The organism is Streptomyces sp. ST2-7A, from assembly GCF_021390475.1.
Classification (GTDB): domain Bacteria; phylum Actinomycetota; class Actinomycetes; order Streptomycetales; family Streptomycetaceae; genus Streptomyces.
Genome location: NZ_JAJUWS010000007.1, coordinates 57,672 through 171,391, shown reverse-complemented (window position 1 = coordinate 171,391; position 113,720 = coordinate 57,672). Strand labels below are relative to the sequence as shown.

General features: G+C 72.9%; 102 protein-coding genes, 1 pseudogene, 3 CRISPR repeat arrays and 1 riboswitch (2 of these 107 cut by a window edge). Of the genes and pseudogenes, 45 read left to right on the top strand and 58 right to left on the bottom strand.

Translation table 11 applies throughout. The features are described 5' to 3' along the window. From LZF96_RS06835 to LZF96_RS06785, 12 genes are all read right to left on the bottom strand, one after another. A protein-coding gene (locus LZF96_RS06835) for a YcaO-like family protein (RefSeq protein WP_308294159.1) crosses the window boundary here: on the bottom strand, positions 1 to 928 show its 5' portion. It extends 539 nt beyond the left edge of the window; the window shows 928 of its 1,467 coding nt (coding positions 1–928); it begins with the start codon at positions 926 to 928; its stop codon lies off the left edge, out of view. Positions 929 to 1,027: 99 nt separating this feature from the next. Next, positions 1,028 to 1,153 (bottom strand): hypothetical protein, encoded by a 126-nt coding sequence (locus tag LZF96_RS26445; protein ID WP_267133101.1) that lies wholly within the window; start codon positions 1,151 to 1,153, stop codon positions 1,028 to 1,030. Between the two features lie 224 nt (positions 1,154 to 1,377). Further along, positions 1,378 to 2,067: a (2Fe-2S)-binding protein gene (locus LZF96_RS06830; RefSeq protein WP_233867062.1), complete on the bottom strand. Its 690-nt coding sequence runs from the start codon at positions 2,065 to 2,067 to the stop codon at positions 1,378 to 1,380. A 493-nt stretch (positions 2,068 to 2,560) separates the two neighbouring features. Then, positions 2,561 to 3,385 (bottom strand): ABC transporter ATP-binding protein, encoded by an 825-nt coding sequence (locus LZF96_RS06825; protein WP_233867134.1) that lies wholly within the window; start codon positions 3,383 to 3,385, stop codon positions 2,561 to 2,563. Between the two features lie 92 nt (positions 3,386 to 3,477). Then, positions 3,478 to 4,581, bottom strand: coding sequence for a FecCD family ABC transporter permease (locus LZF96_RS06820; RefSeq protein WP_374203131.1), 1,104 nt, complete (start codon positions 4,579 to 4,581; stop codon positions 3,478 to 3,480). Next, positions 4,578 to 5,591 (bottom strand): ABC transporter substrate-binding protein, encoded by a 1,014-nt coding sequence (locus LZF96_RS06815; RefSeq protein WP_233867060.1) that lies wholly within the window; start codon positions 5,589 to 5,591, stop codon positions 4,578 to 4,580. Before LZF96_RS06815 ends, LZF96_RS06820 begins: the two co-directional genes overlap by 4 nt. A 560-nt stretch (positions 5,592 to 6,151) precedes the next feature. Beyond that, positions 6,152 to 6,279, bottom strand: a riboswitch (cobalamin riboswitch). Positions 6,280 to 6,549: 270 nt separating this feature from the next. Next, on the bottom strand, positions 6,550 to 6,756 hold the full coding sequence (locus LZF96_RS06810; RefSeq protein ID WP_233867048.1) for a DUF6126 family protein: 207 nt from the start codon (positions 6,754 to 6,756) through the stop codon (positions 6,550 to 6,552). After that, on the bottom strand, positions 6,753 to 7,418 hold the full coding sequence (locus LZF96_RS06805; RefSeq protein WP_233867045.1) for a helix-turn-helix domain-containing protein: 666 nt from the start codon (positions 7,416 to 7,418) through the stop codon (positions 6,753 to 6,755). Before LZF96_RS06805 ends, LZF96_RS06810 begins: the two co-directional genes overlap by 4 nt. 95 nt (positions 7,419 to 7,513) lie before the next feature. Further along, the gene (locus tag LZF96_RS06800; protein WP_233867042.1) at positions 7,514 to 8,752 is read right to left on the bottom strand and encodes an FAD-dependent oxidoreductase; all 1,239 of its coding nucleotides are present in this window, start codon (positions 8,750 to 8,752) and stop codon (positions 7,514 to 7,516) included. Next, entirely contained in the window at positions 8,749 to 8,946 is a 198-nt protein-coding gene (locus tag LZF96_RS06795) for a ferredoxin (protein ID WP_233867127.1), read from the bottom strand. The genes LZF96_RS06800 and LZF96_RS06795 overlap by 4 nt, the downstream gene beginning before the upstream one ends. 130 nt (positions 8,947 to 9,076) lie before the next feature. After that, positions 9,077 to 9,997, bottom strand: a complete 921-nt coding sequence (locus tag LZF96_RS06790) for a pyridoxamine 5'-phosphate oxidase family protein (protein ID WP_233867039.1) — start codon at positions 9,995 to 9,997, stop codon at positions 9,077 to 9,079. 31 nt (positions 9,998 to 10,028) lie between these two features. Then, complete coding sequence (locus LZF96_RS06785) at positions 10,029 to 10,484, bottom strand: VOC family protein (RefSeq protein ID WP_233867124.1); 456 nt, start codon at positions 10,482 to 10,484, stop codon at positions 10,029 to 10,031. A gap of 150 nt (positions 10,485 to 10,634) precedes the next feature. Between LZF96_RS06785 and LZF96_RS06780 the strand changes: the two genes are divergently transcribed. Next, positions 10,635 to 11,216, top strand: coding sequence for a CGNR zinc finger domain-containing protein (locus tag LZF96_RS06780; protein ID WP_233867036.1), 582 nt, complete (start codon positions 10,635 to 10,637; stop codon positions 11,214 to 11,216). A 495-nt stretch (positions 11,217 to 11,711) separates the two neighbouring features. Here the strand turns inward: LZF96_RS06780 and LZF96_RS06775 are convergent, their stop codons facing one another. Together LZF96_RS06775 and LZF96_RS06770 are read right to left on the bottom strand one after the other, a co-directional pair. Next, positions 11,712 to 12,551, bottom strand: a complete 840-nt coding sequence (locus LZF96_RS06775; RefSeq protein WP_233867033.1) for a MerR family transcriptional regulator — start codon at positions 12,549 to 12,551, stop codon at positions 11,712 to 11,714. 93 nt (positions 12,552 to 12,644) lie between these two features. Further along, positions 12,645 to 13,160 (bottom strand): lamin tail domain-containing protein, encoded by a 516-nt coding sequence (locus LZF96_RS06770; RefSeq protein ID WP_233867030.1) that lies wholly within the window; start codon positions 13,158 to 13,160, stop codon positions 12,645 to 12,647. Positions 13,161 to 13,385: 225 nt separating this feature from the next. Here LZF96_RS06770 and LZF96_RS06765 point away from each other — a divergent pair, with 225 nt between their 5' ends. The 6 genes from LZF96_RS06765 to LZF96_RS06740 all read left to right on the top strand — a co-directional run bounded on the left by LZF96_RS06765 (position 13,386) and on the right by LZF96_RS06740 (position 19,503). Continuing rightward, on the top strand, positions 13,386 to 14,102 hold the full coding sequence (locus LZF96_RS06765; protein ID WP_233867027.1) for an ATP-binding cassette domain-containing protein: 717 nt from the start codon (positions 13,386 to 13,388) through the stop codon (positions 14,100 to 14,102). Positions 14,103 to 14,570: 468 nt separating this feature from the next. Further along, positions 14,571 to 15,854 (top strand): hypothetical protein, encoded by a 1,284-nt coding sequence (locus LZF96_RS06760; protein ID WP_233867022.1) that lies wholly within the window; start codon positions 14,571 to 14,573, stop codon positions 15,852 to 15,854. 110 nt (positions 15,855 to 15,964) lie between these two features. Then, positions 15,965 to 16,330: a PH domain-containing protein gene (locus LZF96_RS06755; protein WP_233867020.1), complete on the top strand. Its 366-nt coding sequence runs from the start codon at positions 15,965 to 15,967 to the stop codon at positions 16,328 to 16,330. Between the two features lie 260 nt (positions 16,331 to 16,590). Continuing rightward, positions 16,591 to 16,836 (top strand): hypothetical protein, encoded by a 246-nt coding sequence (locus LZF96_RS06750; protein ID WP_233867018.1) that lies wholly within the window; start codon positions 16,591 to 16,593, stop codon positions 16,834 to 16,836. Positions 16,837 to 16,846: 10 nt separating this feature from the next. Beyond that, positions 16,847 to 17,704, top strand: coding sequence for an alpha/beta hydrolase (locus tag LZF96_RS06745; RefSeq protein ID WP_233867016.1), 858 nt, complete (start codon positions 16,847 to 16,849; stop codon positions 17,702 to 17,704). Positions 17,705 to 17,766: 62 nt separating this feature from the next. Continuing rightward, a complete protein-coding gene (locus tag LZF96_RS06740; protein WP_233867014.1) occupies positions 17,767 to 19,503 on the top strand; it encodes a VWA domain-containing protein in 1,737 nt (578 codons plus the stop codon). A 212-nt stretch (positions 19,504 to 19,715) separates the two neighbouring features. Here LZF96_RS06740 and LZF96_RS06735 read toward each other — a convergent pair whose 3' ends face one another. The 3 genes from LZF96_RS06735 to LZF96_RS06725 form a co-directional block, all read right to left on the bottom strand. Continuing rightward, positions 19,716 to 20,867 carry a hypothetical protein gene (locus tag LZF96_RS06735; protein ID WP_233867011.1) on the bottom strand — a complete coding sequence of 384 codons (1,152 nt, stop codon included), beginning with the start codon at positions 20,865 to 20,867 and terminating at the stop codon, positions 19,716 to 19,718. 309 nt (positions 20,868 to 21,176) lie between these two features. Then, a complete protein-coding gene (locus LZF96_RS06730) occupies positions 21,177 to 21,887 on the bottom strand; it encodes an SDR family oxidoreductase (RefSeq protein WP_233867008.1) in 711 nt (236 codons plus the stop codon). 177 nt (positions 21,888 to 22,064) lie between these two features. After that, positions 22,065 to 22,604, bottom strand: coding sequence for an NUDIX hydrolase (locus LZF96_RS06725; RefSeq protein WP_233867005.1), 540 nt, complete (start codon positions 22,602 to 22,604; stop codon positions 22,065 to 22,067). Positions 22,605 to 22,756: 152 nt separating this feature from the next. Here LZF96_RS06725 and LZF96_RS06720 point away from each other — a divergent pair, with 152 nt between their 5' ends. Continuing rightward, positions 22,757 to 24,154 (top strand): GTP-binding protein, encoded by a 1,398-nt coding sequence (locus LZF96_RS06720; RefSeq protein ID WP_233867002.1) that lies wholly within the window; start codon positions 22,757 to 22,759, stop codon positions 24,152 to 24,154. A 739-nt stretch (positions 24,155 to 24,893) separates the two neighbouring features. After that, positions 24,894 to 25,370, top strand: coding sequence for a hypothetical protein (locus LZF96_RS06715; protein WP_233866999.1), 477 nt, complete (start codon positions 24,894 to 24,896; stop codon positions 25,368 to 25,370). Positions 25,371 to 25,460: 90 nt separating this feature from the next. Here LZF96_RS06715 and LZF96_RS06710 read toward each other — a convergent pair whose 3' ends face one another. After that, positions 25,461 to 26,129 carry a lytic polysaccharide monooxygenase gene (locus LZF96_RS06710; RefSeq protein WP_233866996.1) on the bottom strand — a complete coding sequence of 223 codons (669 nt, stop codon included), beginning with the start codon at positions 26,127 to 26,129 and terminating at the stop codon, positions 25,461 to 25,463. Between the two features lie 693 nt (positions 26,130 to 26,822). Here LZF96_RS06710 and LZF96_RS06705 point away from each other — a divergent pair. Continuing rightward, positions 26,823 to 28,370: a DUF4041 domain-containing protein gene (locus LZF96_RS06705; RefSeq protein ID WP_233866993.1), complete on the top strand. Its 1,548-nt coding sequence runs from the start codon at positions 26,823 to 26,825 to the stop codon at positions 28,368 to 28,370. Positions 28,371 to 28,419: 49 nt separating this feature from the next. Here the strand turns inward: LZF96_RS06705 and LZF96_RS26915 are convergent, their stop codons facing one another. From LZF96_RS26915 to LZF96_RS06690, 3 genes are all read right to left on the bottom strand, one after another. Beyond that, on the bottom strand, positions 28,420 to 29,127 hold the full coding sequence (locus tag LZF96_RS26915) for a restriction endonuclease (protein ID WP_233866990.1): 708 nt from the start codon (positions 29,125 to 29,127) through the stop codon (positions 28,420 to 28,422). 170 nt (positions 29,128 to 29,297) lie between these two features. Then, positions 29,298 to 30,863: an LCP family protein gene (locus LZF96_RS06695; protein WP_308294158.1), complete on the bottom strand. Its 1,566-nt coding sequence runs from the start codon at positions 30,861 to 30,863 to the stop codon at positions 29,298 to 29,300. 638 nt (positions 30,864 to 31,501) lie between these two features. Next, positions 31,502 to 31,927 carry an arsenate reductase ArsC gene (locus tag LZF96_RS06690; protein ID WP_233866987.1) on the bottom strand — a complete coding sequence of 142 codons (426 nt, stop codon included), beginning with the start codon at positions 31,925 to 31,927 and terminating at the stop codon, positions 31,502 to 31,504. Positions 31,928 to 32,123: 196 nt separating this feature from the next. Between LZF96_RS06690 and LZF96_RS06685 the strand changes: the two genes are divergently transcribed. The 5 genes from LZF96_RS06685 (at position 32,124) to LZF96_RS06665 (ending at position 37,804) form a co-directional block, all read left to right on the top strand. Beyond that, positions 32,124 to 32,438 (top strand): helix-turn-helix transcriptional regulator, encoded by a 315-nt coding sequence (locus LZF96_RS06685; RefSeq protein ID WP_233866985.1) that lies wholly within the window; start codon positions 32,124 to 32,126, stop codon positions 32,436 to 32,438. A 68-nt stretch (positions 32,439 to 32,506) separates the two neighbouring features. Further along, positions 32,507 to 33,667: an ACR3 family arsenite efflux transporter gene (arsB, locus tag LZF96_RS06680; RefSeq protein ID WP_233867117.1), complete on the top strand. Its 1,161-nt coding sequence runs from the start codon at positions 32,507 to 32,509 to the stop codon at positions 33,665 to 33,667. A gap of 455 nt (positions 33,668 to 34,122) precedes the next feature. Next, entirely contained in the window at positions 34,123 to 35,403 is a 1,281-nt protein-coding gene (locus tag LZF96_RS06675; protein ID WP_233866973.1) for an extracellular solute-binding protein, read from the top strand. A gap of 560 nt (positions 35,404 to 35,963) precedes the next feature. Then, on the top strand, positions 35,964 to 36,971 hold the full coding sequence (locus tag LZF96_RS06670) for a carbohydrate ABC transporter permease (RefSeq protein WP_374203128.1): 1,008 nt from the start codon (positions 35,964 to 35,966) through the stop codon (positions 36,969 to 36,971). A gap of 44 nt (positions 36,972 to 37,015) precedes the next feature. After that, the gene (locus tag LZF96_RS06665; RefSeq protein ID WP_267940567.1) at positions 37,016 to 37,804 is read left to right on the top strand and encodes a carbohydrate ABC transporter permease; all 789 of its coding nucleotides are present in this window, start codon (positions 37,016 to 37,018) and stop codon (positions 37,802 to 37,804) included. 382 nt (positions 37,805 to 38,186) lie between these two features. Here the strand turns inward: LZF96_RS06665 and LZF96_RS06660 are convergent, their stop codons facing one another. The 3 genes from LZF96_RS06660 to LZF96_RS27305 form a co-directional block, all read right to left on the bottom strand. Continuing rightward, positions 38,187 to 38,735, bottom strand: a complete 549-nt coding sequence (locus LZF96_RS06660) for a class IV adenylate cyclase (RefSeq protein ID WP_233866969.1) — start codon at positions 38,733 to 38,735, stop codon at positions 38,187 to 38,189. A 3-nt stretch (positions 38,736 to 38,738) separates the two neighbouring features. Beyond that, positions 38,739 to 39,836 carry a radical SAM protein gene (locus tag LZF96_RS06655; RefSeq protein ID WP_233866967.1) on the bottom strand — a complete coding sequence of 366 codons (1,098 nt, stop codon included), beginning with the start codon at positions 39,834 to 39,836 and terminating at the stop codon, positions 38,739 to 38,741. Between the two features lie 212 nt (positions 39,837 to 40,048). Then, positions 40,049 to 40,519 carry an ATP-binding protein gene (locus LZF96_RS27305; protein WP_374203127.1) on the bottom strand — a complete coding sequence of 157 codons (471 nt, stop codon included), beginning with the start codon at positions 40,517 to 40,519 and terminating at the stop codon, positions 40,049 to 40,051. 146 nt (positions 40,520 to 40,665) lie between these two features. Between LZF96_RS27305 and LZF96_RS06650 the strand changes: the two genes are divergently transcribed. Further along, complete coding sequence (locus LZF96_RS06650) at positions 40,666 to 41,994, top strand: hypothetical protein (protein ID WP_374203126.1); 1,329 nt, start codon at positions 40,666 to 40,668, stop codon at positions 41,992 to 41,994. Here LZF96_RS06650 and LZF96_RS06645 read toward each other — a convergent pair. The 3 genes from LZF96_RS06645 to LZF96_RS06635 form a co-directional block, all read right to left on the bottom strand. Then, complete coding sequence (locus LZF96_RS06645) at positions 41,991 to 42,533, bottom strand: NUDIX hydrolase (protein WP_233866951.1); 543 nt, start codon at positions 42,531 to 42,533, stop codon at positions 41,991 to 41,993. The two genes, LZF96_RS06650 and LZF96_RS06645, sit on opposite strands and share 4 nt — an antisense overlap. Before the next feature lie 321 nt (positions 42,534 to 42,854). Beyond that, positions 42,855 to 43,247 (bottom strand): helix-turn-helix transcriptional regulator, encoded by a 393-nt coding sequence (locus LZF96_RS06640; protein ID WP_233866949.1) that lies wholly within the window; start codon positions 43,245 to 43,247, stop codon positions 42,855 to 42,857. Positions 43,248 to 43,319: 72 nt separating this feature from the next. Next, entirely contained in the window at positions 43,320 to 43,778 is a 459-nt protein-coding gene (locus LZF96_RS06635; RefSeq protein ID WP_233866947.1) for a hypothetical protein, read from the bottom strand. Positions 43,779 to 44,110: 332 nt separating this feature from the next. Here LZF96_RS06635 and LZF96_RS06630 point away from each other — a divergent pair. Beyond that, positions 44,111 to 45,550, top strand: a pseudogene (locus LZF96_RS06630) (FAD-dependent oxidoreductase); the annotation flags it as partial. Between the two features lie 30 nt (positions 45,551 to 45,580). On the opposite strand, the gene LZF96_RS27300 reads toward LZF96_RS06630, so the two are convergent. The 3 genes from LZF96_RS27300 to LZF96_RS06620 all read right to left on the bottom strand — a co-directional run bounded on the left by LZF96_RS27300 (position 45,581) and on the right by LZF96_RS06620 (position 49,301). After that, a complete protein-coding gene (locus LZF96_RS27300; protein ID WP_374203134.1) occupies positions 45,581 to 46,729 on the bottom strand; it encodes a type III polyketide synthase in 1,149 nt (382 codons plus the stop codon). After that, on the bottom strand, positions 46,723 to 48,117 hold the full coding sequence (locus tag LZF96_RS06625; protein ID WP_233866945.1) for an acyl-CoA dehydrogenase family protein: 1,395 nt from the start codon (positions 48,115 to 48,117) through the stop codon (positions 46,723 to 46,725). Before LZF96_RS06625 ends, LZF96_RS27300 begins: the two co-directional genes overlap by 7 nt. 269 nt (positions 48,118 to 48,386) lie before the next feature. Then, positions 48,387 to 49,301, bottom strand: a complete 915-nt coding sequence (locus LZF96_RS06620; RefSeq protein ID WP_233866943.1) for a methyltransferase domain-containing protein — start codon at positions 49,299 to 49,301, stop codon at positions 48,387 to 48,389. 27 nt (positions 49,302 to 49,328) lie between these two features. On the opposite strand from LZF96_RS06620, the gene LZF96_RS06615 reads away from it, so the two are divergent. The 4 genes from LZF96_RS06615 (at position 49,329) to LZF96_RS06600 (ending at position 52,261) form a co-directional block, all read left to right on the top strand. Beyond that, positions 49,329 to 50,183, top strand: a complete 855-nt coding sequence (locus LZF96_RS06615) for a UbiA family prenyltransferase (protein WP_233866941.1) — start codon at positions 49,329 to 49,331, stop codon at positions 50,181 to 50,183. A 111-nt stretch (positions 50,184 to 50,294) separates the two neighbouring features. Beyond that, complete coding sequence (locus LZF96_RS06610; protein ID WP_308294157.1) at positions 50,295 to 51,281, top strand: ABC transporter ATP-binding protein; 987 nt, start codon at positions 50,295 to 50,297, stop codon at positions 51,279 to 51,281. Beyond that, on the top strand, positions 51,223 to 51,609 hold the full coding sequence (locus LZF96_RS06605) for a sensor histidine kinase (protein WP_374203133.1): 387 nt from the start codon (positions 51,223 to 51,225) through the stop codon (positions 51,607 to 51,609). The genes LZF96_RS06610 and LZF96_RS06605 overlap by 59 nt, the downstream gene beginning before the upstream one ends. After that, positions 51,602 to 52,261: a response regulator transcription factor gene (locus LZF96_RS06600; RefSeq protein WP_233866939.1), complete on the top strand. Its 660-nt coding sequence runs from the start codon at positions 51,602 to 51,604 to the stop codon at positions 52,259 to 52,261. The genes LZF96_RS06605 and LZF96_RS06600 overlap by 8 nt, the downstream gene beginning before the upstream one ends. Positions 52,262 to 52,484: 223 nt before the next feature. On the opposite strand, the gene crcB is transcribed toward LZF96_RS06600, so the two are convergent. The 3 genes from crcB to LZF96_RS06585 all read right to left on the bottom strand — a co-directional run bounded on the left by crcB (position 52,485) and on the right by LZF96_RS06585 (position 56,274). Beyond that, entirely contained in the window at positions 52,485 to 52,856 is a 372-nt protein-coding gene (gene crcB, locus LZF96_RS06595; RefSeq protein ID WP_267940565.1) for a fluoride efflux transporter CrcB, read from the bottom strand. Next, complete coding sequence (locus tag LZF96_RS06590) at positions 52,856 to 53,266, bottom strand: CrcB family protein (RefSeq protein ID WP_233866932.1); 411 nt, start codon at positions 53,264 to 53,266, stop codon at positions 52,856 to 52,858. The genes crcB and LZF96_RS06590 overlap by 1 nt, the downstream gene beginning before the upstream one ends. A gap of 551 nt (positions 53,267 to 53,817) precedes the next feature. Next, positions 53,818 to 56,274, bottom strand: coding sequence for a germacradienol/geosmin synthase (locus LZF96_RS06585; protein WP_374203132.1), 2,457 nt, complete (start codon positions 56,272 to 56,274; stop codon positions 53,818 to 53,820). Positions 56,275 to 56,957: 683 nt separating this feature from the next. Between LZF96_RS06585 and LZF96_RS06580 the strand changes: the two genes are divergently transcribed. The 6 genes from LZF96_RS06580 (at position 56,958) to LZF96_RS06555 (ending at position 60,964) form a co-directional block, all read left to right on the top strand. Next, entirely contained in the window at positions 56,958 to 57,260 is a 303-nt protein-coding gene (locus LZF96_RS06580) for a hypothetical protein (RefSeq protein WP_233866929.1), read from the top strand. Between the two features lie 135 nt (positions 57,261 to 57,395). Next, positions 57,396 to 57,551 (top strand): hypothetical protein, encoded by a 156-nt coding sequence (locus LZF96_RS06575; protein ID WP_233866926.1) that lies wholly within the window; start codon positions 57,396 to 57,398, stop codon positions 57,549 to 57,551. 69 nt (positions 57,552 to 57,620) lie between these two features. Next, positions 57,621 to 58,034, top strand: coding sequence for a tetratricopeptide repeat protein (locus tag LZF96_RS06570; RefSeq protein WP_308294156.1), 414 nt, complete (start codon positions 57,621 to 57,623; stop codon positions 58,032 to 58,034). Positions 58,035 to 58,319: 285 nt separating this feature from the next. After that, positions 58,320 to 58,679: an SH3 domain-containing protein gene (locus tag LZF96_RS06565; RefSeq protein ID WP_233866923.1), complete on the top strand. Its 360-nt coding sequence runs from the start codon at positions 58,320 to 58,322 to the stop codon at positions 58,677 to 58,679. Between the two features lie 191 nt (positions 58,680 to 58,870). Further along, positions 58,871 to 60,418 carry an ATP-dependent DNA ligase gene (locus LZF96_RS06560; RefSeq protein WP_233866920.1) on the top strand — a complete coding sequence of 516 codons (1,548 nt, stop codon included), beginning with the start codon at positions 58,871 to 58,873 and terminating at the stop codon, positions 60,416 to 60,418. 309 nt (positions 60,419 to 60,727) lie between these two features. After that, positions 60,728 to 60,964, top strand: coding sequence for a DUF2277 domain-containing protein (locus LZF96_RS06555; protein WP_233866916.1), 237 nt, complete (start codon positions 60,728 to 60,730; stop codon positions 60,962 to 60,964). Between the two features lie 204 nt (positions 60,965 to 61,168). On the opposite strand, the gene LZF96_RS06550 is transcribed toward LZF96_RS06555, so the two are convergent. Both LZF96_RS06550 and LZF96_RS06545 read right to left on the bottom strand, forming a co-directional pair. Further along, positions 61,169 to 61,651 carry a hypothetical protein gene (locus tag LZF96_RS06550; protein ID WP_233866913.1) on the bottom strand — a complete coding sequence of 161 codons (483 nt, stop codon included), beginning with the start codon at positions 61,649 to 61,651 and terminating at the stop codon, positions 61,169 to 61,171. Between the two features lie 144 nt (positions 61,652 to 61,795). After that, positions 61,796 to 62,203 (bottom strand): RidA family protein, encoded by a 408-nt coding sequence (locus LZF96_RS06545; protein WP_233866910.1) that lies wholly within the window; start codon positions 62,201 to 62,203, stop codon positions 61,796 to 61,798. A 138-nt stretch (positions 62,204 to 62,341) separates the two neighbouring features. On the opposite strand from LZF96_RS06545, the gene LZF96_RS06540 reads away from it, so the two are divergent. After that, complete coding sequence (locus LZF96_RS06540) at positions 62,342 to 62,725, top strand: helix-turn-helix domain-containing protein (protein WP_233866906.1); 384 nt, start codon at positions 62,342 to 62,344, stop codon at positions 62,723 to 62,725. 30 nt (positions 62,726 to 62,755) lie between these two features. On the opposite strand, the gene LZF96_RS06535 is transcribed toward LZF96_RS06540, so the two are convergent. From LZF96_RS06535 to LZF96_RS06525, 3 genes are all read right to left on the bottom strand, one after another. Continuing rightward, entirely contained in the window at positions 62,756 to 63,412 is a 657-nt protein-coding gene (locus LZF96_RS06535) for an RloB family protein (RefSeq protein WP_233866903.1), read from the bottom strand. Then, on the bottom strand, positions 63,409 to 64,704 hold the full coding sequence (locus LZF96_RS06530; protein WP_233866900.1) for an ATP/GTP-binding protein: 1,296 nt from the start codon (positions 64,702 to 64,704) through the stop codon (positions 63,409 to 63,411). Before LZF96_RS06530 ends, LZF96_RS06535 begins: the two co-directional genes overlap by 4 nt. 424 nt (positions 64,705 to 65,128) lie before the next feature. Then, positions 65,129 to 65,638, bottom strand: a complete 510-nt coding sequence (locus LZF96_RS06525) for a DUF5709 domain-containing protein (protein WP_233866897.1) — start codon at positions 65,636 to 65,638, stop codon at positions 65,129 to 65,131. 350 nt (positions 65,639 to 65,988) lie between these two features. Between LZF96_RS06525 and LZF96_RS06520 the strand changes: the two genes are divergently transcribed. Next, a complete protein-coding gene (locus tag LZF96_RS06520) occupies positions 65,989 to 67,221 on the top strand; it encodes a trans-acting enoyl reductase family protein (protein WP_233866894.1) in 1,233 nt (410 codons plus the stop codon). A gap of 68 nt (positions 67,222 to 67,289) precedes the next feature. Here LZF96_RS06520 and LZF96_RS06515 read toward each other — a convergent pair whose 3' ends face one another. Continuing rightward, a complete protein-coding gene (locus tag LZF96_RS06515; RefSeq protein ID WP_233866891.1) occupies positions 67,290 to 67,454 on the bottom strand; it encodes a hypothetical protein in 165 nt (54 codons plus the stop codon). A gap of 280 nt (positions 67,455 to 67,734) precedes the next feature. Next, the gene (locus LZF96_RS06510) at positions 67,735 to 68,472 is read right to left on the bottom strand and encodes a TetR/AcrR family transcriptional regulator (RefSeq protein WP_233866888.1); all 738 of its coding nucleotides are present in this window, start codon (positions 68,470 to 68,472) and stop codon (positions 67,735 to 67,737) included. Positions 68,473 to 68,647: 175 nt separating this feature from the next. Between LZF96_RS06510 and LZF96_RS06505 the strand changes: the two genes are divergently transcribed. Next, positions 68,648 to 69,784 (top strand): NADH:flavin oxidoreductase, encoded by a 1,137-nt coding sequence (locus LZF96_RS06505; RefSeq protein ID WP_233866886.1) that lies wholly within the window; start codon positions 68,648 to 68,650, stop codon positions 69,782 to 69,784. A 220-nt stretch (positions 69,785 to 70,004) separates the two neighbouring features. On the opposite strand, the gene LZF96_RS06500 is transcribed toward LZF96_RS06505, so the two are convergent. Further along, the gene (locus LZF96_RS06500; protein WP_233866884.1) at positions 70,005 to 71,288 is read right to left on the bottom strand and encodes an acyl-CoA dehydrogenase family protein; all 1,284 of its coding nucleotides are present in this window, start codon (positions 71,286 to 71,288) and stop codon (positions 70,005 to 70,007) included. A 186-nt stretch (positions 71,289 to 71,474) separates the two neighbouring features. Between LZF96_RS06500 and LZF96_RS27295 the strand changes: the two genes are divergently transcribed. Further along, positions 71,475 to 71,708, top strand: a complete 234-nt coding sequence (locus LZF96_RS27295) for a helix-turn-helix domain-containing protein (protein ID WP_374203124.1) — start codon at positions 71,475 to 71,477, stop codon at positions 71,706 to 71,708. Next, complete coding sequence (locus LZF96_RS06495) at positions 71,653 to 72,045, top strand: hypothetical protein (protein ID WP_233866882.1); 393 nt, start codon at positions 71,653 to 71,655, stop codon at positions 72,043 to 72,045. Before LZF96_RS27295 ends, LZF96_RS06495 begins: the two co-directional genes overlap by 56 nt. A gap of 555 nt (positions 72,046 to 72,600) precedes the next feature. Here the strand turns inward: LZF96_RS06495 and LZF96_RS06490 are convergent. The 4 genes from LZF96_RS06490 to LZF96_RS27290 form a co-directional block, all read right to left on the bottom strand. Further along, positions 72,601 to 73,584, bottom strand: coding sequence for an aminotransferase class IV (locus LZF96_RS06490; RefSeq protein WP_233866880.1), 984 nt, complete (start codon positions 73,582 to 73,584; stop codon positions 72,601 to 72,603). A 4-nt stretch (positions 73,585 to 73,588) separates the two neighbouring features. Then, positions 73,589 to 74,116, bottom strand: coding sequence for a hypothetical protein (locus LZF96_RS06485; protein WP_233866878.1), 528 nt, complete (start codon positions 74,114 to 74,116; stop codon positions 73,589 to 73,591). Positions 74,117 to 74,433: 317 nt separating this feature from the next. Continuing rightward, positions 74,434 to 76,242 (bottom strand): DUF885 domain-containing protein, encoded by a 1,809-nt coding sequence (locus LZF96_RS06480; RefSeq protein WP_233866876.1) that lies wholly within the window; start codon positions 76,240 to 76,242, stop codon positions 74,434 to 74,436. Positions 76,243 to 76,300: 58 nt separating this feature from the next. After that, positions 76,301 to 77,176, bottom strand: a complete 876-nt coding sequence (locus tag LZF96_RS27290; protein ID WP_374203123.1) for a winged helix-turn-helix transcriptional regulator — start codon at positions 77,174 to 77,176, stop codon at positions 76,301 to 76,303. A gap of 292 nt (positions 77,177 to 77,468) precedes the next feature. Between LZF96_RS27290 and LZF96_RS06470 the strand changes: the two genes are divergently transcribed. Together LZF96_RS06470 and LZF96_RS06465 are read left to right on the top strand one after the other, a co-directional pair. Further along, positions 77,469 to 77,915, top strand: coding sequence for a VOC family protein (locus LZF96_RS06470; RefSeq protein WP_233866872.1), 447 nt, complete (start codon positions 77,469 to 77,471; stop codon positions 77,913 to 77,915). A gap of 274 nt (positions 77,916 to 78,189) precedes the next feature. Next, positions 78,190 to 81,888: an AAA family ATPase gene (locus tag LZF96_RS06465; RefSeq protein WP_233866868.1), complete on the top strand. Its 3,699-nt coding sequence runs from the start codon at positions 78,190 to 78,192 to the stop codon at positions 81,886 to 81,888. 179 nt (positions 81,889 to 82,067) lie between these two features. Here LZF96_RS06465 and LZF96_RS06460 read toward each other — a convergent pair whose 3' ends face one another. The 3 genes from LZF96_RS06460 to LZF96_RS06450 form a co-directional block, all read right to left on the bottom strand. Next, a complete protein-coding gene (locus LZF96_RS06460) occupies positions 82,068 to 82,973 on the bottom strand; it encodes an ABC transporter permease (RefSeq protein ID WP_233866865.1) in 906 nt (301 codons plus the stop codon). Next, the gene (locus LZF96_RS06455; RefSeq protein WP_233866855.1) at positions 82,970 to 84,046 is read right to left on the bottom strand and encodes an ATP-binding cassette domain-containing protein; all 1,077 of its coding nucleotides are present in this window, start codon (positions 84,044 to 84,046) and stop codon (positions 82,970 to 82,972) included. The genes LZF96_RS06460 and LZF96_RS06455 overlap by 4 nt, the downstream gene beginning before the upstream one ends. A 245-nt stretch (positions 84,047 to 84,291) precedes the next feature. Beyond that, positions 84,292 to 85,092, bottom strand: a complete 801-nt coding sequence (locus LZF96_RS06450) for a VOC family protein (RefSeq protein ID WP_233866852.1) — start codon at positions 85,090 to 85,092, stop codon at positions 84,292 to 84,294. 459 nt (positions 85,093 to 85,551) lie between these two features. Between LZF96_RS06450 and LZF96_RS06445 the strand changes: the two genes are divergently transcribed. Continuing rightward, the gene (locus tag LZF96_RS06445; RefSeq protein ID WP_374203121.1) at positions 85,552 to 87,897 is read left to right on the top strand and encodes a heavy metal translocating P-type ATPase; all 2,346 of its coding nucleotides are present in this window, start codon (positions 85,552 to 85,554) and stop codon (positions 87,895 to 87,897) included. A 48-nt stretch (positions 87,898 to 87,945) separates the two neighbouring features. Here LZF96_RS06445 and LZF96_RS06440 read toward each other — a convergent pair whose 3' ends face one another. The 5 genes from LZF96_RS06440 to aspS all read right to left on the bottom strand — a co-directional run bounded on the left by LZF96_RS06440 (position 87,946) and on the right by aspS (position 96,802). Further along, positions 87,946 to 88,947 (bottom strand): hypothetical protein, encoded by a 1,002-nt coding sequence (locus tag LZF96_RS06440; RefSeq protein ID WP_233866849.1) that lies wholly within the window; start codon positions 88,945 to 88,947, stop codon positions 87,946 to 87,948. A 317-nt stretch (positions 88,948 to 89,264) separates the two neighbouring features. Then, positions 89,265 to 90,923 carry a catalase gene (locus tag LZF96_RS06435; RefSeq protein WP_233866845.1) on the bottom strand — a complete coding sequence of 553 codons (1,659 nt, stop codon included), beginning with the start codon at positions 90,921 to 90,923 and terminating at the stop codon, positions 89,265 to 89,267. Between the two features lie 219 nt (positions 90,924 to 91,142). Then, positions 91,143 to 93,437: a hypothetical protein gene (locus tag LZF96_RS06430; protein ID WP_233866842.1), complete on the bottom strand. Its 2,295-nt coding sequence runs from the start codon at positions 93,435 to 93,437 to the stop codon at positions 91,143 to 91,145. After that, on the bottom strand, positions 93,434 to 94,510 hold the full coding sequence (locus LZF96_RS06425; protein WP_233866839.1) for a hypothetical protein: 1,077 nt from the start codon (positions 94,508 to 94,510) through the stop codon (positions 93,434 to 93,436). Before LZF96_RS06425 ends, LZF96_RS06430 begins: the two co-directional genes overlap by 4 nt. Before the next feature lie 498 nt (positions 94,511 to 95,008). Further along, the gene (gene aspS, locus LZF96_RS06420) at positions 95,009 to 96,802 is read right to left on the bottom strand and encodes an aspartate--tRNA ligase (protein ID WP_233866835.1); all 1,794 of its coding nucleotides are present in this window, start codon (positions 96,800 to 96,802) and stop codon (positions 95,009 to 95,011) included. Positions 96,803 to 97,319: 517 nt separating this feature from the next. Between aspS and LZF96_RS06415 the strand changes: the two genes are divergently transcribed. The 10 genes from LZF96_RS06415 to LZF96_RS06370 all read left to right on the top strand — a co-directional run bounded on the left by LZF96_RS06415 (position 97,320) and on the right by LZF96_RS06370 (position 108,195). Further along, on the top strand, positions 97,320 to 99,548 hold the full coding sequence (locus tag LZF96_RS06415; RefSeq protein WP_233866832.1) for a SpoIIE family protein phosphatase: 2,229 nt from the start codon (positions 97,320 to 97,322) through the stop codon (positions 99,546 to 99,548). 37 nt (positions 99,549 to 99,585) lie between these two features. Continuing rightward, a CRISPR array of direct repeats spans positions 99,586 to 99,817; the repeat unit is 22 nt; unit sequence GTTGGTACCCCTCATAGGGGTG. Positions 99,818 to 100,173: 356 nt separating this feature from the next. Continuing rightward, positions 100,174 to 101,343, top strand: a complete 1,170-nt coding sequence (locus tag LZF96_RS06410; protein ID WP_233866828.1) for a helix-turn-helix transcriptional regulator — start codon at positions 100,174 to 100,176, stop codon at positions 101,341 to 101,343. Between the two features lie 120 nt (positions 101,344 to 101,463). Beyond that, the gene (locus LZF96_RS06405; protein ID WP_233866825.1) at positions 101,464 to 101,712 is read left to right on the top strand and encodes a hypothetical protein; all 249 of its coding nucleotides are present in this window, start codon (positions 101,464 to 101,466) and stop codon (positions 101,710 to 101,712) included. Continuing rightward, complete coding sequence (locus tag LZF96_RS06400) at positions 101,709 to 101,987, top strand: hypothetical protein (protein ID WP_233866822.1); 279 nt, start codon at positions 101,709 to 101,711, stop codon at positions 101,985 to 101,987. Before LZF96_RS06405 ends, LZF96_RS06400 begins: the two co-directional genes overlap by 4 nt. Continuing rightward, the gene (locus tag LZF96_RS06395; RefSeq protein ID WP_233866819.1) at positions 101,984 to 102,235 is read left to right on the top strand and encodes a hypothetical protein; all 252 of its coding nucleotides are present in this window, start codon (positions 101,984 to 101,986) and stop codon (positions 102,233 to 102,235) included. Before LZF96_RS06400 ends, LZF96_RS06395 begins: the two co-directional genes overlap by 4 nt. Continuing rightward, complete coding sequence (locus LZF96_RS06390; RefSeq protein WP_233866816.1) at positions 102,232 to 102,468, top strand: hypothetical protein; 237 nt, start codon at positions 102,232 to 102,234, stop codon at positions 102,466 to 102,468. The genes LZF96_RS06395 and LZF96_RS06390 overlap by 4 nt, the downstream gene beginning before the upstream one ends. Positions 102,469 to 102,512: 44 nt before the next feature. Beyond that, positions 102,513 to 103,538: a CRISPR direct-repeat array (repeat unit 30 nt; unit sequence GTTGGTACCCCTCACAGGGGTGATGAGGAC). Between the two features lie 323 nt (positions 103,539 to 103,861). Next, positions 103,862 to 105,052, top strand: coding sequence for a helix-turn-helix domain-containing protein (locus LZF96_RS06385; RefSeq protein WP_233866814.1), 1,191 nt, complete (start codon positions 103,862 to 103,864; stop codon positions 105,050 to 105,052). A gap of 428 nt (positions 105,053 to 105,480) precedes the next feature. Next, positions 105,481 to 106,698 (top strand): helix-turn-helix domain-containing protein, encoded by a 1,218-nt coding sequence (locus tag LZF96_RS06380; RefSeq protein WP_233867106.1) that lies wholly within the window; start codon positions 105,481 to 105,483, stop codon positions 106,696 to 106,698. Between the two features lie 99 nt (positions 106,699 to 106,797). Next, complete coding sequence (locus LZF96_RS06375) at positions 106,798 to 107,220, top strand: hypothetical protein (RefSeq protein ID WP_233866811.1); 423 nt, start codon at positions 106,798 to 106,800, stop codon at positions 107,218 to 107,220. A 180-nt stretch (positions 107,221 to 107,400) separates the two neighbouring features. Continuing rightward, complete coding sequence (locus tag LZF96_RS06370) at positions 107,401 to 108,195, top strand: phosphotransferase family protein (protein ID WP_233866809.1); 795 nt, start codon at positions 107,401 to 107,403, stop codon at positions 108,193 to 108,195. A 28-nt stretch (positions 108,196 to 108,223) separates the two neighbouring features. Then, positions 108,224 to 109,052: direct repeats of the CRISPR family, unit length 30 nt; unit sequence GTTGTTACCCCTCGTAGGGGTGATGAGGAC. A 112-nt stretch (positions 109,053 to 109,164) separates the two neighbouring features. On the opposite strand, the gene cas2 is transcribed toward LZF96_RS06370, so the two are convergent. The 5 genes in view from cas2 to cas5 are tightly spaced (at most 6 nt apart) and all read right to left on the bottom strand, a layout consistent with a single transcriptional unit that may run on beyond the window. After that, positions 109,165 to 109,428: a CRISPR-associated endonuclease Cas2 gene (gene cas2, locus LZF96_RS06365; protein WP_233866807.1), complete on the bottom strand. Its 264-nt coding sequence runs from the start codon at positions 109,426 to 109,428 to the stop codon at positions 109,165 to 109,167. 6 nt (positions 109,429 to 109,434) lie between these two features. Beyond that, the gene (gene cas1, locus LZF96_RS06360) at positions 109,435 to 110,415 is read right to left on the bottom strand and encodes a CRISPR-associated endonuclease Cas1 (RefSeq protein WP_233866805.1); all 981 of its coding nucleotides are present in this window, start codon (positions 110,413 to 110,415) and stop codon (positions 109,435 to 109,437) included. A 1-nt stretch (position 110,416) separates the two neighbouring features. Then, complete coding sequence (locus tag LZF96_RS06355) at positions 110,417 to 110,914, bottom strand: CRISPR-associated protein Cas4 (protein ID WP_233866788.1); 498 nt, start codon at positions 110,912 to 110,914, stop codon at positions 110,417 to 110,419. Then, complete coding sequence (cas3, locus tag LZF96_RS06350; RefSeq protein WP_233866786.1) at positions 110,911 to 113,349, bottom strand: CRISPR-associated helicase Cas3'; 2,439 nt, start codon at positions 113,347 to 113,349, stop codon at positions 110,911 to 110,913. The genes LZF96_RS06355 and cas3 overlap by 4 nt, the downstream gene beginning before the upstream one ends. After that, a protein-coding gene (cas5, locus tag LZF96_RS06345) for a CRISPR-associated protein Cas5 (RefSeq protein ID WP_233866768.1) crosses the window boundary here: on the bottom strand, positions 113,346 to 113,720 show its final stretch. Its footprint extends 375 nt past the window's final position; the window shows 375 of its 750 coding nt (coding positions 376–750); its start codon lies beyond the right edge, outside the window; its stop codon occupies positions 113,346 to 113,348. The genes cas3 and cas5 overlap by 4 nt, the downstream gene beginning before the upstream one ends.

The window sequence follows — 113,720 nt, the reverse complement described above, 5'->3', positions numbered from 1 at the left end:
CCGCCTCCACGCCGGTGGGCCGGCAGGCACTGCCGAAGGCCACGAGTCGGCGGGCGGGGTCCTCGATGAAGGCGGCGGCCACCACGACGCCCACCCGGCAGGGCACGCGCAGCAACCCGACCCGCAGTCCGGCGTCGGCGGCCTGTTCCAGGGCGAGGCGCAGGGCGACGGCTTCCGGATCGTCACCGGGCGGGGTGGCGTCGAAGAGCCGGTGGGCGGGGGCGCCGCCGATCCACCAGCGGGTGACGGCGTCGCGTTCCAGCACCTCGCGCAGGGCCGCGGCCCGGGCCCGGTCGGGGTCCGGGTCGGCGGCGGTGCCGGCGAGTGGCGGGTGGTGGACGGGGGGCTCGGGCCGGGTCGGGTTCCGGGGGCGGTTGACCCACACCAGGGAGGCCGGGACCAGGAGTTCGGCGTCCCGGCTCAGGTCGTGGCCGGTCGTCCAGGCGACGGGCAGGTCCCGACCGAAGGGCACGAACGGGAAGCCCCGGGCGGCGTACTGCTCCGGCGCGTACAGGGCCAGGTCGGCGGGGTCCAGGGCGGGGCGGCCGGCGCGGGTCAGGTGGTCATGGGAGCGGAGCGACTCGTCGGCACCGGTGCCGGCCCGGTCGGGGGTGGCGTTGCCGCACAGGCGCTCCACGGCCTCGCCGACGGCCGCGCGGCGGGAACGGTCCGGGTCCCCGAGGGCGGCGCCGCTCGTGGCGGGGTCCACGACGCCGGGACCGGGGACGAGGTGGGCGGTGTGCGAGACGCACAGCGGCACGGTCACCACCCGGGGGCGGTCGCGCACCACGCTCGTCACCACCCCGTCGGGGCCGATCACGGCCTCCACGGGATCGGGGGTCGGTGCGGGGTGAGGGGCCGGGTCGGGGGTGGTGGCGGTGGTTCGCCGTTCGGTCGTCGATCCCGCCGGTCCGGGGGTCGGGGGCACGGGCTCCACTCTCCTGATCGGGGGACGGGCCCGGGCGGGACGGCCGGGGCGACGGGGACGTGGAACGGCGGGGGCGGCCGGGCCGCCCCCGCCGGGTGATCAGCTCTCGTCCGTGGACTCGTCCTCGACGTCCGCGCGCCACTCGAACGGCGCGTCCACCGCGGGGGTGTGGGACTTGAGCCCGGCCTGCTGCTCCTCGGGCTCCTCGAAACCGTGGTGCGCCATGGGATTCCTCCTTCGATCGGCACCGGTCGCGAACGACGCGGAGGCTCCGGATACCTCGCACTGTCGCGAACCGGATGTACCTGCGAGTGAGTTGCGATGACGAACCTAGTGAGACCCCGGCGCGATTTCCACCCCTCCCGACGCGCATTCCGAAAAGCGGCCGGAATTCACCCACGGCGTGCCCCATCGCGTTCTCCCGAAGCACCCGTTGACGACGGGCGGCATCACCGGTCCAATGAGCAGTCGCCGCATTTGTCGCCCGGTGGAACGCGGTAGAAAAGACAGCAACTGCGCCGGCGGAAGGCCAGGTCCGGATCGGTGATCTCCCCGGTGCCCACCAGGGCCCCGGTGGCCAGGAGGCGGGTGACGAGGTCGGTGGCCGGTTCCCGCAGTTCCGGCCGGGCGGCCGTCAGCGCGCGCCCCGCCTCGACCAGGGCCGAGGCGGCGTTGCCGATCAGCAGCCGGGGCGCGACGCGCACCCGCAGCCCCGCCGCCATGGCCGCCAGGCGCTCCTCGACCACCAGGCGGTACAGCAGTTCGGCGGTCCCCGCCGGTTCCCTCGCCCACCATCCGGCCGGGGTCGGGAACCGCAGCGCCGGCCCGTCGTCGGCGCGCTGGAGGCGGGTCGGATCCGGCACCACACCGTGTGCGACGGCGCAGGCCAGCAGTGGTGACCACAGGCGGGCGGCGTGGCCGAGCTGGACCACCGAGGCGGCTACCCGGGGCTCGGTCGTGCCGTAGCGGCGGGCGCTGTCGGCGATCAGGTCGGTCGAGCCGGCGGCGTAGCTCTCCGCCACCGGGTGCCAGCCCTCGTCGGGACCGGCCAGGACGGGGGCGAAGAAGCCGCCGAGGGTCGCCGTGTCCGCCAGGGCGGCGGCGACCGTCGCGGGTGGGGCCTGCGCCGGGGAGGTCATGTCGGCGCTCTCCTTTCCGATCCGGCCGGTGGGGTCGTTTCCGGCCGTGTGGATGGTGTGGGGGCGGGTGGACACATCGGGGGCCGCGCGAGGGGCGGGGGAACCGGGAGGTCCGGGACGGGCGAACGGGACGGGAGCGGGCACCGGGATACGGGAACCACGCACGCCGAATTCCCGTGCCCGGAGCATCGGGGATGGCACCCCGCCACACCGGCAGGGAATTCCCCATGGGGTCACGGAAAAGCCGGCGGGAATTCCGGGCAGCCGGAATCACCCCTCCGCGCTTTCCACTCCGGCCCACTCGAATTCCCGATCGGGACCCCGGTGGGCCGATATTCGACACCCGGCGTTCGAGCCGCGCACGGGTCGGTCCGGTCGGGGGCCCGATGCCCGGCACCCGCCTCACCGGCCGACCGGCACGGGACCGGCACGGGACCGGCACGGGACCGGCACGGGACCGGCACGGTGTCGTCGCGCCCCGGAGGGCGCCCGGTCAGGGGGCTCTCGGTTCCACGGCGGCGTCCCACCCCCTCCCGGGTGCGGTGGGCAGCACCGTCACCTGCGGCACCCCGGTGCGCGGGTGCTCGGCGACCTCCGCCTCGACTCCGTAGACCCCGGCCAGCATCTCCGGGGTCAGCACCCGCGCCGGGGGGCCCTCGGCGACCGCCCGGCCGGCGTGCAGGACACAGATCCGGTCGCAGAAGGCGGCGGCGAGGTTGAGGTCGTGCAGCGCCACCACCGCCGTGACGCCGATCCGGCGCACCAGTCGCAGGGTGTCCAACTGGTGCCGCAGATCGAGGTGGTTGGTCGGCTCGTCGAGGATCATGGTGCCCGCCCGCTGGGCGAGCGCCCGGGCGATCAGCACCCGCTGCTTCTCGCCCCCCGACAGCCGGGAGAAGGGGGCCCGGGCCAGGTGCTCGACGCCCAGTTCCCGCAGCGAGGAGAGGATGATGTCGCGGTCCCGCGCGTCGTCCCCGGCGAAGGCCCGCTTGTGCGGGCTGCGGCCCATCGCCGCGACGTCGTGGACGGTCAACTCGAAGTCGCCGGCGGTCTCCTGGAGCACCGTGGCCAGCCGGCGGGCCAGCGCCTTCCCCGGCGTCGCCCACACGTCCGCGCCGTCCAGCAGCACCCGCCCGGAGGTGGGCCGCAGCGCCCGATACAGGGTTCTCAACAGGGTTGATTTTCCCGCTCCGTTGGGCCCGACCAGGCCCACCACCTCGCCCGGCGCCACGGCCAGCGAGACGCCGTCCACCAGATTCCGGCCGCGCACGGTCACCGTCACCTTCTCGATGTCCAGCGCGGCGGGCGCGTCGTCGATGTCACCGGCCGGACCGCCGGGGCCGCCGGGGCCCTCCGGAGGCTCGGCCGCCGGGTCCGTCCACCAGGGGGCGAGTCCGCCGAACCGCCCCCTCACCGCGCCGCCCTCCGCCGCATCAGCCACAGGAAGAACGGCCCGCCCACCAGCGCGGTGAGGATGCCCACCGGGATCTCCTCGGGGCTCATGATCGTGCGCGCCGCCAGGTCGGCGGCGAGCAGGAACGTGGCGCCCAGCAGCACCACCGCCGGCAACGCCCGACGGTGGTCGGCGCCCACCAGCAGCCGCACCACGTGCGGCATGATCAACCCGACGAACCCGATCTGTCCGCTGACCGCCACCATCGCCCCCACCATCAGTGCCACCAGGACGAACATCACGCTGCGGAACCGGTGGACGTCCAATCCGAGCGCCGCGGCGGCCTCCTCCCCGGCCAGCAGCAGGTTCAGCGGGCGGGAGGAGCCCAACAGCACCAGCGTCCCCGCCAGCACCACCACCGAGGGGATCCACACCATCGTCCAAGTGGTGCCGGCCAGGCCGCCGAGCATCCAGCGCAGCGCCGACTGGGTGCGCTGCGGGTCGTTGGCCGTGATGATCAGCAGACTCGCCACCGCCGACAGCACCTCGGCCGTCGCCACGCCCGCCAGCACCAGTCGCAGCGTGGTCATCCGACCGCCGGAGCGGGCCAGGAAGTACACCGCGAACAGCGCGCCCAGGGCCCCGCAGAACGCGGCCACCGGCAGCGAGAACATCCCGAACAACGTCACGTTCAGCACGAGCACCAGCACCGCGCCGACGCTCGCGCCCGAGGAGATGCCCAGCAGCATCGGGTCGGCCAGCGGGTTGCGCACCAGGGCCTGGAGCGCCATGCCCGCCACCGACAGCCCCGCCCCGACCACCGCGCACAGCAGCACCCGGGGCAGCCGCACGTCCAGCACGATCGTCTCGTGCACCGGCGACCAGGTCGGCTCCACCGCGCCGGGAACGACCTGGTGCAGCAGGATCCGCCACACGTCCCCCGGCGGCACGGAGACCGACCCCACGCCGACCGCGGCGGTGGCCGTGACCAGCAGCAGCGCCACCATGAGCGGGATCACCACCGCGTAGGGCACCCGGCGCCGCCCGACGGCGGCGGGTAGCGCGCCCGGGGCGGGGGAACCGGGCGCGGCGCGCTCGGGCGTCGGGGCGGGAGCGGTCACCGGAAGCGGTCCGGGTGCAGCTGTCGCGCCAGCGATTCCACGCCGTCGGGCACCCGCACGCCGAGCACGGTCGAGGACAACGGCAGCACCGCGAAGCGCTCCTCGCGGATGGCCGGGACATCCTTCAGGGCCGGGTTGTCCAGCAGGAAGTTCTTCTTGTCCTCCACCGGCTGGTCACCGTAGTCGTAGATCACGATGACCTCGGGCGCCCGCTCGGCGACCTGTTCGAAGGAGACGTCGCCGAATGCCTTGTCGAGGTCGGCGAAGAGGTTCGCGCCACCGGCGCGGTTGATCATCTCGTTGCCTATCCCCCCGCCCCCGGCGGTGAAGGCGGTGGTCTCACCGCTGTCGTAGACGAAGATGTCGACCGGCTCCACGCCCTCGAGGCGCTCGGCCACCTCGTCCAGCGTCCCGTGCAGCCGCTCCAACTCCTCGTCCGCCCGCTCGGGAACGCCGAAGATCCGCGCGATGTCCCGCACCTCGCGGTCCATCAGGTCGATGTCCAGGGGCGGGTCTGAGCACTCCTCGACGTTCAGGTGGGTGGCGATGCTATGGGAGGCGAAGGTCTCCCGGGAGCGACCCTCCTGCGCGTCGAAGGTGCTGGAGAAGCCGCCGTAGACGAAGTCGGGTTCGAGTTCGAGCAGCGCCTCGTAGGAGGGGTACCGCTCGGAGACGACGGGAACGGCGTCGTAGGCGTCCCGGTACTCCGGCAGGATCTCGTCGTCGAGGTAGCCGGTGCCGACCATGGAGTCCTCCAGGCCCAGGGCGAGCATCACCTCGGTGGCGTGTTGGTTCAACGCCACGGCCCGCTCCGGGGGTTGTTCGTGGGTGACCTCCGTGCCGCAGTTCTCGACGGTGAGCGGGAAGCCGTCCGGGGCCTCGCCGGCGGGCGCGCCGGCACCGCCGGTGCCGGAGTCGGTGGGGGAGTCGCCGCCGCAGCCGGTGGCGAACAGCAGCGCACCGGTCAACAGTGCGGCCGGGAGTCGTCGGAAGGTCGGGGAACCCGTCATGGGGCGGTGTCCTCCACGGGGATGGGGGGTGGATGTCGGAAGGGGCGGGAAAACCGCCCCGACCCGGCGCGCGACGGCCCCGGGCGGGGCGACGACGAAGGGTCGTTCGGGGGAGTCCCGGCCTCGGCGAGGCGGTGGATGAGGCGGGGAGGAACCGGGGCACGTCCGGGCACGGGGCATCCGGGCCGGGCCGGGACCGGCGTACCCGGTGCCCGGTGGAACGGGTCAGCGGGAGGCGACGGTCACGGGGACGCGGGGACCGCGCGCGGGACGGCCCGACGGTTCGACCGGCCGGGGACACCGGGCCTTGGAAGGGCCGGGTGGGAAGGACGCTTCGGAGCGGCGGGCGCGATCACGGAGGTGCCGCGGCCCGGCGGGAGCGTCATCGGGACGCCGCACGGCGCGACGCGGCGTGCTTCCCGGCGGGGGAACGCGCCGGGTGGGGGAATCGGCGGTCACCGCGACACGGCGCGGCACGGCATCGGCGGCCCGGACGGGCATGGCGGACGCACCCTCCTCCGGGGAAATCCGCCCCGGCGTCGTCGAGGAGGCGACCGCGTGAGTCTCCTGGCTCCCGGGTCGACGCTCACCCCGGCCTTCCCATCCGTCGCCGGATGGTGGCCCGTGCGGGGTTCGCTCGCCGGTCACAGTGGCGGGACCGCGCCGGATTCACACCGACTTCCTCGTTCCGCCGTCGCCTTGTCGCCGACATCATGGCACCCCGGGCCCCCGGAGCGCCATGGGGCCCCGGGGGCCCGGGAACGCTCGGTGGCGGATCCGGTCGGGGTATCCGGGCCACTCGCCGCCCGGGGGCGTCGCGTGGCCCGGGCGGTGGTGTGTTCGGCCCCGGGCCCGGGCCGGGGCCGGGGCCGGGGGCGTCGGGGCCGGATCATCGGCACGGGGCACCGGAACTCCGGGCGGCGGCCCCGGTGCGGGGCCCGGGGCGGCGGGGCCCGGGTCACTGCCGGGCGGCGACCTCGAAGAGGAGGAAGAGGAAGGCCGCGAAGGCGTGGACGAGGACCACGTAGACCAGCAGCCGGAACCACAGCCCCCGGGGCGTCTTCTCCTCCACCCGTGCCCGGGGCGCGGGGGCGGGTGGCACGGTGGGGTCGGCGGGCCCGGACGGCTCCTGTGGGGCGGGTGTCGGTCGCGTTTCCGGTGTCATGACACGGGTCTCCCCGGGGGTCGGTGCCGCGCGGGGCCGTCGCCGAGACACAACCCGGCGTCGGCGCTCTGCAGCAGGGTGTGAACGAACAACAGTTCGACCCCCTCGCGGTCGGCGGCGCCGAGGCGGTGCGGGGTGAGCGAGTCGAAGTGGGCGCCGTCGCCGGGCCCCACCAGGTGCTCGGTGCCGGCGAGCACCAGGCGCAGCCGGCCGGTGAGGACGTGCAGCCACTCCTCGCCGGGATGCACCCGGGCCGGTTCCTCCCGGGGTTCGCCGTACGGCACCCGCACCCGCAACGCCTGCATCCCGCGACCCGGGGCACCGGCCCGGCGGTAGGTCCAGCCGTCCACCTCGCGCGGTACGGCGTCCGTGCCCCGGATCACCGGCCGGTCCGCGCCGGCGGTCTCGCCGAGCAGATCGGATACCGTCGTGGAGTGGGCCCGGGCGAGGGCGAGCAGCACCGGCAGCGAGGGACGACGGTGCCCGGTCTCCAGGCGGGAGAGGTGCGCCGGGGAGAGGCCCGCCCGGCCGGCGGCGGTCTCCAGGGTCAGCCCGGAACGGCGGCGCAGCTCGCGCAGCCGGGGCGCGACGGCGGACAGCCGCTCGTCCGCCTCCGTGTCGACCTCCGGGCCGGCGCGGCCCGCCGGAACCTCCTCGTGCATGGTTCCGATTGAGCCGGCATTTTTCCCCGCGGGCAAAACTTTTGCCTCCGGGGCAATAATCCGGCGGCCCCGACGCCTCCGCCCGCCCCTTCCGGTCACCCCCGCCCGACCACCGCCGGCACGGGGGCGCTCCGGCGGTGTTCCAATTCCCGACGGTGGGCGGCGAGGCGGGCGGCACGTCCCGCGGTGAGGGCCCCGACCAGGCGCCCCGCCCGATGGTGGGTGACCTCCAGGTGGCGGGCGACGGGGTCGTTCTCCACCAAGCGGATCGTCTCCGCCCCGGCGGGCAGGCCCACCGATCGCAGCCGCACCCCGTACAGGTCGGCCCAGAACGAGGGGACCGCGTCGTACGGACGCGGTTCCCCGGGGTGGAGAAGGTTGTGGGCGGCCACGGCGGCCTGTTCGATCGCGTTGGTCCAATGGCCGATCAGGACGGGGGCGCCGTCGGCGAGGGGATGCGGGACCCGGGCCACGTCACCGGCGGCGGTGACTCCCGACACGACGGTGCCGTCGGGCCGCAGGGCCCGGAGGAAGGGGTCGCAGCGCACGCCCCCGCCGGGCCCGGTGACATCGAGGCCGGAGTCGGTGAGCCACTCGTCGGCGGGTACCGCCCCCAGGGCGGCGACCACGGTGTCGGCCACCGAGGTGGTGCCGTCGGAGAGCGTGATGCGGAACCCCTCACCGGCCCCGGGTCCGGCGCGCAGCTCGGTGACGGTGGTCCCGGTCCTCAGGTCGACGCCCGCCTCGCGGTGCAACCCGGCGACGAAGGCCCCCGCCACGGCGCCCACGGCACGGGCCAACGGCTGCTCGGCGGCCTCCACGAGGGTGACCCGGCAACCCCGGGCCCGGGCCGCGGCGGCGATCTCCCCGCCGAGGAACCCAGCGCCGATCACCAGGACGTGACGCCCCGGCAGGAGGGAGGCCCCCAGGGCCCTCGCGTCGTCCCGCCCCCGCAGGGTGCACACGGGCCGGGGGAAAGTGCGGGTGGCGGGGAAGGGGCGGGCACGGGCACCGGTGGCGATCACCAGGCCGTCCCAGGGCAGTTCCCAGCCGTCGGCGAGCGTCACGGTGCGGGCGACGGGGTCGAGGCGGACGGCCGGGGCGCCGAAGCGGTGCACCACGTCGGGGACATCGGTGAACGGGAGGGTGGTGTCCGGGGCCTCCCCTCCACCGAGCAGAACCCGCTTGGACAGCGGGGGGCGGTCGTAGGGCGGGTACGGTTCGTCGCCCACCAGGGTGAGTTTCCCGTCGAAGCCCTCGTCGCGCAGCGTCCGCGCGGCGTGCAGGCCGGCGAGGGACGCCCCGACGATCACGATCCGCCGGGACGCTCTCACGGCGCGTCCGGGGTGATGGTGATGGCGCGGACCGGGCAGACGGTGGCGGCCCTCGCGACCGTCTCGCGCGCGGCGTCATCCGGGTTCGCTTCGTACACCAGGGTGTCCTCGTCGTCGAACGAGAAGACGCCGGGCGCCGCGAAGACGCACTGGCCGTGGCTCTCGCAGAGGTTCATGTCCACGACGATCTTCATGAAGGGCTCCGTGATCATGGGTGCGGGGGCCCGGGGCCGTGGCGGGAGGCGCGGCCCGGGGCGGGAGGGTGGATTGCGGAAGTGGGTCGATGGGGGGTGACGGGATCGGTGGTCGGCCCGGGACCGCGGGTCAGGGCACGGGAGGGTTGAAGCGGGAGAAGGCGGGTTCGCTCCAACGCAGGGGGGTGGCGCGGACGATCTCCCGGACGGCCGCGACGGTGAACTCGACGACGCGCTGCGCACCGGGCGGGAAGGGCTCCTCCCCGGGGGCCGGGGACCACACGGTCCGGGCCGTGCCGGTCAGGTGGAGGGCGGTCCCGGTGTCCCAGCCGGGGAAGAGCAGGCCCGCGGCGGGATTGAGTTCGAGGTTGCCCAGGGTCAGGAACATGGCGTTCCCGACGTAGTCCGGCCAGCGCAGCACGGTGGGCGAGAGCACCCGGACGAAGCCCGGGTTGCCCCCGCGGTGGGAGGCGTCGGCGTCACCCCGGTCGGAGGCGGTGGCGACGAAGAAGGTGTCCGCCCGCCGGATGATGTCCTGTTGCGCCGGGGTGAGGGTGGTGCCGTCGGTGACCGGTCCCGGCCCCACCGACCTCCCGTCGCCGGGATCGAGGAAGCGGTGCCGCCGTTTCTGGAGATACTTGGGGCAGTTCGCGATGACCTGGTCGAGGTCGACGCGGAGCCCTCTCCCGGTCGGGACGGCCCGACCGTTGATCCGCATCCGGCGGCGGGTCGCGGGCTCGATGGCGATCATGCCCACCGGGGAAGGGCTTTCGTGGAGCCCGCCGAGGGGGGCGGTGGGGTCGGGGAGGGCGTCGACGGTGAGGGTGCGCGGATCGGGGACCTTCAGGAAGCCCGGCTCACCGGTGAGCTGGATGACCCAGATCCGGTTCGCGTCGTCCGCACCGCCGAGAATGATCATCGGTTGTTCGGCGAGGAACGCCGCGGCGACCTCCGGGACGGTCTCCCCGATGCCGCCGAGGGAGAATCGCGCCTGCTCCGCCAGCCGGGCGCGACGCTGCGCGGCGACTTCCCCGCTGTGGTAGCCGGCCACGGGGCTCCTTTCCCTGTCGGAACCGGTTCGATCAGAAGAAACCGCAGGTGGGGGCACCCGGGGTCGGAGCCGCGGACGGATCGGCGCCGGTGGGGGCGTAGATCTCCAGGCGGGTGCCGTCGGGGTCGGTGAAGAAGATGCCGCCCGACTCGGCGCCCTCGCCGTGCGGAACCACCCCGTCGTGGGCGAACTCCGTGCCCAGGCTCCGCAGCACCTCGGCGGTGGCGTCGACCTCGCCCATGGTCCCCACCTGGAAGGAGAGGTGGTGGAGGCCGGGGGCGTCGGGCCGGAAGGTGCCCTCGCTCTGCTGCCAGAGGGTGATCATCAGGCGGTCCTCGCGTCCGAGGAACGCCCAGCGACGCCCCTCGTCCTTGCCCTCCGCCATGACCTCGAAGTCGAAAACCTCACGGTAGAAAGCGAGCGAGCGCTCCATGTCGGTGACGTTCAGACCCACATGGCCGGTCCGGAGCGTCTGCGCCTTGCTCATGGTCATCACATGCCTTCGGTCGGGGTCGCACTGCCGTCGCAACCACTGAAAATGACTTTAAGGGTTAGATGGCGAGCCGGTCAACCAGTGACCTCCCTTTGACCGGTTAGGATGGGGTGAGGAGTCACCCGTGCTGGAAGGATCGGTCCGATGACGCCCTCCCCCGAGCCCGACGATCCCCGCCCCCTCACCGGTGAACCGTTGGCGATCGACCTCCTCAACACCCGGTGGATCGACGCGACCGGCCCCCACGACCTGCTGGAATCCACCGCCGGACTGGCCGTGTGGCTGAAGGGCCGGCCCCCACGGCGCCTCCCCGACGACCCTCCGGTGGTCGCCGACGCGGAAACCCTGGAACACCTGCTGCGAACCCGCGACGCGCTGTCCGCGTTGGCCGGAACCCCCCTCTCACCCACGCCCGGGGCGATCGCGGAACTCAATGCCGTCCTGGCCCGGGGCCGGGTGCGCCGCCTCCTCACCCCCGAGGGGCCGGAGGACGTCATCGAGGTGGACTCCCCCTCCTGGCTACCGGCGTGGACGGCGGCGAACGACTGGCTCCGACTGCTCGTCGACCGCCCCGAACGCGTCCGCCCCTGCGCCAACCCCGACTGCGTGCTGCACTTCCACGACACCTCGAAGAACGGCACCCGCCGCTGGTGTTCCATGGCCGGGTGCGGCAACCGGGCCAAGGCGCGGCGTCATCACGCCCGCCGACGCCCCGCGAACGAATGACCCGCTCCGGGGCGCCCCGGAGAACCCGGAGAAGTTCTCCGGGGCGCCCCGAACCGGGAACACCGACACCCCGTGGGCCGTGGGCCGCTCGTTCCGGATGTTTCCGTCACCGCGCAGGAGGAGGCGAACGGCCCCGATGCCCCGGTGTCCCCTTCCGGTGGGAGAACCGCGTCGCCCGGGAGGCCGGCGCCGGGGGCCGGGGCGCGGACGAGGAGTTGGCGAACCTCCCCGACCGAGCTCCCGGCCCCCGGGACCGGCACCGTCGGAGGCCGTCGCCCGGAGTCGGCCGTGTGGAATCACCCGTGGCACGCCGCTCAACGCCCCACACCCGGAGGACCCACCCGCTGCGGAACGCGGAACGGGTACTCCGCGAGGCGTTCGCCACCCACCGGGCGGAGTGCAAGGACCGGCTCCGGGCGGGCGGTGGGTGGTGGTGTCCGGGGCGCCTCGGCTCGACGTCCCGGCTCTCGGCGTCCCGGCTCGGCGGGGCCCGACTCAGCGGGCCTCGGCCACCGGCACCTGGAGTTCCGTCACCCATGCCTCCCGGTCGGGCGGGCACTCGAGGTTGATCTCCCGGGGATAGTCGACCGCCCGCAGACCGTTGTGGTCGAGCCACCGGGTCAACGCCTGCTCGGTGGGGGCCATGGCGTCCATCGGGCCCCGGTGGACGATCGTGGCGGCCCGCTCGATGGCCGGCAGGTCGAGTACCCGCAGGTCACCGGTCTCCCCGTCACCGCCCGGCAGGGACGCCGAGACCCGCACACCGGCGTGGACGCGAACGGCTCCGCCACCCCCCGGCACGTCCTCGTAACGGGCCACACCGGGTCCGGCCGGGGAAATGCCCGCCGCCTCCATGCGACGGAACAGTTCCTCGTAGAGGGGGCCGATGACCGGGCCGATGTCACCGGGGTCGAAGCCGGGCGCGATGGCGGTCAACTCCGCCACCCGGATGGGGGGAAGGGAGGTGAGGACGACGTCGTCGGTGGGCATGTGCCCCTCGCTCTCGATCGATCGGAGTCTCGCCTCGACCCGGACCAGGCGTGCCGTCGTCGCGGCCACCTCGGTCTCCAACTCGGCCCGCCGCAGTCGCAACATGCCGCGCAACTCCTCGGTGGCGAGCCCTCCGTCGACGATCTCCCGCACCTGCTGGAGGGTGAAACCGAGTTCCTTGAGCGCGATGACCCGGTTCAACCGGGCGAGTTGCGCGGCCGTGTAGTGGCGCCGACCCGTCACGGGATCGACACGGGCCGGGCGCAGCAGTCCGATCGCGTCGTAGTGACGCAGCATCCGGACCGACACCCGGCCGTGCCTGGCGAAATCTCCGATGGTGAACATGGTGTCCCCGACTCCACCACCTACCACCGTGTGAGGGGCAAGCCCGGTCCGTCGACGTCTCCCACGGGCCGGCCGAACCCGGAGCGGGCCGGCTCAGCAGGTGTAGGTCTTCCCGTCGGCGGCGACGTTCCAGTTGCAGGCGCTGATGGTGCCGGCGGCGGCGTTGTTGTCCGCGCTGCCGGGCTTCTTCAGCCGCAGGTTGGGGTTCTTGGCCTTGCCGTCGTTGGGCAGGACGTGCCGGGCGTAGCCGCGGTGGATGTGGTGGTTGCCGTTGGCGTCCTTGCGGTTGGTGCCACTGCCGGTGTGCACGTACGCCTTGGCTCCGGCGGGCAGGTTGTAGGAGGGCAGGGCCCGGCCGTAGGTGTTGGTGGTGATGTCGGGGATCCACCCGCCGACGTTGACGGTCTTCTTCGAGACGTTCTTGATGACGAAGTACTCACCGTTGAGATTGATCTGCTTGCCGTCCTTGACGTCCGCTCCGGCGGCGTTGGGACGCACGTGGGTGATCATGAGGTCGCCGGTGGTGGACGCCGCGTGGGCCGGGGTGAGGGGCGCGAGGAACGCGAGGGTCACCGCCGCGAACAGGACGGTTCGGATCGTACGACGCACAGGGCCGCTCTTTTCCGTGCAGGACGAAGGACCCCGACGGCCCCCCATCCGGTGAATGTCGCGCCCAGTGTGCACCCAACCGGGGGACGCGCGATGGTTTTTCCGGATAATGGGTCCGACGACGGACTTCGCCCCCACACCCCCAGTCCCGCGGGACCGTCCCCGCGGGGCCGGACGCCCCGTACCGGCCGGATCCCCCCGGACCGACCCCGTTACGGTCGAGGTGTGCGCCCCTTCGAGGAGTCCTCACCGCCGCCCCCGGCCCGGTCGGCGCCCGTGGTTCTGCGGATGACCGACGTCCACCACGGCTACGGGGACCGCACCGTCCTGGCCGGAGCCTCCATGACCCTGCGGGCGGGCACCTGCCTCGTCATCCGGGGCGACAACGGCTCGGGGAAATCCACCCTGCTCCGCCTGGCCGCCGGCCGGGAAAGGCCCCGCGCCGGTGCCGTCACCCTCGACGGCCGTCCCGCCGACGAGGACGACCCGCGTCAACGCGCCGCGGTGGCCGCCGTGTTGGAGGACGACGCGCACCACCCCGACCTGTCGGTTCGCGAGCACCTGCTGCTCGTCGCCCTCGCCCACGGCCTCGCGGACACCGCCGAGGGCGTGGTGGACGGCGCCCTGACCGAGCACCGGCTCACCGAACAGGCCGACCTCCCGCCCGACCACCTCTCCTCCGGACAACGCCGCCTGCTCGCCCTCGCCGCCTCCGTCGTCCGCCCCCACCGCCTGCTGATCCTCGACGAACCCGAGGCGGGACTGGACCGGCGGGCCCGCCGACGCCTCGCCGACCGGCTGCGCGCCGCCCGGGCACGGGGCGTCGCCCTGCTCGTCGCCTGCCACGACGACCGGCTCGCCCGGGCGGTGGCCGACACCGTCCTGCGCGTCACCCCCGCCGGCCGTCTCGTCCCCGACCCTCCCGGGGAGGAGGAGCGGTGAGCGGGCGTCCCACCACCCCGCCCGGGTCGGTGCCCCCGACCGCTCCCCCGTCCCCGGACCGGCCGGCGGACACCGGGCGGGAGGCGACGCTGCGGCGCACCGCCGACGTGCGGCGCCTGCTGTGGAACGCCCGCGCCGACGCCCGTCGCGCCCAGCGGCGGAACACCCTGTACACCGCCTACTGCGCGGTGCTGCTCGGCGCGCTGTGGGGGGTGCCGCCGCTGTGGGCCCTCGTACGGGCCGGGGTCGACGGACACCTCGACGGGCCGGTCGCCGACCGGTTGGGGAGCGCGCTGCCCGCGATCGCCCCCGCGCTGTGGGCGTGCGCCGTCCTCGCCCTCGCGCTGCGGGGCGTGCGGTGGGGCCCGCCGGCCCGCCTGGCTCCTCGCCCACCCCCTGGACCGACGCGTCCTGCTCCGGCCCGGCCTCGTCACCGCCCTGGCCCGGGTCACCGCGACCGGCGCCGCGATGGGCTCGGTCGCCGGACTGCTGCTGTTCGCCCTCGGCGCCGGCGGGGCCGTGACCGCGCCGCTCGCCGGGGCCCTGGCGGGCGGATCGGCCGCCTTCACCGGCACCTGCCTGGCCGTGCCGGCCCGGCTGGACGCCGCGCTCGCCCCGGGCCGATACCGGCGGATCGTCCGCGCCGCCCGGTGCGGGGTGGCGCTGCTCGTGCCGCCGACCGTGCTCGCCGTCCTCGCCCCCGGCGCCTTCCCGGCCGGGGAGGTCCTGGCGTGGTCCGGGCCGTGGGGGTGGGCGACCCTGCCGCTGACGGGCGGCCCGCCCGCCGGCGACGGGTGGGCCGGCCCGGCCCTCGGCACCACCCTCACCCTCGCGACGGCGGTCGCCGTCGGATGGTGGGCGGCGCGGACCGTGCACCGGGTACCGACCCGGGTGCTGCGGGAGCGCGCCGCCGCCTCGCTGCGGGTACGGGCGGCGCTGCACACCCTGGACCTGCGATGGGCCCGGATGGCCGCCCGCCCGCCCCGTCGCCTCCCGCCCGGCCGGGCCCCGCGCCTCCCGCTCCCCCGTCGCCCGGCCCTCGTGGTGCCCTGGCGGGACGCGACCGCCCTGCTGCGGGAACCGGCACGTCCGTTGCGGGCCGCGACGTGGGCGTTCGTGGCCGTGTCGCTGTTCCACCTCCCGCAGGTGTCGTCCCCGCTCGACGCGGCGGTCCGGGCGGCGGCATGGGCCGCCACGTGGGCGGCGGCCCACCACCTCGCCGAACCCGCCCGGCTGGACGGGGACGACCCCCGCCGCACGGCGCCCCTGCCGTGGTCGGCGGCCGGGACCGCGCTGCGGCACGCGGCGCTGCCCGCGGTGCTGCTGCCGGCGCTGCTGCTGCTCGGCACGGCGACGGTCGCCGCGCTCGCGGCCCTGCTCGCCGCCACGGGCACGGGGGCGGGCCCGTCGATGGGTACGGGCACGGGCGCGGGAGTGACGATCGGCGGTCTCGCGCTCCTCCTGTGCGGGGTGCCGGCGGTGATCGGCGCGACCCTGGTCAGCGCCCACCGGGGACCGATCCCGCCCCACCTGTGGCTCGGCACCCCGACCCCGCTGGGGGACACCGGCCCGGTGGGGGCGGTGCTGTGGCAGGTGCGGGGGCCGCTGACCGCGCTCGCCGCCCTGGCCGCGCTCCACCACCCGGCATGGGGCGACGACCACGGTGCCGCGCGGATGGCGGCTTCGCTGCTGGTGGGGGCGGGCATGCTGTGGTGGGGCGGGCACACCGCCCGGACGACGGCCCGGCGGTGACCCGTCGGCCCACGGGCGGGCCCGACGGAACCGTCGCCGCCGGTACGGCGTCCCCGGATACGGTACGAACCACGCGCACCGGACGCGCGGGGACGAGGAACGGGGAACCCATGGCACTCTTCGGCAACGCCCACGCCATCGACCCGGCGCAGGCGCAGCAGGAGTACGCGCGACTGCTGGGCCAGGGGGAGCAGGTGCACGCCGCCTACCTGCTGATCCGCGACACCATCATGTTCACCGACCGACGGCTCATCATGGTCGACAAGCAGGGCATCACCGGCAAGAAGGTGGAGTACCACTCCGTCCCCTACAAGAGCATCACGCACTTCGCCGTGGAGACCGCCGGCACCTTCGATCTCGACGGGGAGCTGAAGATCTGGATCTCCGGCGACTCGGTACCGATGCAGAAGACCTTCACCAAGGGCGTGGACATCTACGAGGTGCAGGCCATCCTCACCCAGTTCGTCACCCGCTGACGCCGGCCGTGGGGGGCCCCCGGCGGCGCCGCCGGCCATCCCCACCCCGTTCGCCACCCGCGGCCGCCGGCCGGGGGGGCCCGGGGTGGGCCCGCACGTCGCCCCCATCGCCGCCCCGTCGCCGCCGCCTTCCGGGAGCCGCCGTGATCGAGGTGCTCAGGGTGGTCTTCGCCGCCCTGTCGGAGGCACTGCCGAACGTGCCGCGTCCGCGCCGGGAGAAGCGGCGGCGCGAGTTGGCCGGGGACCTGTTCCTGCCGTAAGTGGCCCTCAACCGGCTGATGCTGCTCGCCGAGGAGATCGTCGACGACTTCGAGACCCGGGCGCGGTACCCGCCGGACGATCCCCGGGCGCGGTCCGGCCCGGTCGCCTCCCACCGGCCCCGACGCGGCGGGGGTCGCGCCGGCGGCGGTCATCGTCCCCCGCCGGTGGACGCCGGGGAAACGGTTTTCGGCCGGCCGTCGCCTCCGGTGCGCGCCCGGCGGGCGCCGGTCACCCCCCGCCCCTAGGGTCGATGACATGGCTGCGGGGCGCTGGGTGTCGGTGACGTGGAAGGTTCTCGCCGTCGTGATGGTGCTGTGGCTGCTGGTGGTGCTCGCCGCCTGGTTGCTGCAACGCCAGTTGATCTACCTCCCCGACCGGTCCGCCCCGGCCCCGCCCGCCGGTGTCGAGGAGGTCTCGTACACGGCCGCGGACGGCACGGAGTTGACCGCCTGGTTCCTCCCCGCCGACTCCTCCTCCCGTCCCCCGCACACCACCGTCGTGGTCGCCAACGGCAACGGCGGCAACCGGGCGGGCCGGGTGCCGCTCGCCGAGGGCCTGACCGGGCGCGGCCACGCCGTATTGCTCACCGACTACCGCGGCTACGGCGGCAACCCCGGCGACCCCCGCGAGGAGGTGCTGGCCGAGGACTTCCTGGCCGCCGTGGCCCGGCTGGCGGACCGTCCCGACGTGGACCCGGAGCGGATCGTGTACCTCGGGGAGTCGCTCGGCTCGGCGGTGGTCTCCGAGGCCGCCGCGGAGCGCCCGCCCCCCGCCCTGGTGCTGCGTTCGCCATTCACCGAGCTGGCCGACGTCGGCCGGCACCACTACCCCTTCCTGCCGGTGCGCACCCTGCTGCGCGAGCGCTTCCCGACCGCCGAGCACCTGTCCGCGTACGAGGGGCCGGTGCTGGTGGTGGCGGGCGACTCGGACCGGATCGTGCCGGACCGGTTCTCCCGACGGGTGGTGGAAGAGCACACGGCCGGTCCGATCTCGCTGCACCTGATCGAGGGGGCGGATCACAACGACCGGGCGGTTCTGTCGGGGGACGAATTTCTCGACACCGTCGACGCCTTCCTCCCCGACGCCCTTCCCCAACCCTCCGGGAACGACTAGCCGCTTCGGACGCGCGGCCACCCACCCCCCGGTTTCGGCCGGCCGGGGGCAGAATGGCGGATATGGCATCGATTTCCCTGGGGAAGGGTGCGAACGTCCCCGTCGAGGCGCCGGCGATCCGTGTCGAACTCGTGCGGACCGCCGACCCTCGTGTGCCGGACACGGACGTCTCCGCGCTGCTGCTCGCCGAGGACGGACGGGTCCGCTCGGACGCCGACATGGTCTTCCACAATCAGCCCGCCCACCCCTCCGACGCGGTGATCCATCTGGGCAAACGGGGCGAGGGCACGGGTGGCGGCGGAGGGCCGGGCGTTCGCGTCGAGTCCGTGGCGGTGGACACCACCCGCCTGGAACCGGCGGTGGAACGGGTGGTGTTGTGCGCGTCGGTGGACGGCGGCACCTTCGCCTCCCTGCCCGACCTGCGGTTGCGGCTGCTCGACTCGGCGAACGGCACCGAGGTCGCGCACTTCGCGATGACCACCGCCACGACCGAGACCGCCATGATCGGCGGTGAGCTGTACCGGCGCGGGGACGGATGGAAGTTCCGGGCGATCGGCCAGGGCTACGACAGCGGACTCGCCGGGCTGGCCCGCGACTACGGCATCGATGTCGCCGATGAGCCGGAGGAGGCCGGGACGGCGGGCCGGGGCGGCGGACCCGGCCCGGGGCCCGCGGCCCCCGGGCCGGCCGGGTGGTCGGAGGCGTCGGGGCCGGGTGCGCCGACCACGCCGGTGGGTTCACCGCCCCCGGCCGCGCCCGCCGGGCCGGCGGTGCCGCCGGGGCCCGTACCGGCCGGGCCTCCCGGCGCCGTGCCCCCTCCGCCACCGGGAGGCGACGGACCGGTCGACCCCGGCGCGCACCGAGGCCCGAACCCGTACCAGCCGCACGGGTCCCACCGGCCGGGACCGCCACCGCCACCGCCCTGGACGCCACCGCCACCGCCCCCCGGCGCGCCCGGGGCACCCGGGGCGCCCCCCTTCCCCCCACCCGGGGTGCCCGCCCCGGCGACGGGAGCCGGATTCGGCGCCGGCACCGGGGGCGGCGGATGGCAACTGCCCCCGGAGATGGGGGAACGCCTGTCGCTGCGCAAGCGTCAGGTCGCGATCAGCCTGGAGAAGCGGGGCGCCCGCGATGTGCGCGCCCGGGTGATCCTCGTCCTGGACGCCTCCGGCTCGATGAGCGCCCTCTACACCAAGGGCACCGTCGCCGGCGTGGTGGAACGCATGGCCGCGGTGGCCGCCCAACTCGACGGCGACGGCGGTATGCGGGCGTGGACCTTCGCCTCCTCCCCCGCCCGGCTGCCGGACCTGCGCCTCGCCGAACTGGCCGAATGGCTGCGGCTGCACGTGCGGGTGGGGCAGATGAGCATGTTCGGCCGGCCCCGGAAGCGCCCGCGCGGCCTCGACGACCGACAGGTGGACATGCGCACGGTCGGCATCCAGAACGAGGAGCAGAAGGTCATCGCCGAGATCCGCGCACAGGTGCGGACCGAGCCCTCCCCGCTGCCCACGCTGGTGCTGTTCTTCTCCGACGGCGGCGTGTACCGCAACGCGGAGATCGAGCGTGAACTGCGGGAGGCGGTCGAGGAACCGATCTTCTGGCAGTTCGTCGGCCTGGGACGGTCGAACTACGGCGTGCTGGAACGCCTGGACACGCTCACCGGACGGCGGGTGGACAATGTCGGGTTCTTCGCCGTGGACGACATCGACCGGATCACCGACGCCGAACTGTACGACCGGTTGCTCTCGGAGTTCCCGGCCTGGCTGGTCGCCGCCCGCCGGGCGGGCATCCTGCGCTGAGCCGGGCGGCGGGCGCTCGGGCCCGGCCGACGGGCACCGGGTCGGTGGTCGGACCACCGGTGCCCCGCGACCGGCCCGCGAACCGATGGGCACGGCGGGTCGTCCCACCGTGCCGGGGGGCCGGGCGGGACGGGGAGCCGGGGGGCCGGTGTCCACGGGCCGAACGGGCCGGCGACGGGAGAGCGGGATGGGCCGGACCCGCCGGGCCGGAATCAGCGCACCAGGAACGACCCGAGGATCAACAGCACCGAGCAGAGGAGGGCCGCCGCACCCATCGTGGCGGTCCTGGCGCGCGAGGGAAGCGTGAGGACACGCACGTCGGACTCCGTGCCCCGTCGCGGGCGGAAGAGGTAGTGGACCCGATGGGGATCGGTCGACAGCTCGGCCCGGGTCAATCGCAGCCACCGCAGCTCCACCCGCCGGGCGACCGCCTCCGGCACGGCCCGGCGTGCCTCCTCCACCGCCTCCCGGTGTCGGGGGCCGAGGTCGGCGGGAAGGGACGCGTCCCCATCGACCTCGGCCCGCCGGGTGTGCCCGAGCAGCCGGACGCACCACCGGGCGATCAAGGAGGAGCGGACCTCGTGGCTCACCCGGATGCGGCGGACCTGGGGCGTGTCGGTGACGGCTCCCTCCCACCACTCGGTGAAGGTCCCGGTTCCACGACACGAGGCGTGGTCGGTCGTGCCGTCGCCCCCGCAGGACGCACAGGTCAGCTTCCCCTCCCCCTTGCAGTCGGGGCAGTCGATCCGACCGCTGCCCCGGCAGCCGGAGCACGCGCCGCCCTCACCGCACATCCCGCACTGCACGGTCGCCTCACCCTCACCGGCCGAGGCGCCGGTGGAGCCCTTGGCGGAGCCGCTTCCGGCCCGGACGGGGTGCCGACGCCCGGACCGTGAGCGGCGGCGCCGTCCCCTGCCCTCGCCGTCGCAGTGGGGGCAGGGCGTGATGGTGCGGCAGTCCGGACACTCCCGGTCCGGCGGGCAGGCGGTGACCGGCGCCCCCTTGCAGTCACGACAGGGCAGCCTTCCCCCCTCGCAGCCCTCGCAGGGCGAGTGGAGCACCGAGCCGCGCCGTGTCAGGACGAGACGTGCCTCCTGCTCGAAGTCCGGGAAGGAGCGGGGCGCGTGATCCTCGAGCCGGTCGTACAGACCGAGTCGGGCCGGATCGCGCTCCCCCGGCTCCCGGCGCGGGGTGGCCGGCTCGTACCGTCGCACGATCCACCGGAACCGCCCCGAGAACAGCGTGCGGTGCGACAGCGTGGGATCGCCGGTGGAACGCACGGAACCGGCGGGGAAACGTCGGGCGAGTCGGCGCTCCAGGGCCGTGAGGAGAGCGTCCTCGGAGTCGAACAGGCTTTCGGGCACGGTGGTCTCCCGGGTCCGTCACATCCGGAACCCGCGCGGGACGGGGGAGCGGTACGGGATGCGCGGCCCGGGGGCGAGGACATTAGCGGTACCGCCGGAGCGGAAAGAACGGATCTCCGACTCCCGAAGCGATTTTCCGGTCCCACCGGTTCACAGGCGCCCCGCCTCCCTCCTCCGGCCCGGGAGCAGCGCCTCGGTGCTCCAAAGCGCCCGGCGCACGCCCCGGGGCGTCACGTTTCGTTTCCGCGATCCCACCGCACCGGCACATCGTGCCCCGCACGACCGGTCCACCATCCCGTCGGTCCGGCGTCAGCGGGCGCGGGCCTCCGCGCGTACGCCCCCCTGCCCGTCGGGGACGACCAGGGCGGCCCCCTCGGCCAGGGCGTCCACGATGCCGCGCACCACGGCGTCGAGGTCGGCGGGGGCCGGCATCGCCGGGGGTGTGCCCACCGCCGCGCGGTCCGCAAAGCCGGTCTCCAGATGGGGGAGCCGGGCGTCCAGCACCGCCACCCGGCGGCGACGCTGCTCGGAGCGGACGGCCGTCAGCCAGGCACTGAGAGCCGCCTTGGCAGCGCTGTAGTCGGCCATGCCGGGCTGCGGACGGTCCACCAAAACCCCACTGATCGCGGCGATAACGCCCCCCTCCCCGACCACCGGCAGGGCCCCGCGCAGCACCGCCATCGGCGCCAGGGCGTTGACGGTGAACAGGTGCTCCACCATCTCCTCGCCGAGATCCGCGGCCGGGGCGAAGGCCACCGTGCCGATGGCGACCACCACGGCGTCCAACCCGCCCGCCACCTCGGCCGCCCGGCGGGCCAGGCCGGCGCAGGCGTCCAGGTCATAGGCGTCGAAGGCGAACGCCGCCCCGGCACCGAGCGAGCGGGCTCGCGCGGCCAACCGGTCGGGGTCCCGCCCGGCCGGCAGCACGGTCGCGCCGCGCGCGGCGCACTCCTCGGCGATCGCGCTCCCGATCACCCCCGTCGCGCCGACCACCAGCACCCGGGCACCGTCCATCTCCATACGCCCGCCCTCCTCCCGCCGTCGTCCCTCCGGGAAGCCCTCGGACATCCCGGCCGGAACGCCCGTGTACCCCTCTTCCCCGGAGCGAGGGGACTCGGATGCGCGCCCGCCTCGAATCACCCCTCGGGTGATCGGTTCGGAAATCCCGCTTCCCGGGGGTGGGGCGGCCCCGTCGGTTCACCCCCGCCGGGTGGGCTCCCCGATCAACCACCGCAACAAGCCCACCACGGTGATCCCGCTGCGGATCTCCCCCCGGTCGATCATGCCGAGCACCTCGGCGCGCGGAACCCACTCGATCCGATCCGACTCGTTCCGCTCGGCCGGTGGCCCGACGTACCCCACGGAGTCGGCGCGGAAGACGTGGTGCCGGGCGTCCATGATCCCGCCGGCCGGTTCGGCGCGGATCAGAGGGCTCGGGGTCCCCGGGCGCCAACCGGTCTCCTCCTCCGCCTCGCGGACGGCCGTCCGCTCGGGTGTCTCGCCCTCGTCCACGACACCCATGGGAAGCTCCCATCCCCAACTGTCGGCGACCAGCCGGTGCCGCCACATCAACAGAACCCGCTGTTCCGCATCCACCACGACGCAGGCGGCGACGTCCCGCAAGCGAATGGCGTGCTGCTCACAACGGCTGCCGTCCGGTCGTTCGACCTCGAGCAGCGTCAGTTCGAGCCACGGATGACGGTGGAGCGGTCGTTCGCCGTGGATGGTCCAGCGCACGGTGGTTCCTCTTTTCCCCTCGATACGGGCAGCCCGCCCGTGATCCCGATCCTCTCCGTCCGGATCGTCGGGGCGCCCTCTCCCACCCGGCTTCCGTCCCCTCCGGCACCGCCCCGCGCACCACCCCCTCGGGGGGAGCCCGACCCTCCCCTATGATTGAAATCGACTTTCATTTCTATTACGGGTGGCGGACCGGCCACCCCACCCGACCCCGGGAGCCCTCCGTGACCTCCTCTCCTCCGCGCCCCCTCCCGACCACCGACGCGATCCCGCCGGCGGACACCCTCTCCTCCGTGCTCTCCGCCGCCGCCGTGACCGCCGCCGCCTCCGGCACCGACACCCGGCTCCCCGTCACCGTGCTCTCCGGCTTCCTCGGCGCCGGCAAGACCACCCTGCTCAACCGCGTCCTCGCCAACCGTCGCGGCCTGCGGGTCGCGGTGGTCGTCAACGACATGAGCGAGATCAACATCGACGCCTCCCTCGTCCGCGAGGGCAACTCCCTTTCCCGCACCGAGGAGCGCCTGGTCGAGATGACCAACGGCTGCATCTGCTGCACCCTGCGCGAGGATCTGGTGGAGGAAGTGGAACGCCTCGCCCGCCAGGGCCGCTTCGACCACGTGCTGATCGAGTCCAGTGGCATCTCCGAGCCCATGCCCGTCGCCGCCGGCTTCGCCTTCCCGCTGCCCGGAGGGGACGGCACCGTGCTGGGGGACCTCGCCCGCCCGGACACCATGGTCACCGTCGTCGACGCCCGCAACTTCCCGCGTGAACTGGCCCTCGGCGACGACCTGCGGGAACGCGACCTCGCCACCGCCGAGGACGACGACCGCACCATCAGCGACCTGCTGGTGGACCAGGTCGAGTTCGCCGACGTCATCCTCCTCAACAAGATCGACCTGGTGGCGCCCGACGAGGCCGACCGCCTGGAACACCTGCTGCGGCGCCTCAACCCCGCCGCCCGGATCCATCGCACCGAGCACGGCCGCATCGACCCCTCGCTGGTGCTGGGCACCGGTCTGTTCGATCCGGTGAAAGCCGAACAGGCCCCCGGCTGGGTCGCCGAACTCAACGGCGACCACATCCCCGAGACGGAGGAGTACGGCATCTCCTCCCTCGTCTTCCGCGACCCCCGCCCCTTCCATCCGCAGCGGCTGTGGAACCTGCTCACCGGCCCCCTGGACCGTGGCGACCACGGAACGGTGATGCGCTCCAAGGGGTTCTTCACCCTCGGCTCGCGTCCCGGCGTGACGGGACTGTGGTCCCAGGCCGGCGCCGTCGCCCGCTTCGAACCGCTGGAGATGAACGACCCGGCGCACCACGGCCACGCACACGGCGGTCATCGGCACGAACCCACCGAGCCGGCCGCCGGCCGGGGCCAGGAACTCGTCTTCATCGGTGTCTCACTGCGGCCCGACACCCTGCGCGAGGCCCTCACCGGCTGCCTGCTCACCGACGCCGAACGGGAACGCGCCGCCCTCGACCCGGGCACCCTGCCCGACCCCTTCCCGGCCTGGAACCTCTGCGACACGGAACACCCGGACGACCACTGAACCGACACCGGGCCGACCCGGGCACCTGACGGGGGAGGCCGGACGGGAGATCCGGGGGACAGCCGTGTTCCCGACCGCCCCCGCCCCCGCCCCCGCCCGGGGACGGTGGGCCGTACGCCACGGCAGCGCCATCCCCAACAGCGTCGCCACCCCCACCCACGGCACCCACAGCACGGCCGCGGGCGTCGGCCACATCCCCGTGAACGCCACGGCGGCCACCGACCCGCCCACCACGCCGAGCGCCGCCGCCGAGGCTCCCGTCAACACCGTCCCCGCCGGCATCGCCCGCGGCATCCGCGGCACCCGGTCGGCCGGCGAATCCGCGTCGCGCGACCGCCGGCCCCGGGCCCCGGCCTCCGTCGCATGTCCGGCTACCTCGCCTCCGTCGATCCGCGCCGGCGGCGCGGCCCCTTCCCACCCATTGAAATACGGTCCGCGCCGAGCGGCGAGGGCCCACCGGCCCCGGGGGACGGCCGTTGCCCCCACGGCACGACGGGCGGTCGGGTGGGACGCGGACCCCTCGCCGTGAGCGACGGACGCGGCCCCCGGGTGGTCGGGAAACCGCTCCCCGGGGCTCCCGCGTGGCGGACCGGGCCAGACGGCGTGAGCATGGAGGGGACCGGACACGGCCGAACCGGAGAGACACCACGATCGGCCGCGCCGCCCACCCCTTCGGGTCCCCCCGGGGCCGGCGGGACCCGGGCGGTGTGTCCACCGCTCCCGAAACGGAGGCCGAACCATGTCGTCTTCCCATGACACCCGCAGGGATCATGACACCCGCACCGATCACTCCCGCGACGGCGAACGCGGTACCACCTCGTCCCGCGGTGAGGCCCTGGCGATCGGGGTGGTGCTCTTCGCCGCCGTGATGATGCTGATCGCCGGCTTCTTCGACGCCCTGCGCGGCGTGATGGCGATCGCCGAGGACGAGGTCTTCGTCGAGACGGCCGACTACACGTTCTCCCTCGACCTGACCACCTGGGGCTGGATCCACCTGATCGCCGGCATCGTGGTGATCGCGGTGGCGCTCGGCCTGTTCACCGGGGCGGTGTGGGCGAGGATGGCGGCGGTCGTCCTGGCCGCCGTGCTGATCGTCGCCAACTTCCTGTCCCTGCCCTACCAACCGCTGTGGTCGGTGGTGGCCATCGCGTTCTACGCCTTCGTCATCTGGGCGCTGTGCACACCACGGATCGACCGCGAGCAGGCCATGACCTGACCCGTGCCCCGGCCCCGGCGGACGCTCGCGCGCCCGCCGGGGCCGGGGTGTGGTGCCTCGTGCGTGGGGGGTGGGGCGAACCCCGCCGGATCAGCGGAAGTTCACGTCACTGCAGAAGTAGTACGTCTGGTCCATGTGGGAGGCCTGCCAGACCGTGTAGACGATGTGGCGACCGCTGCGGCCCTGGGTGTTGACGTTGATCGAGATGTTCTGGGCCGGGGCGTAGCGACCGGTCTCCCGGACGAGTTCCAGGTCACTCCAGTTCAGGGCCTGCCGGGTGGGGTCGAAGCCCTGGCGGGTGACGTAGATCCGGAAGTAGTCGGCGCCGTGGCTGGCCTGGTCGTACAGCCGCACGCTGAAGTTGTTGTTGATGTCGGTGGCCCGCCAGTTGCCGACGGTGTCCATCGAACGGTAGCGACCGCCCTCGGTCCGTCCGCCGCTGCACAGCTGTCCGTTGGGAACGGCGGCCTGGTGGTTACCGCGCACGTTGTCGCGGTACAGACCGTTCCAGTTCCACATGGCGTTGGGGTTGTCCTGCCATGCCTGCCAGCACATCGGGTCCTGGGTGGCCATGTTGGGATTCAGGTGATCGCTGCCCCAGCGCAGCCAGCACCCGTAGTTGCGGGATGCGGGGTCGACGATCGAGCCGTGGGCCGCGGCCGGCTCGGCCCACGGGATCAGGCAGAGCAGCGCGGCCGAGAACAGCGCCGTCAGGCGAGCGCGCCATCCGAGCGCCTTGGTGCGAGTGTGAGGATTCACTGTGCGGTCTCCGTTTTCCGGCTGTGGGGTATCCGGTTTGGGAGCGCTCCCATGTTGCTGGATGCTATCCCCTCCGACACGCGCGCGAAACACTTTCTCCCGCATACCGAAAAAGATCTCCGACCCGATGAAAGGCGGGCATCCGCAGCGGTGATCTTCTCCCCGGGGCAACGCGGCCCCACAGGCGTGGGAGGGATCACCGCTTCGGCATCCCACCCACCCGCCCCAACGGCACTTTTCCCGCCGACCCCCCTTGTCCGGCCCGCCGGGGCCGCGCAACGGGAGAAGACGATCAGTCACCCGGGAAATCGACAAAGGCCACGGTGACTCCACCTCTATCACTTTTCCGCCATGAAAAATCTCCGCCGTGAACTTCACGAGTGATCACCTCAGGAGGAATTTCACCCCGGGAAATCCTCATGCACACCGGGGGCGTTTCCCCGCTCTCCGCGCGCTCCCGGGGCCACGACCCACCGCAACGAGAACATAACGAAGAGTGGGAAGAGACCTCCCCCGTCGGGCATCGGCGCGAATCTGAGCACTTCATCATCGGTACCGTCGGAAGTCACCACCGTGTCCCACGTCTTCAACCCTCCCCCCAACTGGCCTCCCCCGCCGCCGGGATGGCGGCCGCCCCCGGGGTGGCAACCGGATCCCTCATGGGGGCCGCCTCCCCCCGGGTGGCAGGTGTGGGTGCCGGCCCACGTACCGGACAACCGGTGGGGAGGCGGTGGGGACATCTCCCCACCGCCTCCCCCGTCGCACACGATCCCCGGCGATCGGGCCGGTGCCAACGGCGACCACGGCGCCGGCACCGTGGTCGCCGCCGCGCAGGGCCTCCTCGGGCGGAGGCGCCGGCAGGCGGAAGCAGAAGCAGGACGGTTGGCCGAGGAGTTGCGGCGGGCCCGTACGGAGAACATCCGACAGGCCACGGAGATCACGGCCCTGAAAGCCCAGCTCTCCAGGGCACAGGGCCCGGGGATCACCGACCTGGTCGCGGAGACCACGCGTCTTCGCGCGGAGCGCGACGCGGTGGAGGCCGAGGCGGCGGCCCGGGCCGAGCGGGCGGAGGCGGAGCTGCGCGAGGCGCTCTCCGGTGAGCAACGCCGTTTCGAGGAGCTGTCCCGTCTGGTTCGGGAGACCGAGGCGCAGTCGACACACGCCCGGCACCGGTTGGAGGAGCTGCGTCTCACCGTGGTCCGCACGGAGGAGGAGGCGATGCTCCAGGAGGCGGGAATCTACGAGTACCGCCATCCCCTGGCCGACGCGGTCGCCTACAAGAGCGAGTTGGCCACAGTGCGGGACAGGGCGAAGGACCTGGCCAAGCGCGAGGGCGGCGCTGTCCTGGCCGCCACCGACTGGCAGGTCAACGGCTCGGTGACGGCCGGACGGAAGATGGTCCGGGACTTCTCGAAACTGTTGCTGCGGGCCTACAACGCCGAGGCCGACAACGCCGTACGCGGCATGCGACCCCACCGTTTGGAGTCGATGGTCGACCGCCTGGAGAAGTCCCGCCAGACCATCGCTCGCCTGGGCACCACCATGCACATCCGCATCAGCGATCCCTACCACCTGCTCAGAGTCAGGGAGTTGGAGCTCACCGCGGATTACCTCGCCAAGCAGGAGGAGGAGCGGGAACAGCGCAGGGAACTGCGCGAACGGCAGCGGGAGGAGGAGCGACTGCAGAAGGAACTGGAGCGGGAGAGGGCCCGGTTGGAGAAGGAGCGCCGGCACTGGGCCTCCGCCCTGGAACGGCTGCTGGCCTCCGGCTCCGAGGACCCGGCCGCCGTGGAGGAGTTGCGGGCCAAGCTCGCCGAGGTGGAGGAGAGCACCGCCGCGGTGAACGCCCGGGAGGCCAATGCCCGGGCGGGATACGTCTACGTGATCTCCAACATCGGCGCCTTCGGCGGGGACATCGTCAAGATCGGTATGACCCGGAGGCTCGAGCCGATGGACCGGGTCAACGAACTGGGGGACGCGTCGGTTCCCTTCAAATTCGATGTGCACGCCCTGATCTTCAGCGAGGACGCGATGGGTCTGGAGCGACGGTTGCACGAGGAGTTCGAGGACCGCAGGGTGAACAGGGTCAATCCGCGCCGCGAGTTCTTCCGTGTCCGGCCGACCGAGGTGCGGGAAGCCCTGAAACGCGTGGCGGGGCAGCACCTGCTCGAGTTCCGGGAGGACGTGGAGGCTCCCGAGTGGCGGGCGAGCGGGACCGGTACGACGGTGAGCCACCCGTAGCGGCCGGTCCGACGCCGACCTCCTCCGAGCCGACCTCCCCGGCGGGACGTCAGCCGCGACCGCGGCGCCGGGGCGGGCCCTGGCCGGCGCCGTCGAGGGCGAGGACGGCCGGGAGGGTCGCCCCGGCGCACCAGTGGCCGAGGAGGTCGCGGTGCACGACCGGGACCCCGTTGGCGCGGGCGGTCTCCAGGGCGGGCGCGGTGACCCGGGTGGTGGTCACGAGCACGGCGACATCGGCTCCGGCGTGGACGAGGGCGCCGATCAGTTCCCGGACCGTCGCGGCGGGGATCGACCGCTTCGGCGAGTAGCGCTTGCACTGGACGACCAGGGATCGGCCGTCGGACAACCGGCCGAGGATGTCCACGCCGTTGTCGCGAGCCCCGCCGACGCGGCGTACCCCGGTGCAGCCGTCGCGTCGGCACAGGTCGGCGACGAACGACTCGAATTCGGTGCCCGTCATCCCGTCCACCCCGACATCGGTGAGGCTCCGCCGCCCCCGGGCGTCGACCTCGTCCCGCCGCCACTCGGCGTCGCCCTCACGCTGCTCGCGATGGGTTTTCCACAGGCGGTGGACGAACAGGCCGAGCGGAAGCACGATGATCACGGCGGCGGGGAAGAGCAGCGGCGGGCCCCGGCGATCGGTGAGGAGGGCGAGCAGAACAACCGCGCAGAGGAGGAAGCCGACGGCGGCGGCGCGGGAACCGACCGGGTGACGGTTCCGAGTACGGCCCCGGGGGCGGCTGCGACTGCGGTTCACGGGCGGTCCTCTCCTCGGACGCGACGGCCCGCGTCCGGGAGAGATCCTGTACGAGCCGGCGAGGCGTGAAACACGCCGACGACCCCGTCGGTCGTTCCCGGCCGGCTTCGCCGAAACCCCCGGGCCCGAAAACCCGGAGCGCGCCCCGGGGTCCAACCCCCCGAACGCCGTCAACCGCCGGTGACGCCGGTGAAGTTCGGGCCGGTGATCAGGGTGAGCACGCCCGGCGTCTCGGACTCCATGGACTCCAGCCGGGCCCCGGGGATCTTCTTGGCCAGCAGGCGGGCGTGGTCCTCCAGCCCTTCCGGGTAGCGGATGACCGTACCGTCCACCAGGTCGGAGTTGCCGGTGAAGGGCACCTGGAAGCCCGCCGCGCGCAGCCCCTCGGCGGCCTCGGCGGCCTGGCCGGGGACGCCGGAGCCGTTGAGCACCTGCACCCGGACGTCGACCGGGGAGATGGTCGGCTGCTCGGCGGCGGCCCGTTCCATCTCCTCCTCGGTCAGTCGCTCATCGCGGGCCATGGCGGTGAAGACCAGCTCGGCGTGCGGGTACTGCCACACGACGTTGGCACGGTCGGTGGGGTCGTCCAGCTCGCGCGGGTAGTTGGGGACGGTCATGAAGGTGATGGCGTCCTGCGGGACGTCCTGGAGCTGGGTGGCCAGGGACAGGAGCGGCTGCAGACCGGCGAGTTCGGGGTCGGTGGTCAGCGAGCCGGTGACGGCGCCCATGAACTCGTAGAGCGCGGTGGGGTTGGTGAGACTGGACTTGGTCTTCGCGACGAGGGCCTGCATGAACTCCTGCTGCCGGTCGATGCGGCTCAGGTCGCTGCCGTCGCCCAGGCTGTAGCGGGCCCGGACGTAACCCAGGGCCTCCTCGCCGTTGAGCGACTGGCAGCCGGCGTCCAGCCTCAGGTGCGCCTTGGGGTCGTCGACGGGCGCGTCGAGGCACATGTCCACGCCACCGAGGGCGTCCACCATGCCACTGAAGCCGTTGAAGTCGATGGTGATGAAGTGGTCCATCCGCAGACCGGCGTTGTGCTCGACGGTGCGGATGGCGCAGGCGGTGGCGTACCCCACGTCGCCGCTCATCCCCCCGGTGGAGTAGGCGGAGTTGAGCTTGCCGAAGTACGGCTCGGACTCCTCTCCGTTGCCCAGCTCGCAGGCCGGGACCTCCACCCAGGAGTCGCGGGGCAGGGAGACGACGGTGGCCCATTCCCGGTTCTCGGCGATGTGGGCGACCATCATGGTGTCCGAGTTCATGCCGTCGAAGTCGCCGTAGGCACCCTCGGTCCCCTCGCGGCTGTCGGAGCCGATGAGGAGGATGGTCTCGGCGTCGGGGGCGAGGTCGTCGGGTCGGTCGCCGCCGATCTTGTCGTCGACGTCGGCGGACTGCACGTTGCCGTCGAGCTTGTGGTAGAGCCAGGCGAGGACGCCGCTGCCCAGGAGCAGCAGGACGGCGACGGTCGCGGCGGACCACAGCAGGTAGCGGGGCTTCTTACGTGGCTTGCCGCGTCGGCGGCCTCCGCCGGTGCCGGCGCGCCCGTCGGCGGAGCGGCGGGGGGCCGGTACCCGGCCGGCGGCACGGGTCGCGGCGCGTCCGCCGCCGGGGCGGGGGCCGGGGGAATCGTCACCGTGGTCGTCGCCGGTTCCGGAGGGGAGGGCGCCACGGGGGCGGGAGGTCGGTCCGCCGGCACGACGGTCGGGACGTTTCCCGGGGTGATGCGCACGGGTGGCCACGGCCTGCGCCTCCCTCTGCCGATCGGCGGTCCTCGTGCGGCGAGCGCGGGCCCGCCGTTCGCGCACGGGCCACATCGCGTCACCCGTTCGGTGCGGGGTGCCGCCGTACGGGCGACCTTAACACCGGCGCGGGAGGGCCGGCGGGCCGGTGGGGGCCCGGGTCACGGGCACCGTCGGCGACCGTGGCCGAACGACCGGGAAGCCCTCGGCGGGGGGCGGGGACGGGTGGCGGGTATCGGAGTCGGACGACGGGTGGGCGGTCACGCGGCGGGCGTTCGGTCACCGGTCGGGAGGTGGGAACCGGGAGGCGTACACCCGCACCGCGGGGCCCCGGGCCGACCGGCGCCCCCGCCCCGGAGTGACGGCCCGGACCGCCGGGTGAACGCGCGACCGGGGAACGGGCGTCGGACCCGCGTGGCCGAGCCCACCCGGCCGGGAAGTCGTCCCACCGGTCCGGTCGTCCCACCGGTCCGTCCGGCCCGGATACGGGCGACCGGGGGGCGTACGCCGACGCCGCTGGACCCCGCCCCGGAGTGGCGGGCCGGGTCGCCGCGTGGACCCACCCCGGCCGGGAACGCGCCCGCGGCAACCCCGAGCCGCCCCCGAACCGGCACGCGTCCCGCCCGGCGGAGCCGGGGTCAGGTCCGGGCGCGGGCGTCGATGTCGGCGACCAGTGCCTCGATCCGCTCGCGGATGGCGTCGCGGATCGGCCGGACGTCCTCCACGCCCCGCCCGGCGGGATCGGCCAGTTCCCAGTCGAGGTAGGTGCGGCCGGGGAAGACGGGGCAGGCGTCGCCGCAGCCCATGGTGATGACCCAGTCGGAGGCGCGCACCGCGTCGGGGGTCAGGACGACGGGGGTGGCGGCGGTGATGTCGATGCCGACCTCCCGCATGGCCTCGACGGCGGCCGGGTTCACCCGGTCGGCGGGCATCGAGCCGGCGGAGCGGACCTCGACGCGGTCGCCCGCGAGGTGCCGCAGGAAGCCGGCGGCCATCTGGGAGCGGCCCGCGTTGTGGACGCACACGAACAGGACGGAGGCGACGGGGGCGGTGGGCTCGGGCATGGGTTCCGTTTCTTCCTTCTCGCCGACCGGCCCGGGGCCGGTCGGGTGTTCCGGCCACGGGTCCCGGGCGCGCGGCTCGGGGCGGGTGCGAACGCCGCGACGGACACGAACGTCGCGAGCGGTGCGGAGGGGCCGGCGCGCGGGACGCGCGGGGGCGGGGTCGGCGGGACACCGACACGTGTGACAGTATCAGCACATGCTGATGTCAGTCGATGCTGATCTGATGCGCGCGCTGGGTGACCCGCTGCGGCTGAGGATCGTGACCCTGTTGGCCCGCGAGACCCTGTGTACCACGCACCTGGTCGCCGAAACCGGCGCCCGGCAGACCAACCTCTCCAACCACCTGCGGGTCCTGCGCGAGGCGGGCGTGGTGGAGACCGAGCCGTGCGGGCGCTTCACCTACTACCGGCTGCGCCCCGAGGCGCTCACCGGTCTCTCCGAGGGGTTCGGGGAGCTGGCCGAGCTGGCCCGCGAGACCCTCTCCGGCGACCGCAAGCGGACCTGCCCGTGAGCGCCCGTGAGGCGGGACCGACCGCCGGCCCCGGGCCCGACCCCGCCGCCGCGCCCGGAGCCGCCGCGCTGGTGGGCAGGCTGTCCACCCTGGACCGTTTCCTCGCCGTGTGGATCCTGCTGGCGATGGCGATCGGGCTGGGGTTGGGGCGGGTGGTTCCCGGTCTGGACACGGCGCTCGCGGCCGTGGAGATCGGCGGGATCTCCCTGCCGATCGCCCTGGGCCTGCTGGTGATGATGTACCCGGTGCTGGCCAAGGTCCGGTACGACCGGCTGGACACCGTCACCGACGACCGCCGCCTGCTGATCTCCTCGCTGGTGATCAACTGGCTGGTCGGGCCGGCCGTGATGTTCGCCCTGGCGTGGATCTTCCTGGCCGACCTGCCGGAGTACCGCACCGGTCTGATCATCGTGGGCCTGGCCCGGTGCATCGCGATGGTCATCATCTGGAACGACCTGGCCTGCGGGGACCGTGAGGCGGCGGCGGTGCTGGTCGCCCTGAACTCCGTCTTCCAGGTCTTCGCCTTCGGCCTGCTCGGCTGGTTCTACCTGGATCTGCTGCCCCGGTGGCTGGGGCTGGGCGACGGCGAGGCGCTGGACGTCTCGGTGTGGAAGATCGCGGCGAACGTGGCGATCTTCCTCGGCATCCCGCTGCTGGCAGGATTCCTCACCCGACGGGTGGGCGAGCGGCGGATGGGGCGCGAGCGGTACGAGGAGCGGTTCCTGCCCCGGATCGGACCGTGGGCGCTGTACGGGCTGCTCTTCACGATCGTGCTGCTCTTCGCCCTCCAGGGGGACACCATCACCTCCCGGCCCCTGGACGTGGCCCGGATCGCGGTGCCGCTGCTGATCTACTTCGCGCTGATGTGGTTCGGCACCTTCGCGCTGGGGTGGTTCATCGGCCTGGGTTACGAGCGCACCACCACGTTGGCGTTCACGGCGGCCGGCAACAACTTCGAGCTGGCCATCGCGGTCGCGATCGGCACCTTCGGGGTGACCAGCGGCCAGGCCCTGTCCGGGGTGGTGGGGCCGCTGATCGAGGTGCCGGTGCTGATCGCCCTGGTGTACGTCTCGCTGGCGTGGCGGCGCCGCTTCGGCGCACCGGGCACCCCGTCCTCCCCCGGGTCCGACGCCGGCTCCGACGCGCCCTCCCCGGGGGTACCGACGGCCCCGGGAGCCACCCCGACGGCGTCGCCCGACGGCCCGTCCGGGCGGGTGGGGGTCGACTGATCGGGCGGTGCGCCCGGCCGCGAGGCGGGGGACGGAGGTGTGACCTCCGTCCCCCGCCTCCGTCGTCCGCGGGACGGGAACCCCCCGATGGGTGAAGAATGACCTCCGGGGACCCCGAAAGGTCTCCGAAAGGTCTCCGAAAGGTTACGGAACGACCCCCCTCCCATCGCCACACCCACCCCGTGATCCCTCCGACAACCCACCCGACACATCCCCGAAACCCTCACGCCACCCCCGTCGCACAGCCCCGCACCACCGACCCCGGGACCCCCGGGGCCCCCTCCCGGATGACCTCCACACCGAAAATTATCGGTCGGATCGGAGACGGGTGACCTGCCAAAACCAATGCTCTACGTCAGATCCGTTGACGTGACCTCCGTGTCCTCCTATGGTGCGCCTACAAATTTTTCGACAGCAGGCCGATAATTTCTGCTTTGGTGCGAAGGGGCACGATCATGTCGCTACGTCGGCGCGGTGCTATGGCCTTGGTGGCCTCCACCCTCCTGCTCGCCGCATGCGGCGGGGGGAACTCAGATAACGATTCCGATGCCGGAGGTGGGGTCTCGATCGACTGGTGGCACATCGGCACCACGGAGCCGAACGCCACCATCTACGACGAGTGGGTCGAGGAGTTCGAGGCACAGAACCCCGGCGTGACGGTGAACGTCACCGCGCTGGAGAACGAGGCGTTCAAGTCCAAGATGACCACCATCACCGCCGGTGGTGACATGCCGGACGTCTTCTCCACCTGGGGCGGCGGCGTGCTGTCCCAGCAGGTGGAGGCCGGCCTGGTGAAGGACCTGGACGTGGTGGGCGGTACCGCCATGGACCAGTTCACCGACGCCGCGATCGCCCCCTACCGTGTCAACGGCGCCTCCTACGGCATCCCCGTCGACGCGGGCATGGTCGGCTTCTGGTACAACAAGTCGCTCTTCGCCGAGGCCGGCATCGAGGAGCCGCCGACCACCTGGGCCGAGTTCCTGGAGGTCGTCCAGACCCTCAAGGACGCCGACATCATCCCGATCGCCCTGGCGGGCAAGGAGGAGTGGCCCGGCCACTTCTACTGGTCCTACCTGGCGATGCGCGTCGCGGGCCTGGAGGCCCTCGAGGACGCCGCCCACAGCAACGACTTCACCCACCCCGGCTTCGTCGAGGCGGGCGAGCGGCTGCGCGAGCTGGCCGAACTGGAGCCCTTCCAGAACGGCTACCTGGGCGCCGACTACTCCACCCCCGACGGCCAGGCCGCCCTGGTCGGCAGCGGCCGGGCCGCCATGGAGCTGATGGGCCAGTGGGCCCCGGCGGTCCAGGCGGACTCGGGCGGCGGCCTCGGTGACGACCTCGGCTTCTTCCCCTTCCCGGAGGTCGAGGGCGGCGCGGGCTCCCTGGACGAGGTCTTCGGCGGTGGCAACGGCTTCGCCGTCTCGGCCAACGCTCCCAAGGAGGCCGTGGACTTCGCCATGTTCATCTCGGCCTCCGAGCAGCACGCGACGTACGTCGAGTCCGGTGCCGGCCTGCCGGTCACCGAGGAGGCCATCGAGCTGGTGGAGGACCCCAACCTCCGCGAGGTGGCCGAGACCATGGCCGCCGCCAACGGCTTCCAGCTCTACCTCGACCAGGCGTTCCCGCCGGCCGTCGGCGCGCAGGTCAACAGCAGCGTCGCCGAGCTGTTCGCCGGGGTCGCCACCCCGGAGCAGGTGACCGAGGCCATCACCGAGGCCGCCCGGGCCGAGGGGTAGCACGCCCGTACCGCGCGCGGGGTTCCGCCCCGCGCGCGGTACGCCGGCGAGGGGAGTCGACCGGCACCACCGGGTCGGCTCCCCACCGGCGCGGGGCCGGTACCACCCCCGGGTGGTACCGGCGTCGGGGAGGACGCCCCGACCGCGCCCCTCCCCGGAGGGACGCCGACCGGACCCGGTCGATGGAACGACCCGGTCCGCCGGCCCCGCACCCGGGAGGCCGGCCCACGGGCTCGCGCCCCGTCGCCCACGGCAACGGGTCCCGGCGGCGCGGCGGCACGTCACCGCCGCCCCCGGGCCTCCCGGCACCACGAGCACCACGAGCACCACACCGTTCCCCGGAACCACCGTTCCCGGGAACCAGGGCCCTCCGAGCCGCAGATGTCGCGGAGGGCGTCGCCCCGGGCCGTACGGTCCGGGCCCCCGACCCCCGCGTACCCGTACCCGTATCCGGCGGGTGGTCCGGACCCTCACCGGTCCGCCCCGTCCGCCGGCCCCAGCCGGTGCACCCCGGGGCGCGACCGGCCGCCCCAACCGTTCTCCCGAAGCGGAGCCCGACCATGACCTCTCCGGTGTTGACGACCGACGAGCCGAACGCGGCCAACCGCCGCGGCGGCAAACCACCCCGGTCGCCGGCGCACGCGATGCCGACCGACCGGCGTCGCCGGGACAAACGCCTGACCGTGGCGTTCTTCCTCTCGCCCGCCCTGCTGCTCTACGGGCTGCTGGTACTCACACCGGTGGGTCTGGCGATGTGGTTCAGCCTCTACTCCTGGAACGGGATGGGCGGCCTGCCCACCGACTTCGTGGGGTTGGACAACTTCCGCCGCATGCTGAGCGACCCGGTCTTCCTCGGGGACCTGCGGCGCGGCGGCATCCTGATCCTGCTCGCGCTGGTCATCCAGCTGCCGATGGCCATGGGCCTGGCGCTGCTGCTGAACCAGCGGATCCGCGGTCGGGCGGTCTACCGCCTGCTGTTCTTCGCCCCGTACGTGCTCTCCGAGGTGATCACGGCGGTGCTGTTCACCAGCATCCTCGCGCCGGACTCGGGCCTGCTCAACCACGTGCTGGGCTCGATCGGACTGGAGTCCCTGCAGCGGGCCTGGCTCGCCGACCCGGACACCGTGCTGATGTCCCTGTTCGTCGTCATCACCTGGAAGTTCTTCGGCTTCTACACGATCCTCTACCTGGCCGGGCGGCAGAGCATCCCGCACGAGCTGAGCGAGGCGTCCTCGCTGGACGGCGCGAGCCCCTGGCAGCAGTTCCGGCACATCACGCTGCCGCTGATGGGCCCGACCATCCGGATCAGCGTCTTCCTGTCGGTCATCGGCACCATCCAGCTCTTCGACCTGGTCTGGGTGATGACCCGCGGCGGGCCCGTGCGCTCCTCCGAGACGCTGGCCGTGACGATGTTCGACTACGGCTTCCAGCGCTACCAGTTCGGTTACGCCAGCGCGTTCAGCGTGGCGATGTTCCTGATCAGCATGGTGTTCGCCCTGCTGTACCTGCGCTTCGTGATGCGTCGTGACACGCAGGGCGCGCTCACCACCATGGGAGGGGCGAAGTGAACCAGCGCCGCAGCACACTCCTCGTCGGGGTCTCCCGCCAGCTCCTGGCGCTCGGCCTCGCCATCGTGATCGTCGGACCGCTGCTCTTCGCCGTCCTCGGCGGCTTCAAGGACAGCGCCCAACTGTCGCAGAACCCCTTCGGCCTGCCCTCGCCGTGGCGCCCGGAGAACTACGGCGACGTGCTGGCGTCGGAGAATTTCTGGCGCCAGGTGTTCAACAGCCTGATGATCGGCGTGGTCACCACCGTCCTGGTGGCCGGGCTGGGGGCGATGGCGTCCTTCGTCTTCGCCCGGTACGCCTTCCGGGGCCGCGAGGCGTTCTTCACCCTCTTCACCGTGGGCCTGATGTTCCCCTTCGCGGCGGCCATCCTGCCGCTGTTCGTCCTGCTGCGCTCGCTGGGGCTGCTGGACAATCCGCTGGGCGTGATCCTGCCGCAGGTGGCGTTCAGCCTGCCGATCACGATCATCATCCTGCGCGGCTTCTTCCGGGAGATCCCGCGCGAGGTGGAGGAGGCGGCGATCCTGGACGGCTGCTCGCCGTTCGGATTCTTCTTCCGGGTGCTGCTGCCGATGGCGCGGCCGGCGCTGGCCACGGTGTCGGTGCTGGCGGTCGTGGCGAGCTGGAACAACTTCTTCCTGCCGCTGGTGATCTTCACCGACCCGAACCTGTGGACGCTGCCACTGGGCGTGCAGCAGTTCCAGGGGCAGTACGCCTCGGACACCGCCCGGGTGATGGCCTACCTGGTGCTGGCGATGCTGCCCGCGCTGGCCTTCTACGCGGTGGCGGAGCGCCACCTGGCGGGCGGCCTGACGGCGGGCGCCACCAAGGGCTGAGCCGGCCCCTCCGGGACCCCTGTCGGCCCCCGGCCCGCACCGCGCCCCGCGCGGTCCGGACCGGGGGCCGACTCCGTAACAGGCGGCGCATCACCGGTCAGGTCCCGTCGGCGGGGCCGGTCGCGCCCGTCCCCGGAGAGCGACCCGGGACGCCGGAACTCAGGCGGGTAACTGCGGGGCGTGAGTGCCCCCGGGGACGCTGGACGACTGATTGTCCAGCAGCCCGACTCCCCCGAACCGGGGGCACATCACCGACTTTGCGAAACTCGGGACAGTTCGGGAAGGTATGGGCCCCGCTCTCGGTAAAGGCCGGACATTCCGACCGAGGGCGGGGCCAGGGGGAGCGCAGCGTGCAGCGGGTCTCGTGTGGCGGGATGGCAGGTCAGGTCGAAAAGAGGAGGGTGGGCTCGCTGAGGATGTCGCGGTCCTGTTCGGTCTTGTAGAGGAGGTCGATGCTGCCGTAGCGGGCCCGGGTGTAGTCGAGGCCAAGGTTGGCGGTGGCCTTGCGGACGGCGTCCTCGGAGGGGCCTTCGATTTCAAGGAAGGTCGGCAGATCGGGCCAGGTGTCGAGATCGTAAGTGATGGCGCCGAGCTGCCATTCCTCGCGGTAGTTCTGCTGGTAGCGAACCTGCCGGAGGCCGAGTGCAGTGAGAAGTTCGGCGGTGGTGTCGAGGTCGCTGACCTCGATCTCGATCTCTTTGGTCCCGTTGATGGTGGTGGCGTCGGTGACCTGCTTGAGGGTGAGGGTCGTCTTGCCGCCTTCGTCGCGGAGCCGGAGCCATTGTTCGCCCCGAACGGTGTCGTTCTCGAAGATGAGGCGGGTGAACAGGGTGCGGTCGAAGGCCAGCCGCGCACCTGCGGTCCGGAGCTGCTCGCGGATGGCGTCCGCGTCGATGTCAAGGAACTTCGCCTCGTACTCGTGCTGGGTCATGGGTCAGGTCACTCCTGGTGAGATGCTGCGGGTCAAGTGGTCGTGGTCCGTTGTGCGGAGCCTGATGACCTCCTCGCGGATGTCACTGCCAAGAAACTCTTCCACAGGCAGACAGAGATCCATGCGCTGGATACAGATGCCGACCTGGAAGGTCCCGGAGGTATCGCGATACAGCCGGATTCCGTAGTAGCTCTCTTCACAGTCAGTGGAGTTGTTGAACCGGCAGCCACTGCATGTGACAGGCAACCGCGTGGGCCTGATGTGCTTGACCGTCAAAGGCCGGCCGCCGGGGAGCCGGTAGTTCATACGGAAGCCGGAGGTCCCGGCGATCAAACCTACGCTTTCCAGCTCGGCTCCGAGGTCGTTGATAAGCTGGTCGATGGCGTCCAGCGATTCCTGACCGTCAGCGAGCGAGGAAAGAACACGCACGGACAGGGCGGGGGTGTACTTATCCAGTAGCCGGCGTACGCGGTCCACATGCTTGCGGTTTGGTAGAACGATGTTGGCACGGCTCTCGAGGCCGAGGTCCGTGGCAAGCCGGATCGACCGGTCCAGAGCATTGATTTTACCGCTGGCCAGCCCCGACGTGCGGAACCGGGCGTGCTGGACCAGAGCGAGCTCTTGCGGCGTGGTGCCGAAGATGGAGAAGTTGATGTGACCGAGACCGGCTTTCGCACAGTCGGTCAGCACTCGCTCCCCGTTCTCGCCGTTCGACGTGATGCTCACGCGGTAACCGGCCTGCCGCGTCACGGTGATGAGGGCGGGCAGCCGGGGATGCAGGGTCGGTTCCCCGCCGGTCAGATGAACCTCGTTGAAGCCCATGGATTCTCGAAGCCGATCGAGGCAGTTCTGGAACTCACCTGTTGGGAGAATCGGCGCGCTGAGGAATCGCGCTCCGTTGGTCGCGGCATAGATGGAGACGCGGCCGGATGCGCCCGATCCGGAATACGGACCGGGGGAACGGCGGCGATTGTCGACACTGACGGCCGTCCCTTCATTGTGACAGAAGTTGCAGGTCATTCCACACGAGTCAATGACTTTGATCCGTAAGGTGCGGTCGGTGGTCACGGTGACGGGGACCGAGGTGTCAACTTTTTCCAAGGCGCGATGCCGAATCATAGGAGAGGCTCTTTCCTCGCAGAAACAGAGCGGCGGATACAAGGCAGGACTGCCGATTTGCGTACAGGGTTCTTGAGCGGGCCAGATTTCGAGGCGGCCCTACCGCATGGCGACTGCCAGGCCGATGACGAGTCCACAGCTTGCGCTGACGCCGATGATGAACAGCACTCCGGCATACCGACCGATGATGCGAATCAATTTCCACACCACCGGACAGGCCAACGCCCTTGCATCGTGGCGTCCTGACAGCTTGTTGCCGGCATCTGAGCCCACACCGTTTTCCCGATGTGGCCGCGAAAGGTCGTGCCGTTCCGAGTGGCCAATTGACTGACCAGCAACAGACCACGACCATGCTCGTTGGTGTCCGCCGGAGTTCGCATCCCGGCCCCTCGCGGGCTGCTGTCCGACACTTCTAGGAGGCAACTGCCCTCGGCCAGTGTCAGGCAGACTTCGACAGGGCGCTCAGTGGAGCTGCCATGGAGAATGGCATTGGTCACCAATTCGCTGGTGACCAGGACGATGCAATCAGCGTCGTTCTGGTCACATCTCCATTCGCGGAGCGCCACCTGTACCTGATGACGGGCCAGGGGAACGCTCCGCGGCTCGGGTGAGAACTGTTGCCACCAACGCCTTGTGGGTTGCAGGTTGTCCGTGGTCGCACTCATGGCGTTACCTCTTCGTGGATGGGAGGAACAGCTCACCGCGAACAGAGGTCACCGGATCAGGCCATGATGGTTACCCAACGTGGGTACTCTGGAGTGGGGGACCCTTCCCGCCGTACGTCAGCCACCTCACCGGCCAAGGAGGTCACGTGCCCGCTCCGCAACCGCACGTGAAGCTGCCAGCGGAGTTACTGGCACACCCGGCCTGGCAACAGGCATGTGAACAACGCGACTTCACCCAGGTGTTTCGCCTGGTGAAGACCAAGGCCGGCATCTACCCGTCACGCATCGCCGCCCTGTGCGGCATGACGCCCAGCAGAGTCGGGGAGATCATGTCCGGGCGGCGTGGCCTCGCGCATATCGATGTGATCGAACGGGTCTCGGATGGTCTGCGCATTCCCGGGGCCATGCTCGGCTTGGCACACCGCCCTTGGGAGATCCCCAAGCTCCGAGCAACGGCTGTCGGTGCGAAGGAACCTGCCCCGCACGGGGAGACCGACGCCGAACTGTCCGGAGCAGTGACGGAGGAGAACTACGGCAGGGACCTCGATGAACTACTCAGCCTTGCCGACGGCAAGGTCACGCGCTCGACACTCATCGCCCTACAGTCGTCTGTCGAGGACTACTGGCGTCGTGACGATCGGCACGGCGGGGCTTCGCTCCGGCCCGCCGTGGTCGGGCATCTTCGTTACGTTGTCCGGCTGATGCGTGACGCGAACGGTACGCTGCGCCAGGAATTGGAAAAGCTGGCGGCGGAACTTGCCCGACTCTCCGGCTGGGCGTACTTCGACGCCCGCCAGTACAGCACGGCGCGCACACACTTCGCCCAAGCCCTGCGGTTTGCGCACCGTCAGGGCGATCACCTCTTCATGGCCAATGTCCTGTCCTGCATGAGCCTTCAGGCGACCTACGACGGGCACCCCACCGACGCCGTTCGGTTGGCGTGCAAGGCGCAGGACACCGCCCGTGTCTCCGATGAGCAGCCGCTGGTAATGGCCATGCTCTACATGAGGGAGGCATTTGCGCACGCCTCCCTCCGGGACCGCTCCGCATGCCACCAGGCCATCGGTCGATCGCGCGACGCTTTCGAGGCTGCCCGCGGTCATGAGACCGCAGCTCCCTCGTGGGTGCGCTACTTCGACGAGACCAAGCTGATCGTCGACACCGGGATCGCCCTCGCGCGGCTGGGCGAGGCCAGGCGAGCCGAACCCCTGATCGCGGAGGGACTGCGCCGGGAGACCGCAGCGCAGCAGCGCGGCCGTGCTTTCCATGCGTTCTGGCTTGCCACCGCGCAACTGCACCAGGGGGAACTGGACACCGCTTGCCACAGTGCCGGTCTCGCACTGGATCTCAGCGCCTCGATCGACTCACCGCGAGTCGTGGGCCACGTGGGCGAGTTTCACCGCAGCCTCGCCCCGTACGCGCGTGAAGCACCGGTGGTGACTTTCGAACAACGGATGCGTGAAGCGCTCGGTTAGCCGATGATGCTCGTGGCCTCGTCAAGCAGCAGATACAGCAGACCGACGAGACTGCCGCTGCTGACCACCTCACGCCGATCGATCATGCCTCGAATCTCGGACATCGGGACCCACTCGACGCGGTCGGTTTCGTTCAGTTCCGTCGGCGGACCGATGTACGTGGCGCCATCGGCGCGGAAGACGTGGTGCTCGGAATCGGTGATGCCGTTCGCGGGCTGTGCGTAGACCAGATGCTTCATCGACTCCACCCGCCAGCCGGTCTCCTCCTCCACCTCCCGCGCTGCCGCCTGCTCCGGGGTTTCATCGGGTTCGATCAGACCCATCGGCAGCTCCCAGCCCCAAACGTCGGTGATGAACCGGTGGCGCCACATCATCAGCACCCGCTTCTGCTCATCGACGACGGCTGCCACCGCAAGGTGCCGCAGCCGCACCACATGGTGCTCCCAGCGCCGGCCGTCCGGCTGCTGGACATCCACGAGGCAGAGATTGACCCACGGATTGGTGTAGATCTGCCGCTCGCCGTGCACCGTCCACCGCATGAGCCAACTCCCTTTCGCCCGATACGGCATTCATCATGTCACTTCGACGAGAACCCGTAGCCCCGAACGACCACTTCAGGCCGCACGCCCGACCCGTGATGTGGCGGCCGAGAGCTCGGACACCCGAAAGTATTCTCCCGGGGCCGGAGCCGCGTACAAGTGAGGGCCATCACAACAGGGAACGGGCGCGCGGGTTGGTTCTCGGGGCGAGGGAACGTGGTTCGAACTCGGCTTCACCATCGACGCGGTAGCCGGCCGGAGGCGTGTGGATCCACGAGCGGGCCACACCATGGTCACGGACAACTCCGGGCGCCGGATGGCTCAGGGCACTGCGGGGGCCGGGGCGGGGTCGAAGAGACCGCCCATCCCCGCCAGGACGGAGGGGGCCACCCGGTAGTACACCCAGGTACCGCGCCGCTCGGAGATCAACAAGCCCGCCTCGCGCAGCTTCTTCAGGTGGTGGCTGACGGTCGGCTGCGAGACCCCGACATCGGAGATGTCGCACACGCAGGCCTCCCCGCCGGGGTGCGAGGCCACCGCCGAGAACAGGCGCAGCCGCACCGGGTCGCCGAGCGCCTTGAACATCGCGGCGGCGCGCTCGGCCTCGTCGACCTCCAGGGGCCGCTGGGCCAGCGGCGGGCAGCACGGGACGACGTCCCCGGCGGGCGGGGTCGTGCCGGCCCCGGGGCCCGTCGAGATCTGCACGATGGTCATACCCCCATGGTGTCACCCCCGGCCCCGAACGCCCCCGGTTCGGGGGGCTCGGGGGCAAGCGTCACATGCCGGTCACCGCTGTCGGCTCGGGTTCTTCTCAGCGACATGCGAACCATCCGCTTGCCGCCGCCTCCGATCCAACAATTGGGACACCCGTTGCGGTGAGACCTTCAACACCACGGCGACCTCCCTCCCCGACAGACCGAGGGAGTCGAGCTGTCGGGCCACCCTGCGACGCTGGGCGACCGCCCGCTCCCGAGCGTCCTCGGCCTCGCGGTCGGCTTGGCCGAGGTTGAGGAGTTCCCCGTCCGCTCCGGCGCCGATCTCGGGCACGACCTCGATACCGAAAGCATCGTCGGGAAGGTCCAGTACCACAGAGATGTGGTCCCGGGCCATGGCCTCGGCATCCACAAGCGTTCGGGACTGGGTTACACCAACCCCGTCCACGTGAAGCTCCCAGCCGTGCTTCCATCGTTTGGCGACGACCCGGTACATGCCGTGGGTCATGACATCCACCCTTCCGGCAGGCATATGAGCTTTGCCTTCACATCGTCGATGACGCCGGGCGAGACGTTCCGGTGCCGCGGGAGGGGAACCATGTGTTCTCCACGGGGGTGGAGCCACTTGGTGTGCGGCCCCCGGTCGGGAAGCCTCTTGTCGCGGCCCGCGACCCGAAGCTTCATCGAAGGTGTCACCATGTGAAATCCAGACTCCCTAGACGTCAAGATCAAATCAACCTTGATGCCCTCTGATTCGATTGGTGTAAATATTGACGCCCATCGATTCAAGTGCCAGGATGGCCACGAAGACATTCGCATACGTCGATACCGGCAGGTGGGGCCACCGGCCGGGAGGGAGCTCCGATGAGTACAGTCGCCACGCAGGCCGTTCCCGCAGCCGTCGCCGAGGGGAACGGGGAGCACCCCGTGGTCGTCATCGGCGCCGGTCCCGTCGGCCTGGCCGCAGCCGCCCACCTGCTCGACCGGGGGTTGCGCCCGCTGGTACTGGAGGCCGGCGAGGGCCCCGGCCACGCCGTGCGCGGCTGGGGTCACGTGCGGCTCTTCTCCCGCTGGGCCGAGGTGATCGACCCCGTGGGTGAGAAGCTGATCGCCGCCCGGGGCGCCGGGTGGACCCGGCCCGACGACACGGCGTACCCCACCGGGGCCGAGTGGGTCGAGCACTGGCTCCGGCCGCTCGCCGACGCCCTCGGCGACCGCGTGCGGTACGGCACCCGGGTGACCGGCGTCGCCCGCTCCGGCCGCGACCTGATCGTCGACGCCGACCGCGTGGAACAGCCCTTCGTCGTGCAGGTCGAGCGGGCCGACGGCACCGAGGAGCGGATCATCGCCCGCGCCGTCCTGGACGCCTCCGGCACCCGGGGCACCCCCTCCCCCATCGGCGGCAACGGCCTGCCCGCCCTCGGCGAACGCGCCGCCGCCGACCGGATCGTGTACGACATCCCCGACCTGCGGGACCCGGCCGTCCGCGCCCGGTACGCGGGCCGCACCACCGCCGTCGTCGGCTCCGGAGCCTCCGCCTTCACCGTGCTGGCCGCCCACGCCGAACTGGCCGAGGAGGTCCCCGGCACCCGGGCGGTGTGGATCCTGCGGCGCGGGCTGGGCGCCGACACCTTCGGCGGCGGGGAGGCCGACCAACTTCCCGCGCGCGGCGCGCTCGGCCTGCGCGCCCGGGCCGCCGTGGAGGCGGGCACGGCGACGCCGCTGACCGGTTTCCGGGTCACCGCCGTGGAGACCGTCGAGCGGACCGCCGAGGGGGGTGCCGACGACACCGGGCGGCTGGTCCTGATCGCCGAGGACGGCCGGCGGTCCGAGCCGGTGGACTCGGTGGTCGGCGTCACCGGCCTGCGCCCCGACCTCTCCTTCCTCTCCGAGGTGCGGCTGGGGCTGGACGAACGACTGCGGGCCCCCGTCGCGCTGGCCCCGCTCATCGACCCCAACGTCCACTCCTGCGGCACCGTCTACCCGCACGGCGCCGAGGAGTTGTCCCACCCCGAGGGCGACCTGTACCTGGTGGGGATGAAGAGCTACGGCCGGGCGCCGACCTTCCTCGCGATGACCGGTTACGAGCAGGTGCGGTCGGTGGCCGCCGAGTTGGCCGGGGACCGGGAGGCGGCCCGGCGGGTGGAGCTGGTCCTGCCGGAGACGGGGGTGTGCGGCGGCTCGGGCCTGTTCGAGGAGCCGGCCGCCGTCGAGGACGGGGAGACGGACGGGGGTTGTTGCGGAGCGCCGGTGGGGGTTTCGGACCGGCGGGCCCGGTCGGGTCGCCCCGGGCCGGCGGCCGGCGGGCACGCCGGCGGTGCGCCCCCGGCCCGATCAGCCGACGGGCACGCGCAGCAGCGCCGCCCACAACGTCAGCCCGGGCCCGAAGGCGAGCGCGACGACGTGCGCTCCGGGCACGAGACCGCCTGTCCCCCGCAGGTGGTCCAGCACCAGCAGCACCGTGGCCGAGGAACAGTTCCCGTAGCCGCTCAGGACCTCCCGCGAGGAGGCCAACGCCGACTCCGGGAGGTCCAGTTCGTCCCGAACGGTGTCCAGGATCCGGGGCCCGCCCGGATGCACCGCCCAACCGATCGGGGAGTCGGGCGCCACGCCGTTGCGCGCCAGCAGTTCCGTCACCACCGGGCGCACGTGCTTGGCCAGAACCTCCGGCACCTCCGGGGCCAGTCCCATCCGGAACCCCAGATCGGTGATCCGCCAGGTCATGTGCCCACCGGTGTCGGCATCGGTGTGGGAGGCGAGATCGACCACCTCCAGCGAGGGCTCGGCCTTCCCCGTGATCCCTGTCGTCCCCGTGGTCCCCGTGGTCGAGGCGCCGTCCTCCGGGGAACCTCCGGGACGCACCACCACCGCGACGGCGGCGTCCCCGAACAACGCGTGAGTGACCACCTGTTGGGGATCGGTGGTGGGCGGCTGGAGGTGCAGGGTGGTCAACTCCGCGCAGAGCAGCACCGCCGGCCGCCCGTGGGCCGCCACGTAATCGGTCACACTGCCCAGGCCGGGCAGCGCCGCGTAACAGCCCATGTGGCCGACGAGCAGCCGACGGGTGTCCGGTCGCAGACCGAGGGCGGACGCCACCCGGATGTCCACACCGGGGGTGTCGTAGCCGGTGCAGGAGGCGACGGCCAGCATGCCGACCGCGTCGGCGTCGAGCCCGGCCGCCTCCAGCGCGGCGGCCACCGCGCGCCGTCCCAACGCCGGCGCCTCGACCGCGTAACGGCTCATCCGCTCGGCGGTGGTCCAGTGGGTCGGCGGCTCGGTGATCGGGTTGACCACGGTGTGCCGCCGGGCGACGCCGGCGGAGTCGAAGACGCGTCGGGCGAGCCGGCTGCCGGCGAAGTGGTCCCGGAAGAAGCCGTCCCACAGGTGGTGCTGGGAGACCGGTTCGGGTACCGCCACCCCGAAGGCGGTGATCACGGGGGCCGGGCCGGGGACGGCGGAAGAGGGGCGTCCGGGGCTCACCATCGGGACACCGCCGTGTCCCGGGCCGGGTCGCCCCCCAGGGCGGCCACCCCCAGCCAGTCCGCGCACACGTCCGAGGTGGCGGGTTGCAGGGCCCCGCAGCGGGCGTCCCGGTAGAGCCGTTCCAGCGGGTGACCGCGACGGGTCGCCGAGGCGCCGGCCGCCTCCAACACCGAGGAGGCCACCTCGGCGGCGGTGTCCCCGGCCAGCAACTTGGCGCGCCACACCCACCGGTTGGTCTCCGGTTCCCCCGGTCGGTCGGTGACCCGGCGGGCCGCCTCGCCAACCGCCAGGGCGGCGGCCTCCACGGCAGCGTCGGCACGCCCCACCCGCGCCCGCACGGCGGGCAGTCCGGTCAGTCCGCGTGCCCCCAGGTGGTCGGCGGCGGCGCGCAGCACCGCCCGGGCGACCCCGACGTAGACGGCGGCGTAGGAGGCGACGAGCCACTGCGGCATCACCTCGGCGATCGGCAGTGCCAGTCCCTCGACGCCCCCCAGCAGCGCGTCGGCGGGCACCTCGGTGTCCAGGCGCAGGTCATGGCTGCCGGTGGCCCGCATCCCCAGGGAGTCCCAGGTGGGGTCCACCCGCACACCCTCTCCGGCGGGCACCAGGAAGTAGGAGACGCGGACATCGGCGTCCCCCGCGCCGTCGTCCCCCGCACCGGCGTCCCGGGCGTCCTCGTCCCGGGCCGCGACGAGGTAGGCGTCCACGTGTCCGGCCCCGGAGACGAACGCCTTGTGTCCGGTGATCCGGTACCCCCCGGCGGTGCGGCGGTAGCCGGTGGTGATGCGGGACAGCCGGGAGCCGGCGCCGCGTTCACTCATCGCCACCCCGTACAGCGCGCCCCCGGCGGCCTCCCGTAGCACGCGGTCGCGGGTGGTGAACCAACTGTCGGGGGCGCCCAGCGCGCGGGCCAGGTCGTCCGGGGTGTGGGCCAGGGCCCCGGTGACCGAGGCGTGCATGTTGTGGATCAGCGCGGTGGCTCCCGCCCCGGCGGCCAACTCCGCCGCCACGGCGGTGTAGTCGGCGAAGTCGGCCCCGCTGCCGCCGAGCCGGCGGGGGACCATGAGACCGAGCAGGCCCGCCGCGCGCAGATCGGCGAAGTCGGCGGTGGGGAAGGTGCCCGCCTCGTCGTGGGCGGCGGCCCGCTCGGCGACGGCGGGGACCAGGGCGCGGACGCGTTCCAGGGCACCGGCCGCGTCGGCGGCCGGGGCACCGGCCGGTGATTCCGCGACGCCGGTCGTCCCCCGGTCGGCCGGGGGCGGAGCCGGGGTCGGGCCCGGGCCGTCGGTGGCCCGCGGGTCGGGGCCGTCGGGGCCGTCGGGGTTGTCGGTGTGTCGGGGAACGGTGGTGGGCGAGGTGTCGGGCCGCGGGGGTGGGTGCGGGGGCATGGGGCGTCCTCTCTCGTTCCGGGCCGGGCCTCCCGGTGCGTTGCCACCGGGTCGGGGCCCGGGCTCCGATCCGGTCGATCACGGGCGGGGTCGGATGGGCCGGCCGGAACGGTGACGGAGCGGAGGGGGCCCCACCGCGTTCGCCGTATCGCATGCCACGTCCCGGGTGGTTCCACTCATCGGTCGCCCGCGCGGTGGTCCGGCGTCCCGTCCGGGACCCGGCGGCTTCCTCCCGGCGCGCCGCCGGGCGCCACGGGGCGGAGGGGGTCTCACCGCACGCTCCGGGGAACCGACGCGGAAGGAGGGGCGACGGCTTTGCGCCCGATGCCCTGGTAGAGGATCGAGGTGTCCCGAACGGGTCGCATCCGAACGGTGTCGCGCCGACCGGCCAGCCATGCCGGCAGGTCGCGCAGCGCGGGCCGCACCCCCCGGATGCGCAACCGCACGCCGTGCCGGGCGCATTCACGCCCCAGGCGCTCGCGGTTGACGAACAGAGCGGGGTCGTGCACACCCCGGGGCGCCACGCGCGGAACCCGTTCTCCGATGTGAACGGCCACCCAACGCGCGAGCGTCGTGTCGGCGAGGGTGTCCACGACCAGGAGGCCCCCGGGCCGCAGCAGTCGGCACGCCTCCGCGACCGCCCGGGAGAGGTCCGGGACGTGTTCGAGGATCTCCCCGGCCACCACCACGTCGGCGACACCGTCGGCCAGGGGCACCGCCGTCACGTCACCCCGCAGAGGGAGCACGCCGCGCCCACGGGCGACGGCCAGCGATCGGGGGGAGAGGTCCACCCCGATGTGCCGGTACCCGTGGCCCCCGAGGTGCGGGGCCAAGAGGCCTCCCCCGCATCCCAGATCGACCAGTACGGCCCCGGGCCGCGAGGCGGGTGGGACGAGTTCGGCCCGGGCCGCGGCCAGCCAGTGCAGCATCGCGAAGTCCCCGCGCGGGTCCCCCCACCGGTCTGCCAACCGCTCGTACAGGGCCGGATCGTTGGGGATGGGGGCGGGGGCCGGCGCGCGGCGCGGCAGGAGGCCGCGCAGGGCGCCCGGCAGCCCCCGGACACGGGCGCCGGCGCGGGCCGAGGACGACCGCAGGGACGACGGCGGGGCGAACGAGGGTGCGAACGAGGGTGCGAACGACGGCTCCGACACGGTGGGGCCACGACGTTCACTCGGGCTCGTCATACCGACAGGCTGGCACACTCGTTCCCCATGCGGATCGTTTCCCGACGCGTGTCGGCGTGGATCGGTGCCTGCCATCCCCTGCCCGTCGTCGCGGTGACGGCGGTCACCGCCGGCCTGGCCATCGCGGTCGGCCACACCCCCGGCGGGACACTCCTGGTCACGGCGGCGGTGCTGGCCGGACAGCTCTCCGTGGGCTGGCTCAACGACCTGGTGGACGCCGACCGGGACGCCCGGGTCGGTCGGACCGACAAACCGGTGGCCCGGGGGCTGGTGTCCCGACGGGCGGTGACCGTGGCCACGGTGCTCGCCGCCGGGGTGGCCACCGTGCTGTCCCTGGCGGCCGGACTCCTCGCGGCGGCGGCCCACCTGATCGCCCTGGCCTCGGCGTGGGCCTACGACCTGGGGGTGAAGTCGACCCGCTGGTCGGTGGCCCCGTACGCCGTCTCCTTCGGCCTGCTGCCGACCTTCGTCGTGCTCGCCCTGCCCGGCGCGCCGTGGCCGCCGTGGTGGCTGCCGGCCGCCGGGGCGCTGCTGGGGTGCGCGGCGCACTTCCTGAACGTGCTGCCGGACCTGGCCGACGACGCGGCGGTGGGGGTGCGCGGCCTGCCGCACCGGTGGGGTGCGCCGGTCAGCCGGGTGACGGCGGGGGTCCTGGTGCTGGCGGCCTCGGCGCTGCTGGTGGTGGGCCCGGCGGGCCCCGACGGTGTGCCGGGGGGCGCCCGGATCGCGGTGCTGCCGGTGGCGGCGCTGGTGGTGGGGGTGGGACTGGCGCGCGGGCGGCGGCCGGGGTCGCGGGCGGCCTTCAACGCGGTGCTGGTGGTGGCCGTGACCGCCATGGGCCTGTTGCTCACCGCCGGGCCGTCTGCCGTCACCCGGGGCTGACCCGGCGGCCGTGATCCGCCGGCGGCGCGGCCCGGTGACCGGCGGCCCGGCCGGCCGAAAGCCGGCCGATCGGTTGATGTCCGCGCCACGCCGGCACGCCAGGCTGACACCATGCCCAGCATCGAAGCGCGCGGACCGCGCAAGACCTACGGAACCACGGTGGCGGTCGACGACATCGACCTCGACGTGGACGAGGGGGAGATCCTCGGCATCCCGGGCCCCAACGGTTCGGGCAAGACCACCACCGTCGAGTGCGTGGCCCGGCTGCGCGACCCGGACGCCGGGACCCTGCGGGTGGCCGGTCTGACCCCGGGGCGCGACCGGGACCGGCTGAACCGGATCGTCGGCGTCCAGCTCCAACAGGCCGAACTCCAGGCCAAGCTCACGGTGCGCGAGGCCCTGGCCCTGTACGCCTCGTTCCACGACAACCCCGCCAACGGCGTCGCGCTCGCCGAACAGTTGGCGCTGGGTCCGAAACTCGACACCCGCTACGGCAAGCTGTCGGGCGGCCAGCAGCAGCGGCCGGCCATCGCGTTGGCTCTCATCGGACGACCCCGGATCGCGCTGCTCGACGAGCTGAGCACCGGGCTCGACCCGCGCTCCCGGCGGGCGGTGTGGGAGGTGATCGAGGAGGCCCGGGCGGACGGCACCACCGTCCTCCTGGTCACCCACTCCATGGAGGAGGCGCAACACCTGTGTGACCGGCTGGCCCTGTTCGATCGGGGCCGGATCATCGCGCTCGACACCCCGGCGGGGTTGATCGGGCACACCCGGATCCCCACCGTGATGTCCTTCTCCGCCCCCGCCGGTACGGACACCGGGGAGTTGGCCGCGATCGAGGGCGTGGACCGCGTCCGCACGCGGGGGGACGGCCGGCTCGAGCTCAACCTGACCGACGAGGCCGTCATCGAGGTGCTGTCCCTGCTGTCGGCGCGGGGGTGTACGGCCCGGTGGGCTGCGCGTCGTGGACGCGACCCTGGACGACGCCTTCCTGGCCCTGGACGCCGCCGGGGCGGGGGATTGGCCGGCCGTCCGCGACGTGGTCGTGCTCATCGCCTGGGCCCCGGCCGCGGGGGCGGTCGCCACGCGATACGGTGAGCCGGAGCCGCTGCACCGGGACGTCGAGGCCACCGTCCTGCGGGTGGCGCAGGAGGCGCTGACCAACGTGGACAAGCACGCCGGGGCCTCCCGGGTCGGCGTCACCCTCTCCTACATGGGCGAGGTGCTCACCCTGGACGTGCGCGACGACGGAACCGGCTTCGAAGCCTCACCGAACGGTGTACCCGCTCCGAACGGGACGGGCGGCCTCGGCCTGCCCGGCATGAGACAGCGCGCCGCCCGGGTCGCCGGGGAGGTCGTGGTGGAGTCCGGCCCCGGGGCGGGGACCGCCGTCTGCCTGAAGGTTCCGGCGGTGCGCGATGCCTGAGCGGGTGCGGCTGCTGCTGGTCGACGACCACCCGGTGGTTCGCGACGGGCTGCGCGGCATGTGCGAGGCGGTCCACGGGTTCGAGGTGGTCGGGGAGGCGGCGGCCAGCACCCGGGCACTCGCGCTGGCCGCCGGACTCGCCCCCGACGTGGTGCTGATGGACCTGCGGATGCCCGGCATGGGCGGGGTCGAGGCCACCGCCCGACTGCGGGACTCCGGCTCGACGGCCCGGGTGCTGGTGCTCACCACCTACGACACCGACCGGGAGATCACCGCCGCCCTGGACGCCGGCGCCACCGGCTACCTGTTGAAGGACGCCCCGCGCGAGGACCTCTTCGCCGCGATCCGCGCCGCGGCGGAGGGGAGGTCGGTGCTCTCACCGGCGGTCGCCGGCCGCCTCGCCTCCCGGGCCCGGTCCTCCCGCACCGGGGAGTTGACCGCCCGGGAGACGGAGGTGCTGCGGCTGGTCTCGCTGGGGCGGCCCAACCGGGAGGTGGCCCGCGAACTCTTCGTCAGCGAGGCGACCGTCAAGACGCATCTGGTGCACGTCTACGAGAAGTTGGGGGTCAAGGACCGGGCCGCCGCGGTGGCGGTCGCCTACGAGCGCGGCCTGCTCGGCGGGGCGACCGGCGGGCCGCCCCGGGAGCGGTGAGGCCGGGAGCGGTGGCGGGAGCGGGCAGGCCGGGAACCGGGACCGAAGCCCGGGCCGAGGACGGAGGACCGGAGCCGGGACGGTGCCGGCATCGGGAGCCGAACGGTGCCGGCCGGGCCCGATTCCGGAGCCGGGGGACGTGTACGCGCCCGGGCGTCGCCCACCCGCCGGAGCCCGGGGGCGCCCCCGGGCTCCGGCGGGGAGGGGTGGTGCGGCCCCGCCCTCACCCCCACAGGGCGGAGCCGACGGCCAGGCCGAGGGCCACCGCGCCGACCGCCGCGACGACGCTCCCCACCGCGTTGAGCACCGCCGGACCCCGGGCGCCCGTCTCCCACAACCGCAGCGTCTCCCACGAGAAGGTGGAGTAGGTGGTGAGCGCCCCGCACAGCCCCGTACCCAGCGCGAGGGCGAGCGTCTCGCCCGCCGCGTCGGCGAGAACCGCGCCGGTCAGCACCCCGAGGGCGAGGCTTCCCAGCAGGTTGACGGTCAGCGTGCCAAGGGGGAACCTCGAGCCGAACCGGGCTTGTACCCCCGTGTCGATCAGGTACCGCAGACAGGCGCCCAGCGCACCGCCGAGGGCGACCCACCACCACATCACGACGCGCCCCTGCCCTCGGTCCCGCCGGCGGGGTGCGGACGGTTCGACGCACGCCGGGTGAGTACGGCGGCGGCCCACACCGCGAGCAGCGCGCCGACCAGGTTGGCCGCCGCGTAGCCGAGGCCGATCGCCGCGCGGCCGCCGGCGATCAGCCGCTCGATGTCCACGGCGTGCACGGAGAAGGTCGTGAACCCACCGAGCAGGCCGGTGCCGAGGAACGGGCGCAGCAGCGGGTGCGCGGCGCGGTCGGTGACCGTCACCGCCAGGACGCCGAGCAGCGCGCTGCCGAGGATGTTGACGGTGAGCAGGGCGGAGGGGAACGCCTCGTCGGGGGTCGGCCACGAGAGGGAGACGCCGTACCGGGCGAGGGCACCGAGCGCGCCCCCGGCGGCGACGGCCGCGAGCACGAGGGGAAGCCGGGGCCCGGGGCGGGGACTCCGGCGGGTCGCACCCGGCCCCGTGGCGGCGCCCGGGTCGGAGTCCGGGGGTTCGGCCCGACCGGCGGGCACGGCGGTGGGCTCCTCGGGAGGCCCGGGCTCACCCGGCCGACCGGGTTCGATGGATCGCACGGGGTCGTTCCCTGTTCCCTCCCCCGGGCGCCCCGGCGGGTGGGCCGGTTCCCGGACACGGCGACGGTCTGTCGGACTTCCGCGAACAGGGACCGTCGGCCGGCCGGTGGGCGGCGGTTCGGGGCGGCGGGCCCCACCGCCGCGCGGCCCCGGCGACCGTCCCCGGCCGCCCGGCACCACGCCGCCAGGTTACTCCGCGCGGCCGTGGCCGGCGGGGCCCGGCTCACCCGCCCGGGGCCCACCGGCCACGCGGTCATCGGCCGGGCCGGGAACGACGACGGTCCCGCCGTCCCGACCCGGGGCGGAGCCGGAACGGCGGGACCGGGGACCGCGTGGCCGGGGGCCGCGTGGCCGGGGGCCGGGGGCCGGGGGCCGACGGAACGTCCCCGTCAGGCGGGGGGTGTGGGGACGCGGCCGGCGGAGGTGCCGAGGCCGAGCGGGAAGAGCGGAATCCTCGGCAGGGCCGGCTCCGGGCCTGCGTCGGGTTCGTCCGCCTCCCCCCGGGCCGCCGCCCGCTCGTCGGCCGGGGTGTCGTCGCCTGCCCCGTCGGGCGACGGCCGGGAGGCCGGAACGAACGCCGGCGGTGCCGGGAGGGCGAACGCCGGGAGGGCCGGCGGTCCGAACAGGAGCCCCGACTCCCCCGCGCCCTCCGACCCCGGTGGTTCGGCGGCGTCCTCGATCAGCTCCGCCTCCTTGTACCGGCGGCACTCGCGGTGCCAGAGCAGAATGCCGGAGAGCCAGTGCTCCAGGTCGGTGACGTAGGCGTCGAGGATCGCGCGGGCCTCGTCGTCCAGATCGAAGTCGTCGTACAGCACCGGCAGTTCGTTCTCGGCCACGAGTTGGAACTGCTCCAGGCGGGACTCCATCAGGGCATGCGTCATCCCCAGCGCCGTCGGATGGTCGCATCCGAAGAAGTTCTGTGCGACGAGCACCGCGTTGTGCACCTCGCCCTCGTACTCGACCTCCTTCTGGTACGAGAAGACGTCGTTGAGCAGGCAGGCCCAGTCGGCGGCGGAGTTCTCCAGCGAGCGCATCGGCCCGCTGCGGTAGATCGCCTCGGGGATGCGCTGTCCGTGACCGAGGCGGCACAGGCTCATCGTGAAGTCCGACCCGAAGGTCGTGCGGCGCATCTCGATGTAGTCCACCGGGTCGGGCACCCGGTGGGCCGCCTGGTTGTCCAGCTCCCACAGCCAGCTGTCGACCATGTCGCGGAAGGTCGCGCGGAACGCCCGGCGCGCATCGATCGTCATCGGCCCGGCGGTGCGCCGCCACAGGTCGGCGAGGCCGCGCTCCAGGGCGTTGGTGGGCGCGGGCGTCGCCGAGGGGTCCTCGATGGGGGTGAACAGCTTCAGCCGGTCCGTGCACGCCCGCGCACCGGCCAGGTCGCGGGTCCGGCCGAAGACGACGGGGTAGTAGTCGTCGCCGTACGTCCCCCAGGTCAGCCAGGCCGAGGTGATGTCGAGCTGCTCGGGCGCGGCGTCGGGATGGATGCCGGCGGCGCACAGCGGGAAGTCGTAGCCGGCGAGCTTGGCGCGGCTCCAGACGTTCGAGCCGGGGACGCCGGGTTGGGCGCGCAGCATCCCCATCCGCTCGCCCCACTCCACGACCTCGCGGCGGGCCGCCGGAAGGTGCGGGCTGAGCCGGACGGTGAACGGCATCCGGAGATCCGGGATCACCGAGGGGCCCACGGGGTGCGGCACGTGTCCGTGCCGGCGCAGTCCGCGCGTCCCGGCGACGGCGCTGCCGAGCACGGTGCGCAGGGTACCGGCGAGGTCGGCGGCGGAGGTGCCGAGCCCGGCGGGTCGCAACCAGGGTTCGGCGACGGCGCCGCCCGGACCGGCGGCCCCGGCGCCCCGGGTCGCGGCGGCGGCCCCGCCGTTGTTCATGTACCGGCTGGAGCGCAGGTGCCATTCGTGGCCGCCGGCCTGCCAGTCCTGCAGGCCCTTGGCATAGGCGAGGACGGCGGCGCACTGCGCGGGGTCCAGCCCGTGCCCGACGAAGAGCGGGGCCAGCTCGGTCAGCGCGGTGTGTTCGAACTGCTGCACCCGGGAGGTCAGCAGGTCGTTGACGGCCTCGGCGGCCTCCTTCGTGGAGCACTTCAGGAAGGTCTCCATGACCAACACGCCGTTGCTCAACTCGCCCTCGTCGCGCACCTCCCGCTCGTAGGAGAAGAGATCGTTGCGCAGGTGGACGGCGTCGGAGAAGGCGTCGCGCAGCACGCGCAGCGGGCGGGTGTCGGCGACCGCCTCGGGGACCTCCGCCCCGGCGGCGAACTCCACCAGCCCCGCCGACCAGGGCGCGCCGCCGACCTTGCGGCGCATCTCGATGTACTCCAGCGGGTTGGAGATCCGGCCGGCGTCGATGTTGGCCAGTTCCCACAGCGACTCGTTGAGCAGGTTCTCGGTGCTCTCGACGAACCGGCGGCGCCAGGCCGGGGACATGGCGGGGACGGTGCGGGCCCACAGGTCGGCCAGGCCGGCCTCGACGGGGTTGGTGGGCTCGGGGAAGCCGTCGGCCGGGTCGAGCGGCATGAAGCGCGGCAGCCGCTCCAGGTACGCCTTGCCGGCGGAGCGGTCACGGGTGCGCTTGAAGGTCTCCAGGAAGTGGTCGTCGAAGAAGAACACCCACACGTACCAGTCGGTGACCAGCGACAACACCTCGGCCGAGCAGTCGGGGTGGGTGTAGGCGCAGAGCAGGGCGTAGTCGTGGGCCTCCAGGTCGGCGGTGTCCCAGATGCCGGAGCCCTCCACCATTCCCATCTCCCGGGCCCACTCGCGGGTGTGCTGGCGGGCCTCCTCCAGGTGGGGGTTGAGGCGGGCGGGGTAGGAGAGGTAGAAGTCCGGCAGCTCGAAGGGCTGTTCGCTTCCGGAGGTGTCCCGGGCGGTCCCGTCCGGGAGGGCGGACCCGGCGGCGGGCGTCCCGGCGGCGGGTCCCCGGAGCGCGGCGCGCGGGGGGTCGGATGGTGCTTCCGGGATGCGCCCCGGGTGCGGACGGTCCGCTTCGGCGTCCGGGCGGGGGGCGGGCGGCAGGTGCGTCACCGGTGGGCGGCCTTTCTGGTGCGGCGTTCCGGGGTCGTCGACGGGCCGGAACGGTGGGGCCGGGTGAGGGGCGGCACGGGGTCGATCCCGTGTCGCCCCTCACCCGGACAGCCCAGCACTACCCGGCACCGCGAACCACCATCCGGCACCCAAAAAGGTCATATGAACGCCACCCATTTCGGCCCGGTGCCGCACCCGTCCCGGGCCCGCCCGGCGTTCGCCCCGACGTGCTCAACCATCCGGGTGCCGCGATGGGTCGGGCCGGCGGATGACACCGTCCGTGACGAGGAACCCCCGCGCCGCGTCACATCGCGACCGCCCCGCCCCGCCCCGGCGCACGGTCGAGCCGCGCCGGGATCGGCACGCGCCGGGGACCACGCGGGGCGGGGACACCGGGATGTGCGTCACAGGCATGTCACAACGGTGGTTGTCCCGTGGCCGGGAGTGATCGGATGGGAGAGGCTCCGACGAGCCGACCGCGGGGGGACACCGTGCGACAGACCACCATGGCCGTGTTGGGGACCGCCGCGTCCGGGGTGGTCCTGCTACTCGGCGCCGCCTCCTGCTCCTCGGGGGACGGGAACGCCGTCTCCCCGCCCCGCCTGCCCGACGGGGACATCGAGGCGTGGGCGACCATGATGAGCGCGATCCACGGCATCGAGTGGGAGCGCGAGGGTGAGCCGGCCGGGGACGACGGCTCGGAGCACCTGGTGCGGGAGGGCTCGGCCACGGTGGGATACGACCCTGCCGACCACGTACCGGAAGGGGGCGCCGCCGGGGAGGAAGCCTCCTAGGCGAAGTACCGGGTCCTCGCCCGGACCGACGCGGAGGGTTGGCCGTCGAGGTTCCGCTGTCAGGCGCTGGACCTGCCCGCCTACCCGGTTCCCCTGCCCAATGCCTTCCTCGGCGACTGCGCGACCGCCGCCGGGATGGAGGGGGCGCTGCCCGAGGACGTGGGCAGATGGCTGTCCCCCGACGGGAACCGGAAGGGCTCCGACGAGAGGGAGACCGTCATCCGCGGAGCCCGACTGGAGTTGCGGGACCGGGTGACCGGGGTCTCCGTCTCGGTGCGTCCGGTGGAATAGCGCGTCGCCCGGAGCCGTTGGGGGAAGGACGAAAAGGTCCCCGGCGGACGACGGAGAGGAGAGCGGCGCGTGGACGGGAACGGCGGCACCGTGGACCCGGCGGAGGAGTACCGTCTGGCCAAGCTCTTCTTCGAGATCCGCGACTACGGCGAGGCGGCCCGTCGGCAGAGCCTGGTGGTCGAGGCGGAGCCCGACAACCTGGCGGCCCGGCTGTTGCTGGCCCGCGCCTACTACCACTCCGCCCGGCTGGGTCGGGCGGAGACGGAGCTGCGCTTCATCGTGGAACGGGACCCGACGGACGCCTACGCGCACCTGATGCTGGGGCGCGCCCTGGAACGGCAGAACCGACCCGACGAGGCCCGCCGCCACCTGCGGCTGTCGGCCGCGCTGCGGGGCGAGCCGATCGACGCTCCGGGACACCGGTTGACGAGCGGTCCGACCCGGGTGGACGGCGCCCCGGACCACGGGGACGACGCGGCCTGAGGAGCCGGGGTCCGCGGCCCGGGGGTTCGGCCGGCCCCGACCCCGGGTCGGGAGCACATCGACACGTGAGCGGATGACCGGAAGAAACGACGATTCCATCCGCGCCCGTCGGGCGGTCACCCGTCCGGCGGGCGTGCGCTCCTCCGGACGGGTGGGGCGGCCGGCCCGGGCAGGTGACCGGGCCGCCCCGCCACCCGTGGCACCCGACCCCCGCGACGGACCGTGACGGTACCGGCGGTCCCGCACCGGGGTCGCCGACCCGTCCCCTCGAGGAAGAGGCAGGTCGTGTTCAAGAACGTCAAGACCACCGTCGCGGTGGCCGCCGGGGCGCTGGCCCTGGGTCTGCTGGGTGCCTCCCCCGCCCTCGCCGGCGAGCAGCGCGCCGCCGTTCCCGCCGACTCGGTCGCGCACGCCAAGCAGGCGACCGGCACCGTGGTCGCACGCACCGGCGTGAACGTCCGCTCCGAGCCCAACACCCGCTCCCGGGTCCTGGACACCTACCCCTACGGCGCCACCATCGCCCTGCGCTGCAAGGTCTACGGCGAGAACGTGGACGGCAACCACATCTGGTACAAGGTCGAGGGCCGCACCGGCTGGGTCACCGCCCGCTACGTGCGCAACAACAACCCCGTCCCGTGGTGCTGACGTCCCGTCTGCCCCGCTGAGCGCACCCGGCCGAGCGCGACCGCCCCGACGACCGGTCCGACGACCGGCGCCGGGGCGGACGCGCGACGCGCCCCGTCCGCGCCCCCGGCGCGCCCCCGGCGCGCGTCCGCCTCGTGCGCCCCCGTGCGCCCCCGTGCGACACGAGAGCCGGGGGGGGTGACGATGGGGGGATGCTGCTCGCCGATCTCGCCCGCACCTCCCGGGAGGTCGCCGCCACCTCCTCCCGCACGGAGAAGACCGCCGCGCTCGCCCGGCTGTTCCGGGCCGCCGAACCGGCGGACGCGCCCCTCGTGATCACCCACCTCGCCGGCCGACTGCCCCAGCGCCGCACCGGCCCGGGGTGGCGCTCGCTCACCGAACGCCCCGAACCCGCCGACGCGCCCCGACTCACCGTCCGCGAGGTGGACACCGCGCTGACCGCCATCGCCGGCGTCTCCGGCAAGGGCGCGACCGCCGAGCGCCATCGCCACTGGACCGCCCTGCTGGAGCAGGCCACCGACGCCGAACAGGACTTCCTGGTACGTCTGGTCGGCGGTGAACTGCGGCAGGGCGCCCTGGACGCGCTCGCCGTCGAGGGTCTGGCCGCCGCCACCGACACCGACCCCGCCGAGCTGCGCCGCGCCGTCATGCTCGGCGGTTCGCTCGGCACCGTGGCCTCCGCCGTACTGGCCGGCGGCGCCGGGGCCCTCGCGGAATTCCGGCTGGAGGTCGGCCGACCGATCCAGCCGATGCTCGCGCGGAGCGCCGGCGGCGTGGCCGAGGCGCTGGACCGGCTGGGCCCGTGCGCGGTGGAGGAGAAGCTGGACGGCATCCGGATCCAACTCCACCGCGACGGCGGGCGGGTCCGGCTCTGGACCCGGACGCTGGAGGAGATCACCGACCGGCTGCCGGAGGTGGTGGCCGCCGGACACGACCTGGCGGTGGAGCGGGCCGTGCTGGACGGCGAGGTCATCGCACCCGGCCCGGACGGCCGCCCGCGGCCGTTCCAGGAGGTCTCCGGCCGGGTCGCCACCCGCGCGGCGGGCGCGGAGAACACCCTGCCGGTACGGGCGGTCTTCTTCGACCTGCTGAGCGTGGACGACCGCGAACTGCTGGACCGCCCCACCGCCGAGCGACACGCCGAACTGGCCCGGCTGCTGCCCGCCGAACACCGGGTGCGACGCCTGGTGGTCACCGACCCCGCCGACCCCGAACAGCGGAGAGCCGCAGAGGAGTTCACCGAGCAGGTCATCGAGCACGGCCACGAGGGGGTGCTGCTCAAATCCCTGGACGCCGGGTACAGCGCCGGGCGGCGGGGCGCGGCCCGGGTGAAGGTCAAACCGGTGCACACCCTCGATCTGGTGGTGCTGGCCGCCGAGTGGGGCAGCGGGCGGCGCACCGGTTTCCTGTCCAACCTGCACCTGGGCGCCCGCCGCCCGGACGGCGGGTTCGCGATGCTCGGCAAGACCTTCAAGGGCATGACGGACGAGACCCTGGCCTGGCAGACCGAACGCCTGCGGGAACTGGCCTTGCCTCCGGACGAGACCGATCCGGGCAACGACTACACGGTGCCGGTCCGCCCGGAACTGGTGGTGGAGATCGCCTTCGACGGGGTGCAGCGCTCCTCCCGGTACCCGGAGGGGGTGACGCTGCGCTTCGCGCGGCTGATCCGCTACCGGGAGGACAAACGGCCGGCGGACGCCGACACGGTGGCCGACGTGCTCGCCCTGCTGCGCTGAGGGGCGGTGGGAGTGGAGGGCTCCCGACGGGGGGTCCCCCGCGGACCCCGACCCCCGGCCCCCGGCCCGTCCGGGAGCGGCGCGGCTCGACGCGGCGACGGCTCGGACACGACCGAGACGTCGTGCCGGTACGACGCGAACCGTCACGGGTCCCGCGCACCCCGCGCCTGCCCATGCCCCCACCCCGCCGGGGCCGTGCCGTGCCGATGGCGTGCGGGTCCCGCGTGGGAGCGCCCGTCCCTTCCCGCCCGTATCCCCCCGGATCCCGGCCGAAGACCGATTGTCGGTGGCGGGGTCCACACTGGGGACATGTGCCGCAGCATCAAAACCCTTCGCGCTCCCGCGATGCCCGTTGTGACGGACGAGGACATCCACGCGGCGGCGCTCCAGTACGTCCGGAAGGTCTCCGGGTTCAGGGCGCCCGCCGCCCACAACCGCGCGGTCTTCGACGAGGCGGTGGCCGCGGTGGAGGCGGCGACCGGACGGCTGTTGGAAGGGCTGGAGATACGCGGCTCCGGCCGCCCGTCGGGGCCGGGCGCCTCCTGAGCGTCCGGCCCCGATGGTCCGCCCGGGGCGGGGGTCGTTGTCAGGTGGCTGTCATCCCGCTGCCGGGACAGGCCCCCCGGTCGTCGCTGTTGACCGGCTGGTGATGGGGCACCGTCTCACCCGGTTCCGCACCCACATATGCCCCGCACTCGGGGCAATACCCCCGGCACACGGCCGGGTCGAGCCTTCCGAAAGACGCCACGGTCATACCTCCGGGGGAAGGTCGTAGGGGCGGCCCGGCGTACGCTCGCCGGCTCGCATGACATGGACAAAGGGTGCGAAGATCCGTGCCCCGCTGTGGAAGACCACTCCGACGCCAGTGGTTGTGGAGGGTTGCTCGCGACCCCGGTAGGAGTAGGTCCGCTCGATCTCCGGACTTCCGGAATTGTTGAGCACGGCCGCGAGATACCGCTCGATGTCAACAAGGGCGATGCCTCGTCCGGTCCCGAGCTCCGGAACAGGAACCTCGGCGGGCGGATCCTTCTCCACGGGCTTTTCCGGCTCGTCGTAACGATCACCTTCGGCGGCTTGGGCAGTGATCGCGTGCCGAAGGCGGGCACCGTTCGCCAGGGTGATCTCGACGCCGAAGGGGCGATTGGTTCCCTCGGACCAACTTTCGGCCGCTGTGATCCCGGGTGCCCGGCCGTAGATCTCCAACGCGAAGTCCCGGAACCGCTCGGGTCTCATGTCCTGTTTCCTTTCGACGGGGCATCCGCAGTCTAGAAGCCGATGAAGACCGGCCGGGACCCGCTTCCAGCCTGTTTCGGATGACCCTCCGCGTCGATGACCTCCGGGAGACACGCTCGTGCGCCGAGCCGGACGGCCTCGAAGTCAGTCCAGAACGGCCACGGCCTCGACCTCGACCAGGTGCTCGGGCACGTCCAGGGCCGCGACCCCGAGCAGGGTGGCGGGCGGTGTCGCGGTGGGTCCCAGCTTCTCGGAGGCCCGGGAGATCCCCTCCAGGAGCGCGGGCATCCTGTCGGGGGTCCAGTCGACGACGTGCACGTTCAGCTTCGCCACGTCCGCGAAGGAACCGCCGACCTCGGCGAGCGCGGTCGCGACGTTGAGGTAGCACCGCTCCACCTGGGCGGCGAGATCCCCTTCCCCGACCGTGACGCCTTCCGCGTCCCACCCGACCTGCCCGGCGACGAAGACCAGCCTCGAACCGGTGGCGATCGACACCTGGTGGTACACGTCGATCTTCGGCAACCCCTCGGGGTTGACCAGCGTGACGGCCATGCCGCCCACCTCCTCGTTCCGGGGCCGGGTCGGTTGTCGCACGACTCGGCCCCACTCGCTCTCTTGTGGTTACCGGGGAACCGTAGGAGAGTGAGCGTTGACGTGGAAGAACGCACTTTTCGGTAACCAGGGAACCTCATGGTGAGCAAGCAGGTCACGGGCTCGGCCGGCGAACAGGCGGATCTGCGACGCGCGGACTCCCTGGCGCGGGAGATCTTCTCCGACATCGCCAACAAGTGGGCGCTGCTGATCATCGAGGCCCTCGGGGAGGACACCCTGCGCTTCGGTGAGCTGCGCCGGGAGGTGGAGGGCATCAGTCACAAGATGCTCGCCCAGAACCTGCGCATGTTGGAGCGCAACGGTCTGGTCGAGCGGTGCGTGCACCCCACCGTCCCGCCGCGCGTCGAGTACACCCTCACCGAACCGGGCCGGGCCCTGCGGGCCACGGTCGACGGCATGTGCGACTGGACCCACCGTCACCTCGCCCACATCGAGGCCTCCCGCACCCGCTTCGAGCCCTGAGGGGCCGGACGACCGTGCCGGGCGGGAAGGTCATCCCATCGTGGGCCCCGGCGATGAGGACGAGCGGGAAGCGAAATCGAACCCCCCATGTTCTTCCAGCACCCGAATAAATTTCCACACGGACGTGGAAGGGTTTTTTCGCTGCACCTTTTCGTGCGCGCCATACCTCTTCTCGAGCTCCATGGACCGGATCGATGCCACCTCGATAAACCCTTCGAAGTCTTCGAAGGCGAAGCTCTTTCCAGAGTAGGAGGGAAGCTCTCTCGTGGCACATTCGATCATGTCGCTCGTTGTCATGTAGCGGTTGCACGAGGTCACGTGCAGAAGCAACCACAACTCGAAGCAGGGATTGGACACCGCGCAATTGATATTGTTTTTTGCGGCGAGAGAAAGTGCCGCATCCAGACTTCCGTGCGGTGGCGTCTCAACATCGAACAGACACCACACATCGTCGTACGCGTCGCCGGAGCGAACTTCTTTCATCCGGGCGATGGCGCCACGCACCAGTTTCAACGGCTCACCATTGGCGCTTCCCTGCTCGATGTACACCGGGTGCCTGCGCAGTATTTTCCTGAGTCCGTTGACATAGAGACGTTCCGTGACATCCCCCTCGAAACAAACGAGAACTCTTCTACTCGCGGATTTCCCCGCTGGTTTCCGCCGCAGTGACCTGCCGTGTCGGCTCACGCCCCCGCCGCCCTCACCTCTGATGCCACGATTTCGAGAAGTTCTTCATCGAAGAACGGAAGCCCGCCGTACCTGCCACCGAGATATCGTTTCTCCATGTTCTCGACGGAACGCACCTTGTAGTCCATCAACGGGTACAACGAGGTGGCGCCGTCGACCTTCTCGCTGAACCACACCTGGTCACGACGGAGGGTCGCCACGGCCTCGGGGCCGAGCAGACCGGCATCGTGCGTGTTGAACAGCAGCTGCGCGCCGTTCGGATTCGTGCGGGGGTCCTGGAACAGTCTGATGAACTGTGCCGACAGATGATGATGCAGTCGCGCGTCCAATTCGTCGATCACCAGAACACATCCACCCATGAGGGTGGAAACAATCGGTCCGACGATACCCAACCATGTTCGCGTTCCACTGGATTCCAGTTCCAGCGGCAATTTGAACTCGCGACCACCGACCACATGGGACAGTTCGACCTCCATTCCGGCGGAGATCCCGTCCGGTGACACGCCATCCGCGTCGGAGTCCAAGTGCCGAATCAACTCCGCGATCCTGGCAGCTTGCTCCGGCAAGAGTTTGACATCGGAGAACGAGACGTTTTCCACTCCCAGATCCGCGTACTTCAACAGAGCCAGAACCGCCTTCGACTCACGTGCCTCCAGGTAATGCCGGGTTTCCCGCAGACGCCCTTCAAAATTATGCTCCCAAGCGATTCGCAGATCATCGGCGAACCAGTCGAAAACCGGAAGCAACTGTTCGTGGTTGTTCGCCGCGGCGGCAGAGAGAAACAAGCTGTTCGGTCGGAGCATTCGTTCCAGCTGGACCTTCTGACCGTGAAGGGTCGGGCCGAAGACGATGGGGGAACCCGCCCGACGCTCGTAAACCTTCCGTGGACGCCCCTCTGGATAGGAGTACAGCCACTCCTCGAGAAACTCCTTGGAGTCACACACGAAACCGAAGTCGTAACGAATGCCACCCGCCACGAATTCGACGGCGAATCGACTTGGTTGCTTCACCGTTTCGGGGTCCAACAGAAACGGGCGCCTGGCGATCTCGGCCCGGGGGCGCCAACGCTGATGAGAGTTGAGGACCGCTCCCCTGACGAAGGCGAGCGCGTGGCTGAGGTTGCTCTTGCCGGCGGCGTTCGGGCCGAAGACGCCGGCCACCGGCAGAGCCCACTGCCGCGAACGGGGAACCGCTCGGACCGCCAGATCCTCGTGACGCTTCTCGGCGATGAGCGTCAGTTCCGCTTCATCCCTGAACGAGGCGAAGTTGGCGACCGTGAAGCGCAACAGCATGACGCCTCCTGATGTGGGGATACCGGGCCTCTCAGCGCTCCTCAGGTCAAAACTTGCCCTGAGAGTCCCCCAAACACAAGCGCAGGACGTGATTGTCACTCGATCGAGAACCCAGGAGCGACAGTTGGCGACCCGGGTGTCCCCCCGTCGGGAGACAGCCCATCCACCACGTCCCACACTCGACGTCATCAGTCGTCCCCGGGGTCCCCGTCCGAGTCCCGGCGGACGGACAGTTCGCCGCTCGCGGTGAGCCACACCCGCTCACCGGTGTCCGGAAAGTCGGTCTTCCGCGACGCCTCCACCTCCAAGGCGACCCGGGACGCCTGGAATCACCCCCGGAGGCCCGAACCGTCGCCGGGGCACGCGTCGGCCCCCGTCCCCGGCGTTCACCGGGCGGGGACGGGGGCCGGTTCGCGTCCCGTGGTCAGCGTCGGCCGCCGGTGGGCGGGTCCATCTCGTCGGGGTTGTCGTCGATGATGTGCATCGCCGCCTCCTCGGCCCCGGCGGCGCCGCCGTCGATACCGACGTCCACGCCCGCCACCGCCTCGCCGGTGATCGGCTCGGTCAGTCGACCGGCGCGGTCGTCACCGACCTCGTCCTCGTCGATCGGCTCGCCCTCCATGCCCGGCTGGTCGCCGATGCCGTCGCCGAGCGGGATCTGCTCACCGACATCCGGCTCCTCCTCGCGAAGCCGCTCGTCCAGGGTCTCCCCCTCGCGCTGCTCGCGGGCGGTGGTGCCGTGCTTGGTGACGCCCAGCGGCTTCTCCGGCGGCGAGTACCCCTCGTCGAGCATCTCGTCCATGCCCCGGCCGTCCCGGCCACCCAGTTCGTTCTGCAGGTCGAGGTCGTCGGGGTTGTCCCCGGTGTCGGAGCCCGTCGGCTGGTAGACCTCGTCGCCCATTCCCTCCGCGGCGTCCGCGGCGTCTGCGGCCATGGGGGTCCTCCCTGTGCTCGTGCGGACTGCGTACCGGTGGGTCGGGTGCCCGGGGGTACGGCCGGGAAACCCGGGGCAGCGCCGTCCGGGGACCCCGACGTCCCCGGTCGGGCCGGATCGTCGGGGAGCCGGCCGGGGCCGGCCGGGGGGTCGAGCCGCAGTGACCCGGCAGTCCGGTGACCCGGCGGTCCGGTGACGCGGCCGTCCGGTGACCCGGCGGAAGGCGCGCCGGGAAGGGCCGATGGGCGCGGACTCCCCCGGAAACCCGGCGCTCCGATCCGGCCATCCGACCCCCGTGGAGGGGTCGTGTCGCGAGGGCCCCGACCGGCGGACGCCCCTAGGGTGATGGGATGACGGACATATCGGAAGCCCGCCGCCATGATGTCGTCCTCCTCGGTGCCACCGGCTTCACCGGCGGCCTGACCGCCGAGTACCTGGCCCGGCACGCCCCCGCCGACCTGCGCTGGGCCCTCGCGGGCCGGAACCGGGAGAAGCTGGAGACCGTCCGCGAGCGACTGACCGGCATCGACGCCCGCCTGGCCGACCTGCCGCTGCTCACCGCCGACACCGGCGATCCCGTCTCGCTGCGGACCCTGGCCCGGTCCACCCGGGTCCTGGTGACCACCGTGGGCCCCTATCTGCGGTACGGGGACGGGCCGGTCGCCGCCTGCGCCGAGGCCGGCACGGACTACCTGGACCTGACCGGTGAGCCGGAGTTCGTGGACCGCTCCTTCCTGCGCCATCACGAGCGGGCGATGAGCACCGGCGCCCGCCTGGTGCACTGCTGCGGCTTCGACTCCATCCCGCACGACCTGGGCGTGCTGTTCACCGTCAACCGTCTGCCGACGGGGGTGCCGCTGCGGGTGCGGGGGTACCTCGCCGTGTCCTTCGCCCCGTCGGCGGGCACCGTCCACTCGGCGGTGGGGATGCTGGGCCGGCGCGCCACGGCGGCGGCCGGGGCGGCGGAGCGGCGCAGGGTCGAGGAGCACCGGCCGGCCGGGGAGGGACCGGCCGACCGGCGGGTGCGCGGGGAACGCCCCCGACCGCGCCGGTTGCGGCGCGGCGGCCCGGAGGCGGCCGACGGCTGGGCGCTGCCGATGCCGACGGTCGACCCGCAGGTCGTGCTGCGCTCGGCCCGCGCCCTGGAGCGGTACGGGCCGGACTTCTCCTATGCCCACCACCTGGCCGTGAAGCGCCTGCCGAAGGCCGTGGGGCTGGCCGGCGCGGCGGCGGGCCTGGCGGCGCTCTCCGGTCCCCGGATCACCCGGGAGTGGCTACTCACACGGACCACCCCGGGCGAGGGGCCCTCCCCCGAGCAACGCGCGCGGGGCTGGTTCCGGGTCCGGTTCGTCGGCGAGGGCGGCGGCCGACGGGTGGTCACGGAGGTGGCGGGCCGGGAGCCGGGCTACGACGAGACCTCGAAGATGCTGGCCGAGGCGGCGATGTGCCTGGCCTTGGACGAGGGGCTGCCGAAGTCCTCCGGGCAGGTCACCACGGCGGCGGCGATGGGCGGGGCGCTGATCGACCGCCTGACGGCGGCCGGCATCCGGTTCGCGGTGGTGGAGGAGGGCCCGGCGGACTGATCACGTCACGTCCGCGCACGCCTCGCGCCCGTCGCTCCCGGGCGCCCGTCACGTCCGTCCCGGTCGGCTCATCCGGCCCGGTGGCCCCGGGCCCTCATCTCCAGTCGGGCCCGTCGCCGGGCGTCCCGCAGCCGCTCGGTGTCGGCGGCCGACCGGCGGGTGTTTCCACCGTCGTGGCCGATCAGGCGGGCGATACGGGTCAGGTCGCGGCGTGTGCGAGTGGGAGGGGTCATCGGTTCTCCGTTCGATCAAGGGATGTAGCGGAGACTTCCCGGGGTGTGCTTCCCGCAACCGCCCGGGCCGGTGCGGGGGGAGCGGCGACCGGCGACGGCGCGGGCTCCGGGCGGGGCAGGCGCGACCACCCGAGGGCGGGCCAACGGCCGGTATCCGGTTCGCGGTGGTGAAGGGGAACCGGGCGACGGCACCCCGGGGACGGCACCCCGGGGACGGCAACCCGTCGGACGGGACACGAACGCGGGGAACCGGTCGGCTCCCGCCCCCGGTTCCCCGGCCTCACCCCCCGGCACCGACCCCGGGCCCGGGTGCGTCGACCCGGGGGACCTCCCCGCCCCCGGCCACACTCCCGGTCCCGTCCGGGTCGGAAACGGGGCGGGACCCGGCGGCCGGGAGCGGTTCGGTGTGCGCGGGGTCGAGACCGTCCAGGCAGATCCGCAGGTGGCGCCGCCACATGCCGGGACAGGTCCCGGCGGTCATCTGCACGACCTGTCCCAGCGAGGCGAGCAGGAGCGAGAGGTCCTCGGTGGTGACGTCGGGACGCAGGACACCGGCCGCCAGCGCGCGACCGCGCAGGTCGTCGATGACAGGGGTGAGCAGGCCGACGCAGTCGGGCGCCGGACCGGTCCAGGCGGTGCCGCAGTGCTCGACGACGGCCCGGTGTCGGGCCCGGTCCTCCAGGGCGTTCTCGAAGAACTCGCGGAGGGCGCGGCGGGGGTCGCCGGTGGTGCCGGCGGCGCGGCTCGCGGCGCCGGCCCAGCTCGCGAACTGCCCTTCCAGCACGGTGTGGAGGAGGTCGTCCTTGGTGGGGAAGTGGCGGTAGAGGGTGCCCATGCCGACGCCGCTGCGGCGGGCGATCTCGCGGACGTCGACGGCGCCGCCCTGCTCGGCGAGGACGGCGTCGGCGGCCTCGATGATCGCGCGGCGGTTGCGTTCCGCGTCCGCGCGCCGGACGCGTCCGGCGGCCCCGGGGCGGGCGGCGGGCGGATCGACGGGAGGTGGAACGGCGGGGTTCACGGGCCCAGCCTACCGGTTCGCGGAGCGGAACGGAGCACTCGCTCCGCTTGTGTTACGGTCAACCGGAACACTTGCTCCGCATACCGGAAGCGTCGGCCCGCACCCCGGCCGCGCCGCACCGGCCCCTTCGGCCCCGGCCCCCACCGGGACCCTCGACCGACCCGAGGACACCGTCGTGACCACATCCACCCGGACCCCGACCGATCCGGCCGTCGCCCCCCTCTTCCGCCCCTTCTCCCTCGGCACCCTCGATCTGCCCAACCGCGTGGTCATGGCCCCCATGACCCGGCGGTTCTCCCCCGACGGGGTGCCCGGGCCGGATGTCGCCGCGTACTACGCGCGCCGGGCCGCCGGCGGTGTCGGACTGATCGTCACCGAGGGCACCTACGTCGACCATCCGAGCGCGGGCGAGTACGCGAACGTGCCGCGCTTCCACGGCGAGGAGGCGCTCCTGGGATGGAAGGGCGTCGTGGAGGCGGTGCACGCCGCCGGCGGCCGGATCATGCCCCAGCTGTGGCACGTCGGCCCGGTCCGCAAGCCGGGCGCGCCGCCCTTCCCCGACGCCCCCGTGTTCACCCCCTCCGGCCTGGGCCCCGACGGCACCCCGATCGGCGCGGCCGGTCCGGTGCCCACCGCCCGCGACATCGGGGCCGTGATCACCGCCTTCGCCGAAGGCGCCGCGACGGCACAGCGGTTGGGCTTCGACGGGGTGGAACTGCACGGCGCGCACGGGTACCTCATCGACAGCTTCCTGTGGGAGGGCACCAACCGCCGCACCGACGCCTACGGCGGCGACCCCGTGGCCCGCACCCGGCTGGCCGCCGAGATCATCGCCGCCGTCCGCGAGGCCACCTCGCCCGACTTCCCGGTCGTGCTGCGGATCTCGCAGTGGAAGGGCAGCGACTACACGGCCCGGATCGCGCAATCCCCGGCGGAACTGGAATCCGTCCTCACCCCGCTGGTCGAGGCGGGCGTGGACGCCATCCACGCCTCCACCCGCCGCTACTGGTTGCCCGAGTTCGACGGTTCCCCTCTCAACCTGGCCGGGTGGGTGAAGAAGTTGACCGGACTGCCCGTCATCTCGGTGGGCTCGGTGGGCCTGGACGAGGTGTTCACCGCCTCCTTCACCGGCGGGGAGGCCCACCCCACCGGCCTCGATCAGCTCCTCGAGCGCCTCGGCGGGGACGAGTTCGACCTGATCGCCGTCGGCCGGGCCCTGCTCACCGACCCGGAGTGGACGGAGAAGATCCGCACCGGCCGCGCCGGCGAGGTGGTCACCTTCACCCGGGAGGACTTCGGTCGGCTCACCTGAGTCCTCCCGCCCGGTCTCCCGGGCCGGGCCCCGGCGGGTGAGGGGCCCGGCCACGGCGGGAGCCCTCGCCCGGACCTCGGCACGGCGGAGCCCGCAGCGGCGACCATCCGCACGGCGAAGCACGTGCACGGCCGGACCCGGGGGCGACCGACCCCCCACACCGCCGCACCGGAGCTCCTCGCACCGGGCACCGGGCACCGCCCCGGCTCCGGGACGGCGGTCAGCGGATGTGGCGACCGGTGATGGCGCGGGCGATGACCAGCCGCTGGATCTCGCTCGTCCCCTCGAAGATCGTATAAATCTTGGCGTCCCGGTACATCCGCTCCACCGGGTGCTCACGGCTGTAGCCGGCGCCGCCGAGGACCTGGATCGCCTTCTCGGTCGCGGCGACCGCCAGTTCACCGGCGCGCAGCTTGGACATCGAGCCCTGGGCGGCGTCGAAGGGCTTGCCGGTGGCACCCATCCAGGCGGCCCGCCAGATCAGCAACCGCACGGCGTCGATCTCGGTGCGCAGGTCGGCCAGGGCGAAGGCGATGGACTGGTTCTCGATGATCGGCCGGCCGAAGGCGATCCGGCCGTCGGCGTATTCCAGGGCGTACTCGTGGGCGGCGCGGGCGATGCCGAGGGCTTGGGCGGCGACGGTGGGGCGACTGAGTTCGAAGGTGGCCATGGCGTCCTGGCGCCGGGAGCCGGCGGCCTTCCCCTCGCCGTTCCTCTCGCCGTTCCCGGCGCCGTTCCCGCCCGTCGCCCCGCCGGAGCGCAGGCGCTCGCGGGCCCGGGCCAGACGGGCGTCCAGCTTCTCCTTCCCGCCGAGCAGACAGGAGCCGGGGACACGGACACCGTCGAGGAAGACGTCGGCGGTGTGCGAGGCGCGCAGCCCGAGCTTCTTGATCCTCGGCCCGCCGGCCAGGCCCGGTGTGCCGGGCGGAACGACGAAGGCGGCCTGCCCCCGGGCGCCGAGGTCCGGGTCCACTGAGGCGACGACGACGTGCACCCGGGCGATGCCGCCGTTGGTGATCCACGCCTTCTGTCCGTCGAGGACCCACTCGTCCCGCGCCTCGTCCCACCGGGCGCGGGTGCGCAGGGCGGAGACGTCGGAGCCGGCCTCCGGTTCGGAGACGCAGAACGCGGCGACGGCCGGGTCCGCGGCGTCCCCGAAGCACTGCGGGATCCACTCGCCGAGCTGGTCGGGGGTGCCGGCGGAGAAGATCCCGGCGACGGCGAGGGAGGTGCCGAAGAGGGACATGCCGATTCCGGCGTCACCCCGGAACAGTTCCTCGTTGACGAGTTGGAGGGAGAGACCGGTGGGGTCGGCGTGCATCGAGGCGAGGGACTCAAAGCCGTAGAGGCCGATGCGGGCGGCCTCCCGGATGACCGGCCAGGGCGTTTCCTCGCGCTCGTCCCACTCTGCGGCGGCCGGGCGGACGACGTCCTCGGCGAAGCCGCGCACCCAGTCGCGCAGGGTGCGCTGGTCGTCGTCGAGGTCGAGACCGAAACCGCTCATGCCGGGGATCCTTCGCGCCGGGGCCGGTGGGGGCGCGGCCCCGGCGCGACGACCGGGTGGACGTGCCGGAACCGGGATCGGCGCCGGGGCCGGCCGGGGCCGCTTGTTCGACCGACCGCGCTTGTTCGACCGACCGGTAGGTTGACCGGCGGATCACACTAAATGCCCTCCGGATAGGGTGCAAGGGTGACGGGGAAACCCGGGTGCCGTCTCCCGCGCGCGGTGCGCGAGGGGCAGATCGTCGACGCGGCGGTCGGGGTGTTCTCCCGAGGCGGCTACCACGCCGCCGCCGTGGACGACATCTGCGAACGCGCCGGCATCAGCAAGCCCATGGTTCTACGTCTATCCGGGTTCCAAGGAAGCGGTGTTCGTCGCCTGCGTCCGACGCGAGTCCGAACGCCTGGTCGCCGCCCTCCGTGAGGCCGCGCACACCGGCGACACCCTCGACCTCGGCGGGGCCGTGGCCGTGGAGGTCACCCGCTCCCGCGCGTCGATCATGACCGAGGTGGCGCGCCTGGTGCGCGACGGCATCGCCCTGGTCGGCGAACCGGGCGCCCCCGCCACCCGACTCGGCGGCGAGGACGCCGAGTTCGTGGCCCACGCCCTGGTCGGTGCCGCCGACTCCCTCACCGACTGGATGGAACGCCACCCGCGCCGCTCCGCCGAGGACACCGCGCTGCGGATGATGAACATGGTGTGGATCGGGATGCGGCAGGTGCTCGGCGGCGAGGTGTGGACCCCGCCCGGACGCCGCTGAGCCATCCGCCCCCGGCCCGGGGCCCCGAGAAGCGGGTCGGACGAGCCACGCACACGGCCGGGGCGGCATCGACCGACGTGACGGGACCGCGTCGGCCCCCGCCGCCGGTCGGACGCCGAAGCGGGGGCCGGCCTTCCCGACTGCGTGCGGACACCGACGGTCTCCCCTCCCGGGCGGGGTCACGCCGCCCGGACCCGCCGGGCCCCCGCCGGAGCGCCGTGTCCGGCGTCGACGGCCTCCCACCGGCCGGCCATCGCCCGCCACGAGAGCCCGGCACCCGACCCGAGCACCCCGGGGAGCCTCGCCCCCGGAACACCGGCCCCGGCGTCGACGGCGGACCGTTCGGGCCCTCCCGACGGGCCTCCCGCCGCCGGCGCAGGGCCCCCGGCAGCGCGGTGTGCTTGATCTCCGGCAGCTCACGGACACAGCGGACCGTGCGCGACCGCAGCGGCGAGGGCGTCGCCCCGCCGTCGGGCACCGGACGCGGGGTGACCAGGACGGCGGGCCGGTCGGCCGCCTCCGGGCGGACGATGTCCGGGGCCGGGTCGACGCCCGTCAGAGCGGGTCGCCGGGCAGGGCCCGGTACCGCTCCGCCAACTCCGTGATCAGCGGGTGCGCCGGGTCCAACTCCAGGTCGTCCACGGCGGCGACCGGCCGCACCCCCACCGTCGCGTTGGTCACGAACGCCGCCCGCACCGTCCCGCCCGCGATCTCCGGCAGCGCGTCGCGGCGCACCGGCACGTGCGCGTGCCCGGAACCCGCGCCGCACCGCTCCCGCAGCAGCGCCGCCGTGACCCCCGGCAGGGCGGCGGCGCGCGGCCACACCACCCGGGCCGCGCCGGGCCGATCCCCGGCCGGGCCGGATTCGGCCACGCACAGCCCGATGTTCCAGGTGGGGCCCTCCGCGATCAGTCCGGCGGCATCGACGAACAGCGCGTCGTCCCAGCCCTCCCGACGGGCCTCCCGCCGCCGGCGCAGGGCCCCCAGCAGCGCGGTGTGCTTGATCTCCGGCAGCTCACGGACACAGCGGACCGTGCGCAACCGCAGCGGCGAGGGCGTCGCCCCGCCGTCGGGCACCGGACGCAGGGTGACCAGGACGGCGGGCCGGTCGGCCGCCTCCGGGCGGACGATGTCCAGGGCCGGGTCGAAGACGGTCACCCGGGCGGTGACCGTCGGCGGCTCCTCGGCCGAGGCCGCCGCGAACAGCCCCAGGGAACGCCGCAGCAGTTCGCGCACCCGCCCCGGGTCGGGCGCCACGCCGAACAACGCGCGCCCGTCCCGGGTCAGCCGCTCCAAGTGCAGGTCCAGGCCGCGCACCCGGCCGTCCTCCACCCGCAGGGTGGTGAAGTGGCCGTAGCCGGTCAGGGCGAGGGCCCGCAGCTCCTCCGGCTCGACGGCCCGGCCGTCCAACAGGGCGGGCGGTGGCAGCGGCGCCGGCCCGTCGGGCGGCGGTGCCCCCTCGGGACCCTCGGAGTGGGTCGGCACGTCGGGCGGGGTCGGCCCGTCGGGAACCCCCGGAACACGGTGCGTCTCCGTCATCCCGTCAGTCTGCCCCGGGACCGGCCGGTGGACCGCCGCAGCGGGCGAGCGCCGCCCCGGTGGAGGCGATCAGCTCCGCGTCGCCCATCTCCCGGCGGGTTCGCAACGCGAGCAGGAGCACCGGCCGGGCCCGTTCCGGCTCCCCCGCCTCCAGGTGGTGCTTGCCCAGGTGCTGGAGAACGAAGTGCTCCAGCTCCGGGCAGGCCCGACGGGCCAACCGCAGGGCCCGCCGGTACAGCGGCAGCGCCGGGGCCCGGGCGGCGTCCCCGCCGTCCGGGCCCCGGTCGTCGTAGCGGTGGGCGTCGGCGAGGTTGACCAGCGCCGCGACCCGCCGGCGCGGCGTGTCCGAGCGTCGGACCGCCTCGGCGAGCGGGCCCCGGGCGGCGGCCGGATCACCCAGCACCAGCCGCCCGACACCCACCCGCCGCAGCAGTGCGAACCCCACCGGACCGCCCCCGGCGCGGGCCTCCGCGAGAGCGGCCTCGGCACGCGCGTGGGCGGCCCGGTACGCCACCGGGTCGGCGGGCACCATCCGCAGCCGCTCGTCCAGGACGACCGCATCGCCGCCGGCCTCCGTCGAACCGCCGGGCGCCCCGGACCCCGGCGTTCCCCCGGACCCGGTCGGCGCATCGCCCCGGGAACCCGCCCCGGACCCGTCCCCCGAGCCGGTCGGGGTCCCGGCCGGTGAACCAACGGTGGTGTCACCGGACGACCCGGTCCCGGGCCCCGCCGCCGACAGCCCGCCGGACGTCCCGGACCCCGGCGGGGACGCCGAACCCGGGAGCGCGTCACCCCGGGAACCGGTCCCGCCGAAGGCCCCGGGAACGACCCCCGGGCCGTCGGCGGCGGTCACGGCAGGGGCGCCAGTTCGTCGGCGAGGTCGTCCAGACCGAGGGAGCCCAGCGACAGGGCCGCCGTGTGCCAGGCCTTGAGGTCGAACTCCGCGCCGCGCGCCGCGTGCGCCGCGCGGGCCGCGTCCCGACCGGCCAGCCAGGCCCGTTCACCCAACTTGTAGCTGATGGCCTGGCCGGGAACGCCCAGGTAGCGGGTGATCTCGGAGGTGATGTACCTGGGCTCCATCCCGCTGTACGCGGAGACGAAGGCGTGCGCCAACTCCGGCGTCCAGGCGTCGCCCGGGTTCAGCTCGGGGCCGCCCGGGCCGGGCTGCGGCACGTCGACGGGGATCCGCCGCCCGGTGTGCATGCCGATGTCGATGATCACCCGCATCGCGCGCAGCATCTGCTCGGATAGGTAGCCGAGGCGGTCACCGGGATCGGTGAGCAGGCCGAGTTCATCGGCGAGCCGCTCCGCGTACAGCGCCCACCCCTCGGTGGAGGCGCTGACCTTGCCGAGGCCGGTCTGGTAGCGGGAGAGCCGGTCGGCGAGGTACGTCCACTGCGCCAGCTGGAGGTGGTGGCCGGGAACGCCCTCGTGGTACCAGGTGCTGACCAGGCTCCACAGCGGGAACCGGGTCTCGCCCATGGTCGGCAGCCAGGTGCGGCCGGGGCGGGAGAAGTCCAGCGAGGGGGCGGTGTAGTAGGGGGCGGCGGCCGAGCCGAACGGCGCGATCATCGACTCCACCCGGCGTACCGGCTCCGGCAGGTCGAAGTGGGTGCCGTGCAGGTCGGCGATGGCGCGGTCCATGAACTCCTGGAGCCAGACGCGCATCTCCTCCACGCCCTCGACCGCGCGGCCGTGCCGGTTGAGGTACTCCATGGCGGAGGCCGGGTCGGCACCGGGCAGGACCGCGCCGGCGGCCTCGATCATCTCGGCGCGCAGCCGGCGGTACTCCTCCCAGCCGTAGGCGTAGGCGTCGTCGAGGTCGAGGTCGGCGCCGGTCCAGCGGCGGGCGCCGAGCAGGTAGCGCTCCTCGCCCACCCCGTCCGGGACCCCGGCGACGGCCGGCAGGTACTTCGCGCGCAGGTAATCGCGGAGTCCGGTGGCCGCCGAGGCGGCGAGGTCGGCGGCCTCGGCGAGGTCGGCGCGCAGCGCGACGGAGGGGCCCCCGCCGGGCAGGGCGTCCGCCTCGGCGACGAGGGAGTGGTACCAGCGGTTGTCCAGGGCCTCGGTGAGCTGGTCGGCGACCGCCTCGGCCTGGCGGGGCGCGGCGGCCCGGCCCCCGTCGAGGCCGGCGGCCAGGGTCCGCCGGTAGCCGTCCAGGGAGGCGGGCATGCGGCGCAGTCGACGGGCGAGGACGGCCCACTCCTCCGCGTCGCCGCGCGGTGTGAGGTCGAGCATCATCCGCACCCGCTGCACCGGGGTCATCAACGGGGCGAGGGCGACCGTCTCCTCGCCGGCCTCGTCACGGTCCAGGTCGGAGCCGAGACGCTCGCGCAGCAGGCGGGCGGCGCGGCGCTCGACGTCCGGCAGGTCGGCGACGGCCGTCTCGGGCACCAGGGCGTCGAGTTCGGCGAGGGTGTCGCGGGCGGCGGCGGCCCGGGCCCCGCAACCCTCCGGGGAGAAGTCCGGCAGCAGGTCGCTGCCGGGGCGGATGCCCATCATCAGGGCGGCGGCGGGGTCGAGGTCGGCGTACGTCTCGACGTACCGGTCGGCGATCAGACGGGGTGTGGTGCCCGCGTCCCCGGTGGTGCCGGGGGCGCCGGGAAGGCCGGACGGGGTGCTCGTGGCGGGCGTTCCGGTGGGGTTCTGGTGAGCCATGGGCTCATCCTGGTGGACCCCGGACGGGACCGGAAGCGGTTTCCCGGCCCCGCGGGGATCATCCGCCGGCGGGGCCGTTCGTCCCGGTGTCCCCGGCGGGGCGGGCCGGGTCGGGGAGGGTGAACAGGGAGAGGAAGCGGCGGGCGGCCTCCCGGTCGCCGGTGATCCCGACCCCGAACCCCTCGCGGGCCTCGGCGAGACCGACCCCGCCGTAGACGACGGCGGCCAGTCCGCCGGGGGGGCCGGCGATGTCGGCGCGCGGGCCGGTCGCGGTGCCGGGGCCCGTACCGGTGTCGGTGTCGGTGTCGGTTTGGGCGCCGTCGGGGTCCGGGCCGTCGGTGTGGTCGGTGTGGTCACCCCTCGTCACGGGGGCCGGGGCCCCGGCCGGGTCCATCGGCCGTATCCGCAACCGGCCGTCCGCCACCCGGGCGAGGAAGGGGCGCCCACCGGGGCGCAGCAGCACCTCGGTCCGCACTCCGGCGGCACGCTCGGCGTCGAAGTTGGTGCGCAGTGAGAGCACGAAGGAGTTGACGCTCAGGTGGAGGTCCCGGCGGTGGGCCGGGGAGCGGGCGCCCCAACGGCCGAACGCCATGATGACCGGTTCCAACTCCGCCCCCCACTCGGTGGGTTCGTACACCCGGGAGGCGGCGGGCGGGGGCAGTTCGCGGCGCCGCACCACTCCGCCGCGTTCGAGTTCGGTCAGCCGGTGGGACAGGACGGTGGTGCTGATGCCGGGGAGATCGGCGAGCAGGTCGCTGTACCGCTTGGGGCCGAGCAGCAATTCGCGCACGACCAGCAGGGCCCAGCGTTCGCCGACCAGGTCCAGGGCGTGCGCGGCGCCGCAGGCGTCGTCGTAGCTGCGCTTGGTCACCACCGCCCGGGCGCCCGTCGCGCCGGTGCCGGTCGGCGCGTTCGCCGTCCCCTTGCCGTTCATGCCGCGTGCCGTCCGTTCCGTCCCGCGTGTCGCCGCGCCGCGTCCCGCCCGCTCCGGGGAGGTGTTTCCGCGGGAGAGGCGGTTCCTCCGCTTTCGATGCTACCCGGGCGCCGACGGTTCCGGTGCGGGAGCCGTCGCGGACGATGCGCCTTTGTCAGTGGCCACTGTTAGTTTGCAAGTACGTCCTCCCCGGGCGGTCCGCACAGGACATCGGGGCAGGTCGGGCGTGGTTTCGCACGCCCGGGCGACAGCGCCCGGGGGGCCGCGCCGCACGTGCCGAGGAGGCACCGTCATGCGCATGATCTTCGTGAACCTTCCGGTGAAGGACATCGCCCGTTCCCGGGAGTTCTTCGCGGCGCTGGGCTTCTCGTTCAACGACGCCTTCTCCGACGACCACGCCGCCCACGTCGTGATCGAGGAGAACATCGGCGTCATGTTGCTCACCGAGGAGCGCTTCAAGGACTTCATCAACGGCCCCGTCGCCGACGCCGACGCCGGCACCGAGGTGCTGGTGTGCCTCTCCGCCGACAGCCGGAAGGAGGTCGACGACCTGCTCTCCCGCGCGCTGGCGGCGGGTGCCGAGCCGTGGAAGCCGGTGACGGACGAGGGCCCGATGTACGGGGCGAGCTTCCGGGACATCGACGGCCACGTCTGGGAAGTCATGTACATGGACATGGAAGCGATGGCGGCCTCCATGTCGGCCGACAAGGACGCCGCCCGGGCCCCCGCGGGGGCCTGAGCGCCGTCCCGGTCCCCGCCCGCAGGGAACACAGGAGACATCCATGGCTCCCCCCGTCCTACCGATGTCGGTCGGCTCCGCCGCCGGGACGCCGCCGGCCCCGCCCACCGGCGGACGGGAGGGAACCCCCGGTGGTCCCGCCCCCGACGCCCCGGCCGGGAACGCCCCGCCCGGAAGCCCTCCGCCCGGAGCCGACGGGTCCGCTTCCCGGCCCCGCCCTCACGGGGGCGACGCCTGGCCCCCGGGCGGGCGATGGTGTCCAATGGAGGACGTCATGACAGCCGGCCCCCTCGGGCGCGAGCACCCCCTCGCGCTGCTCCGCTCCCGTGTCCGGCGCGCCCTGGACAGCCACGGCGGCCTGGTGCTGATCACCGGCGAGGCAGGCATCGGCAAGACCACTTTGGTCACCGAGGCCGTGGAGGAGGCCCGGCGACACGGCGCGCCGGTCCTGGCCGGCTCCTGCTGGGAGTCGGACAACGCCCCCGGCCACTGGCCCTGGGTGCAGGTGCTGCGGGGTCTGCGGCGGGTGGCGGGCCCGCGGCGGTGGGCCGAGGCGCTGGAGGCAGCCGGGCCGGGCCCGGAGCTCCTGTTGGACGGTGTCGCGGACCGGAAGGGCACCGGCGGCGGCCCACCGATGGACGACTTCGCGCTCCACGACTCCGTCACCACCGCCCTGGTCGCCCTCTCCCACCACCATCCGCTGGTGGTGGTGCTGGAGGATCTGCACCGGGCCGATCCCGACTCGCTGCGGCTGCTGGAGTTCGCCGCCCGTCACACCTGGTTCGAGCGGGTCCTGCTCATCGGCACCTACCGGGACGTGGAGACGGAGTCGCCGGACCACCCGCTGCACCCGCCGCTCACCGCCCTTCCGGCGGCGGCCGGCACCACCCTCACCCTCGGCGGGCTGGAGCCGGAGGACACCGGCGCGCTGATCGCTCGCGTACACGGTCGGATACCGGCGCCGGAGGTGGTGGCCGAGGTCCACCGCCGCACCGGCGGCAACCCCTTCTTCATCGAGGAGACGGCCCGCCTGTGGAGTGCGGGCGCGCCGGCCGGGGCGATCGCGTCGGGCGTGCGGGAGGCGATCCGACGCCGGTTGGGGTTGTTGCCGGCGGGGGTGGCGGAGCTGCTGGGCCGGGCCGCCGTTCTCGGCCGGCGGTTCCGCCCCGCGCTGCTCGCGGCGGTCGACGGTCGGCCCCTCGGCGAGGTGGAGCGGTTGCTGGCCCGGGCCGAGGCCGCCCGCCTGATCACCACCGGCGGCCCCCCGGGCGGGGCGGCACCGGCGCATGCCACCGACCCCCCGCCGCGCGCGTTCATCCACGATCTGGTCCGCGAGACCCTGTACGAGGCACTTCCGCGCGCCGAGCGCCTCGCCCTGCACGCCGCCGTCGTGCACGCGTTGGAGGCCGAGGGGCCCCAGGAAGTCGAGGGAGCCGAGGGAGCCGAGGAGGGCACGGCGGGGAGGGCGGCGGACGGATCGACGCGCGTCGCCGAGGTCGCCGAACACGCCCACCGGGCCGGCGAGGCGCTGGACCCGGGGACGGCCGTGGAGTTGTTCGCCGCCGCGGCGCTGGACGCGCGGCTGCGGTTCGCGCCGCGCGAGGCGGTGGAGCACCACCGACGCGCCCATCGCGTGGCGGTCGCGGGCGGGTTGCCGATCGAGCGGCGGGTGCGGGTCGCCCTGGCGCTGGGCGGCGAGTTGCTGCACGCGGGGGAGATTGCCGAGGGGTGGCGGGTGCTCGCCGACGCGGAGGAACTGGCCCGGCGGGTGGCGGACCCGGCCCCGGCCATCCGCACCGCCCTGATGGTCTACGGCGCCAGGGAGCTGCCCGGCGGCGAGGCGCTGCGCCCGCGCGCGCTGCGCGCGGCGGACCGCCGCCGGGGTCCCGCCGGTGCCGATGCCCCGGTCGTCGGTGCCGACGGACACGGCCCCGGCGTAACCCTTCCCGCCCGTCCGGATCACGGCGCCGACGGGTACGTCGGAGGCGGACGCGATACCGACGGCGGCCCGGGTGCCGGCGGCGACCGGACGGCCGACCCGGATCGGGCCGAGGGTGCCGGCGCGGGTGACACCGGGAGGGAGGCGGTCGGGAGGGGCGCCCCCCGGGGCGGCGGTCCCCGGGAGAGCCGGGGGCCGGGGAGTCCTCCGGTCACCCGGGACGCCGATGTCCCCGGCTCCAACACCCTCACCCCCTCCACCCCCACCACCGTCCCCACCGACGGCGACGCGCCGATGACCCCGGCCGAGGAGGAGGCCGTCGTCCTGCGTCTCACCGACGCCCTGGCCCGGCACGCCCACAGTCTGGAGGACGAGGAGGGTCTGACCTTCGCCCTGTGGGCCCGCCACCAGGCCATCTGGGGTCCCGGCACGGCCCGCGAACGGCTCCGGCTCACCGGCGGGCTGCGGGAGCTGGCAGCTCGACGCGGGATGCGCCTGCTGGAGTTCTACGCCACCTCGTTGCGCTGGGTCGCCCTCCTGGAGTTGGACGACCCCCGTTACACCGAGCAGTTCCGCGAGCAGTTGGCCGTGGCCGCGCCGGCGGCCTCCCCGGAGACCTCCTTCAACTCCCTGATGGACCGTTGCCTGATCGACGGCCTCCAGGGCCGGTTCGCGGAGGCCGAGGAGGCCCTGCGCCGGGCGGAACCGCTGGTCACCGGGCCGGGGCGGGAGCACCCCTTCGGTGCCGGTGTCCTGCATCACCTGCGCTGGTCGCTGGCGCTGCTGCGCGAGCGGAAGCCACCCCGGCCCCCGCCCGGGCCCGCCGACGACTCGCCGCTGACCGGTTCGTCCTCCCCGCTCGCCCGGCTGCGGGAGGGCCTGGCCGCTCTGGAGCGGAACGACCTCGTCGCCGCGCGGCGGGAGCTGGCCGCGACTGCGGATCCGCTGCCGCGCATGCTGCTGCCGATCCGGATGCGGTTGGCGGCGGAGGTGGCCATGCGGGAGGGGGACGAGGTTGCCGTCGCCCGGTGCGTCGCCGATCTGGAGCCGTACTCCGGGCAGTGGCTGGTCGGTGTCTTCGGCTGCGACATCGGCGGCCCGGTGGACCTGCTGCTCTCCCGGCTGCGCCGGGTCGCGGGGGACACGGAGAGGGCCGTCCGGGCCGCGCGGAGCGCCTGCCGGTCGGCGGAGCGGATGGGCTCGCCACCGTGGCTGCTGCGGTCGCGCGCCGCCCTGGCCGAGGCGCTGCTCGCGCGGGGGGCCGCCGGTGACCGGGAGGCCGCGAGGGAATTGCTGGGTCGGGTGGCGCGGGAGGCCGCCGGCGCCGGGTTGGAGCACACCGCCGAGCGGGCCCGCCGGCTGCGGGCCGGGGGCGCGGCGCCCGTCCGGGTGGTCCCGGCGGGCGACGGGCCGACGGCGGTCCCGGCCGGGGCCGCTCCGGGGCCCGGTGCGAGCGGCGGGGCGGCCGGTGACGGCGTGCCCCCTCCGGTCAACGAGTTCCGCCGCGAGGGTCCGGTGTGGCGGTTGGGCTACGGCGGCCGGGTCGTGCACCTGCCCGATGCCAAGGGGCTGGGGGATCTGCACCGCCTGTTGGGCGCCCCCGGCCGCGACGTGCCGGCCGTCCACCTGCTGGCGCCCGGCGCGGACCCGGAGGTCGTCGCCGCCCACCGGATGGGTGGTGACCCGGTGCTGGACGAGGAGGCGAAGCTCCGTTACCGGCGCCGGTTGACCGAGCTGGACGAGGAGATCGACCGCGCCGCCCTGCGCGGGGCGGACGGGGCGGCCTCCGCCCTGGAGCGCGAACGCGCCGCGCTGCTGGCCGAGTTGCGCGGCGCGGCCGGGTTGGCCGGACGCGGGCGGCGGCTGGGCGACGCCGCCGAGCGGGCCCGCAAGACCGTGACGGCCCGGATCCGTGACACCTTGCGCAAGCTGGACGACCGGCATCCGGAGTTGGCCGCGCACCTGCGGGCGTCGGTGTCCACGGGGAGCGACTGCCGGTACCTGCCGGAGCGGGAGACCACCTGGCGGCTGTGACCGGCCGGGCCTCGACCGTCCCGGGTCGGCCCGGGCATGAGCGGTCGCGCCCCGACGCGGGCCGCGAAGGGCCCGCATCGGAACGCACGGCGACGGCCGGGCCCCTCCCCGGTGCGGGCCCGGCCGTCCGTCGGTACGGACCGCCCCCGGCGCCTCGCCGCCGGGGGGACGGTCCGGGATCACTTGCGGTTGTACAGCCGCATCGTGAGGCTGCCGAAGACGGCGATCAGCGCCGCCGAGGCGATGAACACCCAGGTGACGTCGCCCATCGCGGCCTCGCCGTGCATCAGGCCGCGCACCGCCTCGACCAGGTGGGTCACCGGGTTGACGTTGACGAACGACTGGAGCCAGCCGGGCATGGTCTCCGGCTCGACGAGGATGTTGCTCAGGAAGGTCAGCGGGAAGAGCACCATCATGCTGACGCCCATCACGGACTTCTCCGAGCGGAGCATCAGCCCGAACATCGTCCAGACCCACGAGAAGGCGAAGGAGAAGCCGACCAGCAGCGCGATGCCCGCGATCACCCCGATCGGCCCGCCCCCCGGCCGGAAGCCCAGGATCAGGCCGACCACCAGGATCACCACGGAGGCGGCGGTGTACCGGAAGGCGTCGCCCAGCAGGTAGCCGACCATCGGCGCCGGCCGCCAGATCGCGATGGTGCGGAACCGGTCGAAGACGCCCTTCGCGATGTCGTTGTTGACCGCGACGCCGGTGTACATGGTGGTCATCACCACGCTCATCGCCATGATGCCCGGCAGCAGGAACTGGATGTACTCGCTCGTCGAGCCGGCCAGCGCGCCCCCGAACAGGTAGGTGAACATCAGCGTCATCATGATCGGGAACGCCGTGACGTCGATGAGTTGCTCGGGGACGTGCTTGATCTTCAGCATGGCCCGCCACCCGAAGGCGAGCGAGGCGGAGAACGGGCCCGGGCGGGGCGGTCGCTCCTCGGTCAGCAGCAGTTCCCGCAGCCGGTCGGTGGCGGGGGTGCCCTCCGCTCCGTTGGCGCCGGCCGGGCCGGGCGCGGCGGTGGCGCGGGGGTCGCGGGTGTCGGAGGTCTCTCGGGTGTCCGTGGGCGCGCTCATGCCGCCGGCTCCTTGACGGTCGTGGTGCTGCGGTCGGGATCGGTCGGCGCCGCCGACTCGCCGGCGGGGGTGTCCCCGGGGGTGCCGTCGGTGTCGGGGTCGACGGGCTGGTCGGTGAGGGCGAGGAAGACCTCGTCCAGGCTCGGCTGCCCGAGCGAGAAGTCGGAGACCGGGACGCCGGCGGCGGCCAGTTCGGCCAGCGCACGGGCGGCGTGCCCGGCCGCCGCGCCGGCGGAGCCGTCCCCGGTGAGCCGGGCGGTGAGCGCCACCGGGTCGGAGTCGAGGGCGACCTCGGCGTCGGGCAGGGTCTTCTCCAGCACCCGACGGGCCTCCTCGCGCTGCGCGGTGTCGTGCAGTCGCAGGTGGACCGCGCCCGCGCCCACCGAGGACTTCAGCTCGCCGGGGGTGCCCTCGGCGATGACCCGCCCCCGGTCGATGACCGCGATGCGGTCGGCGAGCCGGTCGGCCTCCTCCAGGTACTGGGTGGTCAGCAGCACGGTGGTGCCGGCGGCGACGACCGTGCGCACCACGTCCCACACCTGGTTGCGGCTGCGCGGGTCCAGGCCCGTGGTGGGCTCGTCCAGGAAGAGCAGGTCGGGGGTGTTGAGCAGACTGGCGGCGATGTCCAGGCGCCGCCGCATGCCGCCGGAGTAGTTCTTCGCCTGCCGGCCGGCCGCGTCGGAGAGGCCGAACGCGTCGAGCATCGCCGCCGCCCGTCGGTGGGCGGCCGGCCGCCGGTGGCCGAGCAGTAGGGCCAGCAGGACCAGGTTCTCGGTGCCGGTCAGGTCCTCGTCGACGGAGGCGTACTGGCCGGTGAGGCTGACCCGGCCGCGCACCGCGTCGGGGTCGCGCACCACGTCCCGGCCGAAGACCCGGGCCTCGCCGCCGTCGGGCCGCAGGAGGGTGGCCAGCATCTTGACCACGGTGGTCTTGCCGGCGCCGTTGGGTCCGAGCACACCGTAGACCGTGCCGGGGCGGACCGTGAGGTCCACGCCGTTCACCGCCTTGGTGTCCCCGAAGCGTTTGACCAGGCCGATCGTCTCGATCGCCGGTCCGTCGGGGTATTCCTTCATGGTGGTCGGGTCCTTCCCCTCGTGCGTCGTGCCCGTGCGTCGTGCCCGTGCGCCGCTTGTCGTGCCCGTGCGTGGTGCCGGTCGGGACCGGCCCCGGTGCCGTCGGACGGCCCGGGCCGAAAGCCCTCACCCCTTGGGCGCGAGATCCCGGCCGGCATCCCGCCGGCCCCGATCTCGCGGGTCCCCGCCCCCGACCACCGGCCCGCGAGGCCCCCGGGTCCCACTCCACGGTCCCGCCCCCGGGCCTACTCCTCGGAGCTGGTGATGAGCGCGAACAGCGCGCCCGCCGGGTCGACGCAGAGCGCCATCCGCCCCACGCCCTCGTGGTCGGAGGGCTCCCTGTGCAGCCGGCCGCCGTGGGCCAGCACCCGGGTGACCGCCGCGTCGCACTCGTCGACCTCGAAGTACGGCTGCCAGTACGGGCCGCCGACGGGCTCCAGGTGTTCGGCGGACAGTTGCATGATGCCCCCGCAGGCGTGCTCCGGGCCGGCGTTTTTCCGGGTGCCGGGGAAGACGACGGTGTAGTTCTCCCGACCGCCGGGCAGTTCGGTGACCTCGGTGCCCCAGCCCAGGGCGGAGCGGTAGAACGCGACCGCCCCCGCCGCGTCGGTGGTGTACAGCTCGGTCCAGCACAGGGTGCCGGGGATGGAGACCTCGTCCAGGCCCTTCAGCACGTCCGGTTGCCACATCGAGAACTCCGCCCCCTGCGGGTCCGCGAAGGCCGCCATCCGCCCCAGGCCCAGGACGTCCATGGGCGGCATCCGCACCGATCCACCCGCCCGCTCCACGGCCCGGGCGGAGGCCTCGGCGTCGGGGGTGGCGAAGTAGAGGGTCCAGGAGGGACGGTCCTCGCCACCCGCGCGCGGCCCGATGCCGGCGACGGTGTGCCCGTCCTGCCGCAGAAAGCCGTAGCCGCCCGCCTCGGGACCGGCGTCGGCGAACTCCCAACCGAAGACCGCCCCGTAGAAGGCGAGCGCGGCGGGGACGTCGGGAACGCCGAGGTCCAGCCAGCACGGGGAACCGGGCGCGTAGTCGGTGGTGAGCATGACGGAAACCTCCAGGGGTCGTCCGTGGGACGCCCGGGCCCGGCGGGAACGGGCCGCCGCGCCCCCGTCGGACCCGGCCGGGGCGCGGCCATGGACCCGACGGGCCATCCGCCGCCCGTCGGCGCCCGGGTGTCCCGTCCTGTCCCCAGCATGGCACCGGCCACCGACAGTCGCCCCCGCGCGGCCCGGGCGTTCGCGCTCCCCGCCCGGCGCCGGGGCGGAACGCCGGAGCCCGTCCCCGCCGCTGTGGTGCGGGCGCCGGGCGGGGGCCCGGGGCACGTCGCCGGCCGGGCCGACCCGCTCCCCACGGCCCGCGCCGGGGGCTCCCCGCCGACCGGCGGTTTCGGGCCGACCGGTTGCCCTGTATACCCCAAGGGGGTATACAGGGAATCCCATACCCCATAGGGGTATGAGGCGTATGCTGGACGGCGCACCACCATTGTGAGGAGAGGGTTCGACATGACCACCGGCACGGCCGCCGACGTCGGCACCGGGACCGCCGGGGGTTCCGGCACCACCGGGACCGAACTCGTCATCGGCGGCATGACCTGCGCCTCCTGCGCCGCCCGGGTGGAGCGCAAGCTCAACCGGGTGGACGGGGTGAGCGCCACCGTCAACTACGCCACCGAGAAGGCCCGGGTCGAGCACCCCGCCGGCGTCTCCGTGGCCGACCTGATCTCCGTGGTCGAGGCCACCGGCTACACCGCCGAACACCTCCCGCCCCCGGCCCCGCCCTCCTCGGAGCCGTCGTCGTCCCCGGCACCGGCCGTCGCCCCGGGGGGCCCCGCCGGTCGCGACGCGGCCCGGGGTGACGGCGGCCCGGACCCGCTGCTGCACCGCCTGCTGGTGAGCGTCGCGCTGACCGTCCCGGTGATCGTGCTGTCCATGGTCCCGGCCTGGCAGTTCGACTACTGGCAGTGGCTGTGTCTGACCCTGACCGCGCCGGTGGTGGTGTGGGGCGGATGGCAGTTCCACCGCGCGGCGTGGACCAACGCCCGCCACGGCGCCGCGACCATGGACACCCTCATCTCCCTGGGCACCGTGGCCGCGCTGCTCTGGTCGGTCTGGGCGCTGTTCCTCGGCGGCGCCGGGGAGCCGGGCATGACGCACCCCTTCGAGTTCGTCGTGCGCGACGCCCACGGCCACGGCACGCCCGGCATCTACCTCGAGGTCGCCGCCGGCGTGACGATGTTCCTGCTGGCCGGGCGCTGGTTCGAGGCCCGCGCCAAGCGCCGCGCCGGCGCCGCGCTGCGCGCCCTGCTGGAGCTGGGCGCCCGCGACGTCACCGTGGTGCGCGACGGTGTCGAGCGCCGGGTTCCCGCCGCCGAACTGGTCGTCGGCGACCGCTTCGTCGTGCGCCCCGGCGAGAAGATCGCCACCGACGGGCGGGTCCTGGAGGGTGTCTCCGCCGTGGACGCCGCCATGCTCACCGGCGAGTCCGTCCCCGTGGACGTCGCCCCCGGCGACACCGTCACCGGCGCCACCGTCAACACCTCCGGCCGGCTGCTGGTCGAGGCCACCCGGGTCGGCACCGACACCCAGCTCTCCCGCATGGCCCGGCTGGTCGAGGAGGCGCAGAACGGCAAGGCCGCCGTGCAGCGCCTCGCCGACCGGATCTCCGCCGTCTTCGTCCCGATCGTCATCCTGATCGCGCTCGGCACCCTCGCCTGGTGGCTGCTCGACGGCTCCGGAGCCACGGCCGCCTTCACCGCGGCCGTCGCCGTGCTGATCATCGCCTGCCCGTGCGCCCTGGGTCTGGCCACCCCCACCGCCCTGCTGGTCGGCACCGGACGCGGCGCCCAGCTCGGCATCCTCATCAAGGGCCCGGAGGTGCTGGAGAACACCCGCCGCGCCGACACCGTCGTGCTGGACAAGACCGGCACCGTCACCACCGGCACCATGACCCTGCTGGGGGTCCACCCGGCGGCCGGCGTCGACCGGGCGGAGGTGCTGCGCGCGGCCGGGCCGGCCGAGGACGCCTCCGAGCACCCCATCGCCCGCGCCGTCGCCTCCGCCGCCGCCGAGGAGGTGGGGCCGCTCGCACCGGTCACCGGGTTCCGCAACCTGCCCGGCCTGGGCGTGCGCGCCGAGGTCGAGGGGCGCGCGGTGCTCGTCGGGCGCCCCCGGCTCCTCGCCGAACAGGGCGTGGAACTGCCCGAGGACCTGGCCCGGGCCGCCGCCGACGCCGAGGCCGGCGGGCGCACCGCCATCGCCGTGGCCCGCGACGGCGTCGCGCTCGGCGTGCTGGAGATCGCCGACGCGATCAAGCCGACCAGCGCCGAGGCCATCGCCCGCCTGCGGAAGCTGGGCCTGCGGCCGGTGCTGCTGACCGGCGACAACCGCACCGTCGCCGAGGCCGTCGCCCGACAGGTCGGCATCGACCCGGCCGACGGCGGGGTGATCGCCGAGGTGCTGCCCGAGGAGAAGGTCGAGGTGATCCGCCGGCTGCGGGCCGAGGGCCGGACGGTCGCCATGGTCGGCGACGGCGTCAACGACGCCGCCGCCCTCGCCACGGCCGATCTCGGTCTGGCCATGGGCACCGGCACCGACGCCGCCATGGAGGCCGGCGACATCACCCTGGTCCGTGGCGACCTGCGGGCGGCGGCGGACGCCGTCCGGCTCTCCCGCAGCACCCTGTTCACCATCCGCACCAACCTGTTCTGGGCCTTCGCCTACAACACGGCGGCGATCCCGCTGGCCGCCGCCGGGCTGCTCAACCCGATGCTCGCGGGCGCGGCCATGGCGCTGTCCTCGCTCTCGGTGGTCGCCAACAGCCTGCGGCTGCGCGCCTTCCGCGCCGCCTGACGGCGGGGCCCGGGGCCGCGTGTCCGCTCCCCCGGGCCCCGCTCCGGCTCACACCCAGGGGGCCACCGGATACCAGATCAGGTCCACCCGGGACAGAAGGCGCACGTTCCAGTACAGGACCATGAACACACCGGCGCTGAGGAATCCGGCCGCCATCAGCGACGAGGAACGGGTCGGACGCGCGGTCAGCCATCCGTGCAGCCGTTTCCCGAACACCCCCACCACCACCAGGAACAGCACGCCCATGATCAGCAGATTGCCCACCGTCTGAAGAGCGAAGGCGAAGGCACCGTAGAGGACGTTGTGGCTCTCGGCGGCGTCCCGGAACAGGTGCCGGAAAAGGGGGAAGGGGCGGCCGATGAGGAATCCGCCGATCAGCGCGCCCATGAACACCATCGGGGCGTCGGGGAACCGTTCGGTGAGACGCGCCAGGGGGTCGCGCGCGTAACCGAGGGCGACCAACCCCAGGTGGATCATGATCAGCCCGATGATGCCGTAGACCACCATCGCCTGGATCAAACGACCCGAGAGCACCAGCGCGCCACCGGTGGTCACGTTCTCCTGGAACTGTGGCATCCCGCTGCCGACGAGCGCCACCACCACGCCGTACACCGCCGACACCGCGACCGCGCCGGCGGTGAGCACCCCCAGCGGACGCAGAGCGGCGGTCATCCGACCGCGTGCGGTCGAGGATCGGCCGGTGAGGGGCGCGAGGGCGCCGAAGACCGCCACGTTGCAGGCGGTGAAGGTACCGGCGATGCCGGTCACCAACGCGAACACGAGCCCCGCCGTCACGCCGGCGATCGGGGTTTCGGCGGCCGGGTGGCCGAGGAGGCCGTCGGCGACGGTCCCGCCGATGGTCTTGTCGACGAAGTGCGCCGACCACACCACGGTGAGGGCGAACCCCACCAGCGCGGACACGGCGATCACCGCGCGCCTGCGACGCGGCACGTGCCCGTTGAAGAAGAAGGACGGGGTGGGCGGAGGGTTCCGCTCCTTCGACGGATGCGGGGTGCGAGGGGCGGGGGATCGTTCCGCTGCCTGTGTCATGCCCTGCTCCAGGGATCGGGGCGGTGACCCATCACCGCCGGACGACGCGCCCGCCCGGCGGGGACCGGCCCCGTGAAACGAGATCCGGGCGCGCCGCATCATGGTTCGGGAGGCGGCCCGGGCCGAACAACTTCGAAAGTGCGGCAGGTGGTCGGCCCGACCGGCCACCCGCACACGCGGGGGCTCGGGGTGAACACCCACACGTGGAGCACCCGGGAAGGCGACACCGTCCCGATCGCGCACCTCGGGTCGCGCACCGCGAGTCGTGAACCGGCGTTACGGCCGGAAGACGCCGCCCGTGGGGTGGCGCGGGGCCGTCAGCGGGTGACGACGTGCCGCTCGTTGGGGACGCAGTGCGTCATGGTCAGGCCGGAGACGTCGCGCGGCGGGTTCTCGCCGAGGTTCTCCAGCCGCTTGCGGTCCTCGTCCGTGAGGTCCTGGGAGGCCAGCGGCTCCAGGTGGGCGACGTCCTTCGGCGAGATCCCCAGACCCTCGCCGACCCGCAGGCCCAGCTCGTTCTCGACCAGCAGGAAGTGCCACACCATGCGCTCCTGCACGGCCCGCTCCGCCTGCGAGATCAGGTCGATGAAGTTCTTCACCAGGTCGTCCCGCTCCCAGTCCTCCATCAGCCGGAACCGCTGCCCGGCCTGGAGGTAGTCGTTGGTACGCGGGATGCGCTTGCGGGTGAGCCGGCCCCGGATCTCCGGCCCCTGCTCATCGACGGTCGGGTACGTCCCCTCGCGCAGGCCACCGGTGATCGACGGCTCGTAGTTGACCTCCGGGTTGCCCGCGTGCTGGTCCTGGTCGTACGCCATCTGACCGTCGCGCTGGTTGGTGTGCACGGTGGCGTTCTTCGGCTGGTTGACCGGGAGCTGGAGGTAGTTCGGCCCCACCCGGTAGCGCTGGGTGTCGCTGTAGGAGAAGGTCCGCCCGACCAGCATCTTGTCGTCGGAGAAGTCCAGGCCGTCGACCAGCACGCCGGTGCCGAAGGAGATCTGCTCGTTCTCCGCGAAATAGTTGTCCACGGTGCGGTCCAGCACCATCCGACCCACCGGCTTGGGCGGGAACTCCTGCTCCGGCCAGGTCTTGGTGTCGTCCAGCGGGTCGAAGTCCAACTCCGGGTGCTCGTGGTCCTCCATCACCTGGACCAGCAGCTCCCACTCGGGGTAATCCCCGCGCCGGATCGCCTCGTACAGGTCCTTGGTGGCGTGGCCCAGCTCCCCCGCCTGGACGGCCGCCGCGTCCTCCTCGGTCATGCTCCTCACGCCCTGCTTGGGCATCCAGTGGTACTTGACCAGGACGGTGCCGCCCTCCTGGTTCACCCACTTGTAGGTGTTCACGCCGAATCCCTGCATGTGCCGGTAATCGGCCGGGATACCGCGCGGGCTGAAGAGGTTCATCAGCATGTGCATCGACTCCGGCGTCTGCGACATGAAGTCGAAGATCCGGCCGGGCTTCTGCTCGTGCGAGACCGGGTCGGGCTTGAGGGAGTGGATCACGTCCGGGAACTTGATGGCGTCCCGGATGAAGAACACCCCCAGGTTGTTGCCGACCAGGTCCCAGTTGCCGTCCTCGGTGTAGAACTTCACCGCGAAGCCACGCGGGTCACGGGCGGCCTCGGAGGAGTCCCGGCCACCGATCACCGTGGAGAACCGCACGGCCACGTCGGTCCGCTTGCCCTCCTCCTGGAACAGCCTGGCACGGGTGTACCGACCGATTGGCTCGTCGCCCCACTTGCCGTAGCTCTCGAAGTAACCGTAGGAGGTCACCCCCCGGGCGTGCACCACCCGCTCGGGGATGCGCTCGCGGTCGAAGTGGCTGATCTTCTCGAGGAACTGGTAGTTCTCCAGCGTGGCCGGGCCGCGCGCGCCGACCGTCCGCTGGTTCTGGTTGTCGTAGACGCGATGACCCTGCCGGTTGGTGAGGATCGGACGGTCGTCGTCGGACGCGGATCCCTGACCTGCTACGTCTGTCACTGTTCTCGCTTCCTTCGTGCTCGAAGGCGTTCGTTCCACGCCGTGGGCCCGGGGCGCGTGTACCCATTTGTACTCCGGTGATGCGGAAGCTCACCTTTTCGGCGCATCCATTTCGCCCGTTTCGCCCAACACGCGCACCACGGGGAGCGCCCGGGAGAACGCCGACGGGGGCGGGACGCGCGCCGCGCGCGTCCCGCCCCCGTCGCGATGCCGTGGGGGTCACACCCCGACCGGCCGGTCCTCCCTCCCGCTCCGCCGCCCGTGGAAGGCCCGGTGGGCCTGCCGGCGACGGTGGTCGAACCACTCCCTGCCCTCGGTGGTCAGCGCCGCGAGCATCCGGAAACCGTCCGCCGCTCCCGAGAACTCCCGGGCCAGCTCACGCAGGTTCCCCGCCTCCTCCCCGGTCTCCCCCAGCAGCGCGTAGTCCTCCATGGTGACCTCGATGTCCTGCCGGTTGTGCAGGACCAGGCGCAGCGCCTCGCGCGGGACCCGTCCCACCTCCCCCCCGTCCCCCGGCCGGCCGGAGTCGGTGTCGAGCATGGCGGAGCTGATGGCGTCGTAGCGGAAGACCACGTCGTTGCGGCCGGTGTGCCCGCCGGTGGCGGAGTCCACCCGCCAGGAACTGACCCACACCCCCTTGCCCGTGAGCACGAACAGCTTGAGCACCGACTCGGAATAGCGCACCGGCCCGCCGGGCACCCGGGCGCGCACGCAGTCCGAAGCCGCCTCCAGCACGAAGAAGTCGAAGATGATGTCCCGGTTCTCCATCCGGTGCTCGGCCAGCATGTCGCGGCGCAGACGTTGCTTGTCCACCTCCAGCCAGCGGGCCATCCGCACGTCGTCCGGCCGGTTGCGCAGCAGGGTGTCCGCCCACGAGCGCTGCCACCGACGGTCCTCCTCCCACCGCTTCCGCTCCTCCTCGTGGATGCGGACCAGGGCGGCGACCCGGGCGGTCTCCGGTCCGGCGTACAGTGCGATGCCCCAGGCGATGAGGGTGACCCACAGGGCGCCCACCGCCACGGCCGCCACCAGGATCATCAGCAGACAGAACCCCCCGACGACCCCACCGATCACCCGCGCCCAGCGGAAACCGTCGGAGGTCCCGCCCGCGTCGACGGGGCGCGGAACGGTGGGCGGACGACGGGCGTCCTCGGCCGCACGGCGCTGGATCTGCCAGTCGAGACCGGCCGCGTCGCCGGTGCGCCAGTGGTAGTAGGTCAGTTCGGCCGCCAGCTCGGTACGACGCCGGGCGGTGGCCGTCATCCAGTGCGCCGCCCCCACCGGGTCCGGTGGGGCCAGGGCCGAGTACCGGGCCTCCACGAGGTCGGTGATCGTGGAGCGGAACGCGTCCAGGCGACGGGCGGAGGCATCGGCCTGCGCCTCGGCCCGGGTACCGGCTCGGCGGCGCAACAGCCGGCCGGCGACTCCGGCGGGCTCGTCGGGCCGCGGGACGGGCGGTGCCCACAGGCGCAGGCGTCGCTCGTGCAGCCGCCGCGGGGCGGTCCGGTTCAGGGTCAGGGCGAACAGTCCTCCGGCGATGCCCACTCCCATCAGGGCCATCACCACGAGACCGACGGTGGCCTCCTCCTCCGAGGAGGACGAGGTCGAGGGGGACGAACCGAATCCGGAGTCGAACCCCGAGCCCGAGTCGAACCCCGGGCCCGAGCCACCGCCGGAGTCGGAGGAGGCGAGCGCGATCAACCCGACCAACAGCCCCACCACCAGGGCCGTGCCGGTGACCACGAGCCCCACCCTCACGTTCGGCAGCGTCCGCGACACGGCGGGCGGGTCCGGCCTCCTCGGGGGGAGGGGGTCGGCGGTGAAGAAGTAGGGCACCCGCTCGGCCCGCCGGTCGGCGAGGCGCGCGTTCTCCAGGGCCCTCACCTCCTCGGCGTCGCTCAGCCGTCGCCGGAGGGCCTCGATCACGTGCCGCAGGTGGTCCTCGATCTCCTCACGGCGTCCGAGCGGCAGGCCCGCGAGGAGCGCGGTGACGTCGCCGGGCTCCGGCGACGGCGAACCACCCGGCGAGGGATCGGCCCCGGGGTCCGGGAGGTCGGGGTCCGGGAGGTCGGGGTCGAGCACCGCCGTCAGGAGCCGGGCGGCGGCGCGGGTCGCCGCCCGGTACCCCTCGGGGTCCGGTGAGGAGTCGACGCCGGGGCCGGGGAAGAGCGTGTGCAGCCGTCGCCAGTCGGCGTCGCTCAACTCCTCCGGTGCCCGCCGGCTGACCACCGCCAGCAGGCGCCCGTACCGCACGTCGGCGGTCTCCCGCCCACCGGCGATCGCCTCCTCGAACAACCGCTCGGCACGCTCGCGCAGTCCGGCGCCCAGACAGCGCACGGCCATCCGGGCCCGCTCCTCCGGAGAGGCGTCCGGACCCACGTGGTACTGGTACACGTTGCCGTGGTTGACGCCGATGCCGCCGTCGCTGATCCCGCCGTACAGGGTGGCGATCCCGCTGTTGCCGCCGGGTGGAGGAGAGGCGGGCGGGGGAACGAAGGTCCTCGTGGTGTTCACGCCGCACCTCCCCGCACGGTGTTGATCAGGGCGGTGACGGCGCCGGCGAGCCCGCCGACGTCCTCGACCAGTCCCTTGAGCTTGCGCAACGCGCGCAGCACCCGGCCCCGGGCCGGCTCCTGTCGGGCCTCGGCACCCTCCGCGTGCCGCTCGGCCTCGTCGAGTTCGGCACCCGCCTCCCGGTGGGTCTCCTCGTCGATCTCGCGGCGCTCCAGCGCCTCCTTCAGCTCGACGCGGAGCCGTTCCAGCTCACGCCGCAGGTTCGCGGCCTCCTCCCCGGTGTCGGCGCCCATGGCGCCGATCCACTGCTGACGCACCTCACCGTTGTTGACGCCGACGGCGCCCCCGCTGATGCCCCCGTGCACCGTGCCGATACCGCTGTTGCCGGGAGCCGGGTCGAAGGGGGGACCCTCGGCGGGGGCGGTCCTCCGTGCCTCCCGGGCGGCCCCGGCCGGATCCGAATCCGACGCCTCCGGGGTCGGCAGGCCAGGCGGCTCGTAGTAGCCGGGGACCCGGATCCACAGCCGCTCCCCACTGATCTCCTTCGCGGAGAACGGGACGTCCCGGTACTCGGTGGGCTCGATGCCCGGGTGGTCGTGCCGGACGATCGCCCGGTACAGCAGGTCGGAGACGGCCAGCGCCAGCACGGCGCGCTCGGCGGTCTCCAGGGTGTCGCGCAGGGCGGGCAGGTCCACCATGCGGAAGGCCGCGTTCAGGTCGGCTCCCACCCAGCCCCGCTCGTCCCGGGCGACCTCCCCGGCGTGGAGGGAGGCCCGCAGTCGCAGGGCGCGGGGGCCCGTACGGTACAGCCGGGCATGGGCGCGCAGTTCGGCGTCGAGGGCGTCGACGAACGGGCCGAGCAGTGCGGTCTTGGGCACGCCGCCCGGCAACAGGACCAGGATGCCGTCCCCCCGGTCCTCGCTCTCCTCCCCCTCGATGCCGGCCGTCCGCAGCGCGCGGTCGGTCATGGCGTAGAGCCGGTCGCGCAGCCAGGACTGGTCGGGGTCCGTGCGCCGGCCGGAACCGACGATGTCGATGATGACGATCAGATGGTGCTGTGGTGTGAGGTCCACGCGGGATTCCCCCTCATCCCCCGACGCGGAGCGCAACCTCGCGCTCACCGTTTCCGCCGGGAGTGCACCGAACTATGGGAGAAACGGCCGACGAGGACCGCCTCATCCGAGGGAATCACGCACGATCACCGGGAACGCGTGGACACCTGTCGGGGCGCACTCGCGCTTCCCATGCGCCCCCGGTCCACCCCCTGCTCGCGGGCGACCACCGGGAATGCCCGCATCCCGACCCTCCCGTCACGCTCCGCTTGCGCGCCATGCCGTGACAGTGAACGGACTTCCCCGCCGGAATGGCAGGCAAACCAACCGGCCGGAAACATCACCCACCCGCCCGGAGGAACCGGCCGGCGGGCACCTGCCTTCGTCACGCCTCGGGGACCGGTTCCGGAACGCAGGCCGGAAGGCAGACCGGAAGACCCCGGGAAGGCCCCCGGAACGACATCGCCCCTCGGCGCCCGTCCACGGGCGCCGAGGGGCGACGGAAAACCGGTCCGGCCGTCAGTCCTGCGCCTTCGGCTGCTTGCGCAGCGCCAGGTGCAGCTCGCGCAGCCGCTTGTCGTCCACCTCGCTCGGCGCGCCCATCAGCAGGTCCTGCGCGTTGCCGTTGAGCGGGAAGGCGATGGTCTCGCGGATGTTCGGCTCGTCCGCCAGCAGCATGACGATCCGGTCCACGCCCGGCGCGATCCCGCCGTGCGGCGGGGCGCCGAAGCGGAAGGCCCGCAGCATGCCGCCGAACTCACGCTCCACGTCCTCCTTGGAGTACCCGGCGATCTCGAACGCCCGGTACATGATCTCCGGCTCGTGGTTCCGGATGGCGCCCGAGGACAGCTCCACGCCGTTGCAGACGATGTCGTACTGCCAGGCCAGGACGTCCAGCGGGTCCTTGGTGTCCAGGGCCTCCAGGCCGCCCTGCGGCATGGAGAACGGGTTGTGCGAGAACTCGATCGCCCCGGTGTCCTCGTTCTTCTCGAACATCGGGAAGTCCACGATCCAGCAGAACCGGAAGACGTTCTCCTCGAAGTGGCCGGCCCGCTTGGCGGCCTCCACCCGGACGGCGCCCATGATCCGGGAGACCTCGTCGAAATCACCGGCGCCGAAGAAGATCGCGTGACCCGGGCCCGCGCCCAGCGCCTCCAGCAGCGCCTTGGTGTTCTCCTCGGTGAGGAACTTGGCGATCGGGCCGGTCAGCGAGATCGCGCCGTCCTTCTCCGCCACCCGCACCCAGGCCAGGCCCTTGGCGCCCTGCTCGACGGCGAAGTCGCCCAGCTGGTCGAAGAACTTCCGCGGCAGCGCCTCGGTGTCCGGGACGGCCAGGGCGCGCACGTGCTTGCCCGCGAACGCCTTGAAGTCCGAGTGCGCGAAGACCTCGGTGACGTCGGTCAGCTCCAGCTTCGCCCGCAGGTCCGGCTTGTCCGAGCCGTACTTCAGCATCGCCTCGCGGAACGGGATGCGGGGGAACGGCGAGGTGACGTGGCGCCCGCCACCGAACTCCTCGAACAGCTCGGTCATCACCTTCTCGATGACCCGGAAGACGTCCTCCTGCTCGACGAAGCTCATCTCCACGTCGAGCTGGTAGAACTCGCCCGGCGAGCGGTCGGCGCGGGCGTCCTCGTCGCGGAAGCAGGGCGCGATCTGGAAGTACCGGTCGAAGCCGGCGATCATCAGCAGCTGTTTGAACTGCTGCGGAGCCTGCGGCAGCGCGTAGAAGCGGCCGGCGTGCAGGCGGGAGGGCACCAGGAAGTCGCGCGCGCCCTCGGGGGAGGTCGCGGACAGGATCGGGGTGGCCATCTCGTTGAAGCCCTGCGCGGTCATCTTCTGCCGGATCGCGGAGATCACGGCCGAGCGCAGCATGATGTTGCGGTGCATCCGCTCCCGGCGCAGGTCCAGGAAGCGGTACTCCAGCCGCAGCTCCTCGTTCACGCCGTCCTCGGCGTTGATGGTGAACGGGATCTGGTCGGAACCGCCCAGCACCTCGACCCCGCCGGCCGACTCACCGCCGATCTCCACCTCGATCTCGCCGGTGGGCAGCTCGGGGTTGACGTTCTCCTCGCCGCGGGCCACGACCCGGCCGTCCACCCGCACGACGGTCTCCTTGGAGAGCGAGCCGAGCAGTTCGCCCGCCTCGGTGCCGGGGCGGACCACGAGCTGGGTGACGCCGTGGTGGTCGCGCAGGTCGATGAAGAGGATGCCGCCCAGGTTCCGGCGATTGTGCAGCCAGCCGGACAGCCGGACATCCGTGCCGATGTCCGCGGGTCGCAGCTCGCCGCAGGTGTGGGACCGGTACCGATGCATCGCTCGCTCAATCCAAGTCGTCGGGGGCGTCGGGACCGACCGGGCGGGCCGGTCCGCGGGGCACGGCCGCGCTGTCGCGGTCCGGCCGGATGGTGGACACCTCAGACTACCGCCCGTATGGGCGGGTGGGTGGGTGGCCGACCGGGCGGCGGGGGCGCGGCCCGGGAGTGTTGCCGGGCGGGGCGCGGGACCGCCCGGGGACCGCCCGGGCACGGCACCGGGGCGGGAGGCGGGAGGCGTGAGAGCAGCGCGACGGCGAGCCACGGGCACCGCGACGGCGCGGGGAAAGCCCCACGACGGCGCGGAACGGGATCGTGGGGCACCGCGACGGCGGGCCACGGGCACCGCGGGGAACGGGTCTCCCGACGCGACGCGTCCACGGCCCGCCGGGGCATCCCACCGGCCCCGCCGCCCCCATCGGACGGCCGGCCCGGCGCCGGGCCGGCCGAAATTCTTACCCCGTTTTCCGCCTCCCGCTACTCGCCGATCGCCCGAATGTGTGCATATGGTGAGACAAATGCGTTCCGACGACGTGCTGGCCCACGTGGAAACCGGCCTGTGGCAATGGGATCACGCCACGGGCGTGGTCGTCCTGGACACCATCGCGGCCCGGTTGATGGGGCTCCCCGCCCGTCCCACCACCCTCAGCGAATCCGCCATGCGCGCCCGCGTGCACGTGGAGGACTGGATCGACCTGCACCGGGTCGCCGGCATGGCCGCCACCGAGAACCGTCCCACCGTGACCCGCCTGCGGGTGCTCGACCGCAGCGGCCGCGTCCGCCGCACCGTGCGCACCCGACTGCACTCGTTCGGCGACGGCACCGACTTCGCCCTGCACGGCCTGTTCGAGGAGATCGACGACGACATCCCGGAACAGAGCCGCTGCTCCGGCGACTGGCGGCTCTCCCGCGAGGCGTTCCTCCTCGACGCCGGCCGCGCCCTGGCCGAGGCCCGCACCACCGGCGAGGTGCTGCGCGTCGCCGGCCGCCTCTCCCTGCCCGGCTTCACCCCCAACGGCCTGGTCGTCTTCGGCACGGACGGCGAACGCCTGCGCGTCCTCAAGTACCACGGCTACCCCGTGAACACCCCCGAGGACGAGGCCCGCGTCAAACGCCTCTTCCGACTCACCGTCGGCTCGAACTACCCCGCCGCCGAGGCCATCCGCACCGGCCGCGCCCTCTACATCCACTCCCCCGCCGAATACGAACGAAGGTTCCCCGAGGCCTGGCAGGTCGTGCGCGGCTTCGGCCGCAAATCCTGGGCCTACCTCCCGCTCATCGACGGCGGCCGAACCATGGGCGCCTGGCTCGCGGGCTTCCCCCAGCGGGTCGCCTTCACCCCCGACGAACGATCGGTACTGACCACCGTGGCACGCATGCTCGCGCAGGCTCTCGCCCGGACCCACACCCTGGAGTCCGAGCGGGAACTGTCCGCCGACCTCCAACACACCATGGCCCCCCTCGGCAATCCCGAGGTCCCCGGTGTGCAGATCACCACCCGCTACGTCCCCACCGGCGGCGGCCTCCGGATCGGGGGCGACTGGTACGACGTCATCCCCCTGCCATCGGGCCGGATCGCCCTGGTCATCGGCGATGTCCAGGGCCACGACGTACGAGCGGCGGCGATCATGGCGCAACTGCGCATCGCGCTGCGCGCCTACGCCTCCGAGGGCCACCGCCCCGACGCCGTCCTCTCCCGCGCCTCCCGCTTCCTCGCCGGGCTCGTCAACGGAACCGACCCCCGCTTCGCCACCTGCCTCTACCTGGAGGCCGACCCGCGCACCGGCACCCTCGACGTCGTCCGCGCCGGACACCCCGACCTCGCCGTCCGACTACCCGACGGCACCACCACCCTGCGGCCCACCGCCGGTGGGCCGCCGCTGGGCGTCCTCGACGAGTGGGCCTACCCCACCACCCGCATCTCCCTCCAACCGGAGGAAGTGCTCCTGATGTGCACCGACGGCCTGCTGGAGACCGGCGGCCACGACCTGCACACCGGATGGATACGCCTGCGGGCGGTGCTGGAGAACCAACCCGCCGACGACCTCGAGAAATTCGCCGACTCCATCGTCGCCGCCGTCCACGGCCCGCCCTCCCACCGGCTGACCGGGCCGCTCACCGACCGCCGCGAGGACGACATCGCCCTGGTCCTGCTGCGCCGCCCCGCCCCGGTGGGTTCGGCCTCGCTGCGCCGCACCGTGCTCTGCGTCGACCAGGCCGAACCGGCCCGCATCGCCGAGGCCCGCCGGCAACTCGCCGGCCTGCTGCGCGACTGGTCCGACCCCGAACAGGTGGACGGCGCGGTGCTCATGCTCTCGGAGATGCTGGCCAACGTCCTCGTGCACACCGACAGCGACGCCATAGTGGTCGCCGAACTGAGCGGGCCGATGGGCGAACGGCTGCTGCGGGTGGAGGTCACCGACACCAGCGACGAACTGCCGCACCGGCGCGAACCCGGCGAACTGGCCTCCTCGGGGCGGGGGCTGGTGCTGATGGAGTGCCTCTCCGACGCCTGGGGCGTGGACCCGCGCGGCGACGGCAAGACCACCTGGTTCGAACTCGGCGAACCCGCCCGCCCGGCGGCGGGGGCCGCCGTGGCGGCCGGGGCGGCCGGGACCTCGTCGGCGGCGCGGCCGGGCGACCTTCCCGGGGAACCCGTGCGGTCCGCCGACCTCCCTCCACCGAGCGGCAACGGCTCCGCTCCGGCCCGCCTCAACGGCACCCCGCCCCCCAGCCCCGCCGACTGACGCCCCACCGACTGGTCGCCGGCCTCCTGGCCGGGTGGTCGGCACCCCTCACAGGGGTGAGGAGGGCCGGTCGGTGCGACCATGCACGTGGTCGCGGACCTGATGTTGGTACCCCTCATAGGGGTGATGAGGACCACCGAGGCGGACGCCGTACTCACCCGGGCGCTGTCGTTGGTACCCCTCATAGGGGTGGTGAGGACCGATCACGGGACGCGCTGATCACAGAGTGGAGATCGACGTTGGTACCCCTCATAGGGGTGGTGAGGACCGTCCCCATTGTGAAGGTCCAGGTCAGGCACAGTCGAGCCCCCCGTCTCGACAGCCGATTTTTCAGCAGACCTCCGGTAGCGCACGAAACCCCGGAGAGTCGCTGAAATCCGGGCCGCCAGCGTACGTCGATAGCCGGCGGCTCGCACGGCGTTCTGTCCGAGGAAGCCACTGCTCCCAAGCAGAGCTGGATGAGCCACCTAGCCAACGCACTTTCATTTCAACGGGCTTCACTCGACCCCAAGCATCTTGGCCCATCGCCTGGGCAGCGATGCCCAGGCGCTCTCCCCTTCCCACCCGAAAGGCAGTACCGTCCTGCACGAGACGGCCGAAACGGGGAAAACGGAGACATACGCCCATGCCAGGACACACCTTCGGGGACCGCCTGCGGAAAGCTCGCAAACTGGCCGGCATCACCCAACACGACCTCGCCGCCCGGTCCGGCGTGTCCCTCTCCATGATCCGGAAGATCGAGCAGGGCAGTCGGGAAAGCAGGTTGGAAACCGCACGCCGGCTGGCCTCCGCGCTCGATATCCCCACCACTCGACTCCTCGCCACGGAACCCCGGGAGAGCGCACCGCCGGTTGATCACGACCTGTGGGCGGAGTTGGTGGCCACCGTGACCGCACCGAGCCCTGGAGACATCGAGGAAGAACCCACACCCGCCGGGGTGAGCACGGGCCTGAACTCCGCCGTGGATCTCTACGTGCGCGGCCGGTTCACGGACCTGGCGACTCTCCTCCCCGCCCTGGTACGCGACTCCACAGCCCTCGCCGACACCTCCTTGCAGATGCGCGTCCTGCAACTCACCGGGCGGCTGATGACGCAAATCCGCCTGTACGAAACCGCGTCCACGGCCTTCGACCGCGCCGACCGCCTGGTGCCCGACACCCTCCACGGCGCCTCACTCGCGAACAACCGCTGCTGGCTTCTGTTGCGCAGCGGGCGATTGGAGGAAGCCTCCGATCTGGCCGCCCGGTGGGCCGTGGAGTTGGAACCGCGCCTGTCCACCGCCACCAACGGAGAACTCTCCGCGTGGGGAGCGATGTTGCTCCGGGTGGCCGCGACAGCCGCCCGGGACAGTCGTTCCGACGACGCGCAACACGCCCTCCGTCTGGCCACCGCAGCGGGAGCGATGATGCGGCCGGGCGGAGCCGAGGAAGCGCGAACGGCCGGGTTCTACCGGGGATTCTCCTCGGTGACGGTGGCCATGCAGCGGGCGGAACGGGCCATGGTGGAGGACCGCCCGGACGAGGTGCTGCGCCTGGCCGACCGCATCGGCGCTCTACGACTGGCCCCCACGGTGAACAGTCGGAACCGTCATCTCCTGGACGTGGCACACGCCCAGATCCGCACCCGACGGTACGGGGAGGCGACGGAGACCCTGCTGCGGGTCGAGCGGGACGCACCCCAGTGGCTCGGGCACCAGCGGTATGCCAGGGATATCGTGCAGGCGATGACCGAGCGTCGCCGCAAACTGACCCCCGAAATGCGTCAGTTGACACAGAGAGTCCATCTACCCACGTGACGGTGTGGCACAAGTCGTCACTCTCGGCTTAAGTGACACCGCTCCGACGTTGAGGCCCACCCCATCCCCGCCCTAGCGTGGTGAGTGACGGAAAGTACACGTCACATCACGGGAGTTCCCATGCGCAACGACGCGCCCACCCACCGCCTCACCCCGCAGCAACGCAAACGTCGGGAGGACCTGGCCGACGCCGCCGCCGGTCTGGCCGACACCCCGCCACCGCTCCCGGTGCCGGGCACTCGACCGGTGCGGGCGCTGGTGCGCTGCGCCGCCTGCTCCACCCTCACCCAGGAGGGTCGGCCGGTCGGGGAGAACGACGAGGGCACGCCGGTGTGGCACTGCCCGATGTGCGCGGACGAGGCACGGTGACCGCCCCGCCCGGGCGGTCCGGCGCCGACACCGACACCCCTACCGGGGTGTTCCGCTTCCGTGAGTACTCCATCGAGCCCGACCTCGAACCGGACGCCGAACCCATCGCCTTCACCGGGCAGTGCGCGGTGTGCGGACGCCTCGGGCCCACCGGTGAGGGTGGCGGACACCTCACCGGCTGGATGCTCGCCCACCTGCGCGCCCATCCCGAGCACCTGTCCTACCGGGAGATCATCACCCGCCCGTACCGCGCCGTCCCCGGCCGGTGGCGATGACCGCCCACGAGCCCGCGCTCGGATTCGGCGAGTACATGGAAACGGTGGCCCTGACCCGCACCACCGTCCGTGTCGAGGACCGCGTCATCATCGGCGGGGTCCCCATGCGGATCGTGGACGTGGTTCGCACCCACACCGGTGTCCGCCTCGACCTCGAAGAGGGCGAACGCCTCTGGCTGACCACCCGCAGCCGACTCACCGCCTTCCGCGACCCCGACATCGACCCCTCCGGAAACCGAGAACGGTGAGCAGCCGAATACACCCGCCGGCGATGGTGCGCGACCATTTCCCCGACCGGTGGCACTCGGGGACCTGTTGGCTGTGGTGCGACCGGGACGAACTCCCCGTGCAATGGCTCGGCACGGTGGAGCACGGCCCCCTGCGGGTGCCCCTGACCGCCTGCCGGGAATGCACCGACCGTCTGACCGAACGCGTCCACGCCACCGCCCGCGCCTCGACCTCACCGACGGAGAACGCTTGAATCCCACCTCGGCGACACCCGGGGAAGAACTCCCCTCTTGGAACGCCCCTGCCCCTCACAGGGGCGATGAGGACCTCTTGCCGCGGAAGGGCTGCTGAACCGGGCCTTGGTGTTGGTACCCCTCACAGGGGTGATGAGGACCCGAGATTCGGATGTTGCGGTCGGACTGGATTGATCCGTTGGTACCCCTCACAGGGGTGATGAGGACCCCTGCTCATCCGGTGGGACGCCCCGAGGGGTACGTGGTTGGTACCCCTCACAGGGGTGATGAGGACCCGTGCGGACCGGCTGTACTGCAGCAGCACCAGCGCGTTGGTACCCCTCACAGGGGTGATGAGGACGACCGCCCGTGCGTCGGAGATCGAGGCGTACCTCGCGTTGGTACCCCTCACAGGGGTGATGAGGACGAGGTTCCGCGAGCTGCTGACGTACGCGCGGCCGGGGTTGGTACCCCTCACAGGGGTGATGAGGACGCCTCGGTCGCCTCGGCTGCCCGGATCGCCTCCCGCTGTTGGTACCCCTCACAGGGGTGATGAGGACCCGTCGTCAGTGCGTCCTCCGTGGCCCGCGCCAACTTGTTGGTACCCCTCACAGGGGTGATGAGGACTCCGGCCGGTCCGCGCGGTCCGCACCACCGGCGGGGAGTTGGTACCCCTCACAGGGGTGATGAGGACCTCACGTCGATTGAGGGCAAGATCGGCCCGGCGGCGTTGGTACCCCTCACAGGGGTGATGAGGACGCACTACGGAGTGACCCTCGCCGGGTCCCGCTGGGGGTTGGTACCCCTCACAGGGGTGATGAGGACCTCGGAGACGGCCCCCAGGTCCACCCGCCACAGGCCGTTGGTACCCCTCACAGGGGTGATGAGGACGCGATACCTGCTCACTGACTACGCCCGGGAGGCGCCGTTGGTACCCCTCACAGGGGTGATGAGGACGTGACGAGGTGGCGGCGATGAAGGCCGGCGGCCGGAAGTTGGTACCCCTCACAGGGGTGATGAGGACGCGGTGGGCCGCGGGCATCCTGCGGTCGGAGTGTGAGTTGGTACCCCTCACAGGGGTGATGAGGACCCCATTGTGAAGGTCCAGGTCAGGCACAGTCGAGTAGCGCCCTCGACAGCCGATTTTTCAGCAGACCTCCGGTAGTGCACGAAACCCCGGAGAGTCGCTGAAATCCGGGGGTCCCAGACTACGCCGACAGACCTCCGCCGAGGGCTCGTACACCGCACTCAACTCGCCTCCGGTCATGGGTACCGAGGCGTGGCGCGAGGAGTTCCATGGGAGAAGCACACCGTTTTCGCCCATGCGGTGCCCGGTCGTTGGTTCCACTCGGGAACCGGGCATACCGCCCCTGGGAGCGACCTCTTGCCCGATGGAACGGGAGTCGTGAAGCCATGGTTGATCAAAACTTCGGGGACCGTCTTCGCGAAGCGCGGAAACGCGCGGGTCTCACCCAACGGGAACTCGCGGGCGCCGCCGGCCTCTCCTTTTCCCTGATCTCCAAGTTGGAACAGGGCGCCCGGCAGGACACACGGCTGGAAACCGCCCGCCGGCTCGCCGCCGCCCTCGGAGTTCCCACCACCGCCTTGTTGGTGGCGGAGTACCAACCCCCGCAGGACTCGGACCCCGCCGTCCCGTGGGCCCCGGTCCGTGCCGCGCTTCTCGATCCGAACGCCGAGGAAGCCGTGGAAGGGGACCACCCTCCCACCATCGCCGGTGTCACGGGGGCGCTGAACGCCATGGGGACACGCCTGGTGAAAGAGGACTTGGCCGCCGCTGCCGAGATGCTTCCCCGCCTGTTGCGGGACGCCGCCGCGCTCGGCGGACCGGTGCAGGCCCGGGTGCTGCTGTTGGCGGGACGGTTGATGATTCAGACCCGCCAATATGATGCCGCCGCCCTCGCGCTGGACCGGGCGGAGGAGGCCGGGTTGGTACAGGGGGTGACCACAGCGGCCGACATGGTGGAGAGTCGGTGCTGGCTGCTGTTGCGGCAGGGGCGCCTCTCCGAGGCCCGGGATCTGGCCGCCCACTGGGCGGATGAGCTGGAGCCCCGGCTGTCCCGGGCCATGCCGGAAGACCTGGCGGCCTGGGGCATCGCCCTGGGGCGAGTGGCCGCGGCGGCGTCGCGGGACGCCAGGGAGGACGAGGCGGAACATGCGTTGCGGCTGGCCGAGGCGGCTGCGGCACTGTGGGCCGGGGAGAAACCACGCGGAGACGGCTCGCAGACCTCCGGCCGCACCCGGACCTGGGGGCCGCTGACCGTGGCGATGCAGCGCACCGAGTTCGCCGTGATCTGCGACCGTCCCGACACCGCGTTGAAGGTGGCCGGACGCATCAACGGTCGGAAACTGGCCCCCGTTGTCGGACACCGCAACCGTCACCTTCTCGACGTGGCAGACGCCCAGGTGCGCACCCGACAGTACGGGGATGCCGTGGAGACCCTGCTCGACGTGCACCGGGCGGCGCCCCAGTGGCTCCCCCACCAGCGGTACGCGCGAGACATCATGGGCCGCATGGTGCGGCGGCGCCGAACTCTGACCCCCCGGATGCGAGAGCTGGCCGAAGCGGTGCGTCTGCCCCTGTAGCGGGGTTCGTCCCTCCCCTTGGCACAGGAAGGGGGAGCCGGGGAGCGAGGCGTCCGGCACCACGGCCGCGTGCTGTTGCCCCGTAAGGGTGACGAGGGCGAGAGGGTCCGGCGGGCCGCTGTGAACGACGTGCGCGCCGTCGTCCACCTGATCGTGGACATCGATGCCGTTGAGGTGGCTTCTCCCCTATTCAGCGAACCTCCGGCAGCGAGGGCGAGACCGGGGTCGGGGCAGTTGGGTGGAGCGGGTTGCCGGTCATGATCGGCAGGCCGTCGGTCTCGGCGAGCCGGCACAGCGGAACGACGCCGTCAGCGGGCGGCCTTGGGGCCGTTCCGCTGATCCCGGCCCGAAGACCGGGGGTACCGTCCGGAGTGCGACCCGCAAGACGAACGGAGGCCACGATGCCCCAGCACCGTCCGCCGCGCATCATGCTCACCGAGGCCGAGGCGATCGGACAGCGCGTCCGTAACGCCCGGTTGCGCCTCGGTCTGACCCAGGCCGATCTCGCCGCCGAACTGCGGCGTTCGCAGGGCTGGGTCAGCAAGGTGGAGAAGGGCCGTCAGGAGCTGGACCGCACCAGTGTCATCAACGAACTGGCCGCCGCACTGCACGTCCATCCCAACGACCTGATCGAGAGGCCCTACCCAACGGCTGTCGAAGACGTGCGGTGGCAGAAGTCGGCGGCACTGATCCTGCGGGAGCTGCGCCGCTACGACCTGCCGCCCCGGTGGGAAGGCGCTCCCCCGTCGTCCACCGACCTGTGGCGGAAGACGGCGGTACTGCACCGGCTGCGGGACGACGCGGCGAACTCCCGGATTCTGGAGCTGCTTCCGGAGCTGCTGCGGGAGGCCCGGGCCCTGGCGGAACACGCGAGCGGCCGGGAGCGGGAAGAGGCGTACGCGGTGTACGCCGTCGGTTGCAAGTTCGGGCACACCGCCGCGCACGCCCTCGGTCACGCCGAGCTGGTGGCGATGAGCTGCGAGCGCGCGTCCTGGGCCGCTCGACGCTCGGGCGACGAGATGCTGCCGGCCGTGGCCGACTGGATGCGGGTGTGGGACATGTGGGCCACCGCCGACTGGGACGACTCCCTGGCGCTCACCGACCAGGCGCTACGTGCCGTGGAGGAGCCGTACCGGCGGGGGGACGCGGCGGCCGTACGGGTGTGGGGAAGCCTGCACCTGCGGGCGGCGGTGTCCGCCGCGCGCGGTGGAGCGGAGGCCGAGGCCCGGCACCGGATCGGGGAAGCCGAGGAGGCGGCCTCCCGACTGCCGCGTCTGGCGTTCGATCGGCACTCGTTGACGTTCTCCCGGGGCAACGTCGCGATCCACGGCGTGAATGTCGAGCTGGAGATGGCGCAGCACGATCGGGCGTTGCTGCTGCACCAGGAGATCCCGGAAACAGTGGTGTCCGCGCTGCCCCGGTCGCGGCGGGGGCACTACCGGATGGATCTGGCCCGGGCATACCTGTGGTCCGGGCGGCGGGAGCGGGCACTGAGTGAGCTGGAGGCCGCCGAGCGGACCGCTCCACAGCTGATCCGCAACCATCCGGTCGCGCGCGCGACGCTGCGCAGGATCCGGGCGGCGGAGCGCGCGACAGTGAAGGAGAAGATCCGTCGCATGTCCGTCCGCTTTCACCTGGACGAGTGAATGAGACCTCGCTGATCAGCGGCTATTACCGAAAGGAATATTGCCTTCACGCTCCCTTCATACAGTGCGTCACACGATGACCACCATGGAGGAGACGGCATGTCCGATCCGAGACCCGGGGCATCGGTGGCCATGGCCCCGGTGCTCCGGGACCCCGTCCGAGGTCTGCGCCGCTGCGCCTGGTGCAGGGAGTTGACCCAAACAGCGGAAGCCGTTGACCGGTCCGGGGAACACGAGGAACCCCTGTATGCCTGCGAGCGGCCCGGTTGCGGCCCGCACGCCGGTCCCCCGCCCGCACATCTCTCGCGCCCGCCCACCGAGACGACGGTGGCGGTCACCCGCGACACCGTCCGGAAGCACGACGTGCTCCTGGTGGGCGACCGCCGCTGGGAGGTCGCCCGGGTGACCCGCAGCCTGCACGGCACACGGTTGGACATCGCCACGGGCGAGCGCCTGTGGCTTGTGGAGGGCACCGAACTGGCGGCTCTGCGCCGCGCCACACCCGCCGGGGCCGGGCTGTGACCGGCGGCCCGACACGCCCGTCCGGCATCGGCGGCCATTCCCGGCCCGACCGTGCCGGGGCTGCGGGAACCACCACCAGGAGGAGAGACATGCGGAACGATTGTGACCACGACTGGGTGCCCTGGAGCGGCGCGCAGCGCTGCCGGAAGTGCGGAACCACCCAACGGTGAGGGCTCTGCGATGCGGGTGATGTGGGAGGAACTCCCGGCTCCGGTACGGTCCGCCGTTGAGCGGCGTCTCGGCGGTCGGGTCGCGATCGCCGAAGCGATCGAGGACGGTTTGACCGCCGCGTTCATCGCCCGACTGCACACGGTCGGCGGAGGCGAGGTGTTCGCCAAGGGTGTGCCGACCACCGACGGCGAGGGGCACGCGGCGCAGTTACGGGAGGTCGCCGCCGGGACTCTCGCGCCTGCGATGGCACCGGAGATGCTGTGGCACCTCGAGACCTGCGGTTGGCACGTGCTCGCGAGCATGGTGGTCGCCGGCCGGTACCCGAGCCTGGCACCGGGGTCACCGGATCTGCCCCTGATGGGGGACGCGCTGGCGACCGGACGGTGCCACCTCCCCGCCGGAGCCCTGCCCTGCTACGCGCAGCGGTGGGAACGCTGGGGCACGCGGGAGGAACTGGTGCCGCTGCGGGGCGGGTGGCTGGTGCACGGGGACGTTCACCGGCACAACGCACTTGTGGACAGTGCTGGTCACCGGGTGTGGTTGGTGGACTGGGCTGCCGCCGCGAGAGGCCCGGCGTGGATCGATATCGCCGACACCGGAATTCGGTTGATGGAAGAGGGCCACGACGCGGCGGCCGCCGTGCGGTGGGCCCGCACCGTCCCGGCCTGGCGAACCGCCACGGCGGAGGCACTGTCCGCGTGGTGCGAGGTGCGCTGCCGATCCTGGACCGCGCGGATCGGCGCACGGGACTCCGAGCCCTCCAACGCGAGGCTGCGGGCGTTCCTCGCGGCCACTGCCGCCTGACCACTCCCAGCCCGCAGGGCAGGGCCGGTAGTTACCCCTTGCAGGGGGTGATGAGGACCCCTGCCCGAGGACCGGCCAGCCGCCGCCTCCCCCACGTTGTTACCCCTCGTAGGGGTGATGAGGACCCAGACCACCCGGCCCGATCGGGGGCCCGGTACCGCGTTGTTACCCCTCGTAGGGGTGATGAGGACCCGGCCGGTGATGCGCCCGCCGTCCCGCCCCATCTCCTGTTGTTACCCCTCGTAGGGGTGATGAGGACGGCGCTCGCGCTCCTCCTTGCGGCGGCGCTCGGCCTGTTGTTACCCCTCGTAGGGGTGATGAGGACCCGTCACGATGATCCGCAGAGCCGTCGCCGTGCTGTTGTTACCCCTCGTAGGGGTGATGAGGACCCCCCCACCGTGACCATCACCCGCATCCACCCACCCGTTGTTACCCCTCGTAGGGGTGATGAGGACACCGGTCCGGAGGCCCCGGCATCGCGGGCCAGGAGCGGTTGTTACCCCTCGTAGGGGTGATGAGGACGCCGCACCGTGCGCGGCCTACAGGCCGCCGCCGTGCGGTTGTTACCCCTCGTAGGGGTGATGAGGACCCGGCTCTGATCTGCGACGCCCAGGCGCTGTACTTCGCGTTGTTACCCCTCGTAGGGGTGATGAGGACCCTCACCGGGGCGGCTGGTCGCCGGGTCGATCTGTCGTTGTTACCCCTCGTAGGGGTGATGAGGACCCGTCCGGGCGCACGCCCAGATCGCCCGTGCAGTGCAGTTGTTACCCCTCGTAGGGGTGATGAGGACAGGCCGGTGATCTGGTGGATCCGGGTCTCGGGCACCTGTTGTTACCCCTCGTAGGGGTGATGAGGACCCCATTGTGAAGGTCCAGGTCAGACATGGTCCAGGCGGCGGGATCGGGGGCGGTTTTTCAGCGAACCTCCGGTAGTGCACGAAACCCCGGAGAGTCGCTGAAATCCGGGTCCTCAGAGTACGTCCGTCGGCATTGCCCGGACCGCTCCCCACTCCATGCGCACCGGGGTGGTTCCCGGCGGGAAGGTGTAGACGAGGACGTTGTCGTACGACAGGTCCAGGACCGATTCGACCTCCGCGCGGAAGAGGCGGAGTTGTGCCTGGCTGAGTTGTCCCTCGAAGACGCTGCGCTGCACGTGGTGCAGGTACTTGCGGCAGGTGCGGAGGATGCGGGCGTTGCGTTTGGCGTCCGTGTCGTAGACGACGACCACGTGCATCGGGGCTCACCACCAGATTCGGAACGGCTTGTACGGGGTGCCCTCCAGGCAGTGCCGGGACAGGGAGAGGGCGTCGAGATAGAGCAGTTCGTCGTACGCGACCGACCGGTTGAGCGTGCGGTGGGCGACCGTGGTGGCGAACTCGTCGCGGACGGTCTGCACGACCAGCTTGCGCCCGGTCTCGCTGAGCATCGCCTGGTTGACCCCGCTGTCGAAGTGCGCCGGCTTGAGTTGTTTCCGGTTGGCCATGCGCAGCAACAGGCGTTCCGCGAAGAGCGGCTTGAACATCTCGGAGAGGTCGAGGACCAGCGAGTGTCGTTGGCGTTCCATCGTGCTGTGCAGGAAGGCGAGGCCGCTGTGCAGGGCGGTGAGACGCACAGCGGTCAGGGTCCTGGCGTAGACGATGCCGTTGACGTAACTGATGAAGGCGTTACCGGCGTTGGCCGGGGGCTTGCGGGAGCGGCCGTGGAGTTGGAGCCAGTCGGGCAGCTTGGTGTCCAGCACTTCCCATGCCGAGCGCCGGAAGGTGCCCTCCACCCCCATGACGGCCGTGGGTGTGCCGGCCTCCGGGAGTGAGGCCCGCAGCGTCTCGTACGGTCGGGCGAGCAGTGAGCGGTCCACCACCCGTCGCACGTTGAAGGCGGTCGCCTCGGCGATGGCGCGGGCGACGGCCAGGGCCGCCGCCGGGTCGGCTGACAGTCGGGCCTGGGCGGCGACGGTCTCGCCCGAGGTGTTGACCTCCGAGGTGAGGAGGGAGCCGGCGTAATCGCCGTAGTAGCTGAGGAAGTGGACGTTGATCCGGTTCCGGTTGAGCAGGGAGATGACCGAGGTGTTGATGTCGGTCTCGGCGCAGGCGACGATGTCGCGCACGTCCGTCACCGGGACGTGCGCGTTGCGTCCGGCTTCGAGTTCGATGACCAGCGACTGGTCCTTGCGCCGGATGCGGCAGGGGCCGGTCAGCCAGTAGGTGCGGGTGGCGGCGGGCATCTCATTCCGTCCAGCAGTAATCGGTGAACGAGCAGCCACGGCAGCGGCTGCGGGCGAGTCGGTCCGGCGAGGTGGGGCGGGCGGCCACGGCCAGTACCTCGGCGATGTCCCGTTCGGCTTGTTCGGCTTCCTCTTGGGTGTACGGGTGACGCACCGTACGGCGGGTGGAGGGGTAGTGCAGGATCGTGCCCCGCGCCTCGACGCCGACGCGGTGCAGTCGGTGGCAGTAGTGGCGGCCCTGCGCGCGGTCGGCCTCGCTGGGTTTGCCGGAGGACTTCACCTCGTGGACCCACTGTCGGCCGTCCACGAAGTCCAGTCGGGCTGCGCCGAGATCCACCGGCGTGCCCCGGGTGTAGGAGGTCTCGTGCACGGCCTCGCCGACCCGCACGGCGGAGTTGAGGTGTTCGGGGCGGATGCCGCGCAAGTAGAGCCAGAGTTGGCGGGGGCAGTGGTAGAGGTACTTGATGTGGACGCCGCCCACGTCCTCGGTGTCGATCACAGCACCTCTCCCGGTTGGTAGGCGGATTCGGTACCCCGGGTGTGCACGGCGGTCAGGCCGAGGCGTTCGTCGTAGTCGCCCTGGACGACACGGACCTTGAGGCGGCGGTCCCACCCGGCGGTGGGGCCCGCCCAGTGGGGAAGCGGGATCAGCAGGTCGTCGGCGAGCAGGCGACCGGCCCGGCGATGGGCGGAGACCAGCGCCTCCCCGTACGCCTCCCGGTCGGTGTCGAGGATGGCCTCGGTGCCGTCGAAGAGTTCGTCGAACCTCTCGGCCAGGCCCGACCGGTCGTCGAAGGGCCGGTGGAAGCGGAGGAAGGAGGAGGCGAAGGAGTCCCGTTGCTCCTTCACCTGCTCCCGCCAGTGGTTTCCCCAGTCGCTCGCGTAGACGCGGTTGAGCCAGCGGGTGGCCTCCGCCTCGTCGGCCGGCTTCCCGTCGTGGTCCCGGAGGATGTCCAGGCCGAGGGTCACCGGTTCCCGCTCGTAGACGCCGTCGGCGAAGACTTCCTCTCCTCTCGCCGCGTCCTGTTTGCCGCGCCGTTTCGTCCAGGCGGGTTCGTGCACGATGACGTCGGCCGGTGGGCGTGCCGCGACGCGGTTGACCCGGCCGAACCGTTGCAGCATGGCCTCCAGCGGCGCGGCCGAGGTGAACAGGACCTCGAAGTCCACGTCCAGGGAGACCTCCACGACCTGGGTGGCCACCAGCAGTCCGCCCCGCCGGGGGGCGAGGCCGGTGCCGAAGCGCTCGCGCACCCGTTTCTCGATGGCGCCGCGATCCCCGCGCCGGAACCGGGAGTGGAGGAGGGTCGCGGCGTCGGGGTCGTCGTCATTCGCCTCGATCGCGAGGGGTGCCAGTGTCCCGAAGAGGTCGATGGCGTGCGCGACGTTGTTGGCGACCACCAGGACCGCCTCCCCGGCCCGCAGGCGTTCGCCGATCTCCTCGACCGCCGGGGCGTCGGTGAGGTGGTGCGCCCGGATGCGGACGCGGTGGCGGTGGGGCAAGCCGATGTCGGGGCAGTCGATGAGGTGCGGGGGCTCCCCCAGCGCCTCGCCGACGGCGTCGGCGAGGGCGTCCGGGAGGGTGGCCGACAGGACGGCGACGCGTCCGCCGAGGTCCTTCCACAGGCCGGCCATGGCGAGCACGTAGCCGAGCCGTTGGGAGTCGTAGGCGTGCAGTTCGTCCAGGACGAAGACGGAGTTGCAGCTGTCGAGCAGCACGCCGGCGTTCTCCGGGCCGGCGAGGGCGGACCGCAGCAGTTGGTACGGGGTACCGACCCGGACCGTCTCCCGGAACAGTCGGGTCGCCTCCGCGCGGGCCACGGCGCGGGCGGCGGCGCCGGCCCGCGCGGTGTGTCCGTCCTCGGGGGTGATCGCGGTCGCGAGGTGGTGGGAGGCAGCCCGCGAGTGTGCCACGCCCACCACCTCGTGGTCCCCGAGGAGGTCACCGAGCCGTTCGGTCATGGCGTTGATGGAGGCCAGGTACGGCAGGGTGTAGTAGAGGCGCGGGACACCACCGGTGTCCTCGGCGATGTCCCGGACCTGCCGGGCGGCCCACAGCAGGGCCGCCTCGGTCTTGCCGCTGCCGGTGGGGGCACGCAGCAGCAGGTGGCCGGAGTGGTCGGCGGCGCGGAGCTGGTGTTCGCGCGGGGTGCGGCCCCGGGCGGCGAACCCGTGCTCCAGCCGTTCGCGGAACCCCTCGCCGATCGGCTGGTGGGAGTGCAGGTCGCCGTGAGCGGAGGACAGGCGGTCGGCCGCCGTCACCGCGCCCTGGAGCAGTACGGCGGCCAGGCCCTCGCCGGGAGCGGCGTCTTCCCTGACCCAGTGGTTGAGGACCTTTCCCAGCAGCTCCCGACTCAGTGCGTACAGGTCGTTCTCCGCGAAGGGCGCGGCGTCGCCCGTCCCCACCGGGAGGGAGGACTCCGCCGCCGTGGCCCGCAGCCACTCCAGGAGAGCGGTGGGGGCACCGGGGGTGATCCGGTCGAACCGCTCGCGCAGGTCCGTGACCTCGTCGTTCCCGTAGAGGCGTTGGATGCCCCGCGCCTCGTCGTCGTGCAGGGGGCGGTGGTGGGTGACCACGCCGAGGGCGACCCATTCGAGCAGCGCCGGGTCCGCGATCAGCGGGGACAGGAATCCCAGGGACAGCACCTCGTGCCGCTCTCCCCAGGTCTTCGCCCGCCCGCACACCATGTCCTGGAAGCCGCCGGGGATCTTCCCGGCGTCGTGGCAGAGCGCGGCCAGCGCCACGGCCTGCCGGAACACGCCGTTCAGCGGCCCCTCCGCGGCCGTGATCCGGCCGGTGCGGGCGCACAGCGCCTCGGCGGCGCGGAGAGTGGCCCACAGGTGCTCGACCAGGGTTTCCGGCGGGCGGCCGTCCCGGGCGCTCTTCGCCAGCAGGCGGTCGAGCGGCGGGCCGACCGGCCCGGTGGGGAGACTCACCCGGCCGCCTCCCGGCCGGGGCGCCGCACGGTCGCCGGATGCGGGGAGGGGAGCGGGACAACGGCCCGGCCGTCGGCGGTGGACCAACTGCCCGGCACCGGGTGGCGCGACCGGCCGGTGACGTCGAACCTGAAGGTGCCCCAGCGGGTGGCGTCGCGGTCCGGCGTGACGGCGCAGGGCATGCGCAGTTGCCTGCCGGCGGCCGGGTCCAGGTCGGGGCCGTGCACGGCCAGGGCGGCGCCCAGGTGCCCCGGCTCCTCGTACAGCGGCACGGTGTCCTCGGCGATCGACAGGCCGATGAGATCCTGGCTGCGCCCCAGCCTCAGCGGCCACCGGGGACGCCGCAGGCGCCGCCGCCACAGCTCCGGGTC

Coding starts and splice junctions, on each gene's coding strand:
- LZF96_RS06500 (WP_233866884.1), bottom strand. CDS start 71,288: ATGAGCGGTTTCGGTCTCGACCTCGACGACGACCAGCGCACCCTGCGC.
- LZF96_RS06830 (WP_233867062.1), bottom strand. CDS start 2,067: ATGACCTCCCCGGCGCAGGCCCCACCCGCGACGGTCGCCGCCGCCCTG.
- LZF96_RS06640 (WP_233866949.1), bottom strand. CDS start 43,247: ATGACCATCGTGCAGATCTCGACGGGCCCCGGGGCCGGCACGACCCCG.
- LZF96_RS06380 (WP_233867106.1), top strand. CDS start 105,481: ATGCTCACCGAGGCCGAGGCGATCGGACAGCGCGTCCGTAACGCCCGG.
- LZF96_RS06615 (WP_233866941.1), top strand. CDS start 49,329: ATGCGGATCGTTTCCCGACGCGTGTCGGCGTGGATCGGTGCCTGCCAT.
- aspS (WP_233866835.1), bottom strand. CDS start 96,802: ATGCATCGGTACCGGTCCCACACCTGCGGCGAGCTGCGACCCGCGGAC.
- LZF96_RS06660 (WP_233866969.1), bottom strand. CDS start 38,735: ATGACCCAGCACGAGTACGAGGCGAAGTTCCTTGACATCGACGCGGAC.
- LZF96_RS06635 (WP_233866947.1), bottom strand. CDS start 43,778: ATGCCTGCCGGAAGGGTGGATGTCATGACCCACGGCATGTACCGGGTC.
- LZF96_RS06375 (WP_233866811.1), top strand. CDS start 106,798: ATGTCCGATCCGAGACCCGGGGCATCGGTGGCCATGGCCCCGGTGCTC.
- LZF96_RS06805 (WP_233867045.1), bottom strand. CDS start 7,418: ATGCACGAGGAGGTTCCGGCGGGCCGCGCCGGCCCGGAGGTCGACACG.
- LZF96_RS06575 (WP_233866926.1), top strand. CDS start 57,396: ATGGAGGGGGCGCTGCCCGAGGACGTGGGCAGATGGCTGTCCCCCGAC.
- LZF96_RS06480 (WP_233866876.1), bottom strand. CDS start 76,242: ATGGCTCACCAGAACCCCACCGGAACGCCCGCCACGAGCACCCCGTCC.
- LZF96_RS06715 (WP_233866999.1), top strand. CDS start 24,894: ATGTCGTCTTCCCATGACACCCGCAGGGATCATGACACCCGCACCGAT.
- LZF96_RS27300 (WP_374203134.1), bottom strand. CDS start 46,729: ATGGTGAGCCCCGGACGCCCCTCTTCCGCCGTCCCCGGCCCGGCCCCC.
- LZF96_RS06690 (WP_233866987.1), bottom strand. CDS start 31,927: ATGCCCGAGCCCACCGCCCCCGTCGCCTCCGTCCTGTTCGTGTGCGTC.
- LZF96_RS06740 (WP_233867014.1), top strand. CDS start 17,767: ATGGCATCGATTTCCCTGGGGAAGGGTGCGAACGTCCCCGTCGAGGCG.
- LZF96_RS06530 (WP_233866900.1), bottom strand. CDS start 64,704: ATGCTGTTGCGCTTCACGGTCGCCAACTTCGCCTCGTTCAGGGATGAA.
- LZF96_RS06440 (WP_233866849.1), bottom strand. CDS start 88,947: ATGACACAGGCAGCGGAACGATCCCCCGCCCCTCGCACCCCGCATCCG.
- LZF96_RS06395 (WP_233866819.1), top strand. CDS start 101,984: ATGACCGCCCACGAGCCCGCGCTCGGATTCGGCGAGTACATGGAAACG.
- LZF96_RS06485 (WP_233866878.1), bottom strand. CDS start 74,116: ATGGTGCCCGCCGACCCGGTGGCGTACCGGGCCGCCCACGCGCGTGCC.
- LZF96_RS06545 (WP_233866910.1), bottom strand. CDS start 62,203: ATGGCCGTCACGCTGGTCAACCCCGAGGGGTTGCCGAAGATCGACGTG.
- LZF96_RS06785 (WP_233867124.1), bottom strand. CDS start 10,484: ATGAGCAAGGCGCAGACGCTCCGGACCGGCCATGTGGGTCTGAACGTC.
- LZF96_RS06730 (WP_233867008.1), bottom strand. CDS start 21,887: ATGGAGATGGACGGTGCCCGGGTGCTGGTGGTCGGCGCGACGGGGGTG.
- LZF96_RS06670 (WP_374203128.1), top strand. CDS start 35,964: ATGACCTCTCCGGTGTTGACGACCGACGAGCCGAACGCGGCCAACCGC.
- LZF96_RS06410 (WP_233866828.1), top strand. CDS start 100,174: ATGCCAGGACACACCTTCGGGGACCGCCTGCGGAAAGCTCGCAAACTG.
- LZF96_RS06685 (WP_233866985.1), top strand. CDS start 32,124: ATGCTGATGTCAGTCGATGCTGATCTGATGCGCGCGCTGGGTGACCCG.
- cas1 (WP_233866805.1), bottom strand. CDS start 110,415: ATGCCCGCCGCCACCCGCACCTACTGGCTGACCGGCCCCTGCCGCATC.
- LZF96_RS06755 (WP_233867020.1), top strand. CDS start 15,965: ATGGCACTCTTCGGCAACGCCCACGCCATCGACCCGGCGCAGGCGCAG.
- LZF96_RS06455 (WP_233866855.1), bottom strand. CDS start 84,046: ATGAAGGAATACCCCGACGGACCGGCGATCGAGACGATCGGCCTGGTC.
- LZF96_RS06445 (WP_374203121.1), top strand. CDS start 85,552: ATGACCACCGGCACGGCCGCCGACGTCGGCACCGGGACCGCCGGGGGT.
- LZF96_RS06560 (WP_233866920.1), top strand. CDS start 58,871: ATGCTGCTCGCCGATCTCGCCCGCACCTCCCGGGAGGTCGCCGCCACC.
- LZF96_RS06385 (WP_233866814.1), top strand. CDS start 103,862: ATGGTTGATCAAAACTTCGGGGACCGTCTTCGCGAAGCGCGGAAACGC.
- LZF96_RS06490 (WP_233866880.1), bottom strand. CDS start 73,584: ATGACGGAGACGCACCGTGTTCCGGGGGTTCCCGACGGGCCGACCCCG.
- crcB (WP_267940565.1), bottom strand. CDS start 52,856: ATGTGGTGGTGGGTCGCCCTCGGCGGTGCGCTGGGCGCCTGTCTGCGG.
- LZF96_RS06405 (WP_233866825.1), top strand. CDS start 101,464: ATGCGCAACGACGCGCCCACCCACCGCCTCACCCCGCAGCAACGCAAA.
- LZF96_RS26445 (WP_267133101.1), bottom strand. CDS start 1,153: ATGGCGCACCACGGTTTCGAGGAGCCCGAGGAGCAGCAGGCCGGGCTC.
- cas2 (WP_233866807.1), bottom strand. CDS start 109,428: ATGCACGTGGTCGTCGTCTACGACACGGACGCCAAACGCAACGCCCGC.
- LZF96_RS06520 (WP_233866894.1), top strand. CDS start 65,989: ATGACGGACATATCGGAAGCCCGCCGCCATGATGTCGTCCTCCTCGGT.
- LZF96_RS06780 (WP_233867036.1), top strand. CDS start 10,635: ATGACGCCCTCCCCCGAGCCCGACGATCCCCGCCCCCTCACCGGTGAA.
- LZF96_RS06810 (WP_233867048.1), bottom strand. CDS start 6,756: ATGACACCGGAAACGCGACCGACACCCGCCCCACAGGAGCCGTCCGGG.
- LZF96_RS06540 (WP_233866906.1), top strand. CDS start 62,342: ATGGTGAGCAAGCAGGTCACGGGCTCGGCCGGCGAACAGGCGGATCTG.
- LZF96_RS06675 (WP_233866973.1), top strand. CDS start 34,123: ATGTCGCTACGTCGGCGCGGTGCTATGGCCTTGGTGGCCTCCACCCTC.
- LZF96_RS06550 (WP_233866913.1), bottom strand. CDS start 61,651: ATGAGACCCGAGCGGTTCCGGGACTTCGCGTTGGAGATCTACGGCCGG.
- LZF96_RS06620 (WP_233866943.1), bottom strand. CDS start 49,301: ATGACGAGCCCGAGTGAACGTCGTGGCCCCACCGTGTCGGAGCCGTCG.
- LZF96_RS06645 (WP_233866951.1), bottom strand. CDS start 42,533: ATGCGGTGGACGGTGCACGGCGAGCGGCAGATCTACACCAATCCGTGG.
- LZF96_RS06610 (WP_308294157.1), top strand. CDS start 50,295: ATGCCCAGCATCGAAGCGCGCGGACCGCGCAAGACCTACGGAACCACG.
- LZF96_RS06720 (WP_233867002.1), top strand. CDS start 22,757: ATGATTGAAATCGACTTTCATTTCTATTACGGGTGGCGGACCGGCCAC.
- LZF96_RS06515 (WP_233866891.1), bottom strand. CDS start 67,454: ATGACCCCTCCCACTCGCACACGCCGCGACCTGACCCGTATCGCCCGC.
- LZF96_RS06465 (WP_233866868.1), top strand. CDS start 78,190: ATGACAGCCGGCCCCCTCGGGCGCGAGCACCCCCTCGCGCTGCTCCGC.
- LZF96_RS27290 (WP_374203123.1), bottom strand. CDS start 77,176: ATGAACGGCAAGGGGACGGCGAACGCGCCGACCGGCACCGGCGCGACG.
- LZF96_RS06525 (WP_233866897.1), bottom strand. CDS start 65,638: ATGGCCGCAGACGCCGCGGACGCCGCGGAGGGAATGGGCGACGAGGTC.
- LZF96_RS06625 (WP_233866945.1), bottom strand. CDS start 48,117: ATGCCCCCGCACCCACCCCCGCGGCCCGACACCTCGCCCACCACCGTT.
- LZF96_RS27305 (WP_374203127.1), bottom strand. CDS start 40,519: ATGAGTGCGACCACGGACAACCTGCAACCCACAAGGCGTTGGTGGCAA.
- LZF96_RS06370 (WP_233866809.1), top strand. CDS start 107,401: ATGCGGGTGATGTGGGAGGAACTCCCGGCTCCGGTACGGTCCGCCGTT.
- LZF96_RS06555 (WP_233866916.1), top strand. CDS start 60,728: ATGTGCCGCAGCATCAAAACCCTTCGCGCTCCCGCGATGCCCGTTGTG.
- LZF96_RS06745 (WP_233867016.1), top strand. CDS start 16,847: ATGGCTGCGGGGCGCTGGGTGTCGGTGACGTGGAAGGTTCTCGCCGTC.
- LZF96_RS06795 (WP_233867127.1), bottom strand. CDS start 8,946: ATGAAGATCGTCGTGGACATGAACCTCTGCGAGAGCCACGGCCAGTGC.
- LZF96_RS06775 (WP_233867033.1), bottom strand. CDS start 12,551: ATGTTCACCATCGGAGATTTCGCCAGGCACGGCCGGGTGTCGGTCCGG.
- LZF96_RS06815 (WP_233867060.1), bottom strand. CDS start 5,591: ATGACGGGTTCCCCGACCTTCCGACGACTCCCGGCCGCACTGTTGACC.
- LZF96_RS06415 (WP_233866832.1), top strand. CDS start 97,320: ATGCGTTCCGACGACGTGCTGGCCCACGTGGAAACCGGCCTGTGGCAA.
- LZF96_RS06600 (WP_233866939.1), top strand. CDS start 51,602: ATGCCTGAGCGGGTGCGGCTGCTGCTGGTCGACGACCACCCGGTGGTT.
- LZF96_RS06760 (WP_233867022.1), top strand. CDS start 14,571: ATGGGCTCGGTCGCCGGACTGCTGCTGTTCGCCCTCGGCGCCGGCGGG.
- LZF96_RS06450 (WP_233866852.1), bottom strand. CDS start 85,092: ATGCTCACCACCGACTACGCGCCCGGTTCCCCGTGCTGGCTGGACCTC.
- LZF96_RS06460 (WP_233866865.1), bottom strand. CDS start 82,973: ATGAGCGCGCCCACGGACACCCGAGAGACCTCCGACACCCGCGACCCC.
- LZF96_RS06470 (WP_233866872.1), top strand. CDS start 77,469: ATGCGCATGATCTTCGTGAACCTTCCGGTGAAGGACATCGCCCGTTCC.